Origin of the sequence: Nitratireductor arenosus (assembly GCF_009742725.1) — a bacterium.
GTDB lineage: Bacteria > Pseudomonadota > Alphaproteobacteria > Rhizobiales > Rhizobiaceae > Mangrovimarina > Mangrovimarina arenosa.
In genome coordinates, this window is sequence record NZ_WPHG01000003.1 from 393,096 (window position 1) to 508,438 (window position 115,343).

General features: G+C 65.2%; 101 protein-coding genes (2 of these 101 cut by a window edge). 57 read left to right on the plus strand and 44 right to left on the minus strand.

Features of this window, described 5'->3' with window-relative positions; all coding sequences use genetic code 11:
* A protein-coding gene (locus GN330_RS13910; protein ID WP_156713289.1) for an SDR family NAD(P)-dependent oxidoreductase crosses the window boundary here: on the plus strand, positions 1–333 show its end. The gene continues 8,118 nt to the left of window position 1, outside the view; 333 of the gene's 8,451 nt are visible here — the last part of the coding sequence; the start codon falls outside the window, past its left edge; the stop codon is at positions 331–333.
* 212 nt (positions 334–545) lie between these two features.
* Here GN330_RS13910 and GN330_RS13915 read toward each other — a convergent pair whose 3' ends face one another.
* The 7 genes from GN330_RS13915 to hglS all read right to left on the minus strand — a co-directional run bounded on the left by GN330_RS13915 (position 546) and on the right by hglS (position 14,160).
* The gene (locus GN330_RS13915) at positions 546–4,688 is read right to left on the minus strand and encodes an SDR family oxidoreductase (RefSeq protein ID WP_156713290.1); all 4,143 of its coding nucleotides are present in this window, start codon (positions 4,686–4,688) and stop codon (positions 546–548) included.
* 58 nt (positions 4,689–4,746) lie between these two features.
* Positions 4,747–6,645: a beta-ketoacyl synthase N-terminal-like domain-containing protein gene (locus GN330_RS13920; protein WP_156713291.1), complete on the minus strand. Its 1,899-nt coding sequence runs from the start codon at positions 6,643–6,645 to the stop codon at positions 4,747–4,749.
* Positions 6,646–7,141: 496 nt separating this feature from the next.
* Entirely contained in the window at positions 7,142–8,425 is a 1,284-nt protein-coding gene (locus tag GN330_RS13925) for an NAD(P)/FAD-dependent oxidoreductase (protein WP_156713292.1), read from the minus strand.
* A gap of 85 nt (positions 8,426–8,510) precedes the next feature.
* Complete coding sequence (locus GN330_RS13930) at positions 8,511–9,743, minus strand: pyridoxal phosphate-dependent aminotransferase (RefSeq protein WP_156713293.1); 1,233 nt, start codon at positions 9,741–9,743, stop codon at positions 8,511–8,513.
* 6 nt (positions 9,744–9,749) lie between these two features.
* Complete coding sequence (gene amaB, locus GN330_RS13935) at positions 9,750–11,276, minus strand: L-piperidine-6-carboxylate dehydrogenase (protein WP_156713294.1); 1,527 nt, start codon at positions 11,274–11,276, stop codon at positions 9,750–9,752.
* A gap of 57 nt (positions 11,277–11,333) precedes the next feature.
* Positions 11,334–12,752 (minus strand): FAD-binding oxidoreductase, encoded by a 1,419-nt coding sequence (locus tag GN330_RS13940; protein WP_156713758.1) that lies wholly within the window; start codon positions 12,750–12,752, stop codon positions 11,334–11,336.
* Positions 12,753–12,762: 10 nt separating this feature from the next.
* Positions 12,763–14,160, minus strand: coding sequence for a 2-oxoadipate dioxygenase/decarboxylase HglS (gene hglS / locus GN330_RS13945; RefSeq protein ID WP_156713295.1), 1,398 nt, complete (start codon positions 14,158–14,160; stop codon positions 12,763–12,765).
* A 107-nt stretch (positions 14,161–14,267) separates the two neighbouring features.
* Here hglS and GN330_RS13950 point away from each other — a divergent pair, with 107 nt between their 5' ends.
* A complete protein-coding gene (locus GN330_RS13950) occupies positions 14,268–15,185 on the plus strand; it encodes a LysR family transcriptional regulator (protein WP_156713296.1) in 918 nt (305 codons plus the stop codon).
* 180 nt (positions 15,186–15,365) lie between these two features.
* Here the strand turns inward: GN330_RS13950 and GN330_RS13955 are convergent, their stop codons facing one another.
* Positions 15,366–16,640, minus strand: coding sequence for an ABC transporter substrate-binding protein (locus GN330_RS13955; protein WP_246188683.1), 1,275 nt, complete (start codon positions 16,638–16,640; stop codon positions 15,366–15,368).
* Between GN330_RS13955 and GN330_RS13960 the strand changes: the two genes are divergently transcribed.
* The 11 genes from GN330_RS13960 to GN330_RS14010 all read left to right on the plus strand — a co-directional run bounded on the left by GN330_RS13960 (position 16,554) and on the right by GN330_RS14010 (position 26,978).
* Positions 16,554–17,441 carry a LysR substrate-binding domain-containing protein gene (locus GN330_RS13960; RefSeq protein WP_197435166.1) on the plus strand — a complete coding sequence of 296 codons (888 nt, stop codon included), beginning with the start codon at positions 16,554–16,556 and terminating at the stop codon, positions 17,439–17,441. The two genes, GN330_RS13955 and GN330_RS13960, sit on opposite strands and share 87 nt — an antisense overlap.
* 239 nt (positions 17,442–17,680) lie before the next feature.
* Positions 17,681–18,949: an acyclic terpene utilization AtuA family protein gene (locus tag GN330_RS13965; RefSeq protein WP_197435167.1), complete on the plus strand. Its 1,269-nt coding sequence runs from the start codon at positions 17,681–17,683 to the stop codon at positions 18,947–18,949.
* 1 nt (position 18,950) lies between these two features.
* Positions 18,951–19,274, plus strand: coding sequence for a DUF4387 domain-containing protein (locus tag GN330_RS13970; RefSeq protein ID WP_156713299.1), 324 nt, complete (start codon positions 18,951–18,953; stop codon positions 19,272–19,274).
* A gap of 13 nt (positions 19,275–19,287) precedes the next feature.
* The gene (locus tag GN330_RS13975; protein ID WP_156713300.1) at positions 19,288–20,355 is read left to right on the plus strand and encodes an ABC transporter ATP-binding protein; all 1,068 of its coding nucleotides are present in this window, start codon (positions 19,288–19,290) and stop codon (positions 20,353–20,355) included.
* Positions 20,352–21,206, plus strand: a complete 855-nt coding sequence (locus GN330_RS13980; protein WP_156713301.1) for an ABC transporter permease — start codon at positions 20,352–20,354, stop codon at positions 21,204–21,206. Before GN330_RS13975 ends, GN330_RS13980 begins: the two co-directional genes overlap by 4 nt.
* Complete coding sequence (locus GN330_RS13985; protein WP_156713302.1) at positions 21,203–22,009, plus strand: ABC transporter permease; 807 nt, start codon at positions 21,203–21,205, stop codon at positions 22,007–22,009. Before GN330_RS13980 ends, GN330_RS13985 begins: the two co-directional genes overlap by 4 nt.
* A gap of 23 nt (positions 22,010–22,032) precedes the next feature.
* Positions 22,033–23,250: a CaiB/BaiF CoA transferase family protein gene (locus GN330_RS13990; RefSeq protein WP_156713303.1), complete on the plus strand. Its 1,218-nt coding sequence runs from the start codon at positions 22,033–22,035 to the stop codon at positions 23,248–23,250.
* Positions 23,251–23,257: 7 nt separating this feature from the next.
* Positions 23,258–24,412, plus strand: coding sequence for a thiolase family protein (locus tag GN330_RS13995; protein ID WP_156713304.1), 1,155 nt, complete (start codon positions 23,258–23,260; stop codon positions 24,410–24,412).
* Positions 24,409–24,837 carry a Zn-ribbon domain-containing OB-fold protein gene (locus tag GN330_RS14000; RefSeq protein ID WP_156713305.1) on the plus strand — a complete coding sequence of 143 codons (429 nt, stop codon included), beginning with the start codon at positions 24,409–24,411 and terminating at the stop codon, positions 24,835–24,837. Before GN330_RS13995 ends, GN330_RS14000 begins: the two co-directional genes overlap by 4 nt.
* Positions 24,731–25,810 (plus strand): bifunctional Delta(1)-pyrroline-2-carboxylate/Delta(1)-piperideine-2-carboxylate reductase, encoded by a 1,080-nt coding sequence (gene lhpI, locus GN330_RS14005; RefSeq protein WP_425487167.1) that lies wholly within the window; start codon positions 24,731–24,733, stop codon positions 25,808–25,810. Before GN330_RS14000 ends, lhpI begins: the two co-directional genes overlap by 107 nt.
* A complete protein-coding gene (locus tag GN330_RS14010; protein ID WP_156713306.1) occupies positions 25,734–26,978 on the plus strand; it encodes an MFS transporter in 1,245 nt (414 codons plus the stop codon). Before lhpI ends, GN330_RS14010 begins: the two co-directional genes overlap by 77 nt.
* 223 nt (positions 26,979–27,201) lie before the next feature.
* Here the strand turns inward: GN330_RS14010 and GN330_RS14015 are convergent, their stop codons facing one another.
* On the minus strand, positions 27,202–29,613 hold the full coding sequence (locus GN330_RS14015; RefSeq protein ID WP_156713307.1) for a DUF3772 domain-containing protein: 2,412 nt from the start codon (positions 29,611–29,613) through the stop codon (positions 27,202–27,204).
* 276 nt (positions 29,614–29,889) lie between these two features.
* On the opposite strand from GN330_RS14015, the gene GN330_RS14020 reads away from it, so the two are divergent.
* From GN330_RS14020 to GN330_RS23500, 6 genes are all read left to right on the plus strand, one after another.
* Positions 29,890–30,774: a LysR family transcriptional regulator gene (locus GN330_RS14020; RefSeq protein ID WP_156713308.1), complete on the plus strand. Its 885-nt coding sequence runs from the start codon at positions 29,890–29,892 to the stop codon at positions 30,772–30,774.
* Between the two features lie 149 nt (positions 30,775–30,923).
* Entirely contained in the window at positions 30,924–31,925 is a 1,002-nt protein-coding gene (locus tag GN330_RS14025) for a L,D-transpeptidase (protein WP_156713309.1), read from the plus strand.
* A 118-nt stretch (positions 31,926–32,043) separates the two neighbouring features.
* Positions 32,044–32,670 (plus strand): lysozyme inhibitor LprI family protein, encoded by a 627-nt coding sequence (locus GN330_RS14030; protein WP_156713310.1) that lies wholly within the window; start codon positions 32,044–32,046, stop codon positions 32,668–32,670.
* Positions 32,671–32,680: 10 nt separating this feature from the next.
* Entirely contained in the window at positions 32,681–34,747 is a 2,067-nt protein-coding gene (locus GN330_RS14035; protein ID WP_197435168.1) for a M13 family metallopeptidase, read from the plus strand.
* 29 nt (positions 34,748–34,776) lie between these two features.
* Positions 34,777–35,091 (plus strand): hypothetical protein, encoded by a 315-nt coding sequence (locus GN330_RS14040; protein WP_156713312.1) that lies wholly within the window; start codon positions 34,777–34,779, stop codon positions 35,089–35,091.
* Between the two features lie 185 nt (positions 35,092–35,276).
* Positions 35,277–36,050, plus strand: a complete 774-nt coding sequence (locus tag GN330_RS23500) for a hypothetical protein (RefSeq protein ID WP_197435169.1) — start codon at positions 35,277–35,279, stop codon at positions 36,048–36,050.
* A gap of 22 nt (positions 36,051–36,072) precedes the next feature.
* Here the strand turns inward: GN330_RS23500 and GN330_RS23505 are convergent, their stop codons facing one another.
* The 12 genes from GN330_RS23505 to GN330_RS14105 all read right to left on the minus strand — a co-directional run bounded on the left by GN330_RS23505 (position 36,073) and on the right by GN330_RS14105 (position 45,807).
* Positions 36,073–36,279 carry a DUF3955 domain-containing protein gene (locus GN330_RS23505; protein WP_246188684.1) on the minus strand — a complete coding sequence of 69 codons (207 nt, stop codon included), beginning with the start codon at positions 36,277–36,279 and terminating at the stop codon, positions 36,073–36,075.
* Between the two features lie 242 nt (positions 36,280–36,521).
* Positions 36,522–37,187, minus strand: coding sequence for an SH3 domain-containing protein (locus GN330_RS14055; RefSeq protein WP_156713313.1), 666 nt, complete (start codon positions 37,185–37,187; stop codon positions 36,522–36,524).
* Positions 37,188–37,288: 101 nt separating this feature from the next.
* Positions 37,289–37,606, minus strand: a complete 318-nt coding sequence (locus GN330_RS14060) for a hypothetical protein (protein WP_156713314.1) — start codon at positions 37,604–37,606, stop codon at positions 37,289–37,291.
* Between the two features lie 264 nt (positions 37,607–37,870).
* Positions 37,871–38,617 (minus strand): hypothetical protein, encoded by a 747-nt coding sequence (locus GN330_RS14065; protein ID WP_197435170.1) that lies wholly within the window; start codon positions 38,615–38,617, stop codon positions 37,871–37,873.
* A gap of 55 nt (positions 38,618–38,672) precedes the next feature.
* Positions 38,673–40,031: an NAD(P)-binding protein gene (locus GN330_RS14070; protein WP_156713316.1), complete on the minus strand. Its 1,359-nt coding sequence runs from the start codon at positions 40,029–40,031 to the stop codon at positions 38,673–38,675.
* A gap of 115 nt (positions 40,032–40,146) precedes the next feature.
* Entirely contained in the window at positions 40,147–41,262 is a 1,116-nt protein-coding gene (locus GN330_RS14075; RefSeq protein ID WP_197435171.1) for a nucleotidyltransferase family protein, read from the minus strand.
* A 15-nt stretch (positions 41,263–41,277) separates the two neighbouring features.
* Complete coding sequence (locus GN330_RS14080; RefSeq protein WP_156713318.1) at positions 41,278–41,679, minus strand: hypothetical protein; 402 nt, start codon at positions 41,677–41,679, stop codon at positions 41,278–41,280.
* Between the two features lie 77 nt (positions 41,680–41,756).
* Positions 41,757–42,041, minus strand: coding sequence for a hypothetical protein (locus GN330_RS14085; protein WP_156713319.1), 285 nt, complete (start codon positions 42,039–42,041; stop codon positions 41,757–41,759).
* A gap of 302 nt (positions 42,042–42,343) precedes the next feature.
* Positions 42,344–42,838 (minus strand): MarR family winged helix-turn-helix transcriptional regulator, encoded by a 495-nt coding sequence (locus GN330_RS14090; protein WP_156713320.1) that lies wholly within the window; start codon positions 42,836–42,838, stop codon positions 42,344–42,346.
* Complete coding sequence (locus tag GN330_RS14095) at positions 42,835–43,536, minus strand: fumarylacetoacetate hydrolase family protein (protein WP_156713321.1); 702 nt, start codon at positions 43,534–43,536, stop codon at positions 42,835–42,837. The genes GN330_RS14090 and GN330_RS14095 overlap by 4 nt, the downstream gene beginning before the upstream one ends.
* A gap of 11 nt (positions 43,537–43,547) precedes the next feature.
* On the minus strand, positions 43,548–44,597 hold the full coding sequence (gene gtdA / locus GN330_RS14100; protein ID WP_156713322.1) for a gentisate 1,2-dioxygenase: 1,050 nt from the start codon (positions 44,595–44,597) through the stop codon (positions 43,548–43,550).
* 28 nt (positions 44,598–44,625) lie between these two features.
* Positions 44,626–45,807: a 3-hydroxybenzoate 6-monooxygenase gene (locus GN330_RS14105; protein WP_156713323.1), complete on the minus strand. Its 1,182-nt coding sequence runs from the start codon at positions 45,805–45,807 to the stop codon at positions 44,626–44,628.
* A gap of 197 nt (positions 45,808–46,004) precedes the next feature.
* Between GN330_RS14105 and GN330_RS14110 the strand changes: the two genes are divergently transcribed.
* The 7 genes from GN330_RS14110 to GN330_RS14140 all read left to right on the plus strand — a co-directional run bounded on the left by GN330_RS14110 (position 46,005) and on the right by GN330_RS14140 (position 54,697).
* On the plus strand, positions 46,005–47,126 hold the full coding sequence (locus GN330_RS14110; RefSeq protein ID WP_246188686.1) for a hypothetical protein: 1,122 nt from the start codon (positions 46,005–46,007) through the stop codon (positions 47,124–47,126).
* Positions 47,127–47,153: 27 nt separating this feature from the next.
* The gene (gene asnB / locus GN330_RS14115; RefSeq protein WP_156713324.1) at positions 47,154–49,106 is read left to right on the plus strand and encodes an asparagine synthase (glutamine-hydrolyzing); all 1,953 of its coding nucleotides are present in this window, start codon (positions 47,154–47,156) and stop codon (positions 49,104–49,106) included.
* Between the two features lie 29 nt (positions 49,107–49,135).
* Positions 49,136–49,408 (plus strand): acyl carrier protein, encoded by a 273-nt coding sequence (locus tag GN330_RS14120; RefSeq protein ID WP_156713325.1) that lies wholly within the window; start codon positions 49,136–49,138, stop codon positions 49,406–49,408.
* Positions 49,409–49,420: 12 nt separating this feature from the next.
* On the plus strand, positions 49,421–50,974 hold the full coding sequence (locus GN330_RS14125) for a class I adenylate-forming enzyme family protein (protein WP_156713326.1): 1,554 nt from the start codon (positions 49,421–49,423) through the stop codon (positions 50,972–50,974).
* Entirely contained in the window at positions 50,971–51,960 is a 990-nt protein-coding gene (gene nadE / locus GN330_RS14130; RefSeq protein WP_156713327.1) for an NAD(+) synthase, read from the plus strand. The genes GN330_RS14125 and nadE overlap by 4 nt, the downstream gene beginning before the upstream one ends.
* 99 nt (positions 51,961–52,059) lie before the next feature.
* Positions 52,060–52,863: an enoyl-CoA hydratase/isomerase family protein gene (locus GN330_RS14135; RefSeq protein WP_156713328.1), complete on the plus strand. Its 804-nt coding sequence runs from the start codon at positions 52,060–52,062 to the stop codon at positions 52,861–52,863.
* Between the two features lie 19 nt (positions 52,864–52,882).
* Positions 52,883–54,697 carry an acyclic terpene utilization AtuA family protein gene (locus GN330_RS14140; RefSeq protein WP_197435172.1) on the plus strand — a complete coding sequence of 605 codons (1,815 nt, stop codon included), beginning with the start codon at positions 52,883–52,885 and terminating at the stop codon, positions 54,695–54,697.
* A 128-nt stretch (positions 54,698–54,825) separates the two neighbouring features.
* Here GN330_RS14140 and GN330_RS14145 read toward each other — a convergent pair whose 3' ends face one another.
* From GN330_RS14145 to GN330_RS14195, 11 genes are all read right to left on the minus strand, one after another.
* The gene (locus GN330_RS14145) at positions 54,826–55,875 is read right to left on the minus strand and encodes an ABC transporter ATP-binding protein (protein ID WP_156713330.1); all 1,050 of its coding nucleotides are present in this window, start codon (positions 55,873–55,875) and stop codon (positions 54,826–54,828) included.
* Positions 55,872–56,927: an ABC transporter ATP-binding protein gene (locus GN330_RS14150; protein WP_156713331.1), complete on the minus strand. Its 1,056-nt coding sequence runs from the start codon at positions 56,925–56,927 to the stop codon at positions 55,872–55,874. Before GN330_RS14150 ends, GN330_RS14145 begins: the two co-directional genes overlap by 4 nt.
* Positions 56,924–57,880 carry an ABC transporter permease gene (locus tag GN330_RS14155; RefSeq protein WP_156713332.1) on the minus strand — a complete coding sequence of 319 codons (957 nt, stop codon included), beginning with the start codon at positions 57,878–57,880 and terminating at the stop codon, positions 56,924–56,926. Before GN330_RS14155 ends, GN330_RS14150 begins: the two co-directional genes overlap by 4 nt.
* Positions 57,881–57,883: 3 nt before the next feature.
* Complete coding sequence (locus GN330_RS14160) at positions 57,884–58,864, minus strand: ABC transporter permease (protein ID WP_156713333.1); 981 nt, start codon at positions 58,862–58,864, stop codon at positions 57,884–57,886.
* Between the two features lie 73 nt (positions 58,865–58,937).
* A complete protein-coding gene (locus GN330_RS14165; RefSeq protein ID WP_156713334.1) occupies positions 58,938–60,554 on the minus strand; it encodes an ABC transporter substrate-binding protein in 1,617 nt (538 codons plus the stop codon).
* A gap of 256 nt (positions 60,555–60,810) precedes the next feature.
* A complete protein-coding gene (gene lpdA / locus GN330_RS14170) occupies positions 60,811–62,205 on the minus strand; it encodes a dihydrolipoyl dehydrogenase (protein ID WP_156713335.1) in 1,395 nt (464 codons plus the stop codon).
* Between the two features lie 4 nt (positions 62,206–62,209).
* Positions 62,210–63,562, minus strand: coding sequence for a dihydrolipoamide acetyltransferase family protein (locus GN330_RS14175; RefSeq protein ID WP_156713336.1), 1,353 nt, complete (start codon positions 63,560–63,562; stop codon positions 62,210–62,212).
* Position 63,563: 1 nt separating this feature from the next.
* On the minus strand, positions 63,564–64,577 hold the full coding sequence (locus tag GN330_RS14180; protein ID WP_156713337.1) for an alpha-ketoacid dehydrogenase subunit beta: 1,014 nt from the start codon (positions 64,575–64,577) through the stop codon (positions 63,564–63,566).
* Between the two features lie 2 nt (positions 64,578–64,579).
* Positions 64,580–65,812, minus strand: a complete 1,233-nt coding sequence (locus tag GN330_RS14185) for a 3-methyl-2-oxobutanoate dehydrogenase (2-methylpropanoyl-transferring) subunit alpha (protein ID WP_156713338.1) — start codon at positions 65,810–65,812, stop codon at positions 64,580–64,582.
* Between the two features lie 340 nt (positions 65,813–66,152).
* Positions 66,153–66,977: a metallophosphoesterase gene (locus GN330_RS14190; RefSeq protein ID WP_156713339.1), complete on the minus strand. Its 825-nt coding sequence runs from the start codon at positions 66,975–66,977 to the stop codon at positions 66,153–66,155.
* 138 nt (positions 66,978–67,115) lie between these two features.
* Entirely contained in the window at positions 67,116–68,042 is a 927-nt protein-coding gene (locus GN330_RS14195; RefSeq protein WP_156713340.1) for a sugar phosphate isomerase/epimerase family protein, read from the minus strand.
* A 277-nt stretch (positions 68,043–68,319) separates the two neighbouring features.
* On the opposite strand from GN330_RS14195, the gene GN330_RS14200 reads away from it, so the two are divergent.
* The 26 genes from GN330_RS14200 to GN330_RS14325 all read left to right on the plus strand — a co-directional run bounded on the left by GN330_RS14200 (position 68,320) and on the right by GN330_RS14325 (position 94,331).
* Positions 68,320–68,994: a cupin domain-containing protein gene (locus tag GN330_RS14200; protein ID WP_197435173.1), complete on the plus strand. Its 675-nt coding sequence runs from the start codon at positions 68,320–68,322 to the stop codon at positions 68,992–68,994.
* A gap of 10 nt (positions 68,995–69,004) precedes the next feature.
* A complete protein-coding gene (locus GN330_RS14205) occupies positions 69,005–70,597 on the plus strand; it encodes an ABC transporter substrate-binding protein (protein WP_156713341.1) in 1,593 nt (530 codons plus the stop codon).
* Between the two features lie 63 nt (positions 70,598–70,660).
* The gene (locus tag GN330_RS14210) at positions 70,661–71,686 is read left to right on the plus strand and encodes an ABC transporter permease (protein WP_156713342.1); all 1,026 of its coding nucleotides are present in this window, start codon (positions 70,661–70,663) and stop codon (positions 71,684–71,686) included.
* Positions 71,683–72,516: an ABC transporter permease gene (locus GN330_RS14215; protein ID WP_156713343.1), complete on the plus strand. Its 834-nt coding sequence runs from the start codon at positions 71,683–71,685 to the stop codon at positions 72,514–72,516. Before GN330_RS14210 ends, GN330_RS14215 begins: the two co-directional genes overlap by 4 nt.
* On the plus strand, positions 72,513–73,403 hold the full coding sequence (locus tag GN330_RS14220) for an ABC transporter ATP-binding protein (RefSeq protein WP_156713344.1): 891 nt from the start codon (positions 72,513–72,515) through the stop codon (positions 73,401–73,403). Before GN330_RS14215 ends, GN330_RS14220 begins: the two co-directional genes overlap by 4 nt.
* On the plus strand, positions 73,400–74,212 hold the full coding sequence (locus GN330_RS14225; protein WP_156713345.1) for an ABC transporter ATP-binding protein: 813 nt from the start codon (positions 73,400–73,402) through the stop codon (positions 74,210–74,212). The genes GN330_RS14220 and GN330_RS14225 overlap by 4 nt, the downstream gene beginning before the upstream one ends.
* The gene (locus tag GN330_RS14230) at positions 74,199–74,702 is read left to right on the plus strand and encodes a GAF domain-containing protein (protein WP_156713346.1); all 504 of its coding nucleotides are present in this window, start codon (positions 74,199–74,201) and stop codon (positions 74,700–74,702) included. The genes GN330_RS14225 and GN330_RS14230 overlap by 14 nt, the downstream gene beginning before the upstream one ends.
* Before the next feature lie 2 nt (positions 74,703–74,704).
* Complete coding sequence (locus tag GN330_RS14235) at positions 74,705–76,780, plus strand: hydantoinase/oxoprolinase family protein (RefSeq protein WP_156713347.1); 2,076 nt, start codon at positions 74,705–74,707, stop codon at positions 76,778–76,780.
* 11 nt (positions 76,781–76,791) lie between these two features.
* Positions 76,792–78,456, plus strand: a complete 1,665-nt coding sequence (locus tag GN330_RS14240; protein ID WP_156713348.1) for a hydantoinase B/oxoprolinase family protein — start codon at positions 76,792–76,794, stop codon at positions 78,454–78,456.
* Between the two features lie 27 nt (positions 78,457–78,483).
* A complete protein-coding gene (locus tag GN330_RS14245) occupies positions 78,484–79,320 on the plus strand; it encodes an aspartate/glutamate racemase family protein (protein WP_156713349.1) in 837 nt (278 codons plus the stop codon).
* A 99-nt stretch (positions 79,321–79,419) separates the two neighbouring features.
* Positions 79,420–80,532, plus strand: coding sequence for a M24 family metallopeptidase (locus tag GN330_RS14250; protein WP_156713350.1), 1,113 nt, complete (start codon positions 79,420–79,422; stop codon positions 80,530–80,532).
* Positions 80,533–80,639: 107 nt separating this feature from the next.
* Positions 80,640–81,638, plus strand: coding sequence for a zinc-binding dehydrogenase (locus tag GN330_RS14255; protein WP_156713351.1), 999 nt, complete (start codon positions 80,640–80,642; stop codon positions 81,636–81,638).
* A gap of 118 nt (positions 81,639–81,756) precedes the next feature.
* On the plus strand, positions 81,757–83,328 hold the full coding sequence (locus tag GN330_RS14260; RefSeq protein WP_156713352.1) for a hydantoinase B/oxoprolinase family protein: 1,572 nt from the start codon (positions 81,757–81,759) through the stop codon (positions 83,326–83,328).
* A gap of 107 nt (positions 83,329–83,435) precedes the next feature.
* Entirely contained in the window at positions 83,436–84,362 is a 927-nt protein-coding gene (locus GN330_RS14265) for an ABC transporter ATP-binding protein (RefSeq protein WP_156713353.1), read from the plus strand.
* A complete protein-coding gene (locus GN330_RS14270; RefSeq protein ID WP_156713354.1) occupies positions 84,359–85,120 on the plus strand; it encodes an ABC transporter permease in 762 nt (253 codons plus the stop codon). Before GN330_RS14265 ends, GN330_RS14270 begins: the two co-directional genes overlap by 4 nt.
* A gap of 197 nt (positions 85,121–85,317) precedes the next feature.
* The gene (locus GN330_RS14275) at positions 85,318–85,623 is read left to right on the plus strand and encodes a DUF6074 family protein (RefSeq protein ID WP_156713355.1); all 306 of its coding nucleotides are present in this window, start codon (positions 85,318–85,320) and stop codon (positions 85,621–85,623) included.
* Positions 85,624–86,140: 517 nt separating this feature from the next.
* Positions 86,141–87,112: a flagellin N-terminal helical domain-containing protein gene (locus GN330_RS14280; protein ID WP_343040679.1), complete on the plus strand. Its 972-nt coding sequence runs from the start codon at positions 86,141–86,143 to the stop codon at positions 87,110–87,112.
* Between the two features lie 611 nt (positions 87,113–87,723).
* Complete coding sequence (locus GN330_RS14285) at positions 87,724–88,011, plus strand: STAS domain-containing protein (RefSeq protein WP_156713356.1); 288 nt, start codon at positions 87,724–87,726, stop codon at positions 88,009–88,011.
* A gap of 1 nt (position 88,012) precedes the next feature.
* Positions 88,013–88,378: a response regulator gene (locus GN330_RS14290; protein WP_156713357.1), complete on the plus strand. Its 366-nt coding sequence runs from the start codon at positions 88,013–88,015 to the stop codon at positions 88,376–88,378.
* 29 nt (positions 88,379–88,407) lie between these two features.
* Positions 88,408–90,582: a chemotaxis protein CheA gene (locus GN330_RS14295; protein ID WP_156713765.1), complete on the plus strand. Its 2,175-nt coding sequence runs from the start codon at positions 88,408–88,410 to the stop codon at positions 90,580–90,582.
* Positions 90,579–91,055: a chemotaxis protein CheW gene (locus tag GN330_RS14300; protein WP_156713358.1), complete on the plus strand. Its 477-nt coding sequence runs from the start codon at positions 90,579–90,581 to the stop codon at positions 91,053–91,055. Before GN330_RS14295 ends, GN330_RS14300 begins: the two co-directional genes overlap by 4 nt.
* 29 nt (positions 91,056–91,084) lie before the next feature.
* The gene (locus tag GN330_RS14305; protein WP_156713359.1) at positions 91,085–91,936 is read left to right on the plus strand and encodes a CheR family methyltransferase; all 852 of its coding nucleotides are present in this window, start codon (positions 91,085–91,087) and stop codon (positions 91,934–91,936) included.
* On the plus strand, positions 91,906–93,000 hold the full coding sequence (locus tag GN330_RS14310; RefSeq protein WP_156713360.1) for a protein-glutamate methylesterase/protein-glutamine glutaminase: 1,095 nt from the start codon (positions 91,906–91,908) through the stop codon (positions 92,998–93,000). Before GN330_RS14305 ends, GN330_RS14310 begins: the two co-directional genes overlap by 31 nt.
* Entirely contained in the window at positions 92,988–93,377 is a 390-nt protein-coding gene (locus GN330_RS14315; RefSeq protein WP_156713361.1) for a response regulator, read from the plus strand. Before GN330_RS14310 ends, GN330_RS14315 begins: the two co-directional genes overlap by 13 nt.
* On the plus strand, positions 93,374–93,916 hold the full coding sequence (locus GN330_RS14320; protein WP_246188688.1) for a chemotaxis protein CheD: 543 nt from the start codon (positions 93,374–93,376) through the stop codon (positions 93,914–93,916). The genes GN330_RS14315 and GN330_RS14320 overlap by 4 nt, the downstream gene beginning before the upstream one ends.
* Positions 93,917–93,929: 13 nt before the next feature.
* Positions 93,930–94,331, plus strand: coding sequence for a hypothetical protein (locus GN330_RS14325; RefSeq protein WP_156713362.1), 402 nt, complete (start codon positions 93,930–93,932; stop codon positions 94,329–94,331).
* A gap of 74 nt (positions 94,332–94,405) precedes the next feature.
* On the opposite strand, the gene GN330_RS14330 is transcribed toward GN330_RS14325, so the two are convergent.
* From GN330_RS14330 to GN330_RS14375, 10 genes are all read right to left on the minus strand, one after another.
* Positions 94,406–94,954, minus strand: a complete 549-nt coding sequence (locus tag GN330_RS14330) for a VOC family protein (protein WP_156713363.1) — start codon at positions 94,952–94,954, stop codon at positions 94,406–94,408.
* 272 nt (positions 94,955–95,226) lie between these two features.
* A complete protein-coding gene (locus tag GN330_RS14335) occupies positions 95,227–95,478 on the minus strand; it encodes a formate dehydrogenase subunit delta (protein ID WP_156713364.1) in 252 nt (83 codons plus the stop codon).
* Positions 95,468–96,292 (minus strand): formate dehydrogenase accessory sulfurtransferase FdhD, encoded by an 825-nt coding sequence (gene fdhD / locus GN330_RS14340; RefSeq protein WP_156713365.1) that lies wholly within the window; start codon positions 96,290–96,292, stop codon positions 95,468–95,470. The genes GN330_RS14335 and fdhD overlap by 11 nt, the downstream gene beginning before the upstream one ends.
* A 49-nt stretch (positions 96,293–96,341) precedes the next feature.
* Entirely contained in the window at positions 96,342–99,227 is a 2,886-nt protein-coding gene (gene fdhF / locus GN330_RS14345) for a formate dehydrogenase subunit alpha (RefSeq protein ID WP_156713366.1), read from the minus strand.
* A gap of 77 nt (positions 99,228–99,304) precedes the next feature.
* Positions 99,305–100,861, minus strand: a complete 1,557-nt coding sequence (locus tag GN330_RS14350; RefSeq protein ID WP_156713367.1) for a formate dehydrogenase beta subunit — start codon at positions 100,859–100,861, stop codon at positions 99,305–99,307.
* On the minus strand, positions 100,858–101,343 hold the full coding sequence (locus tag GN330_RS14355) for a formate dehydrogenase subunit gamma (protein WP_156713368.1): 486 nt from the start codon (positions 101,341–101,343) through the stop codon (positions 100,858–100,860). The genes GN330_RS14350 and GN330_RS14355 overlap by 4 nt, the downstream gene beginning before the upstream one ends.
* Before the next feature lie 144 nt (positions 101,344–101,487).
* Positions 101,488–102,387, minus strand: coding sequence for a LysR family transcriptional regulator (locus tag GN330_RS14360; protein WP_156713369.1), 900 nt, complete (start codon positions 102,385–102,387; stop codon positions 101,488–101,490).
* Positions 102,388–102,446: 59 nt separating this feature from the next.
* Entirely contained in the window at positions 102,447–102,674 is a 228-nt protein-coding gene (locus tag GN330_RS14365) for a DUF4287 domain-containing protein (RefSeq protein WP_156713370.1), read from the minus strand.
* A gap of 40 nt (positions 102,675–102,714) precedes the next feature.
* On the minus strand, positions 102,715–103,203 hold the full coding sequence (locus GN330_RS14370) for a VOC family protein (protein WP_156713371.1): 489 nt from the start codon (positions 103,201–103,203) through the stop codon (positions 102,715–102,717).
* 23 nt (positions 103,204–103,226) lie between these two features.
* A complete protein-coding gene (locus GN330_RS14375) occupies positions 103,227–103,637 on the minus strand; it encodes a VOC family protein (protein ID WP_156713372.1) in 411 nt (136 codons plus the stop codon).
* Positions 103,638–103,906: 269 nt separating this feature from the next.
* Here GN330_RS14375 and GN330_RS14380 point away from each other — a divergent pair, with 269 nt between their 5' ends.
* From GN330_RS14380 to GN330_RS14390, 3 genes are all read left to right on the plus strand, one after another.
* Entirely contained in the window at positions 103,907–105,055 is a 1,149-nt protein-coding gene (locus GN330_RS14380; RefSeq protein ID WP_156713373.1) for an Mrp/NBP35 family ATP-binding protein, read from the plus strand.
* Positions 105,056–105,279: 224 nt separating this feature from the next.
* Positions 105,280–107,118: an adenylate/guanylate cyclase domain-containing protein gene (locus GN330_RS14385; protein ID WP_343040682.1), complete on the plus strand. Its 1,839-nt coding sequence runs from the start codon at positions 105,280–105,282 to the stop codon at positions 107,116–107,118.
* Positions 107,119–107,430: 312 nt separating this feature from the next.
* Positions 107,431–111,618 carry a cytochrome P450 gene (locus GN330_RS14390; RefSeq protein ID WP_156713374.1) on the plus strand — a complete coding sequence of 1,396 codons (4,188 nt, stop codon included), beginning with the start codon at positions 107,431–107,433 and terminating at the stop codon, positions 111,616–111,618.
* 71 nt (positions 111,619–111,689) lie between these two features.
* Here GN330_RS14390 and GN330_RS14395 read toward each other — a convergent pair whose 3' ends face one another.
* A complete protein-coding gene (locus GN330_RS14395) occupies positions 111,690–112,373 on the minus strand; it encodes a Crp/Fnr family transcriptional regulator (RefSeq protein ID WP_156713375.1) in 684 nt (227 codons plus the stop codon).
* A 158-nt stretch (positions 112,374–112,531) separates the two neighbouring features.
* On the opposite strand from GN330_RS14395, the gene paaG reads away from it, so the two are divergent.
* Entirely contained in the window at positions 112,532–113,329 is a 798-nt protein-coding gene (paaG, locus tag GN330_RS14400; RefSeq protein WP_156713376.1) for a 2-(1,2-epoxy-1,2-dihydrophenyl)acetyl-CoA isomerase PaaG, read from the plus strand.
* 124 nt (positions 113,330–113,453) lie between these two features.
* On the opposite strand, the gene GN330_RS14405 is transcribed toward paaG, so the two are convergent.
* The gene (locus tag GN330_RS14405) at positions 113,454–113,906 is read right to left on the minus strand and encodes an SRPBCC family protein (RefSeq protein ID WP_106572845.1); all 453 of its coding nucleotides are present in this window, start codon (positions 113,904–113,906) and stop codon (positions 113,454–113,456) included.
* A gap of 143 nt (positions 113,907–114,049) precedes the next feature.
* On the opposite strand from GN330_RS14405, the gene GN330_RS14410 reads away from it, so the two are divergent.
* Positions 114,050–115,343, plus strand: the 5' portion of a protein-coding gene (locus GN330_RS14410) for an IlvD/Edd family dehydratase (RefSeq protein WP_156713377.1). Its footprint extends 524 nt past the window's final position; the window shows 1,294 of its 1,818 coding nt (coding positions 1–1,294); the start codon lies at positions 114,050–114,052; the stop codon falls past the right edge of the window.

Here is a 115,343-nt window from a genome sequence, read left to right on the forward strand (position 1 = left end):
ATGACCGCGCTGCGATCGGCGAAGTCGGTGGACCTTTCCGTCATGAACAACAACCAGAGCTTTCACAGTCTCGATTTGAGGCGCTTGCTGCTTGATAATCCGGCCGCAGCGATGGCCTATATGAAAGACGGTCTGGATCTGCTCGCCGAACGGACCGTCTCTCCGACGATCGGAAAAATCTTCGCGTTCGAAGAGATCGTCGAGGCCTATCGGCATCTGGCCTCGAGGCAAAGCGTCGGCAAGATCGTGGTCCGCATTCCTGAATCTTACAGGCACGGCGAGACCGGGCAGCATGGCGCCAGGATGTTCAACGAGGGCATGCAGTCGGCGTAAGGCGACGGCCCATTTCTGCCGCAGGGAGGGAGATGCCGCCGCCGGCATCGCCCTCGGGCTGCGCTCGCCGTCCGATCGGGCTTATGGCGATAAAGCGTTTCCAGGCGAAGTTGGCGCCGGCTCGGCGTCCGGAAACGCGTCAAGAAAATCAGCAAAACCCGATCTGCGATTCAATGAAATGCAGAACGGATTTAAGATGACCGGAACGGCGCTCACGCGGTCAATGCCCGCCGGTCCGCCGCCGCCTTGGGCCGGCTCTCCGTCGACCTGATATGCGCGGCAAGCTCGGCGACCGTCTGGTTGCTGAGCAGTTCCTTTGGCGACAGGGATTTCGACAGCCGCTGCTCGATGAGCATGATCAGCCGGACGGCCATGACGGAATCGAGGCCTACGGAAGGCAGCTGCGTTTGAGGGTCGAGATCGTCCAGCTTGAGCAGCTCGCGAACGATCGTGACGAGGTCTTCTTCCAGATCGTCCTTGGCCGCCGCTGCCTCGGGCCGGTTTTCCGTCGATCCTATGTGCGCGGCAAGCTCGGCGACCGTCTGGTTGCTGAGCAGTTCCTTGGGCGACAGGGATTTCGACAGCCGCTGCTCGATGAGCATGATCAGCCGGATGGCCATGACGGAATCGAGGCCCACGGACGGCAGCGATGTCCGGGAATCGAGATCGTCCAGCTTGAGCAACTCGCAGACGACCGCGACGAGGTTTCCCTCCAGATCGCCATATTCGCTTCGAGGCGGTCGAGCGGCGGCCTCGGTCGCCGCAACATGACGATCCGGCGTGGCCGGCGATGCTGCGGTCGCGTCGGGGGTGGGGGACTGCGGCAGGGTCTGTTGGCCCGGCGCGGCAACCGCCTCGCCGCCTCGCCGTTTCAGAAGCAATCCGCTTGCGGGATCGAGATGGCCCATGATCCGGTCACGGTCGCCGTACATGGCCAGGATATCCGTGACCGGCTGTGCCATGACGTTGCGCAAGGCGCGGATGCCGGTGTCTGCATCCATGAATTGGTAGCCGAGCGACAGGAACCAGGCGTCGACGTCTTCGGTCACGTATTTGTCCCACTTCCAGCGCGACCAGCTGACGGCGTAGCTGCGCCCGTGCCGGCGCCCGGCTGCGACCTCCCGGTTGCGCCAGTTGGCGAAGGCATTCTGGAATGCACATGCGTAGGCATAGTCCGCACCTCCGGCAAACCCCAACGACGCCAGCGAGGAGAACGCGACGACAAAATCGAGGTCCAGTTCGGCGGTAGCCAGGTCCAGATTGACGCTGCCTGCCACCTTGGACGCGATCACCGCGGAAAAATCCTCCCACTGCTCGTTGTAGATATAGGCGTCATTGTGAGCGGTGACCAAATTGACGATGCCGTTCAGGCGTCCGTGGCGGCCGACAATGTCGGCGACCATCGCCTGCGTCTGCGCGCGGTCGGCTATGTCGCACTGGACATAGAGCATACGGTCGGACCGGCCTGCCTTGCGTGCCAGCGCGTCAACGCGATCCTTGACGACGCCGGCGAGCGGTGAACGGCCGGTAATGACGAAAGTCGCATCGACCTCGCGCAGCAGCCTCTCGACCAGCCTGCAGCCCAGTTCGCCGGCGCCACCCGGGAAAAGATAGACGCCGTCGTCGCGAAACCACGGGCCGTCTCCCGCCTGCCGCTCGGGCACGGATCCCGGTTGAAGCCCGTAGACCAGGCGCGCGCCGTCGAAGCGGATGGTCTGCGGTGTCGTCGCTGGTATTGCCGCGAGCTCGAGGGCGACGAGGCGCCGCCAGTCCTGCCCGTTCAGGTCGGCGAAATAGAGCGAATGGACCCTCAGCCGCTCGTTTTCAAGGAAGGCGGATTTCGCCAGCGCCGGAAGAGCGTCGTCCGCGGGCCTGACGCCGAAATCGCCGCGGGCGACATGAAAGATGTCGATCTGCCGGCCGAAGGAGCGTTCCATCAGGTCCTTTATCAGCTCGAACAGGATGTGAACCTCGTCGGCCTGCTCCGCGGCATTCGCCCCCGCAGGCAGAACGACGATCAGGTCGGGGGCGCCGTTCTCGGCGTTCCAGTTTTCGAACGACGGTTGGGGCGCGACCGCGCGCCCCTCGATCAGCGACGTCACCAGTCTCGCCGTCGGGGGAAGCACGCCGCGCAGAACCGGCGTGAAGTCAGCGATCTGTTGGTTGTCGCGGCCGATCACCCAGATGCATTTTTCGTCGAGCGGTCGGGGAGACCCTGCGGCCGTCTCGCGCCAGCCGGGCTGCAGATAGGCCATCTCGGCCCGCTCGCGGCTGTCCTCGTCCTCCTCGGCCGGCCGCGCTTCGAACCAACAGCTCCGGTCCGGCCACGGCGAAACCGGCAGCGGCAATCGCCGCGCTTCGGGAATGCCCGGCCAGTCGGCGCTGCCGCCCTCCAGCCACCGCACGACGTGCGCCGGCCAGGTTTGACCTGCCGTCGATCCCGACATCGCAAGAGTTTCCGGCAGAGGTTCACCAAGCGCGATCGCGTCGAACCCCCGCAGCAGTTCGGATCGCGACGATGCGTGCACGATGGCGCGGGCAGGGCGGTTCTCGTTTCTCTGCTGCAGGGTGAAAGCGATATCGCCGAGCTCGAAATCCACGTTGAACCCGTGCTCGGGATTGCGAACGACGCGCGCCAATGCCGCGGCATACGCCTTCAAGAGATCGGGATCGGATGCCGCGACCGGAACAAAGACCTCTCCGGCACGATCCCGGCTGGATGCCGGCACGACATGTTGCTGCACGACGACGGAGGCGTTCGCGCCGCCGAAGCCGAAGGAATTCACGATGGCGGCGCGCGCTCCGTCGGAGGCGTTTGCGGGCCAGGGGCCGGTTTCGGCCTGGAGAACGAAACCGTCGTCGAGCACGACGCGCGGATTGAGGCTGCGGAAGTTGGAAAGCCCGGGCAAAGCCCCGTGTTTCAGGGAAAGCAGCACGTTGATGACCCCGACGACCCCCGCCGCTGGTTCCAGATGGCCGATATTCGTCTTTACCGAACCTACGGCACAGGCAGACGGTTGCTGGCCGCTTTGTCTCCTCAAGGTGCGGAAAGCCTCTTTCACGCCCTCCATCTCGATCGGGTCGCCGAGTTCGGTGCCGGTACCGTGCATTTCGACATAGGATATGTCGCTTGGTAAGAGTTTTGCGTCGTTGAGCGCACGCATGACGAGGGCGGCCTGCGCCGGGCTGTTTGGCGCGGTGAGCGAGGCCGCCTTGCCGCCATGATTGACCGCCGTGCCTTTGACGACGCCGTAAATATGGTCGCGGTCGCGCACGGCCGCCTCGAACGGCTTCAGCACGAGAACGCCGACGCCTTCGGCCCGCACATAGCCATCCGCGCCGGCATCGAAGGTGCGGCACTGCCCGGTCGGAGACAGAACGCCGAGTTGTCGGCCCATCACGAACAGATCCGGCGTCAGGAGGAGGTTGACGCCGCCGGCGAGGGCAAGATCGCATTCTCCGCTGCGGATGGCCCGAACGGCGTTGTGAAGCGCAACCAGACTGCTTGAGCAGGCCGTATCCACCGCCTCGCTGGGACCATGCACGTCCAGGAGATACGACACGCGGTTGGCAACCATCGCATGGGCGCTGCCGGTCAGCATTTGTGCGCCCAGCATGCCCTTCTGGTCGAGAAGCTTCTGGTAGTCCTGGAACTGGACGCCGGCGAACACGCCAACCGACCGGCCAGCCAACCCGTTCGGGTCGTAGCCCGCATCCCAGATCGCTTCCCACGCCGTCTTCAGGAACAGACGGTGCTGCGGGTCCATGAGTTCGGCCTCATAGACCGAAATGCCAAAAAACGCCGGAGCGAAAAGGTCCTCGCCTTCGATGAAACCGCCCCATCTGACATCGGTGCGGCCGGGATCGCGCAGCGGATCGCCCGACAGGGCTCTCCAGTCCCAGCGCCGCTTCGGGACCTCGCGGATGCAGTTCCTTGCGTCGCGCTGATTGGCCCAGAACTCCTCCTTCGACGCCGCGCCCGGCAGGCGGCATGCCACGCCGACAATGGCGATGTCGCGTCTGCGGTCGGTCTGCGGCGCGGCGGGCTCGGCGCGCGCTTGCTCCGGCCGTTCCGGGCGTGTCCGGCCGGGCTTTTGTTGGGCGATATATACGCTCAGCGCCTGCAGCGTCGGGTGCGCAAACAGCAAAACGGCATCGACGCGCATGTCGAAGCGATCCGAAAGCCGCGACGAGAAGAGCTTGAGCGAGGCGGAATCGAAGCCGAGATTTCCAAGTGCCTCGTCTGGATCGAGGTCGTTGGCCGGCAGGTCCAGTACCGCGGCCGCCACCGTCTTGACCGCCTCCAGATGGTCGTGACTTTCCCCGCCGGTGCCGGGTCCTTCCAATGCGCTCATCGCCTCACCTCGTCATCCGATTTTCGAACCTGTCGACCCTTGCCGCGGCCTCCGCCAGTCAAGCCACGGGCTGCAATCTCGCGTGGAACCAGAGGCGCGAGCGCGCGAAAGGATAGCCGGGTGCGGAGACGCGCCGTCGCTGGCCGCGAGTGTAAAGGCTGGCGAAATCCACTTTTTCGCCATCCACCCATTGTTGGGCGAAGCGCACCGTCGATTCCGTGAGTTCGTCACGTGGTGCCACCGCAGGCAACGGAGCGCGCCCTTTGCGCAGGATGTCGGAATCCTCGTCACCGGCCTCCAGCCGGGCAAGCAGGTCTTCAAGGCTTGGCCAGTCTTGCGCGACAAGCGCCAGCCGGACCGGGAACGGGGTGCGTCCGACTTGAAACGTGTAGACGAAATCGTCGAAATCCGGCCTCTGATCGTCCGCCGGACCGGATTCGCCGGTCAGTGACGTCACGAACCGGTGCAGCCGTTGCACATAGCGGCGCAGGCCGGCCTCGTCCTTGGCGGACACCGGCAGAACCGGGAGCGCGGACGAGACCTGATTGTCGGCGCCCGCGTTCGTTTCCCGGCGTTCCTCGAGCACCGCATGTCCCAGGGCTCCGCCGAAGCCAAAGGAATTGATTGCCGCGCGGCGGGGCAGCGTAATGCCGTCCGGCCCCTGGAGCGATTGCCAGTCTTCGGTTTCGCGTACGAAGCGAAAGGGCGTGCCGTCAGTGTCGCACATCGGGTTGACGGTGTTGAGATGTGGATTGCCGGGGATCTTGCCGTGTCTCATCGCCAGCAGCACCTTGACCACACCGGCCAGGCCGGAGGCCGTTTCCACGTGGCCGATATTGGCTTTGACCGAGCCGATACGGCAATGCGGCTGCGCGTCTTGCGCCTGGCCGGCGGTCAATGCGCCGTAAGCCTGGCTGATCGCGTTGAACTCGATGGCGTCGCCCAGCGGCGTACCGGTTCCGTGCGCCTCGATGTAGCCCACCGAGCGCGGATCGACACCGGCCCGTCGCCAGGCCTTCACGATGAGCTGCTTTTGGGCGACCGCATTCGGCGCCGTCAGCCAGTTGGCGCGCCCGCCATGGCTGATCGCCGAACCGATCAGCAACCCGTAGACATGGTCGCCGTCGGCTTCGGCGTCATCGAGCCTTTTCAAAAGCAGCGATGCCGCCCCCTCGCCGCGCGCATAGCCGTTGCCGGCCGCGTCGAAGCTCTTCGTGCGGCAGTCGGGGCTCAGGGCGCCGTCTTCCTCGAGCGACAGCGACAGCGTTGAATGAAGGATGAGATTGACCGCGCCGACGATCGCCGTCGTGCAGTCGCCATTGCGCAGCGCCTGCGCGGCCAGGTGCAACGCCGCCAGCGAGCCGGAACAGGCGGTGTCGACGGCCAGGCTTGGACCGGTAAGGCCGAGCGCGAAAGAGACCCGGTTGGGCACGATCGACGTGGCCACGCCCGTCGCCAGTTTGGCGTGGACGGCGGTTCCTCCGCGATAGAGAAGCTCTTCGTAGTCGGACTTGCCGGTCGCGAAGAATACGCCCGTTTCTTCTCGGCCGAGATCGGTTGTCCGGTAGCCGGCATCCTCGACGCAATGCCAGGCGGATTCCAGCGCCAGGCGCTGGAGAGGGTCCATCAACCTTGCTTCTTCCTCCTGGATGCCGAAAAACGCGGCGTCGAATGCATCGACGTTCCGGATGAACCCGCCCTCGCGCACGCCGCTGGAGCCCGTTTGCGACGCCGCAGCGGCCGCAAATCGGTCATCGGGGGGCACGCCGACGCAGTCGCGACAGTCGACCAGGTTTTGCCAGTATTCGTCGAGCGTTTCGCAGACGGATCCGGGAAAGCGTGCGTGGATGCCGATCACGGCGATCGGGTCGAGCCAATGTTGATCCCTGTGCGGCGCCGGCGCGCCACGATGCTGGCTTCCGGTTGCAAAGCCGCCGCCGCGTACGGACTCCGTCACTCGTGCCGTTCCTTCGGACTTCCGCTCACCAGTGCCATGTGCAACACCTCGTCTCCAGATGGATGGGAACGCGCCAGCGGGGATGGCGCGATGCTTTAAAACGCCGAACGTCTGTCCCACGCCGAGCGGACCGAACAGGGCCGCGCTCCAGAAGCGGCAACACGCCGTGGAAGCTCAGCGCCGCGCGGGAGATCGAACTGAATTACACTAATATAACAGGGCCGGGAGTGTAAACCCGGTATCGTTTCGGCAATGCGGCGGCGCGCCGTTGCGAAAACCGTGTCAGGGCAGGTCGTCAATCGGGCGCCTGGTCGCGATTGTGCGAGGCCATTTCGCGTAAGGCCACGCCGCGTGCCGGCGAACGACATCGTATGTCCGCAACGCCGCGGCGAAGATGCGATAGGCCTTACCGACTGTCTGACGTCAGCACCTGTCGGACAGATTTGAGGGTATATGGAACGGCGGGTTCGAAACGTCCTTGACCAACACGGATACTCTAGCGCGGCATGCGTGCCGACACGGCGTGATAGAGGGTCGCGCCCGTTTCGTAATAGTGCGCCTTGATGCGGCGGAACCGTTCTTCGTAAGTTGCCAGCGGTGCAAGCGGCAAGTCACCGCCATCCTCGCGCAGAAGGGCATCTGCGGCCGCCGTGCCGAAAACCGTTCCTGGTGCGATGCCGCGTCCGGAATAGCCGAAACAGGCATAGGCGTTCGGCCCGAACGCGACGATCTTGGGGATGTGGTCGCTTGTCATCGCGATCCTGCCGCTCCAGCCATGTTCGAAGGACATATCGCCCAATGCCGGATAGATTTGGCGCAGTTTGCGCCGGGCCCAGGCGTGGTGAAAATCCTTGCCAGGGCCCTCCATGCTTCCCACGCCGCCGATGATCAGGCGTCGCGCCCGGTCCACTCGGATCGAGGACATCACCAGCGCTGTGTCCCAGCAACCCTCGCCGCCCGGCAGGACGGTGCGGCGGTCGGTTTCGGCAAGGGGAGCCGTCGCGAACTGGGAATAATTGAAGGGGATGAATGCCGGTTTACAGGGCGCGCTTATTCCAAGGTGATAGGCGTTGGTGGCGACCAGAAGACACCGTGCGCGCACCGCGTGGCCATTGGCTTCGACTATCCAGATACCGTCGCCCCGCTTCAGCGCGGTGACGGGAGAGCGTTCGTGAACGATGGCTCCATGCCTTTGAGCGGCGCGCGCAAGCCCCCGGCAGTAGGCCAGTGGTTGTATGGTGCCGGCGCGCGGATCGAAAAGTGCGCCGTGAAAGGCCTTGCTGCCGGTGCGGCGTTCCGTTTCCGTTTGGGTAAGCAGGCTGAGCGGCGCGCCCAGCCGGTTGCCTTGCCGGTACCGTTCCTCAAGATCACGCAGGCCTGCCGGAGAATGGGCGAGATGCAATGTTCCCCTGCGTGTCGCCTCGCAGTCGATGTCTTCACGTTCGATCAGCGAAAAGACCTTTTCAGGGCCCAGGCCGAGCGTTTCGACCAATCGCAGGCCGGCTTTTTCGCCCAATTGACCGATCACGGAATCCGGCGGTAGCCAGAGCCCCGCATTGACCAGCCCGACATTGCGCCCCGATCCGCCATGACCCGTTGTTTGGGCTTCGAGCACACATACCGACGCCCCGCGTCCGGCGGCTTCGAGGGCGGCCGAAAGTCCGGTGAACCCGCCGCCGACAATGGCGAGATCGACGCTCAGATCGCGACCAAGCGGCGGCGCGTCGATGGTTTCCAGCGAACTTGCGTGCCACAGAATCGAGAAGGCAGTGGTGTTCATTGTTCCAGCCTCATTCCAGCATGCTCGGGTTCGGATGGAGCCGGTCGACCGGCGGGAGGAATGTTTTGGATCCGCCGCGCATCGGTCAGCTCAGCATCTTGCAGGCATCGGCAATCCGCCGCAGCGCTTCGCGCAGTTCGGTTTTCCCGGTGGCATAGGAAATGCGGAAATAGGGCGAAAGCCCGAAGGCCGAACCGGGAACGACGGCGACGTGAGCGGTTTCGAGCAGATAGTCCGCGAATGCGGTATCGGTGGCAATCCGTTTGCCGTTCGGCGCGGTCCGGCCGATCATGCCTCCGCAATCCGCGAAGGTGTAGAACGCGCCCTGCGGGGTCCGACAGGCAATGCCGGGGATCGTGTTGAGTGCCGAGACCACGATATCGCGGCGTCTCTGGAAGCTGCGCCGGCGTTCCCCGACAAAGGTTTGCGGACCTGTGAGCGCCTCGACCGCAGCCGCCTGGCCGATCGATGACGGGCAGGAGGTGGCCTGGCTCTGGATAACGGCCATGGCCTTGATCAGCGGTTCGGGGCCGCCGGCGTAGCCGATGCGCCAGCCCGTCATCGCATAGGCTTTCGATACGCCATTAACAGTCAGTATGCGCTCTTTCAGGCGCGGCTCGATTGCCGCGGGCGTGACGAATTCGAAGCCGTCATAGACGATATGTTCGTACATGTCGTCGACCATCAGCCAGACATGCGGGTGACGCAGGAGAACGTCGAGAAGCGGGCGGTAATCCGCTTCGCTGTAGGCCGCGCCCGACGGGTTGGAAGGCGAATTCATCAGCAGCCACCGGGTCTTCGGCGTGATCGCCTTTTCGAGTTGGTCGGCCATCAGGCGGAAACCCGCAGCCCCGTCGCAGGGAATGAGGACGGGTACGCCGCCGCAGATCTCGACGATATCGGAATAGGACGTCCAGAAGGGCGTGGGAATGATGACTTCGTCGCCGGGATCGATACTCGCCATGAAAGCGTTGAACAGGATCTGTTTTGCGCCGGTGGCGACCGTCACCTCGTTGAGGGCGTAGTCGACGCTGTTTTCGCGGCGGAACTTTTCGGCAATCGCCGACTTGAGTTCAGGCGTTCCGTCGAGCGGTGTGTATTTGGTCTCGCCGCGCTCGATTGCCGCCTTGGCGGCTTTCTTGACGTTGTCAGGCGTATCGAAGTCCGGCTCGCCGGCGCCAAGAACGATCACCGGCAGGCCTTCGCGTTTCATCGCCGCCGCCCGCGCCCCTATCTCAAGTATTGTCGACACTCCGACGGAGGCGATGCGGGAGGCGGGCCTGAAATGGGTTTCAGCGACGTTTAAGGCGATTGTCATCGCAGTCTATCCGATATCGAACGAGACGCCCTGGGCGAGCGGCAATTGCGTGGAATAGTTCACCGTATTGGTGGCGCGGCGCATATATCCCTTCCAGGCGTCGGAGCCCGATTCGCGACCGCCGCCGGTTTCCTTTTCGCCGCCGAAGGCGCCGCCGATTTCGGCGCCGGATGTTCCGATATTGACGTTGGCGATTCCGCAGTCCGATCCCTCGACGGAGAGGAAGCGCTCCGCCTCCCGCATGTCGACCGTGAAGATCGAGGAGGAAAGGCCGGCGGCGACCGCATTATGGTCCTCAATCGCCTGATCGAGATCGGCATATTTCATCACGTACAGAATCGGCGCGAAGGTCTCTTCGAGCACCGGACCGGTTTGTCTGGGCATCTCGACGAGCGCCGGCCGGGCATAATAGGCGGTGTCCTTGCCCGCCTCGAGAACACGTTCTCCCCCGGTCACGATGCCACCTTCCGCCTTCGCGGCTTGGAGCGCTTTGTGCATGGTGTCAAAGGCCTGCCTGTCGATCAGCGGTCCGACCAGCGCGGACGTCTCCAGCGGATTGCCGATGGAGACGCTCTGGTAGGCGGACTTCAGGCGCGGCACGAGCGTGTCGTAGAGACTGTCATGAACGAACAGCCTGCGCAGGCTGGTGCAGCGCTGGCCGGCGGTTCCCATGGCACCGAAGGCGATGGCGCGCAGCGCCATGTCGATGTCCGCCGACGGGCAGACGATGCCGGCATTGTTGCCGCCCAGCTCTAGGATGGAGCGCGCGAACCGCTTTGCGAGCCGTGGTCCGACCTCGCGGCCCATGCGGGTCGACCCGGTCGCCGAGACGAGAGCGATCTTCGGGTTGTCGACAATGGCTTCGCCCACCGTCCGATCGCCGACGAGAACCTGCGCGAGGTTTTCCGGTGCGTCGCCGAAGCGTTTCATCGCACGGTCGAGGATCGCCTGGCAGGCGAGGGCGGTAAGAGGGCTCTTTTCCGACGGTTTCCAAACGACCGAGTTGCCGCACACGAGCGCCAATGCCGTGTTCCACGACCATACGGCAACCGGGAAGTTGAAGGCGGTGATGACGCCGACGACGCCGAGCGGGTGCCAGGTTTCCATCATCCGGTGGCCGGGGCGCTCGGTGGCGATTGTCAGCCCGTAGAGTTGGCGCGACAGGCCGACGGCGAAATCGCAGATGTCAATCATCTCCTGCACTTCGCCCGCACCTTCGGAGGGGATTTTTCCTGCTTCGATTGAGACCAGCCGGCCGAGATCGTTCTTGGCGGCACGCAATTCCTCACCAAGCAGGCGCACGAGTTCGCCGCGCCGCGGCGCTGGAACCTGGCGCCACGTCTTGAATGCCGAGTGGGCCGCGTCGATGGCCTTGTCGCAGTCGGCCGCGGAAACCGTCGCAAGCGCTCCGATCTGTTCGCCGGTAACCGGTGAAAACGAGGCCATGTCGCCGTCGTTCCACCTGCCTTTCGGTATGCCGAGCTTGTCGAGAATCTTGGCTGTTTCCTGCTTGACGTCGATGGTTTTGGTCATCGTTGTCTCCTTTGTCGTGTGTTTGACTAAATGCCGTAGCCCCTGGTGGGACTGTGTTCACAAGGTCATCGCTCCCAGGGCGCCGGGCGAGGTCATGCGTTTCAGGTTCGTTGCGAGCCTGCGGATGGGGTCGGGCGTATAGCGGTCGTAATAAACTTGGTTCATGCGCCCGATGCCGTGCTCGGCGCTGAAGCTACCGTGGAATTTCTCGACCGCCACCGCCATCACCAAATTGCGAAGCGAACGCTCGTACCCGGGATCGGCAAGCGCCGGATCGTCCGGCCGCGCAACGAGATTGAAGTGGACGCCGCCATCGCCGAGATGGCCGAAATCGCAAACGGTTATGGCCGGGAAGGATCTGGCGAGTTCGGCCTTCATGTGCGCCAGGAACAGCATCACGTCGCCACGGCGAAAAGAGAGATCGAAAGCAAACAGCCTGCCGGCGCTTTTCACCCCTTCCGAAAGCGCGTGCCGCAGCGCCCACATCTCTTCCGGCGGACCGACAAGGGCGTTGGCGAGCGGGGCATCGTCGCTTTCCCATAGCCGCGTCAGCACGTCCTCGAGCATGCTGTCGAGCGCTTGTTCGCCTGAGCGTTGTGGATTGCAACGCGTGATCTCCGCCATAATGGCGAAGTCGGGCACCGCGCCGCCCTCGAACGGATTGCGAAGCGAGGGGACATGGGCCAGAGCCGCGCGGATCGCGTTGCCTGACATGCCCTCGAAGGCAGACAGATGGGCGCCGCAGGCCTGCTCCATGGCGACGAGCAGATTGGGTATTGCGTCCTCCGACGACGGTACCAGAAGCGCGGTCGCGCTCTGGCACGGGCTCATCTCGAGATTGAGAACGCATTGGGTGATGATACCGAAGGCACCGCATGTACCGATGAAAATCTGTTTCCAGTCGACGCCGACATTGTTCTTGCGCAGGCCGCTGGTGAAGTCGAGGATGGTGCCTTCTTCGTCGGCGAGGACGACCTCGATGCCGAGCGTGTTTGCCCTGACGTCGCCGTAGCGCAGGAAGCGCGAACCGCCGGCATTTGTGGCGATCATGCCGCCGAGCCTCGGATCGGCGCTGAGATCGATGGGAAAAAACAGGCCGTCGGCTTCGATCTGCGTGTTCAGTGCCGACAGGCGTACCCCAGCGCCGGCCCTGACGGAACGATTGACCGGATCGATCTCGGTAATGCCGGCAAGCCGGTCGAGGCTGAGCACGGCCTGCGTGCCGGTGTCGTCCGGCGTCGAGCCTGATACGAGACCGGTATTGCCCGACTGCGCGACGAGCCCGATATCATGGCGAACGCAGTAGCCGACGACGGTGGAAACCTCCTGGGTGTTGGCCGGCCGGGCCACGAAGGCGGCGCGTCCCCGGTCATAGCGCGCGCCGGTCTCGTAGATCTGCTTGTCGCCGGCTTCGACGACAATTCCCTTGTCGCCGAGCAGCGCGCGCAGTGCGTCGATATGGTGCCTGGTGTTCAAGTCGGTCATTTCACTCTGCGGCGGCAACCGCGTCCAAAACATGCCGGCAATCATCGATCGACGCATGTTCGATTTTGGCATAATGGGCGAACTCGTCGAGAACCGCTGCGCCGAGATCATGTTCGAACATCTGCTGGTTCGGTCCGGCAACGAATTGCTGTGCGGCGTTGTCGCCGAGATTTGACTGGAAGATTCCTGCCGCGCTGACCGGCAGGAAATCCTCGTAGACGATCGGATCGAAGCGGATCAGGCCTGCCTCTATTGCTGTCTCGATATCCATCTTTGACGCGGTGGCGGCCCGTCCCTTTCGCGTGAGCGAATATGTAAAATAGCCGAGCCCCTGGGTACGGATGTTCGCCCAATCGTCGGGAAAGGGCTCGAAGGCAGCGGCCAGCGCCGCCCGGTACTCCTCGGCGTTCGAACCGTCGGCGGCGGGTTGTATCGCCGCACGCGCATGGCCGAGCAATCGATCGTAAAGGGCGCGGCCTTTGGGGGTGAGCGCTATGCCGCGTTGCTCGATCTCGCCGAAGCGGGCGGTGTGCGTGCCGCTTTCCCAGGTGCCGTTCGCTCGGCTGAACTCGACGGCTTCCTCGAGCGCCTTGAACGAGGTTTGGCGCAACAGGATAGGACATTTCCGGGCAGGTGGGCCTTCGACAACCGCTTTCGGCGTTATGCCCTCGCGGGGCATGCGTGTCTGGACCTTGTCGATGTCGAGGGTGCGCGGTGTGAGGTGATTGATGTGGGGACCGCGGAAGGAAACGACGTCGGCGATCAGGCGGTGGGCATCGCACAGCCTTTCATACATCCGGGCGTCGACGATGGCCCGGTCGTGCCAGCGAAAGGTCTCGATCACCTCGCTTACGAAACGCGCGGCATCCGCCTTGCAAAGTCCGCCGTCGGCCTCGGCCTTTTCGACCAGGCGGCGCGCCGCCGGCGTGAAGATATCGCGCGCGGCGAGAATTTCGGCGGCCTGCTGGCGAAGGTCGTCATCGGCGATCAGGTCGAGGCGCAGAAGCGAAGTAAACAGTCGGAAGGGATTGCGGTTCAGGTGCGCGCCGCCGATCGGGCGGAACGCGGTGGAATGAACCGGAACACCGGCGACGGACAAATCGTAATAGCCGACGGGAAACATGCCCATGACCGCCAACACCCGGCGCATCATCGCCAGTTCCGCGGGGGTGCCGAGGCGGATCGCGCCGTGGCGTTCACAGGAGATGCGGTCGAGCGAATCTGTGGCCTTCAGTCTTTCGGCGAATTGGGGGGCGGCTGCAAGGGTTTCGGCATTTACGGCGTCCACCAGTCGGATCAGTGTGCCGTAAGCCGGTACCTCTTCGCGGTACATTGCCGACATGGTGGCGCTGAACGAGGCGCGGATTTCGTCGGCGGCAACAAAGCGGTCATTCGACATTGTGACTGGCAGCGTCCTGTCTGTGTTTATCATTCCATTTCGTCATAATAATTGATACCAAAGCCAATCTCATGCGATGAATCGGCTCTAACCCATGCGATATCGGAATGAATCTAAGCCGAGCACTGATTCCCGACCTTTCAGTTCTGCAAGCGTTCGAATGTGCCGCGCGCCACGGCAGCTTCACCCAGGCTGCTGCGGAGCTGAATCTGACGCAAAGCGCTGTCAGCCGGCAGATTCGGGCGCTCGAATCCCAATTGGGCGTGGTGCTGTTTGAACGCGTCCGCCGCCACGTCGTTCTGTCCGCCACCGGGCGGGCGCTTCTTCCTTCGGTGATGAAATTGCTCGCGCAGTCTGAGGAACTGGTGCAGCGCGCCATGGCTTCGTGCGACGGCCGGAGCGTCTTGTCGCTTGCCACCCTTCCGACATTTGCCAGCCGCTGGCTGTTGCCGCGTCTTCCGGACTTCACCGCGCGACATCCCGACATCGTCGTCAACATCGCGTCCCGCTCGGAGCCGTTCGATCTCTCCGATAGGGATTTCGATCTCGCCATCCACTACGGACAGCCGGTTTGGGCGCATGCGCACTGTACGTATCTGTGCAGCGAGATAATCTTGCCGGTCGCCAGTCCGGCGCTCCTCGAACGCCACCGCGTGACCACGGTCGAAGATCTCGCGGGCGCACCCCTGCTTCACCTGGCGACGCGGCCGCAGCAATGGCCGGATTGGTTCGCGCAGCATGACGCGCCCGATGTGATCGCCTATCACGGCCATCGTTTCGATCAGTTCAACATGATCATCGAGGCGGCCTGTATCGGGCTGGGTTTCGCCCTCTTGCCGAAATACCTGATTGAGAGTGACCTCGCAGCGGGCCGATTGCAGGTAGCGCTTGATCGTTCGATGACGACCGAAAACAACTATTACCTTGTCTCCCCGGAAGGAAAAACCGATTACGGGGCGGTTAAGGCCTTCGAAACCTGGATCCTGTCTCGGGTTTCGAGTAGCCCGGCCCTCGACCAGCGTTAGAGTGTCCGCGCCGGCCAACGCACGCATTGGGGGCTGCCGGAAATGGCCCCCAAATCTGCCCCGGCCAACACCGACGTTCCAGGCCGGCCGGCCGTAGGATGCACAGGCGCGGTCTGCGCGGTTGCAAAACGGGGCGGCCGCATGTCAGCCGCCCCGATCGCCGTTTCGCTATAGTGCCGATTATCGCGCCGCGACGGTGCGATTGAACTTCTCGATGACGGTAGCGCGGTTGTCGTTGATCTCGTTCCAGTTCGGCAGCGAGAGGCTTTTCACGCTCCCACCCTCGCCCCAGGGCATGCGCTGCTTCGCATCGTCGCTGAGTTCGACGTCTTTGGTCGCCGGGCCGACATAGATGCGTTCGGCCATGCATGCAGCCGGCTCCTTGCCGATGGCGAAATCGACGAATTTCTCGGCGGCTTCCATGCGCGGGGTGTTGGCAACGAGGTGCAGACGAATATCGCCCCCGATCGCCCCTTCCTCGGGGACGACGAAAGCGATTGGCAGCTTCTGGTCGCGCATTGCGTAGGCCGAGCTTGCATAATGCGCGCCGGCGACGACTTCACCGCTCTGGAAGAGATTGGTTCCGGCGCCTGCGGTGTCGAAATAGGCGGCCACCTGCAGTTCCTTGATGTTGTCGAGAACCGGGTCGACTTCGCTCAGCGGGGTGCCCTCGACCTTGGCAAGTTCGGCCAGGAACGGCACGCCCATGGCGTTTGAGGGGCTCGGGAATGTGACGGCTCCCGCATATTCGCCGTTCCACAAATCCTTCCAGGATTTGGGTGCGGTTTCCACCTGGTCGGTATTGTAGACGAGGCCAAGAGAATAATATCCGGTACTGACGGCGAAAATATTGCCCTCATCATCCTTGTAGACACCTTCCTCGAGCATGCCGGCGACGCCCGGGAGCTTCTCCGGATCGATCGGGGCGACAATCCCTTGCGCGGCAGCTTGTTCGGAGACGCCGCCATCCATCCACACCGCGTCGAGCACCGGCGCATCTTTTTGCTGAAGCAGCTTGCTGAGCGTGACGGCGGAAACACCGGGTTCGGGCGTGACGGTAATGCCGGTCGCTTCGGTGAACGGATCGATGATGCAGGCCTGCAGCGCAGCTCCCCATTCGCCGCCATAAGTCGCGACGGTTATCGATTCCTGGGCGCTCGCGGGAGCGGCCAAAAACGCGGTCGCGAAAGCGGTGAAAGTGAAGGTTGTAATTCTTCTGTTTTTCATGATGACGTTCCCTTTGTTATTTGTCTTCCAACGGATCGAACCATTAGGTACTGTTGGAGGGCGAACAGCAAATTGAATTTGGGAAATCTGAGATAACTGAAAGTTATGAACGTCAGGCAGCTCGAAGCATTCAAAACGATCATGGAACTGGGCAGCTTCACCCGCGCCGCGGAGAGGCTCGGCCTCACCCAGCCCGCGGTCAGCAAGCTGATCATTCTGCTGGAGCATAAATGTGGCTTCCAGCTCTTTCATCGTCAAAAGAACGGCGTCGTCCCCACCGCCGAAGGCGAAATGCTCTACGCGGAAGTCGAGCGGGTTTTCCTTGGTCTGGAGACCATCTCCGCGCGCGCCAGGGCTATTCGGCAGTTTGAGTACGGCGAAATCGACGTGGTTACCTTTCCATCGCTCGGCACGCGTGTTCTGCCGCCCATACTGGCGGGTTTCCTTGAAAACAGGCAGATCAAGGTCAATCTGGCGAGCCGGAATTCCTGGCTTCTGGTCGACCGCGTGGCCACCCAGGGCGTGGATATCGGCTTTGGCATGGCGAAGATCGATCGTCCGGGCGTCCAGTTCTCTCTGCTGTGTTCCATGCAGGGGGTCTGTGTCTTGCCGCCGGGGCACCGGCTGTCGGACAAGGGGGTCATCGAAGCGCGCGACCTGGAAGGAGAGCGTTTCATATCGCTCGCGGAGGAGGACGGCGTGCAGGTCGACATCGACCGGTCCTTCGCCGAGCACGGGGTGTCGCGCAACGTTGTTCTGGAATCGCAACTTTCGGAATCGATCTGCTCCTTTGTGTCGGCGGGTCTCGGCGTGGCGATCGTCGATCCGATCAGCACAGTCGGGTTTGAGCGCCGGGATCTCGTCGTGAAACCGTTCCATCCATCCATTCGCCAGGACATCTGGGTCATAACACCCAGTTTCCGGGAGGTTTCGCTCGGCGCACAAGCGCTCGTGCAGCATGTGAGGGAGGCGCTTACAGCCAAGATCGATACGCTCGAAGCCGCCATCGCACCAACTGGAAATTCGTAAATCTTTTCAGGGGGCATTCCAAATAGTTATGTCTGACCTAGCATAAGAAATTTGACTTCCGTCCTCCATGACGGCCTGATATTACGCATAAAGAAAGTACTTTTCTGAAATTATAAAGTATTTTCTGGGTGTAATGTCATAAAGGCCGCTTTTAAATGGTAAATGTTGGTCCGGTAACAGTATTGACCCCGACGGGCACCTTGGGGTACGGATTTGGAGACGAGGCGCTGGCGCGGGGCATGAGCCTGAAACCCGCCGTGATTGCGGTGGATGCGGGCTCCACGGATCCTGGGCCCTCCTACCTGGGGTCCGGCAAGCCGCTGGTTTCCGACTACGGTATTCGCCGCGAGCTGAAGGTGCTGATTTCCGCCGCCCACGCCGCGGGCATTCCGGTGATCGTCGGCAGCGCCGGTGGAGCGGGCACGGGCGAGCAGGTCGATCGCACGACCGCGCTGGTGCGCGACATCGTTGCCGAGCTTGGCATTCACCTCAAACTTGCCTGGATCTACGCTGACATACCCATCGAACGGGCCAAGGCGGCGGTACGTGCGGGCGTGATCGAGGACTTCGAAGCCGGCACGCCGCTGACCGAAGATATCCTGGATAGCACGTGCAGCCTGGTGGCGCAGATGGGGCACGAGCCGATCTGCGAGGCGCTGGAAGGTGGTGCCGATGTGATCATTGCAGGGCGTGCGTGCGATGATTCCGTGATCGCATCATTCCCGATCTGGCGCGGCGCCGATCCGGCGCTCGCCATCCACATGGGCAAAATCCTTGAATGCGGGGCATTCTCGGCCGAGCCGTTTGCCATGGATGTGATGCTCGGCACGCTCTACGACGATCATTTTATCCTGGAGCCAGGCAGCACCGAGCGCCGGGCATCGGTCAAATCGGTCGCCGCTCATTCGCTTTATGAGCGGGAGAATCCGTTTTCGCAGGGCGGTCCGGGCCATCAGATGGATTTGTCGAACTGTGCCTTCGAGCAGGTGACGGAGCGACAGGTCAAAGTGGTTGGCGCAAGAATGACGGCCACCGACGACTACTACGTCAAGCTCGAAGGCGCGCGCCTGGCCGGCTACCACTCCATTTGCATCGCCGGCATGCGCTGTCCGACATTTGCAGGGGCCGTCGGCGGTCTCCTGGACGAAGCCCGTGCCAGGGCGGTCGACTATATTGCGCCTGAGAAGGCACACATCACCTTCCACCTTTATGGCCGCAACGGTGTGATGAAGGAACTCGAACTCGCTCCGCCGTCGGGGCACGAACTGGGCCTCGTCATCGACGTCGTGGCTCAAACGCAAGAGCTTGCCCACGCGGTCTGCCATCACATCAGTGGGGGGCTTTTGCACCGTCATTATCCCGACGTCATCAATCCGTCCGGCAATCTGGCATTTCCCTATTCGCCGTCGGATATCGATCTGGGCCCGCATTACGAGTTCAGTGCCTATCATCTGATGAAGGTGGGGTCGCCGACCGAGCTTTTCCCCGTCCATTTCGAGGAACTGTGAAATGAGCAGCCGTCCTTTGCACGAACTGGCAGACATCGTCCGCAGCAAGAACGCCGGTCCCTATCGCATCACTTTCGACGTCATGTTTACCGACAGGGCACGCTACGAGCAGGTGCGCGACAGCGAGGCGATTAGGCCGCAAACGGTCGCGGCCGCCTACGGTCTCGACATTTCGCAAATATCCTCGTTTTTTCATGTTGACCAGGCGATGGCCATCAAGGTGACCATCATTCGCCCCCGCGCGCAGGGGGCTGCCGGCGATGGCGACATGTATGGTTGTCAGCACCATGTGCCGCTGATGAACATCGCTGTCCCAGTAACTTGATCGGGGGGATACCATGGCCAGCTTCATCGATGTCAAAAACCTGACCAAACGTTACGGCGACTATTTCGCCTTGAACGATGTGTCGGTGGAGGTGGCCGAAGGGGAGTTCCTGGCGCTGCTGGGGCCGAGTGGCTGTGGCAAGACGACCCTTTTGCGGTCGATCGCCGGTTTCATAGGCAGTATCGGCGGCGAAATATCGATAGACGGCCGCCCGATGCGTAATCTCCCGCCCAACCGGCGGCCGGTGAATACTGTTTTTCAGAATTACGCGTTGTTTCCCCACATGACGGTGGTGGAAAACGTTGCTTATGGTCCGCGCCGCAATGGTGAAGGCCGCCGCGCGGCGGTCGAGCACGCTGAACGGAGCCTGTCGACCGTCGGCATGCTTGAGTTCAAGGCGCGCTATCCGGCGCAGCTTTCCGGCGGCCAGCAGCAGCGGGTCGCTCTGGCACGGGCAATCGCCAACCGGCCGAAAGTGCTGCTGCTCGACGAGCCGCTTGGCGCGCTCGATCTCAAGCTCCGCAAGCAAATGCAGATCGAGTTGAAGGCCCTGCAGCAATCGCTGGGCATGACTTTCGTGTTTGTTACCCACGATCAGGAAGAAGCGCTGGTGATGGCCGACCGCATCGCGGTGATGGAAGCCGGTCGCATCGTGCAGATCGGCACGGGCGAGGAAATTTACCACAAGCCGGCAACGCGTTATGTCGCCGATTTCATCGGCGATGCGAATTTGATAGCCGCTCGCGTCACGGCTGAGGGAACGCTTGAAACCGAGGGCAAGGGGCTTTCCCTTCCGGTGCGGCACAATGCCAGCCCGGAAACCAAGGTGACCTATCTCATCCGGCCCGAGGCGATCTCGGTTTCTCCCGCGGCCCGGGCTGCGTCCGACGACGTGATCGATTTGAAGGCCGTCACCACCGACATCGTATTCGTCGGCAACGCCACGCGTGTCTATGTCGAGGCGCGCGGAGAAAAACTCGTGTGCCAGTTCCCGTCCTCCGAACGGGCCGCCGACTTCGAGCGCGGGCAAACGGTGCATGTCTCCTGGCATCGTGACAACGGTCAGGTGCTCGCACGATGAGGATCAGGAACTTCTGGGCGGCAATCCTTATTGCCCTGCCGCTTGCCTTCATGGCGGCGTTCTTTCTGGTGCCGTTTCTCGTTACGGTGACGGCCAGCCTTCAGACTGCGGACGGTGCCTGGACGCTCGCCAATTACAAGAAGATCGTCGCCGACAGCTACTACCCCGGCATCTTCTATACGACCTTCAAGCTCTCGCTTATCTCGACCATCGTGTCGTTTCTTATCGGCTATCCCATAGCCTACTACATCGTGAATATGGTCGAGAGCCGCTCGGCCCGGCGGGTCTGCTACGTGCTCGTAATCATGCCGCTGTTTACGAGCAATATCGTACGCTCCTTCGGCTGGCTGATACTGCTTGGACGCCAGGGGCTGGTGAACCAGGCGATGGTGGCGATGGGTATCATCGACCGTCCTGTGCCCATTCTGTTTACCGAAACGGCAATCGTCATCGGACTGGCTTATATCCTGGTGCCCTTCATGGTGCTGACCATCTCTAGCGTGCTGCAAACGATCGACCGGTCGTTGGTGGAAGCCTCGCTCGATCTTGGCAGCAGCCGGTTGGCGACCTTCCTCCACATCACTTTGCCGCTTAGCTTGCCTGGCGTGATCGCAGGCTCGCTGATCGTCTTTACGCTGGCCGTCAGCGCCTATGTGGTGCCGGCCATCATGAGCGGCGGGCGCGTGGTCGTCATGGCGATGCCGATATTCGACAATTACGCCACCTTGTTCGACTTCAATTTCGGTGCTGCGCTCGCGGTCGGACTGCTGATCGTCACGCTGATCCTCATCGCGCTTTACCTGCTCTTCATCGAACGCCGCGGCCGCAGCCAGATCGCGAGGCAGTCATGAGCATCGTCGACCGCATTGCGCGTCTTTTCGTCATTCTTCTGGCTTGGGCCGGGCTTGTCTTCCTCGCGCTGCCGCTCGTTATCATCGTGGCGACCTCCTTCACCGAGACGGAATTCCTGAAATTTCCGCCGGTCGGCTTCACGTGGCGCTGGTACGGGCGGTTTCTGGAGGACCAGTCCTATCTCAGCGCGATCTGGACCAGCGTCTCCATCGCGGGACTGGCTACGGCAATAGCGGTGGTTATCGGTGTGCTCGTCGCGCTCGTCATCGCGCGCAGCGAACTCAAGGGCCGGCAGCTTTTGAACACGATCTTCATCGCGCCGCTCATCCTGCCCACCATCGTTATCGGCGCGGCGCTTTTGCAGTACGCCAATGCCCTGGGGTTTGCGCGCAGCTTCTTTGCGCTGGTCGTCGGGCACACGGTGATCGTGGTTCCCTATGTGCTCAGAACCGTGCTGGCCTCGCTCGAACGTTTCGACCAGTCGCTGGAAGAGGCAAGTTTCGATCTCGGCGGCAATGCCGTCTCGACCTTCTTCCTGGTCACGCTTCCAATCATCAAGCCCGGTCTCGTGGCGGGAGCGCTCTTCGCCTTTATTATCTCGTGGATCAACGTCGAATTGTCGATCTTCAACGCGACCGCGCAACTGATGCCGATCCCGGTCAAGCTCTTCAATTACGTTCAATATGCCGTCGACCCGATGCTGGCCGCCGTTTCGGCCGCCACGATCTATGTCGCGGTCCTCGCGGTGATCGTGCTCGACATCCTTGTCGGCATCGACCGTGTCGCCGCCTCCCAGAAATGATCAAGTGAGAAGGGGTTTTCGTAATGCTCACCGATCCCGAAACCGCGGGCGATCCGTCCGCACTTGGGGATATCAAGGTTCTCGAATTGGGCTCGATGCTCGCCGGGCCGTTTGTCGGCTCGTTGCTGGGTGATTTCGGTGCTTGCGTCGTCAAGGTCGAAAAGCCCGGAAAGCCGGATGCTCTGCGCGAGTGGCCGCCGCACAAGGAGGAGGTTCCCCTGTGGTGGAAAACGATGGCGCGCAACAAGCATGCAATCACGCTGGACATTTCCCGCCCCGATGCCCGCGACATCGCGCTGAGGCTGATCGGGGAAAGCGATATCGTCATCGAAAACTTCCGGCCCGGCACGCTTGAGCGCTGGGGCCTGTCGCCGAGCGAACTGCGAGAGCGGTTCCCGCGCGTCATCTGGGTACGGGTGAGCGGCTGGGGCCAGGACGGTCCCAAGAGCCAGCAGGGCGGGTATGCGACAATCGCCGAGGCGTTCTCCGGCCTTTCCTCGTTCACCGGCCATCCGGACAAGGGTCCGATGGTCTCCGCCTTTCCGCTGGGCGACTATCTTGCCGGTGTCTTCGGAGCCTTCGGCGCGCTTGCCGCGCTGCACCGGCGAGAAAACACCGGGCAGGGCCAGATCATCGACGTTGCGCTCTACGAGCCGATCCTGCGCATCATCGAGTCGGTGGTCGTACGTTACGACCAGACTGGTCGTGGCAAGCCGCTCCTGGGAAACCAGATGGAAGAGGACGTGCCGCGCAATGTCTACGCGACGGCGGACGGTGGCGCGATTGCGATCAGTTGCGGGTCGCAGGGAATCTACGAGGGGCTTGCCAATGCCATGGGCCGGCCGGATCTGGTCACCGATCCCCGATTTCTATCGATGGCGCTCAGGGTCGAAAACCGCGAGGTGATCGATTCCGAAGTGGCCGCATGGGTGGCAACGCAGGCGACCGATGCTGTGCTCGACAAGCTGCAGGACCACCGCGTGGTGGCTGGTAAGGTCAACCGCATCGAAGACGTCTTCACTGATGCGCATGTCGCCGCCCGCAAGGCGATTGAGACCATCGTTGACGACCAGTTGGGCCCGCTCAGGATGCCGGCTCCCTCGCCCAGGCTGTCCGATACGCCCGGCCGCATACGCTGGGCGGGGCAGGTATCGGGTGCGGCCAACGAGGAAGTCTTTGGCCGGTGGCTCGGCATGAGTGGCGCTTCAATCGCCGCGCTGCGCGAACAGAAAATCATTTGAGGATTTCATGAAGAACGGCAGCCAGATCGGCATCATCGGCTATGGTGCCACCGCTTACGAAAAAAAGACAAACCGGACGCTGTTCTCGTTCCTGTCGGAAGCCGGGCGAAGTGCCCTCGACTCGGCCGGTCTTGCCTTCTCCGATGTCGACGGTCTTGCAATCTCTTCCTTCAAGCTGCCGCCCGACAACACAGTGACAACGGCCGAGCAGTTCGGCATGACGATCTCCTGGGCATATCTCGGCACTGCCGGCAGTGCCGGCCCTGTTGCCAGCATCATCAATGCCGTTCACGCGATCGAAAGCGGACAGGCAACGACAGTTCTTTGCATTGCCGGAGACAATTACGACGTCGGCGGTCATTTTAAGTTGATGGACGATTTCAGCCGTGGTTTGCGCAATTACGGCACGCCGTTGGGTTTCGGTGGCGCCAACGGGCTGTTTGCCATTATCCAGCGCAAGCACATGGAAAAATACGGCACCCGGCCGGAGGATCTCGGTCGCATTTCCGTCGGCCAGCGCAAGAGTGCCCGGCAGAACGAGCGTGCCCTTCTTCGCGGCCCCATGACGATCGACGATTACCTCAGTTCGCGGATGATCGCCGATCCGATCCGGCTCTACGACTGCGTTCTGCCGTGCGCGGGAGCCGAGGCCGTGGTGGTGACGAGCCTCGACCGGGCCAGTCCGGGCAAGGGAGTCAGGGTGGTGACTGGCTACGAGAGGCACAACTACCCGCCGATGGAGATCGCCCCGCTCACTGGCGGCTGGAAATTGTTTGCGGACCGTCTTTATGAAGACGCCGGTTACGGCCCGAAGGACATGGATTTCGTACAACTCTACGACGATTACCCGATCATGGCGGCGATCCAGTTCGAGGATCTGGGTTTCTGTGCGAAGGGGGAAGTCAGCCAATACCTCGCCGACAACACTTTTGACTGGGAAGGCTCGGTGCCGCTCAACACTGGCGGCGGACAATTGTCGTGCGGTCAGGCCGGCATCGCCGGCGGAATGCTGAGTGTAACCGAGGCAGTGCGTCAGCTCCGCGGCGAGGGTGGCGGCCGTCAGGTAGCCAACGCCAAACGCGGGCTGGTGGCGGGTTACGGCATGGTCGGTTACGGCCACGGACTTTCCGCAAGTACCATCATCCTGGAGGCGGCCCAATGAGCCGGGTTCAAGACTATCCGCTTCCCTATGAGGATGAAGACAACCGCGAATTCCTCGCCGCTTGGCGCGATGAGGGGCGGCTGCTTTTGCAGCAAGCGGTGGAGGGCGGGCGGCCGTTCTTCTATCCCCGGCCGATTTGTCCGTATACGGGCTCGGCCGACCTGGTTTTTAAACCTGCGAGCGGCAGGGGCGAGATCGTATCCTACGCGTTGGTGCTTCGGCCCAACCATCCCGTCTTCAACGAGGAAGTTCCCATCATACTGGCGGAAATCGAGCTGGAAGAAGGGGCATCGCTGCTGGGGCGCATTATCTGCGAGGATGCCGGCCGGATCGCCAGCGGCCTGGGCGTCGAGGTGCTGCCGCCGGAAGAGGCCAGGCGCTATCCGCTGCCGACGTTCCGTCTGCGGGAAAAAGTCGATGCGTGAAGACGTCCTCAACTTCACCGATGCCGACGTGGCCGGATGCCTGGAATGGGGGGAGTTGGTCGACGCCTTGGACGATGCGTTCAAACGCGGCGCCGAAAGCCCGCCGCGGCCGCATTTCGACATTGAAGTTCCCGGCGAGCCGAATGGCAATCTTTTGTTGATGCCGGCTTGGGTGGCTGGCCGCCACATCGGGCTGAAGACGGTGACGGTTTTTCCTGGAAACGCGGCGCGCAACGAGCCGAGCGTCAACGCCCAATATCTGCTGTTCAGCGCGGCGACCGGGGCAATCGTGGCCGTGTTTGAAGGTGGCGTTCTGACGGTACGCCGTACAGCGGCCGCTTCGGCGCTGGCATCACGCTACCTTTCGCGCGCCGATGCACGGCGTCTGCTGATCGTCGGTACGGGGCGACTGAGTTCCAACCTGGCTTCGGCCCATGCCTCGGTTCGCACGTTCGAGGAGATCGTCATCTGGGGACGCGACGCCGAAAAGGCGCGGAAAATTGCTGGAAAACTGGCCGACGAAGGACTGCCGGCCCGCCCCGCCGGAGAATTGCGGGCCGAGGTGGAGGCAGCGGATATCATCTCATGCTGCACGCTCGCGCGTGCCCCGATCATCAAAGGCGAATGGCTCAAGCCCGGTGCCCATCTCGATCTCGTTGGTGCCTTCACGCCGCAGATGCGCGAGGCCGATGAAGCTGCGCTCATGCGCAGCCGCGTTTTCGTCGACACGTTTGAAGGGGCGCTTTCAGAGTCGGGCGAACTGGTACACGCGCTCAACTCCGGCGCACTTGCGCGCGGCGATATCCAGGCGAGCCTCTTCGAACTGACGCGCGGCGAGCATTCTGGGCGGGAAGGATTGAGCGACATCACGCTTTTCAAATCGGTCGGCTGTTCTCTTGAAGATCTTGCCGCGGCCGAACTATGCGTTGCGCGGTCTGCCTCCCGATCGCGCGATGCCACCGCCGCGGTCTGATCAGCCGCGGCGGGCGAATCTGCTCGGGGCGAGGGGCATCCCGTTCGTCTACGCGGTTGCGGTGCTGGCGCGCAGTTCCATCATCATCGTCATTCCGACGCTTGCCTATCGTGGACTTGGCGAGGCGAGCATGGTCAGCGCGGTCTATCTTGTCGCGAGCGGTTTCGGGCTTCTCGCCAGCCTGTCGCTGCCGCCCGTGCTTCAGGCGCTTGGACCATGGCGGCTGATGATCGCGGCTTCGGCAATCGGGATAGCGGCCGCGGTACTTTTCTCTATTCCCGGGCCGTTGACCCTGATTGCCGCGTTGACGTTGCACTTCCTGATGGTTCAGCTTTTTGAGATCGTCACCAATATCTATACGCTGAACACGGTTTCGCGCCACGACCTCGCCCGCTTTGAGCCGCGACGTATAATGTTCGCCGGCGTCGCCTACATCGCGGGGCCTTTCGTCGGCGCTTACCTGCTTGAATGCGGCCCGCTGTGGCTGCCGTTCGCGCTGAGCGGTGCATGCGCGATGCTCGTCCCCTTGATCATGATCTGGGTCCTGCCCGATGCGCGGATGCCGGAGACACCGTCCGTGGCCGGCGTGGAGGGCGGGCTGGCGATCCGTCGGTTTCTCCGCCAACCCCGGCTCCGCCTCGCCTGGGTTCTGGCGATTGGGCGCGCCGGATGGTGGCAGATGTTCTTTGTCTACACGCCCATTCTCGCGGCAGCCAACGGCATCGGCATTGCGCATACCGGAACCATAGCCGGCTTGGCATCGGCGCTGTTGTTGCTCGCTCCACTTTGGGGAGTGGTGTTACGTGGGCTCGGGCTGCGGCGCTTTTTTGTCATTGCCTATGGCGCCTGCGGTGCAGCGACGGCCGCGGCCGGCATCCTGGCCGATTGGTCTTTCGGCTGGGCGACCGCGGCTCTCTTTGCTTCGGCAGTTGCGATCAGTGGCGTTGACAGCGCCGGCAATGCGCCTTTCATGCGTGCCGTCAAAAGCCGTGAGCGCCTTCGGATGGTTCCTATCTACAATACCTATCGGGAGATGTCGCAAATCGTCCCGGCGGCCGTATATACCGTGCTGTTGACGATTTTCGGCGTTTCGTCGGTATTCGTCATATCGGGCGTGGCACTTGTCGTGCTTTCCTTACTCGGCACGAAATTGCCCCGCCGGGCGTGATGTCCAATCCGGGTGAAATAGTTCGGGCGGTGTGGCGGCAACCGGACTGCCACACCAATTCCACGGCAAGACAAGCTTATGCCGTGGCACAGTCACGCCATCGGCGCGCGACGCCGCTGAGGGCGCGCAAGACGAAGGTCGAGCGATCCATTTGGGAAGGAACGGCTCCAGCCGTCTTTTTCCGACGCGGACGTTCCCAGGCGGTCTCGGCGGACTCGACCGGTCAGGCTTCCGGCGTGCGCGGAACCTCGCCCGCCTTGCCGGTCTCGATCTCCTTGCGCGAGCGGCCTAGCGCCTTGGCGAGGTCCTCGACATTGCGCACGGTGATGTCGCGTTGCGGGAAGGGAATCTCGATGCCGGCCTTGCCCAGTTCATTGTAAATCTCGAACAGAAGGTCGGAGCGGGCCGTCAGCACGTTGGAGACGTCCTTGAGGAAGCAGCGCAACTCGAAGTCGAGCGAGCTTTCGCCGAGACCCATGAACAGGACCGATGCTTCGGGATAGGACAGCACCATGTCGTTGTCCTTGACCGCATCCAGCAGGATCCGCCTGGTCTTCTCCAGGTCGCTGCCATAGGCGACGCCGACCGGAACGATCAGGCGCCCGGTCTGTGTGGTCAGCGTCATGTTTTTCACCGTGCCGGCGATTAGGTCGGAATTCGGCACGATGACGTCGTGCCGGTCGAAGGTCTGGATGCGGGTCGAGCGCACCGCGATCTTGCGCACGATGCCCGAGTGCCCCGACACTTCGATCCAGTCGCCTTCCTTGATCGGCCGCTCGACCAGCAGAATGATGCCCGACACGAAGTTAGACACGATCGCCTGCAGGCCGAAGCCGATACCCACCGAAAGTGCGCCGGCGACGATGGCCAGATTGGAAAGGTCGAGTCCGGCGGCTGACACCGCGATCAGCGCCGCCAGCGTGATGCCGGCATAACCGAGCCCGGTCAGCACGGCGTTGCGTCCGCCGCTGTCGAGCCGTGTCCGGGGTAGGACGGAGGTGCCGAGAAAGCGCTGCAGCCAGCGTGTGGTGAACACGCCGAGCACGAAGACGGCGATCAGGGTGAAGACCACGCCGATCGAAACTCTTACGCCGGCGATCTCCACGCCCTGCGTGAGTAGGATCCAGACTTCCGAAATGTCGGCGACCCGCGCGCCCCAGATCAGCGCGAACGCGGGTACCGAGGCGACAAGCACCACAAGGCCGAGAGCGAAGGGTAAGAGTGTGACCGCCACGCGTTCGTCGGGCCGGTGGCCGCCCAGCAACCGCGTCACCGTGACGGTCAGAAAATGGTTAAGAGCCAGGCAGAAGGCGAGCAGCGCCAGCGACAGCACCATCGGCACCATCGCCTGGCGTGCGATCTGGACATAGCCGGCGATCGAAAACAGCACCGCCAGCGCGGCCGCGAATTGCAGCGCGCGCGTGATGAGGCCGGTCAGAGAGATTGCCGACTCGTCGGTGGTCGGTGGCGTCCCGCCGGTCTCGTCCTGCATGCCGGGCGATGCTCGCAAAAGGCTCGCCAGACGCCACAACAGCACGCTGCCGGCCACGACGATGATCGCCGCCATCACCGAGCGCGAGGCAGGCGTGAACTGGAAGTCGCGTTCCATCGCCTCTAGGATCGTCTCGAACACCAGAACGAGCCCGAGCGCGAGCGCGATCCATGTCGCGCGCGCCGCCGTCTGGTCGCTTTGGTCGATGAGCCGGCGATCCGGCTCGCTCGGTGCGAACACCACGTGCGCGAGCCAGTAGGCGATGACCAAGAACAGTCCCAGGGTGACGACGATCGCGTTGAGAGATTTGGCCGATGGCGGGGCCAGCCGCAGCGACAGGAAGGCCGTTGCCAGCAGGCCGGCGCCGATTGCCGGGAGCGCGAGCCGCAGCACCAGCGCCAGGCCGGTGAAACCACGTTTGCGAATCCCGGTCGCCGCGCCGGCACTGGCGGCTTCGACGCGGCGGATCGCGCGCGGATGCACGAACAGGAGCGCAAACAGTCCGATCGCCGACAGCAGGCCCGCCAGCGGCAGGCGCTGGCGCACCAGCGCCCCCTGCGTCGGGCTGGTGATGATGTCGCCGACTTCGTTCGCCACGCGGCCCAGATAGGCGGACAATTCGCTCAGCGCCGGCAGCCAGTAGGTCGGCACCAGCGGCGAGGGTTCGCGGGCAAACAGCTCGGTCCGTTGTCGGGCGCGGATCAGCTTGTCGATCTCCTCGATCAACACTTCGGCGCGATTGTAGGCCTGTTGGGCGGCCAGCACCGGCGCGTCGGCGACCGCGATCGCTTCGAGCAGTTCCTTGCGCTGCGTGGCGACGCGTTCCGGTTCCGCGTCTTTTTCGCTCGGCGCCGGGCCCAGAGCTTCGAGCCGCGCCTTCAAAGTCAGCGTTTCGATATTGCCACGCTCGATAATGTCCAACGCCTCGCTGCGGTTCGCGGCGACGTCGCTCCTGAGTATCTCCAGCGCGTCGTTCGAGGCGCGTGCATTGCGCAACGCCTCCTCGGCCCGCTCCGCCGTTTCGTTCCATTCGGCCACACGCTGCTCGAATGGATCTGGAGCGTCCTGCGCGCGCGTCGGCATGGCGCCGAGCCAGACGACCAGCGCGAGGGCGGCGAGGATCAGCGTGGTGAAGCGCGGCATGCGTTCTTCCGATTTCTTGCGAGTGCGTCGATATTGGCCCGATTTTGCCGCCGCGAACAAGGTATCCTCTCCACGCTTTCTACGCGCGCAGGCCGGCGGCGCCGAGGATTGGCACAAAGTCGGCCTTTGTCCGACGCGGCCGCCATGCTGTATTTTGGCTTGGTTCGGGAGATTGAATTTGTGCGATGACCGAATAGACGACGAATGCGGGCGGGAGGTGCTGGTCGAGCGGTTCAGCGCACGATTGCGTGCTGAGCGGCGGGGACGGTTTCGGTCATGAACAGACACACCACGAACATGCGGGCCCTGGAAATCTTCGAGGCCGTTTCCCGGCACGAATCAATCCACCGGGCGGCCGCCGAGCTCGGGGTCACCCAAAGCGCGGTCAGCCACCAGCTTCGTAAGCTGACCGAGACGGTGGGCGAGAAGGTTGTGGTCCGGTCGGGGCGCGGCATCATGGTCACGCCGGCCGGTCGGCGCCTGGCGGCCAAGCTGCAGGTGGCGTTTACCCAGATCGAGCGGTCGCTGGCCGAAGTGGTGGGTAGCCACCGCGACGTGTTGCGGCTGGCGATCTGCAGCAGTTTCGCGCCCGGCTGGCTGATCGGCCGGCTCGGCAGTTTTTATGCCGCGCACCCCGATATCGATCTGCAACTGCGCATGTATGCCCAGGACCCCGAACTCACCGACACCGTCGCCGACGCCTTCGTAACCACCTTCCCCAAGGAGCTGGGCTTCTGGGCGATGCAGCTTCAGGCCGAAAATCTCATCGCGGTGGCCCCTGCGCCCGAAAATCGGTTCGCGCCGCAAAGCCTGCCCTTGATCACCACGACGCTCGATCCGCTGCGTCTGGGCGGCGACTGGATCGCCTGGTCGAAAATCGCCGGCGTGGCGCTGAATGACATCCATACCGGCCGCTGGCTGCAGACGTCGCATTACCTGCTCGCGCTGGAAATGGCCAAGAACGGGCATGGCATGGCGCTTGTCCCAGACTTCCTGGCCGAGCGCGATATCGCGGCGGGACTGCTCAGGGCGCTGTCGCCGGCGCGCCTGCCGACAGATGAGGATTATTATCTGTGCATCAAGGCTTCGCGGCGCGACGAGACGGCTTTGCGGGCCTTCGAGGCCTGGTTCCGACGCCAAGTCGTCGACCAGGATGAGTGAGGCAGATGAGTACGATTCAACAATGGCAATGAAAACTCATTGGACCCTACTCGATTTATAGGCGGTAATAGGTGCCGACAGATCGCATGCCAACGTTCGTGGCGGCCGCGACGGACGGCCGAGCGGCATCGAGTCAATGGGAGCAAGATATGAGCGGAACTGGCCCGAAAGGCCTGACGCGACGTGATTTCCTCGCAGGCGGAGCCGCGGCCGCGGTCGCGTTTTTTGGCGCCGAAGGGATCGCCAAGGAAGTCCTCAAGGAAATCCATGAACTGAAGCCGGGCGAATTCACCTGGCATCCCGACCGGCAGCCGGACGGCCCGGTCGCTGTGGTGGTCTCGCTGCCCGAGCAGCTTGTCCACGTTTATCGCAATGGCGTGCGCATCGCGGTCTCGACCTGTTCGACGGGCAAGAAGGGGCACGGCACGCCGACCGGCGTGTTCGTCGTTCTGCAGAAGGACAAGCACCATCGCTCCTCGACCTACAACAACGCGCCGATGCCCAACATGAACCGGCTCACCTGGTCCGGGATCGCCTTGCACGCCGGCAAGCTGCCGGGTTATCCGGCCTCGCATGGCTGCATACGCCTGCCGCTGGACTTTTCCGCAAAACTCTTCACCATCACCCATCTCGGCACGCCGGTGATCATTTCCGGCACCCATTCAGATCCCTGGGAACTGAAACATCCCGGCATGGTGCTCAGCGGTTACGCCGAGCATGAATTCGAGGAAATCGAGGCGACCCTGAAGGGCAAGAAGCATCCCAAGGACTGGGCCGAGGCCGAATCCTATCCCGTCACCTCGGTGATCGCGTCTTCCTCCGGCAACGAGATACTGCTGGTGGAAAACGGTGAGATCCTGGCGAGGGGACGTCTGACGATCAAGGGTGGCGGCAAGCTCGGCAATCATGTCTTCGTGCTGCAGGGCGCGCATGGCGCGTCGCAGGGCATGCATTGGGCCGGGATCAGTCACAACCAGGAGGGCGTCGGCGCTTTCGCGCGCGAGGAAGACGTGCTTGTGCGCCTCACGGCCGATCATGCGTTCGTCGCCAAGATGGGCGCGCGCATGCATCCCGGCATGACGATGGTTGTCACTGATGCGCCGCTCCATCCCGACACAAGGTCGGGCAAGGACTTCGTCATCATGTCGTGAGTCGGCTGCGCCAAGCCGCGCTGTCGACGCGTTTTGACGCGCGGATCGGTCAGCGGTGCGGTGGCGCCCGTCCTCCAATTGTTCTGGCCGGCCCGTCCGGCAAACCGTGGAGAAAGCCATGCCCAGTCTCTTGCTGAGATTTTTTGTTGCGGGAGTGACCCTTCTTGCTGGCGGCGTTCCGGCTCTGGCTCAGGATGGACCGTCCTTCGATTGCGCAAAGGCGGAAAGCGGAGCCGAAAAGCTGATCTGCGGCGATGACGAACTGGCCGAACTCGACCGGCTGGTCGCAGACCGTTTCGCGGCCGCGGTCGCTGCGGTGAAGGCTCTCGACGCTGGTGCCGTCCAGGCCGAGAAGGAACTGCATGCCTATCAGCGCGGCTGGATCAAGGGGCGCGACGAATGCTGGAAGGCCGGCGACGAAAGAGATTGCGTCGAATTCAGCTATCTGCGCCGCGATGCCGAGCTGGTCACCCAGTTCATGCTTGAACAGCCGACCGGCACCACGACCTGGCAATGCGGGGACAGCTCGGCCAACGAGGTCGTCACCATGTTCTTCGACACGCGGCTACCCTCCGTCCGTTTCGAGCGCGGCGACAGCGTCGACACCGGCACATTGGTTCCGAGCGGGTCGGGTTCGAAATATGAAGGCAACTTCGGCCGTTCGATCTCGATCAAGGGCGACGTGGCGACCTATCGCGATCCCGATCCGGACGGTGCCGAATACGAATGCAGGTCCACGAACTGAGGAGGCCGTGATGTCCCGTTTTGCCGCCGCGCTTCTGTCCGGAGCCGCCTATGCTGCGCTGTGCGGGACTACGGTGGCGCAGGAACTGTCGCCGCTCGGTCCTGACGAGATGATGTTTTCGGTCGAAAACATGGATACCAGCGTCGATCCCAGCCAGGATTTCTACCGTTACGCCTCCGGTAGATGGCTCGACCGGGTCGAGCGGCCGCCGGATCGCGCCTCCTGGGGCGTGTTCGAAATCATGACCGAGCGCCTGATCAAGCAGATGGCCGCCGCCGCGGCCGAGGCGGGGCAGGCAGCCGCCGGTGCGCCCAAGGGCAGCGCCGTGCAGCTCGTGGGCGATTTCTACAACGCCTATATGGATGTCGAGGCGATCGACGCGTCGGGCATCGAGCCGGTGCGCGGCCTGCTCGACCGGATCGAGGCGATCGCCTCGTTGGACGACATGATCCGTTTCATGGCCGAGCAGGCGGTGATCGCGGGGCCGAGCCTGTTCGCCGTGGTCGCGCCGAGCACCGACCCCGCCGACAGCAAGCGCTACGCGATGTTCGTCGTGGGCCAGAGCTTCGGCGTCGACGAGAAATTTCTCGACATCTACCGCAATGCGCAGGGCGATCCGCGGGTGGACGCCTATCGCACCTATGTCGAAGACGTCATGACGATTGCCGGCTATGCGCCTGCCGATGCGGCCCGCATCGCCGAGACCACCCTTAAGATCGAGTTCGCGCTCTATGCCGGATTGCTGACGCCGGAGGAGGCCAACGATCCGCGCAACCGCTATGCCAAGAAGACCTATGACGAGGTGCAGGCGCTGATCCCCGCGCTCGATCTCGATCTCTACCTGGACACGATCGGATTCGCCAAGCCGGATGCGTTCTACATGTTCGAGCCGCGCGCCCTGCAGGCCCTGGCCGAGCTCTGGCGCACCACGTCGCTCGGCGCGCTCAAGGACTATGCCGCGTTTCGCGTCATCGACAATTACAAGCCCTTCCTGACCACGGCGCTTGACGCGCCGGCAAAGGCGCTCGATCTCGCCCTCGTCGGCGCCAGCGCCGACCGTCCGCGCCAGGATCGTCTCTACCGGCTCTTCATCGACACGCTCGGCCACCCGGCTTCCCGGATCTATGTCGACGCTCATTTTTCCGAGGAGACCAGGGCCGACGTGCTCGACATGGTCGAGCGTATTCACGCGGTATTCCGCTCTCGCATCAAGACCCGCGAATGGTTGTCGGAGGAGACCCGCGCACAGGCGCTCGAGAAGGCCGCCAAATTCTATTACAAGGTCGGTTATCCGGACAAATGGATCGATTTCTCGAGTGTCGATATCGGCCCCGACCCGGTTGCCAATATGATGAATCTCGGTGCCTTTTCGATGGCCCGCCTCGCCGAGAAGCTCAAACATCCGGTTGAGCACGACGAGTTCAATGCCTCCTCGACGCTGCCGATCGCGGTCAATGCGGCCTACAACCCGTCCATCAACGGCTTCGAGGTGTCGGCGGCGATCGTCCAGCCGCCGGCCTATGTACACGATATGGATGCGCCGCTGCGCTTTTGCCGCACGGGCGCGATCATCGGCCACGAAATGACCCACGGTTTCGACAGCGGCGGCCGGCGTTATGACGCCAACGGCAATTTCCGCGACTGGTGGACGCCGCAGGATGCGGAGGCCTTCGAGGCCGAGGCGCAGAAACTCATCGACCAGGCCAATGCTTTCGAGGTTCTGCCCGGCCTTCATGCCAACGGTCCGCTGAATGTCAGGGAGAACATGGCCGATGTGGGCGGGATCACCTTCGCCTACGAGGCGTTGATGACCTATCTCGACGAACATCCGCAGGAAAATGTCGAGATCGACGGCTTCACGCCGGCGCAGCGCTGCTTCCTGGGCTGGGCCCAGCTTTGGACGATGAAGGCGGCCGAACCCTATCTGCGCGCCATCGTCGCCGGCAACGGCCATCCGCCGAATTTCTACCGCACCGTTGCCGCGCTCCAACATGTCGACGCCTTCTACGAGGCTTTCGGGATCGAGGAGGGCGATCCGATGTGGCTGCCGCCGGCCAAGCGGGTCCATGCATGGTGAGGCGGCTTTTCGAAGGAGAGAGCGCAGACATGAGCAACGTTGCAAAAAGAAGTTCGCATGCGGTCATGCTGGCGGCCGTGGCCGCCATTGCCGGCTGTACGCAGACGGCGCCGCCGGACGACCAGCCGGCGCTGCGCTCGGGAAGCGCCGAGGATGAAAGGGCCTGCCTTGCGGCTGTTGCGGGGCAGACGGGAAACACGGTCTCGGTGCTCAGCTCGGAATTCTCCGAGGCGGCGACGCTGGTGATGGTCGGCGTCGGGCCGGATCGCGCGCCGTGGCGCTGCCTGATTTCCGGCGGCGTCGTGACCGAGGTGATGTCAACGGTCGACGAGGGCGCGCTTTAGATTTCGGCCCCGGCGGCGGCCTGTCGGTACGGTCCTGGGGGGGCGATCGGCGCGGCCGCCCTGTTGCTGCTCGTCAGGCTGGCGCGGCAGGCGGCATGACCGCATCACGCGCTTCTTGGCCGCGCCGCCTTCCCGGACTATTGTCGTCGACGAGGCGGCTTTGTTGGTGAAAAGGAACTGGCATCATGTTTGGCATGCTTCGCGTCCTATCGGTCTTTCTCGTCCTCTCGCTTTCGGCCGCGGGCCTTGCGCTCGCCTCCGACGCGGTCCGTCACCAGGAGGTGCGTTTCGCGGCCGGTGAGAGTTCCACCACGCTGTCCGATCGGATCCTTGGCTATGGTTCGGTCGACTATCTGCTCGACGCGCGCGCCGGCCAGACCATGACCGTCGTGTTCGAGCCCTCCAATGCCGGCGCCTATTTCAACATCTACGAGCCGGGCAAGGGGCCCGGCGAGGAAGCGATGTTCATCGGCGCGATCAACGGCAACGACTATTCGGGCGTGTTGCCCGCCGACGGCACCTATACCGTTCAGGTCTATCTCGTGCGGGCCGCGGCCCGGCGCGGCGAGGAGGCCGACTACCAGCTTCACATCGGCATCGACGCGATGGGCGGGCAAGCGGGCGCGGCGGCGCCGTCGACCGCAACCGGCGTGGCCGAGACCGACGCGCTGGTCGCGGACACGCCCTACCACGCCACCGGCAAGATCGATTGCACCTTTGCCGGCGACGAGAGCGTGACCAGCTGCGATTTCGGCGTCATTCGCGCCGGGGGATCGGTGGCGACGGTCGATATCACGTTTCCGGACGGCTTCAAGCGCACGCTCGACTTCGAAAACGGTGCTGTCACCAGCCCGCAATCCGGCGAGGTCATGGCCGATCGCGAGGAAGACACCACGTTCGTGACGATCGATGGTTCCGAGCACTTCGCCATTCCCGACGCTGTCATCGACGGCGGATGAGGGCGGCGCGCCGGGTTTTCGTTTATCCGTTTAGCCGGCGCAACCATCCCGCGACGAATGTGCCGGCAAGGCCGGCAATGCCGAGAAGAACGAGCAAATAGCCGATCGGAAGCAGGAAGAACGGCTCTCTCAGGACGCCGTTCTCATCGACATCGCTGCCGATCATGCGAAACGCCGCCAGGCATGCGAGGCCGGCGATGATCAGGATCGTCATCAGTTTCGCGGGCAATCTTTTCTCCGGGGCTCGCTGTGGCTTTCCGAAATGTAACGCGAAGGGGTTGTGCGAAATCGCGACGCGCCGAGCCGTGAAACCTGTCCCGGATTGGTTGGGCCATAACAGGCTCGAACGTTTGTATTCTTCACGGAAGTGTTTGAAATATGGCTCTGCGGCACCGGCCGCGGAGCCGTTGGCTCCACCATCGAGGGGGCGGGTCGAAACTTGCGACCTTGCCATGATCGCTGGCTGCAGCGTCACTCCCTCAGGTAACGACCGTTGACCCAGCCGGTGAATTTCTGGTCGAAACCCGCCTCGATCCTGCACCATCTGGACTGTCCATGCATGTCGCAGCCGAGATTGCGCACGCGATCTCCGTTGGCCAGTTCGCCGACAACCGGATTGCCGGTGCCGGGCGCCGAACGCACGTTGAGCGTGTCGTTGGCCGGTACGTTGGCCACGCGCCAGAAATCGGGCCCGCCCGAAAGTCCGTCTGCGTAGTCGGGATTCGCGGCCGCGCCGCCGCTGATGCTGATCGACAGCGCGTAGTCTGCCTCCTCGTCGCGGCGTGCCGCATTGCGCATCAGATAGACGCGGATGCGGTAGTCGCCGTCCTGCGGGAGAATGCCGGTAAAGGCGTTGCCGCCGCTCGAGCCGATATGGATCGCGGTCTCGCTGCCGGCCGGCATCAGGTTGAAATGGGCCGATGGGTTGGTGGTTTCGAACTCGATCGCCATTTCCTGGCCGGTGCCCGCGCCGAGCAGATAGTCGACGATCTCGTAACCCCGGATCGTTCCGCCGAGTGTTGTGCCGGAGGTGCCGGCTTCGAACCGGACCCTTTCCTCGCGTATCTCTTGCGCCCCGGCTTTGCCCAGTCCGAGAGCAAGCAGGGCCGCGATGGTGACGATTGAGAAAATCTGCATGCGGACACTCCTTATCCTCGGCCTGGGCGATGTCGCCTGCCGTTGAACACCCGCGGCAGGCTCGCGGCATTGTGCGCTCGGTCAGCTTTTCTGCGTGCGCTTCAGGCGTCGCATTCCGCCGGGCTGACGCCCACGACACTCTCGTAGCGACCATTGGCGGTGACGACCTCCGCGCAGGTCTGGGTGTCGGCGTTCCACCAATAGGCGGTCAGTCCGCGCGTCCGGGCCAGCTCGTAACCTCGCAATTGCAGTTGCGTTTCACCGCCGGCTCCGCGCGCGCCGACCAGGTCGGCGATATCGACGGGCGCCGCCGGTGCGTTCACGACGCCGGGAAGCGGTTCGCCGCCGCTGCCGCCAGTGTCGGTCTGGCAGCCGAGAAGCACGAGAAGAGGCACTGCAAGAAAGAGGCGTGGAAGCATGATCGAATTCCCATCGGTTGTCGGCGGCGTACGAAAGGATTGAACCCGTCGGTTACCTCCATGATCGAAGACTAGCGGAGAAACGGGCGACAAAAACCTGAAATCTGTTGGCGATGGATGACCTGATTTCACCAATGCCGCCGACTGCTCGCGGCGCTTCCGGTTTGTGGGATTGTATCGGAACGCCCGACGCTCGTGATCGGGCCGGGAACCACCGGCAGTCGAACGAAACCATCTAACGAGACCATCTAAAGACAAATGCCGCTAACAGGTCCCGAACCTGCCGTTGGTTGCATCGTGCGCGCCCGCCGTCTGGTGTCTCTGCGCCTCTGGCTCGGACTTAAGCGCAACACGTTCGCGCTCGACCTGGGTCATGATGTGGTCGACGATCTCCGCGTCGTTGTGCATCACGCTCTGGTCGATGAGCACCCAGTTCTGCTTTTCGCACAGTGCGCGCAGGACCCGCCGGACCTGTTGCTGGTAGGCACAGAATGCCTCTTGCGGGTCGCCGGTGAAACCGTCCCAGCGACCGATCTCGGTTTCCTTGAAGGCGCTGCGCCGTGCCCATGCCGCGCGCGGTTCCAGGTCCAGAAGCACCACCAGGTCCGGTTCGGCGGCCTCGGTGAAGAACCCGCGCAAGTGCTCGATCTCCATTCCGCTGCGCAGATGCGCCTTGGCGATGACCCGGTAGTAGGAGCCGTCGGTGACGTGCAGCGTGTCGGTGTTTCGCGCTGCCTGATGCTCGAAATACCGTCCCGTCGCCGCGAACCAGGCCGCGAGCAGGTGGAGGTAGAAACGGGTTCCCAGAAGATCCTGGCCGGGTTCGCCGCGAATTGGCCAGAGTGCCTCCTTGATCAGCGCCAGCCTGCCGTCGGCGAAACCGTCGCCGAACGAGATGTCCTTTTTGTCGACATAGACGGCCCGCCGGCCGCGCTCGGCCAGCGCGCGCGCGAGCTTGCGGCTAATATGGGTCTTGCCCGCCCCGTCGATGCCCTCGATCGCGATTAGCACAAAACGTCTCCTCGAAATCCCGTCCTCGCGCCGGTCGTAGGCCGAAAGGCGCCTTCTATTCGGCCGCAACGCCGAGGTCGGACTGGCGGTCGGCGTCCGCGCTGTCGTTGCCGGCAATGGCCGAACACGCGGCCGCCGCGGCGTAGCCGCCGCTGACAAGAGCGGGGATCAGGCCGCGAAACCGTCCGACGGCGTCGCCGCAAAACCAGATGTTTTCCGCCGGGCCCTTCAGGTCGAGATCGTTGCGCGGAAACGCGCCGACGCCCTCGATGGCGGGAAACAGACAAACGGTTTCCGCCGAATAGAGATCGGGAAACTGATCAACCAGAACCCTCAGGCTGCCGGCCAGGATCGCATGCAGCTCGGCATGCAGCATCGCGGCGATGTTGCCCCGGCGGAACTCCGCGCGCGGATGCCACGGCCGTCCGTCGAGCCCGGGCGTGCCCGTCGGGGTTCGGTCCAGAAATTCCGGCAGCGGCTGCCATAGCGCGCTGCCGCTGCCTGCGATCGCCGCCTGGTAGTGCCGCCAGATGCGCCTGCCTTTTTCGACCGCGTCGCCGGAAAAGCGTGCCAGAAGACCGAAATTGGAAAAGCCGGAAGGCGGGCCGTCGGAGCGGCCTGACAGGGCCGAAGGCCCGTTATAGGGAATAAGCCAGACCTCGCCATTGCGGCAGGTGCAGAAGGTTCTGACCTCGGTGCCGAGCGCGTTGATGATGTATTTGACGTCGGGCCTGTCGACCGCGTTCAGGAAACCGACGCGGTTGGGGTGCTCGATCCGGATACCGAATTCATATCTGAGCTCGGTCGTGGGCACGAGCCCCGGCATCAGGCTTGCCGTCGCTTGTGGGCCGAAACGGCCGGTGGCGACGATGATATGGCTGAAGTTCTCGTCGCGGGTAAAGCCGCCGGCCGGTCTGCTTCGCACTGTATAGCCCGTGCCGTGCCGGCTCACCTGTTCGACCGTCGTGCCGGTTCTGATCCACGGCCGGTAGTCGCGGCTCAGCGCGGCGATCAGTTCGGCCCGTTGTGCCAGCGTGCCGTAGCTCGACGGATAGTCCTTGGTTGTGATCGGGTCCCCGGTCCAGACGAAGTCGCCGCCATCTGCCCGGTCAGTGACCGGAACCTTGATGCCGACGCCGTCGAGCAGGGCGCTGATCTGGTCGTAGGCCGACCACAGCCGGTCCTTGTCGCGCAGCCGGTAGAGATGGGAGCCGGACGGGTGGAAGCTGAACTTGCCGTCGGAAAACAGGCCGGCGCCGCCGATGCCGCATCCGAGCTCGTCGGCCCTGTCGTGATGGCGCTCCTCCAGCGCCCGGCCGGCCTCGAACAGGCGAAACTCGATCCCGCTGGCGGCCAGGCAAAACGCCGCCGCCAGTCCCGCCGGTCCGCCGCCGATGATAGCAATACGCGCCATGTCCAAGCTCCTGCGATCAAGGTTCGTGCGCCGGCCGGTTCGGCCAGGCTGATGGTCGTTGCGCCCCATGGAAGAGTGTGGCCGCCGCGTCTTGGCGCGGGTCGGTATCGCGCCGTCAGGCGAGGGCGAAATCGTTCACCACCACGCGCGACAGCAGCTTGGGGATCAGATCGCCATAGTCGCCCGGGTCGGGAATGCTCTTCTGGTTCGGCATCAAAAGCGCAATCACATGGTCCGGGACCGGTGTTTCGAACAAACGCCTTTGCTGTTCGAAGACGTAAAACAGCGCCGAGGCAAAACCGTATTTGCGGGCCACGAGTAGCAGTTCGGCCCAGTCGATCGCCTCCTGGTGGTGGCGCACCAGCGCATCGATGTCGCCCAGCATATACGGCTTGACCGTGCCGTGCTGGAAGGCCTCGAAATAGGCGCGCGCGGCGCTGAACCACAGCGCGGTCGTCGGCCCCTGGCACCGGACGGCCTGCCCGAGCACGGTTTCCGGCCCCGCGCCGCGCCACACGTCTTCCTCCTCGACCCCGTCGGCCAGGCCGAAATGGATGTCGACGAAGACCGGCATCGAAACCGTGCCGTCGCCTTGGACGAAGGATTTTATCTGCCGCTGCCGCCACGCTCTGGGCAGCAGGCTGGCGTCGAAATCGGGCCGGACCGTCTCCACCTTGGTCACCGAGTGCAGGGCGTATTTATGTGCGAGCGTATTCTTGGTGATCCGGCGGAACATATGGGTGAAGGTTCCGTTGGCGGGATCGAACACGCCGTGTTTGAAGCCGAGCCCGTAGAGCGCCTTCTGGACGCGCCACAAATCTTTCGGCCGCACCATGATGTCGAGATCCTGCATCGGCCGCGAAACCGGATCCGGAAAGAGGGTCGCCGCCACCAGCGCGCCCTTGAAGATGTAGTAGTCGATGCCGGCGGTCTGGAACGTGTTGAGTATCTGTGCCAGCAGCCGGAACTGGACGATCGAACGGAGTTCGGAAAGCTTCGACCACCCGGCCATGTAGCCCGGCACCCAGTCGGGGATGTTTCGCCAGGCGCCCAGGCGGTCGAGATGAAACCGGCACAGCGGGATCGTCTGATAGGTTTCGGCTCGCCACAGCACATAGGCCCAGTCCATGTCCTGGCGGGTGAGGCGTACGAGCCGCTCGTCGCCGGCATCGTCGAGCCGCGGACGACAGGTCAAAAGCAGAAAGGTTTCCTCACGAGAAAGGTGGATCATCATCCCGCTCCCGCACTAGGTTTTCTGTGATGACTTCTTCGATTTGCTTTCGTCTTCGGGGGAGGCGGCTTCAGCTCCGGCGGCCGCGTCGCCATAGTGGCGCAGAAGCTGCCTGTACTGATCGAGCTGCTGGTCGAATTCGGCGAAATCGCGGTCGAAACCCTGGCCGAAGATTTCTTCCAGATTGGTCTGGCCCGCCGCCGCGCCCTCGGCGTCCTGCGCGGTCAGGTGCACGGCGTTGGAGGCGAGCGCGCTGAACGGAAACAGCGCCGGCACGTCGCTGTCGCGTCCGTTTTTGCGCCCCATATTCGCGCCGATATCCTGCAGGATCGGCACGGCCAGCTTGCCCGAAAGGGTGATCACAAAGGTTCCGTCATTCTCCTCGACGGTGTACCCGAACAACAGACCGTCGCCCATCCTTGCCTCCCATGGTTGTATGGTTCACTACGGTACGGAGCGCCTCCGTGACCGGACGCGCTCCGTGGTCGCCGGTGTCATGCGCGCGCGCGCTGAACGGAAAAGGACCTGCGGCGCAAGGCATTGCCGCGTTTCCACAGCCGGACCTCGGCCTTCGACAGGGCAAGCGCCCTGCGGCCCATTGCCAGCATCGCCCAGTATTTCTTCCGGTTGCCGCGATATTTGTGACGCTTGGCGAGCGCGAAGCAGTTCCGCGCCAGCTTCAGGTGACGGCCGGCCGGAGATGCCCAGAACCGAGTGGAGCGTTTCGCAGCCGGCTTGGCGCGGGCTGCCTGCAAAAACGGATTTCGCGAATAGGCCATGCTTTCTCCTCCTTCCTGAACCGGCTCAAGATAAAACAACCATAGGTAGCGGTCAACAAAAATACTTTATCTTAAGTAGCAGGAACGGATGAAGGACGGGCGCCGGCCGAACGGGTTTCTTCGCGATCTTGCGTTCGGACATGCGGCGGTGCGCGCGTCACCTTTGTCGCGCGTGCGATGCTTTCCGATTGACCACGGTCGCCAGGCTTTGCAGTTTGATCGCCCAGAGCGGCTACCGGCTTTCGTGAAAGATCATGCCGCGACGGCAACATTGACCGTAATGGCGGGCCGTCGAAGCGCCGTCACACTCGAGGCAGGCTGTGCGGTGCGCGGCTCAGCCTGTTGTTACCGTCCGCCATCTTGGCAAGCAATCCGATCAGCTGGGTGCGTTCGGACGAGGATAAGGGCTCGACCATGCGCTCCTGCGCCTGGCGGGCGAGCGGCAGCGCCCTGGCCAGCAGGTCGCGGCCGGCCCCGGTGATGGCGACGATCTTGGAGCGGCGGTCCTTGCGCGAGGGCGTGCGCGTGACGAGGTCGCGTTGCGCCAGTTTGCCGAGAACGACCACGATCGTCGTGCGGTCGAGGGCGGCGACGCGGCCGAGACTGGCCTGGTCCATCGCGCCGAACCGATCGAGCGCCGCGAGCAGGCCGAATTGCAGCGGCGTCAGGTCGACGGCGCTACACTCGTCCAGAAAGACCGCGACCCCGATCTGGTGGCATCGCCGCAGCAAATGCCCCGGCATGTCGAGGAAATTGTCTTCCTCGCCGCGTTCGGTGGTCGCGGCCCGGTCGTTCATGCCTCGGGCTCGCCGATGGTGGTGGTGATCGTGCCGAGGCCCTCGATCGCGACCGCGCATTCGTCGCCGGGCACCAGCGCGCCGACGCCCGCCGGCGTGCCGGTATAGATCAGGTCGCCGGGCGCGATATGCATCGACTGCGACAGGATCGTGATGATCTCGGGCACCGACCAGATCAGTTCCGACAGGTCGGCGTTCTGGCGCGTCACCCCGTTGACGCTGAGCCGGATCGACCCCGTGGCGGGATGCCCGCTTGCCGAAACCTTGTGGATTGGCCCGCAGACCGCGGAGCGGTCGAAGGCCTTGCCCCAGTCCCATGGCCGGCCCTTGTCGCGCGCCTCGAACTGCAGGTCGCGGCGGGTCAGGTCGTTGCCGATCGCATAGCCGTAGACGTGGTCGAGCGCGGCGTCCTCGGCGATCTTGAAGCCGGCGCGGCCGACCGCGACCACCAGTTCGGCCTCGTGATGCAGGTTCTTGGTCAACGGCGGATAGGCAATCGTGGCGCCGTCCTCCACGACGGCGTCGGCAGGTTTGGTGAAGAAGAACGGCGCCTCGCGGTCGGGATCCTTGCCCATCTCGCGAGCATGCGCGGCATAGTTGCGACCGACGCAGAAAATGCGGCGGACCGGAAAGCGCGCGGCCTCGCCGGCGACGGCGAGGCTCGGCTGCGGGGGAGGGGAAAAAACGTAGTCAGTCATGATGGGCGCTCTCAATGGTTGCCGCGATCTTCGCGCCACAGGCCCAGCCTATCCTGGGCGGCACGGTCGGAATAGGAAAACAGCACCGCGTCGGTGGCGGGCTCGTGGACGATGCGTTTCCATGACGGGGCGACGAAAATGTCCTTCGGGCCCCATTCGAACACTTTTCCGTCGATGGTCGTGCGCCCCGATCCCTCCACCGCCACGAACACAGTGGCGTCGGTCGAGCGATAGGCGGCGGTGGTGAAGCCGGCCGGCAGAAGCTGCAAAAACGTGGCGATGGTCGGCATCGCGTAGCCGCCGTCGACCGGGTTGACGTAGCGCAGCTTGAGCCCGTGGCAGGGGTCCCACTCCTCCTGCGTGCGCATCTGTTCCAGCGCCGCGCGCGAGCGCTCATAGGGATAGTTGAAGATCGGCGAGGTCTTTTTGCGTGGCTCGAAGTCGACCGGCAGGAGATTGGCGCCGAAACGGGCGAGCGAATCGCCGGTCTTGCGCGAGATCGGCTGCTCGTCGTCGGGATAACCTTCCGCGAACGAGGCGTCGAAGAACGAGATCATCGGAATGTCGAGCCCGTCGAGCCAGATCATCGGTTCGTCGGTGCGGTTGCCGTGGTCGTGCCAGGCGCCGGACGGGGTGATGACGAAGTCGCCGTAATGCATGACCGTGCGTTCGCCGTCGACCGCGGTATGGGCGCCGTCGCCGTCGAGCACGAAACGCAGCGCGGATTGCGAATGGCGGTGCGCGGGGGCGACCTCGCCCGGCATGACAAGCTGCAGGCCGGCATAGAGCGATGTCGTGATCCGGCTCTGGCCGCGCAGGCCAGGATTTTCCAGGATCAGCACTCGCCGTTCCGCCTCCTTGGCGGTGATCAGCCCGCCGGCCTCCAGAAGATAGGCCTTGGCCTCCTCGTAGTTCCAGCAATGGGCCTGGCAGCCGCTTGTCGGCTCCGGCGTGATGATCGACGACATCACCGACCACAGCGGGGTCAGGCTCTTCTCGTCGATCTTTTCGTAAAACGCCTTGCGTTGCGGCGTCTCGGTCGGCTTCTCGGTCAGCGACATGGGGTCTCCTCCTTGCGGCTCTCGTCTCTCAGGCCCGCGCGAGCCCGGTGCCGCCATAGAGCCATTCGAGGCGGTCGTAATATTGTTCGGGCGACAGCGAGGTCATCACCTGGTTGCGCACCAGCGCCTTGGCGCCGGCCGGATGGTAGATGTACTCGCCGATCAGGCGCGAATCGATCTGCACATGGGCCGTGCGCGGCACCCGGTTTTGCTGATAGGCAGCGAGCGCGGCCTCCACCTTCCCGTCATGCGCGTCGAGCATGTGGGCGAGGCACACCGCGTCCTCCATCGCCATCGCCGCGCCCTGGGCGAAATATTGCAGCATCGGATGCGCGGCGTCGCCGAGCAGGGCCACCCGGCCGTCGACCCAGCGGGCGACCGGTTCACGGTCGCACAGCACCCACAATTTCCAGTTCGCGCCGTGTTCGATGATCTTTTGCGCGCGCGGGTGGATATGCTCGAAACCGCGCAGCACTTCCTCGACCGGCACCGGTTTGCCAGCCACCGCTTCCTCCACGTCGTTGTGGTAGGTCACGACCAGGTTGAACATCTTCCAGCCCTTCAGCGGGTAATGGACGATGTGGCATTTCGGCCCGGCCCACAACGTGGCCGCGTTCCAGCGCAGATCCTCGGGCATCCGCTCGACGGGGATGACGGACCGATAGGTGGTATGGCCCGAGACGATCGGCTCGCCGTCGGCCAGCATCTGGGCGCGGATCGGCGAGCGCAGCCCGTCGGCGCCAATCAGCGCGCAGCCGACCACGGGATCCCGGCCGGCGCACAACACCCGCACCGACGCGCCGTCCTGCGTGTAGCCTTCGACCCGGTGCGAGGTGCGGATATCGACCAGCCCTGTGTTTCGGGCCGCCTCCACCAACGCCATGTGCAGGTCGGCGCGATGCACCACGGCGTAGGGATTGCCGAACCGCTCGCGGAACGGCTGATCGAGCGGAATATGCACGATCTCGTCGCCGGTCAGCCCGTCCATCAGGCGCAGTTTGTCGATGAAGACGGCCTCCGCGCGGGCCTGGTCGCCGACGCCGAGCGCGTCGAAACAGTGAAATGCATTCGGCGCGAGCTGGATGCCGGCGCCGATCTCGCCGATTTTCGAGGCCTGCTCCAACACGATGGCGGGGCGGCCGGTACGGGCAAGGCCGAGCGCGGTGGCGATACCGCCGATGCCGCCTCCGGCGACGATAACGGGTTGCATGTCCGTTCCTTCCGGCAATTTCGTCAGTATTATGCGCATAATGCTGACTATTGCAAGCGCGATGGCCGGGACAATGTCCGATTGCCGCCCCGTTCGGTTTCAACCGAACTTTAATCTCCAACCTCTAATGTGACCGCGGTCGTCCCGCATGGCTTGCGCCGGGTTGCGCGGATCGGCCTGCCGGATCGGATTGGCGGATGATACAGCATCAGATGGACACCACGCGAGCCTTGGGTGAAGCGGACGTTCCGGTCGTCGCGCGGCTGTTCCAGAAGATTTTGCGCAAGACCCGCGAGCCGGCGACGCCGGCGCTCGAAACCTATCTGGCGAGCGTCTTCCTGGACGGTCCCGACCGCGATCCGCAGATCAGTTCCTTCGTCCATCTGCGCCGGGACGGCCGCGTCAACGGCTTTGTCGGCGTCTTGCCGTTGCCTTTGCTTGCCGGCGACAGACCGGTGCGCGGCGCTTTATGCGGCACGTTGATGGTCGAAGACCACGTCGATGATCCCTTCGCCGGCGCGCGGCTGATGCGCGCCTTCCTCGGCGGTCCGCAGGACATTTCGCTGACCGAGACCGCCAACGACATTTCCACCACGATGTGGCGCAAGCTCAGGGCCACCGTTCTGCCCGACCATAGCCTGGAATGGCTGCGTGTGATCCGTCCGGCCGGCTTCGCCGCCGAGATGGCCGGTCGCGCGGTCGGCCTTGGCGATGTGTTGCGCCCGCTCGCGCGTCCCGTCGACGCGCTGGTCCGGCGCCGGGGCGACGGTCCGTACTGGACCCATATGCCGGCCGGGCTGCCCGCCGGAACGCTTGCCAGCGCCGAGGTCGACGATGGCGAGGCGGCGGCGCTGTTTGTCGAATTGACCCGGGGCTACGAGGTGCGGCCCGACTGGCGCGCGCAAAGCCTCGCCCGGATGTTGGCCGAATCCCGCCGCAAGGCGGTCTACGGCGCCATGGTGCGCCGCAAGGTCGTGGCGCGTAACGGCCGCCCGGTTGGCCTGTTTCTCTATTACGGCGACCCGGGGCGTGTCGGGCGGGTGGTGCAGGTCCTGCACGCGCCCGGCCAGGCCGGCATTGTCCTCGACAGCATGCTCGCCCATGCCGGCGAAACCGGCCTTGTCGCCTTGCGCGGCCGCACCATGCCCGCGCTGCTGGAGGCGATGCTTGGCCGGCGTTTCATCTTCGTTCACGCCTCTTCCTCCATTGTGCACGCGCGCGACAAGAGCCTGATCGAGCCCTTCGTCGCCGGCAGGGCGTTTTTCAACGGTTTTGCCGGCGAATCCTGGTCGCGACTGATCGGAGACCGTTTTGACTGAATTCGCTTCGAAGACGGCACGCGGCCCATGTGCGGCATAGCGGGTTATTGCGGCGACGGCGTCGCGCCGCAGGACGGCGCGGCGCTGTTGTGGCGCATGGGCCGCGAGCTCGCCCATCGCGGCCCGGACGGACAGGGCAGCCATGTCGGTCGCGGCATCGGCCTCGGCCATCGCCGTCTTGCCGTCATCGACCTGTCCGAGGGTGCCGCCCAGCCGATGGCCAGCGCCTGCGGGGCGATCCACATCGCCTATAATGGCGAGGTCTTCAATTATCTCGAACTGCGCGCCGAGCTGGTCGCGCGCGGTCGGCGCTTTCGCAGTGAAAGCGACACCGAGGTGGTGCTGCAGCTCTATGAGGAGTTTGGTCCCGATTTCGTCACCAAACTCAACGGCGATTTCGCGCTGGCGATCTGGGACGGGCGCAGCCGGCGCCTGCTTCTGGCGCGTGACCGCGTGGGCGTGCGCCCGCTCTTTTATCACTGGCAGGGCGGCACGCTCTATTTCGCCTCCGAGATCAAGGCCCTGATGCAGGTGCCGGGCTTTTCGGCCGAGATCGATCCGCTGGCGCTCGACCAGATCTTCACCCTGTGGACGCCGTTGGCGCCGCGCACCGCCTTCAAGAACGTCAACGAACTGCCGCCGGCCCACATGATGATCGTCGAGGGCGGCCACGCCGTCACCCGGCCCTACTGGGCGCTCGACTTTCCAGCGCTCGGCGATGACGCTCCCTCACGCGCCGAGGGCGATGTCGCCGAGGAGTTACGCGCGCTGCTCGAGGACGCCACGCGCATCCGCATGCGTGCCGACGTCGAGGTCGGGTCGTTCCTGTCCGGCGGCCTCGATTCCTCGCTGATTTCCGCTATCGCTGCCCGTCAGGCGCCGGGCCGGCTGCGCACCTTCGCGCTCGCCTTCGACGATCCCGCCTTCGACGAGAGCCGCCATCAGGAAACGATGGCCGCGGCCCTCGGCACGCGCCACGATGTCCTGACCTGCCGGGCCGGCGACATCGCGGCCGCCTTTCCCGCCGTCGTGCGCCAGATGGAGCGCCCGGTCCTGCGCACCGCGCCCGCCCCGCTCTATCTGTTGGCGCAGCGTCTGCGCGGCGAGGGGCTCAAAGTGGTGCTGTCGGGCGAGGGCGCCGACGAGATTTTCGCCGGCTATGACGTGTTCAGGGAGGCGCGTATCCGCCGTTTCTGCGCGCGCCAGCCCGGCTCGACGCTGCGGCCGCACCTGTTCCGCAAGATCTATCCCTATATCGCCTCGCTGCAGCAGCAGACGCCGGAATATTTGGCCGCGTTTTTCGGCGCCGGCGCCGATCGGCCCGACGATCCGCTGTTTTCCCACCGGCCGCGCTTTCGCGCCACGGCCGGAGCGAAGCTGTTCTTCTCACGTGAACTCAAGGCCGAACTCGCCGGCTACGACGCGGCCGAAGAGCTGGCGGCCTCGCTGCCGGCTGAGTTTTCCCGCTGGCACCCGCTCCACCAGGCCCAGTATCTGGAGACGCGTTTTCTCCTGCCCGGCTACATCCTGTCGGCCCAGGGCGACCGCATGGTCATGGCGCACGGTGTGGAATCGCGCTTTCCCTTCCTCGATCATCGCCTGGTCGAGTTCGCCGCCCGCATCCCGCCCGAGATGAAACTGCGCGGCCTGCGCGAAAAGCACATTTTGCGCCGGGCCGGCGCCGACCTGTTGCCGGCCGCAATCAGCGAACGCCCCAAACAGCCCTACCGCGCGCCGGAGAGCGTGTCGTTCAGCGGACGGGACGGCGCCTATGTCGAGGCGCTGATGTCGACGCCACGCATCGCCGAGGACGGGCTGTTCAACCCGCAGGCGACCCGAAAACTGCTCAACAAGCACGGCCGCGGCGCGATCGCCGGTTTTCGCGACGCCGCCGCCTTTGTCGGCATTCTCTCCACCCAGCTCTGGCTGCGGGAATTCGCCGGCGCCGCGCCCCGCAAGCACTCCGCGCAGGCCGTGTGACGGCGCTCCAACCACGAAAGGCTCATCCGATGTCAGAACCTGTCCACCAGCATATCCGCGAGTTCATCGTCGAGAACTTCCTGTTCGGCGACGACGACTACGAGCTCGACAACGGCGTCTCGCTGATCGAAACCGACCTGGTCGATTCCACCGGCATCCTGGAACTGGTCTCCTTCCTCGAGGAGCGCTTCGAGATCGCGGTCGCCGACGCCGACATCGTGCCGGGCAATCTCGATTCCATCGACCGCATCGCCGCCTTCGTCGCCCGCAAGCGCGGCGAAGGCCAAAGGCTGGCCGGCTAGCGCGGCGGAACCATGCCGGTGATCGCCCGCGTCGAGCATTTCTTGCGCCGCAGCGCCGCCGCCGGCGCGGCCAAGGCCGCGATCGTCGATGGCGAGACGCGGCTGGGCTACGCCGAACTCGACGCCGCCGCCGATCGGCTTGCCGCCGGGCTTGCCGCGCGCGGCGTCAAAAGCGGCGATCGCGTCGTCGTGTTGATGGACAATATCTGGGAAGCCCCGCTGTCGATCTTCGCCGTGCTCAGGGCCGGCGCCGTCTTCTGCCCGGTCAATCCCGCCGCATCGGCCGACATGCTCGCCCAGATTTTCGGCGATTGCGCGCCGCGCGTCGTGCTCACCCAGGCCAAATATGCGCGCGCCGCCACCGTGGCCGCCGCCGGCCTCGCCGCGCCGCCTTTGATCGTCGCCGCCAGGGCCGTCACGGCGCTGCCGCCGGGCGTCGCCGGTTTCGAGACCCTGCTGAAGGAGGAGGCGCCCGCCAAATGCGCGCCGGATGGTGCCGCGTCCGATCTGGCGATGATCATCTACACGTCCGGCTCGACCGGCCGGCCCAAGGGCGTGATGATCGCGCACGCCGCCATGATCGCGGTCTCCGGCTCGATCGCCGCCTATCTCGACAACGGCCCCGACGACGTCGTGCTCGCCGTGCTGCCGCTTTCCTTCACCTACGGGCTTTACCAGCTGATCGTCGCCGCCCGGGTCGGCGCGACCCTGGTCTTGGAGAAGAGCTTCGCCTTTCCCCACGACGTGCTCGCGCGCGCGCGCGCCGAGGGCGTCACCGGCCTTCCCCTGGTGCCGACCATGGCGGCGATGATCCTCGGCCTGTCGGAGCTTAAGCCCGGCGCGCTGCCGGCGCTGCGCTACATCACCAACGCCGCCGCCGCCCTGCCGCCGGCCCATGTCGCCGGCCTCGGGCGCCTGTTTCCCGGCGTACGCATCTATTCCATGTACGGCCTGACCGAATGCGCCCGCGCCAGTTTCCTGCCGCCCGGGGAACTCGAGCGCCGGCCCGATTCGGTCGGCAAGGCGATCCCCGGCACCGAAACGGCGATTGTCGACGAGGCCGGCCGCCCGGTGCCGGCAGGGACGGTCGGCGAGCTGGTGGTGCGCGGCCCGCATCTGATGCGCGGTTATTGGGGCGACGAGGAAGCCACCGCCCGGGCGCTGCGGCCCGCTCCCACCCCCGGCGCGCGCCAGCTTCACACCGGCGACCTGTTTCGTGCCGACGCCGACGGTTTCCTCTATTTCGTCGGCCGCAAAGACGACATCATCAAGATCCGCGGCGAAAAGGTCGCGCCGAAACGGGTGGAAACCGTGCTGCATGCCTGTGCGGGCGTGCGCGAGGCGCTCGTCTTCGGCGTGCCCGATCCTGTGCTCGGCCACGTCCTGCATGCCGTCGTCGTGCGCGCCGATCCGGATCTCGACGACCGCGCCATTCTGCGCCACTGCGCCCGAAACCTGCCCGACCTCATGGTGCCCAGGAAAATCGAGTTCCGTCAGGCCCTGCCGAAGACCGCGAGCGGCAAGGTGGTGCGGCGGCTCGTACTCGAAACAGGAACAGACCGATGAACCAGCATTCCCTCCCCGCCTTCTCGCCCGACGCGCTCGCCCTCGATGCCGAGGCCGAGGTCGAGCGCATCGTCGCCGCGCTGCGCGCCCAGTTGCGCGGGACGCTGCGCAAGCGCGGCCTGGTGCTCGGCCTGTCCGGCGGCATCGATTCCAGCGTCTGCGCCGGGCTCGCCGCCAGGGCCGTCGGCCCCGACAGGGTTCACTGCCTGTTGATGCCCGAGGACGATTCCGATCCCGAAAGCCTGCGGCTCGGCCGGCTGGTGGCCGAGCGGTTCGCCCTGTCGGCCGAGGTGGAGAATATCGGCCCGGCACTCGCCGCCATGGGCTGTTACGACAGGCGGGACGGCTTCATCCGCCAGGTCGTGCCCGCCTACGGGCCGGGCTGGAGCTCCAAGATCGTCTTCGCCAACGCGCTCACCACCGCCGGGTACAACATGTCCTCGCTGGTGGTCAGCGATCCCGACGGCCGGGTGGAAAAACACCGCCTGCCGGCCGAGGCCTATCTCGGCATCGTCGCGGCGACCAACATGAAGCAGCGCACGCGCAAGCAGTTCGAATATTATCACGCCGACCGGCTCAACTATGCCGTTATCGGCACCCCGAACCGGCTCGAATACGATCAGGGCTTTTTCGTCAAGAACGGCGACGGCGCCGCCGACGTCAAGCCGATCGCCCATCTCTACAAGACGCAGGTCTACCGGCTCGCCGAGCATCTCGGCGTGCCGCCGGAGGTGTGTTGCCGCCCGCCGACCACCGACACCTATTCGATGGCGCAGACGCAGGAGGAGTTCTATTTCGCGCTGCCCTACGACAAGATGGATCTGTGCCTTTACGCCCTCGACAACAACGTGCCCGCCGCCGCCGTCGCCGGCGCGGTCGCCTTGAGCGAGGACGAGGTCGCCCTGGTCTGGAAGGACATCGCCGCAAAGCGCAAGATGGCCCGCTATCTCCATCTCGGCCCCCAGCTTGCCGCGCCGCTCGCCTGACGCCACACTGGGCCGCGAAGGGGGCGGCCGCCGCCGCGCCCCGACCGTTTAGCCGGGTCGGCGGACAGGACCGCGATCCGGTCGAAAGGACGCCAGCGCATGACCGATCTGCCATCGACCGAGACGCTCATTCTGGAACGGGACGGGGGCTGGCTGACGGTCTGGCTCAACCGGCCCGCGGCGCGCAACGCGCTGTCGGCGGCAATGGCCGACGAGCTTGCCGCCACCGTTGCCGCGCTCGCCGGCGATCCCTCGATCCGCGGCGTCACCTTTCGCGGCAAGGGCGACATGTTCTGCGCCGGCGGCGACCTGAAGGATTTCGGCGCACTGTTGCGTGACGACGTCCCGCGCGCCGACATCGTCGACTTCAGCCGGCGCGCCGGCGCCCTGTTTCACGCCGTCGACACCTTGCCGCAGGTCACCGTCATGCTCGTTCACGGCGCGGCCATGGCCGGCGGGCTCGGTCTCGTCTGCGCCGGCGACATCGTGATTGCCGCCGCCGACGCCAGATTCGCGCTCACCGAGACCATGCTCGGCATTCCCCCGGCACAGATCGCGCCCTTCGTCGTCCAGCGCGCCGGCAGGGCGGCCGCGCGCCGGATCATGCTGACGGGCGCCCGCTTCGATGGCGGCGAGGCGCTCAGGCTTGGTATCGCCGACCAGCTTGTCGACGACGTCGCCGGCCTCGAGGCGGCCGAGGCCGCGGTGCGCGCGGCCGTGCGCCGCTGCGCGCCGGGCGCCAACGCCGTCACCAAGAACATCGTGCTTGCCGCTGGGCGCCTGGACGGCGCGGCGCTGCGCGATCTCGCCGCCGACGGGTTTGCCGAATGCCTGCTCGGCGAGGAGGGCCGCGAGGGCGTCGCCGCCTTCCTGGAAAAGCGCAAGCCGCGCTGGGCGGTCTGAGGTGGCAGACGACGCCATGATGACACGAACTGTACGGATCGGCGGCGCCGCGGCGGCCTGGGGCGACACGCTCTTGGGCGCGCGCCAACTGGTCGAAAAGGGCGATGTCGACTATCTCGTCGGCGATTATCTGGCCGAGGTCACGATGGCGCTGCTGGCGCGCGCCAGGGCGAAATCGCCCGACGGCGGATTCGTGCCCGACTGGCTGGCCTCGGTCGAACCGGTCCTGCCCGAAATCCATAAAAAGCGCATCCGGCTCGTCACCGACAGCGGCGGCATGAACCCGGCCGCCTGCCGCGACGCCTTCGTGGCCGCCGCCGACGCGGCGGGACTCGCCTTCAAGGTCGCGGTCGTCACCGGCGACGATCTGACCGCGCAGGCGGACGCGATCGCCGCCGCCCGTCCGCCGGAGATGTTTTCCGCCGCGCCGCCGCCGGCGGCCTTCGCCTCCGTCAACGCCTATCTCGGCGCGACCGCGATCGCCGCGGCGCTGGACGCCGGGGCCGATGTCGTCATCACTGGCCGCGTCGTCGATTCGGCCATGACGCTCGGCCCGCTGATGCACGAGTTCGGCTGGCGTCACGACGACTACCACCGCCTCGCCGCCGGCAGCCTCGCCGGCCACGTCATCGAATGCGGCTGCCAGGCGACCGGGGGCCTGTTCACCGACTGGCAGGAAGTTGCCGACGGCTGGCACGACATGGGCTTCCCGATCGTCGACTGCGCCGCCGACGGCAGTTTCGTCGTCACCAAGCCGCCCGGCACCGGCGGCAAGGTCTCGCGCGGCACGGTCGCCGAGCAGATCGTCTACGAGATCGGCGACCCGCGCGCCTATCGCCTGCCCGACGTGACCTGCGATTTCTCCGAGGTGGTCCTGGACGAGATCGGCCGGGACCGCGTGCGGGTCAGCGGCGCGCGGGGCCGCGCCCCGGGGCCGGACTACAAGGTCTGCGGCACCCATCTCGACGGGTTTCGGCTGGTGACGACCTATATGATCGCCGGCTTTCAGGCCGGCGCCAAAGGCAGGCGCACCGCCGAGGCGCTGGTCGAGCGCACCGCGCGCATCATGCGGGCCAAGGGGTTTGCGCCCTATCGCGAGGTCTCCATCGAGGTGATCGGCGCCGAGGACACGTATGGCGCGGCCCGGCGCGCCTTCGAGGCGCGCGAGGTGGTGGTCAAGATCGGGCTCAAGCACGACGACGCCAGGGCGCTGGAGCTGTTCGCGCACGAATTCGCCCATCCGGGCGTCGCCATGGCGCAGGGCCTGACCGGCGTCATGCACGGCCGGCCGAAGCCGGTGCCGGTGCTGCGCGTCCACTCCTTCCTGTGGCCGAAGCGCGACGTACCGGTTTCGATCGATCTCGACGGCGACATCCGCCCCGCCGCCATTGCCGATACGAGGGCCGCCGACGACCCGCCGCCGCATGCCGCGCCGCCGGCGCCCGTTGCCGCCGGCGCGACGGCGCTTGTGCCGTTGCGCGCGCTCGCCTGGGGGCGCAGCGGCGACAAGGGCAATCACGCCAATATCGGCATCGTCGCCCGTCGGCCCGAATTCTATCCCTGGCTATGCCAGCAGGTCACCGCCGCGCGCATCGCCGGTTTTTTCGCGCATTATCTGGAGGGCGAGGTACGGCGCTACCTGCTGCCCGGCTTTGGCGCGCTCAACTTCCTGCTCGAGGACGTGCTCGGCGGCGGCGGCACCGCCTCGCTGCGCTACGATCCGCAGGCCAAGACCTATGCCCAGATGGTGCTCGACCTGACCGTCGAAATCCCCCGGGCCTGGCTCGACCCCGACGGCCCGCTCGCCGGCTGGCGGCCGGAGGCGGGGGAGTGAGGCCAGCAAAGCCGTGAAACGGTTTTGCGTCCTGAACCGCGCCAAACAACCGAATAGATCTCTTCGCCGGCGCGGCCGTCACCGCACGCGCTTCAGCCTCCCGGCGGCCGCTTCCGCCCCGATCAAGGCTAGGTCTTCGCCCGGTCCTCGGCGAACAGGTGACAGCGCACCGCTGCGTCGCCGACGAGATGCGCCGGCGGCGTCTCGGTCGAGCAGTGCTCCATCACGAACGGGCAGCGCGGATGGAAATGGCAGCCCGGCGGCGGGTTGACCGGGTTCGGGATCTCGCCGGCGATCGCCAGCCTTTCCTTGCCCTCCATCTCGATGTCGGGCACCGCGTCGAGCAGCATTTTCGTATAGGGGTGTTTCGGCGCCGCGAACAACTCGCGCGCCGGCGCCTCCTCCACCAGCCGGCCGAGATAAAGCACCCCGACCCGCGTCGCCACGTGCCGGACCACGGCCAGGTTGTGGCTGATGAACAGATAGGTCAGGCCGAGCCGTTCCTGCAAGTCGCGCAACAGATTGAGCACCTGCGCCTGCACCGAGACGTCCAGCGCCGAGGTCGGCTCGTCGCAGACGATGAATTGCGGGTCGGAGGCGAGCGCGCGCGCGATCGCGATGCGCTGGCGCTGGCCGCCGGAAAATTCGTGCGGGAACTTCTGGCCGTCGCGCGCGTCGAGCCCGACCAGCGACAGCAGTTCGCCGACGCGCGCGGCGCGGTCCTTTGGGTCGGCGATCAGCCCGAACGCCTTGATCGGCTCCTCGATGATCGCCTGCACGCGCCAGCGCGGATTGAGGCTGGCGAACGGGTCCTGGAAGATCATCTGGATCTTGCGGCGCATGCGCCGCATCGCATCCGCGCCCTTTTCGCCCCACACGTCGGTGCCGTCGATCGACACCCGCCCGGCCGAGGGCGGGAGCAGCCCGACCGCCATCTTGGCGATCGTCGATTTGCCGGAGCCGGATTCGCCGACCAGCGCGTAGGTCTCGCCGCGATTGATCGAAAAATCGACCCCGTCGACCGCCGTCAGCGTCACTCTTCCGCCGCCCTCGATCAACCGGTTGAGCCAGGGTTTGGAAAGATCGAACACGCGCCGCAGGCCGCCGACCTCCACCAGCGGCGCGGCGTCTTGGTCCGGCGCGGGCGTGCGCGCAGGGCTTGTGTGCGCGGCCGTCATGACGTCGCCTCCGGCGTTTCGTCCGCCGCCGCGATGCCGCGTGCGGCGGCCGCGCGCGCCACCGGCTCGGGCGGGCGCCGCGCCGGGTCGGGATCGTGCAGGAAACAGGCCGCGTCGCTGGCGCCGGCGGGGTAGGGGTGCGGGCGTTCCGCCCGGCAGCGCGCGAAGGCGTGGTCGCAGCGCGGGTTGAAGGCGCAGCCGTCGGGGATGGCGCCCAGGCGCGGCATCGCGCCCGGAATCTGCGCCAGTTCCTCGTCGGGGTCGCCGGCCAGCGAAGGGATCGCCGACATCAGCCCGTGCGTATAAGGGTGCTGCGGATGTTTGACGACCGCGCGCACCGGCCCGATCTCGGCGAGCCGGCCCGCATAAAGCACGCACACCCGGTCGGCGGTTTCCGCGATCACCCCCATGTCGTGCGTGATCAGCATCACCGATGCGCCGCGCTCCGAGCATAGCCGTTTCAACAGCGCGATGATCTGGGCCTGTACCGACACGTCGAGCGCCGTGGTCGGTTCGTCGGCGATCACCAGTTCGGGGTCGGCGCACAGCGCCAGCGCGATCACCACCCGCTGGCGCATGCCGCCGGAGAACTGGTGCGGATAGGCCGAAAGCCGGGCGCCGGCGGCCGGGATGCCGACCTCCTCGAGCAGTTTCTGCGCCTTGTCGCGCGCCGCGCGCTGCGACAGGCGCTCGTGGGTGAGGATGGTTTCGGTGAGCTGGTCGCCGATCCGGTAGAGCGGGTTGAGGCTGGTCAGCGGGTCCTGGAAGATCATGCCGATGCGCCGGCCGCGTATGCGCCGCATCTGGTCCGGCCCGAGATCGTCGATGCGCTCGCCGCCGAGCCGGATCTCGCCGGCCGCCACCCGCCCCGGCGGCTCCAGGAGGCCGATAATCGCCGAGCCGGTGATCGACTTGCCGGCGCCCGATTCGCCGACCACCCCCAGCACCTCGCCCGGCGCGATGTCGAACGACAGATCGTCGATCGCCCGGAGCACGCCGCCGCGCGTGGGGATCTCGACCCGGAGATTGCGGACGGAAAGCGTTGCGGTCATCTGAGCTTCGGATTGAGTGCGTCGCGCAGCCAGTCGCCGAGCAGGTTGACGGCGAGCGCGAGGATTGCCAGCGTGATGCCGGGGAAGATGGTGATCCACCATTCGCCGGAGAACAAGAAATCGTTGCCGATCCGGATCAGCGTGCCCAGCGACGGCTCGGTCGGCGGCACGCCGACGCCCAGAAACGACAGCGTCGCCTCGGTGATGATGGCCAGCGCCAGATTGATCGTCGCGATCACCAGCACCGGTCCCATTACATTGGGCAGCACGTGCTTGAACATGATCGTCCACGGCCTCAGTCCGATCAGCCGCGCGGCCAGCACATATTCCTTGTTGGCCTCCACCAGCACCGAGCCGCGCACCGTGCGCGCATATTGCACCCAGAACGACAGCCCGATCGACAGCACCAGCACCACCAGCACCACCTGGTCGTAGGATTGCGGCCCGGCCATCGCCCGCGCCACGCCGTTGATCAGAAGCGCGATCAGGATGGCGGGAAAGGTGAGCTGCACGTCGGCAATGCGCATGATGACGGAATCGACCGCCCCGCCGATATAACCGGCCACCAGGCCGAGCGTGACGCCGATCACCATCGCGAACAAGACGCTGGCGAACCCCACCGCCAGCGAGATGCGCATGCCGTAAAGGATGGTCGACAGGATGTCGCGGCCCTGGTCGTCGGTGCCGAGCAGGAAGCGCGGATTGCCGCCCTCCATCCAGGCCGGCGGATAGAACGAATCCAGGATCGAGATCGTGGCCGGGTCGAACGGGTTGTGCGGCGCCACCAGCGGCGCGAACGCCGCCGATAGGATCATGACGAGCGTGACGGCGGCCGACACCACCGTCACCGGCGAGCGGGTGAAGGAGTACCACAGATCGGACTCGATCGCCCGGCGCAACGGTCCCCGCGCCGGTGCCGCGCCGCTTGTGTCCTCGCCGACGACATGGGGCATCGGCTATCTCCTGGCTTCGCCGAGGCGAATGCGCGGGTCGACCGCCACGTAGAGCAGGTCGACGATGAAGTTGATCGCCACGAACAGGAACGCGATCAAAAGCAGGTAGGCGGCCATGATCGGGATATCGACATTCTGCACCGCCTGCAGGAACAACAGCCCCATGCCCGGCCATTGGAACACGGTTTCGGTGATGATCGCGAAGGCGATGATCGAGCCGAGTTGCAGTCCGGTGATGGTGATCACCGGCACCAGCGTGTTTTTCAGCGCGTGGCCGAAATTGACGGCGCGCCGCGACAGCCCGCGCGCGCGGGCGAACTTGATGTAATCGGTTCTCAGCACTTCCAGCATCTCGCCGCGCACCAGCCGCATGATCAGCGTCATCTGAAACAGGCCGAGGGTGATCGCCGGCAGGATCAGCGACAACAGGCCCGATCTGGTCAAAAACCCGGTCGTCCACATCCCGCCGATGCTGACCGTCTCGCCGCGTCCGAACGAGGGCAGCCAGCCGAGATTCACCGACACCACGAAGATCAGCAGGATGCCGATCAGAAAGGTCGGCAGCGACACGCCGATCAGGCTGATGGCCAGGAAACCGCGCGCCAAAAGCGTGTTGCGGTAGAGCCCTGTATAGACGCCCATCGGCACGCCGACGGCGAGCGCGAATAGCGCCGAGACGAAGGACAGCTCCAGCGTCGCCGGCAGGCGCGAGGCGATCAGTGCGGCGACCGGCTGTTTGAACTGGTAGGAAATGCCGAAATCGATCTGCACCGCCCTCACGATGAAGCGGGAAAACTGGATCATCACCGGATCGTTGAGGCCGAGCGCCTGGCGCAAAGCCTCGCGCTCGGCCGGCGACGTGTCGACCCCGACGAGCTGGTTCACCGGGTCGCCGACGAAGCGGAACATCAGGAAGGAAATCAGCGCGACGACAAGCATGACGCCGAGCGCCTGGACGAACCGCCTGATGGCGAATGCGATCATGAATCTGTGCCCCTGAAGTCCATGCCACCCCCGCGCGCGGCGCGCGCGGGGGATCAGATGGCGCTTTGGACGTTCAGTTCACCGTGGCCCAGTAGAACAGGACCTGGTTGTCCGGGCGCTGGACAATGTCGATGTTCTTGCGCTTGCCCCACACCAGCGACTGCTGGTGCAAGGGGATGTGCGAGACTTCGTTCGTCATGATCGTGTAGGCTTCCTTGATCAGCGCATCGCGCTTTTCAGGATCGATTTCGACCACGATCTTGGCCGCCAGCGCGTCGACTTCCTCGCTGCAATAGCCGCCGAGATTGAACGGCCCGCCCTTGCCGGTCTCGTCGCGGCAGCCGACCAGATTGGTGATCACGTTCCAGGAATCGAACGAACCGGGCGTCCAGCCGAGCAGGTAGAAGTCGGTGTCGTAGCCGCCGGGCGCCAGCACCTTGGCGAAATACTGCGCCTTGGGCTGGGCGTTGAGGTTCACCTTCACGCCGATGCGCGCCAGCATCGACACCACCGCCTGGCAGATCGCCTCGTCATTGACATAGCGGTCGTTCGGGCAGTCCATGCCGACCGAGAAGCCGTCCGGATAGCCGGCGTCGGCCAGAAGCTTCTTGGCCGCGTCCGGATCGTAGGGCAGCCGCTTGAAATCGCCCGAGCCGGTGAACAGCTCGTTGGCGATCAAAAGCGGCACCGGCGTCGACAGGCCGCGCATCACGCGCTCCTTGATCGCCTCCATGTCGATCGCCTGGTAGACCGCCTTGCGCACATTGACGTCGCGGAACGGGTTCTTGCCCTTGACGTCGGACGTCGGCAACTCGTCGCGGAACTGGTTAAAGCCGAGATGGATCACGCGCAGCTCCGGCCCGGTCAGCGCCTCGGTGTTGGGGTCGCTGTTGACGCGCGGAATGTCCTGCACGGGAACCGGGTCGACCAGGTCGACATCGCCGGCCAGAAGCGCGGCGACGCGCGTGCCGTCGGCGGCGATCGGCGTGAACACCACCTCGGTCAGATTGTGTTCCGGCTCGCCCCACCAGCTTTCATTGGGCTTGAAGATCGTCTTCACGCCGGGTTCGTGGCTGTCGATCTGGAAAGGTCCGGTCCCGTTCGCCTTGAACGCCGCCGGTCCGGGATTGGTGTCGCGCGCCGACACCGGCGAGACCGCGCCTTCGGCTTCGGCCCATTCCTTGTCGAAAATATACCAGGTGTCCCACTCGTAATGCAGGATCGGATTGGGCGAGGTAAGCTTCACCTCCACCGTATGGTCGTCGATTTTGCTCCATTCGGAATCGGCCGGGATGCGGGTCTTCAGGTCGGACGTCTCGGCGCGCACGCGGTCGGCCGAGAAGATGACGTCGTCGGCGGTGAAGTCGTTGCCGTTGGCGAATTTCACCCCCTTGCGCAGATGAAAGCGCCAGGTCAGCGGGTCGACGACCTCCCAGCTTTCGGCCAGGCCCGGAATGATCTTGAGATCCTTGTCGCGCTTGGTCAGGCCCTCATAGACATTGCCGAGCATGCCGAGCGTGAAGGTCTCGTTGAGCGAATAGGGATCGAGCGCGTTCAGCGTGCCTTGAAAGGCGAACCGCAAGGTTTCGGCTTGCGCGGTCGACCCGAGAAGCAGTCCCGCGCCCGCGGCAGCCAGTGCAACCTTGCGGCTTCGCGCGCGCAGACCACGGAAAGATTGTCCGATGCTCATGATTGTCTTCTCCCATTAGCGAGCATTGATGGTTTTTTGATTATCAGAAGAAATGCTCTCGGCCGGCACTATTCAGAAAACCCGCACGGCGCGCAAGCCATGATGTGGTCGGACCCGGCGCGGTCGTGTCGAAAATGCGCGCGATCGGCGTAAAGCAGGCATGATCTGCGCGGCGGATCGTCGAAAGCCGACGGAATGATGCGAAGTCGTGCCTGAATTCGCATCGTTCGATCCCGGTCGCGAATGCCGGCCCGTGTCAGATATGCAGGGCATGGCCGAGGGTGCGCAGGGCCGCTTCCTGGAATGACTCCCCCAGTGTCGGATGGGCGTGGATCGTCTGCGCGACATCTTCCAGCCGCGCGCCCATTTCGATGGCGTGGGCGAAATAGGAGGCGAGTTCGGAAATTTGCGAGCCGGCCGCCTGAACGCCGACGACGAGATGATTGTCGGCCCGCGCCACGATACGCACGAAGCCGTCGTCGCGCTCGATCGTCATGGCGCGGCCGTTGGCCTGCAGCGGAAAGCTTGCGGTGCGCACGTCGAGCCCGGTCTTGGCCGCCTCCTGCGGCGACAGGCCGGCCGACACGATCTCGGGATCGGTGAAGCAGACCGCCGGCACGCATCGTCGGTCCCATGCGCGCCGTTTGCCGGCGATGATCTCGGCCACCATTTCGCCCTGCGCCATCGCGCGATGTGCCAGCATCGGTTCGCCGGTCACGTCGCCGACCGCGTGGACGCCGCGCATCGAGGTGCGGCATTGGTCGTCGACGGCGATGAAACGTCCGTCCATGGTCAGGTCGAGCTCCTCCAGCCCCCAGCCCTCTGTGGCCGGCGCTCGGCCGACCGTGACCAGCACCGCGTCGGCCGGCACCGTGCCGGCTTGCGTACCGTTGGTATAGGAAAGCGTTCCGGCGTTCTTGGCATGTCGTTCCGCCTTGACGCCGGTCAGCACCGTCACGCCAAGCGCCTCGAGACGCTTCTTGACCGGCCTGGTCAGTTCTTCGTCATAGGCGGGCAGGATGCGGTCCATGGCTTCGAGCACGCTCACCTGGCTGCCGAGCTTGGCGAAGGCCGTGCCCAGTTCCAACCCGATATAACCTGCGCCGACCACCGCCAGGCTTTTCGGGATTTCCGTCAGCGCCAGCGCACCGGTCGACGACAGGATGTCGCCGCCGAACGGTAGGCCCGGCAGCTCGACCGGGTTCGAGCCGGTCGCGATCACGATCTGCTCGGCCTCGATGGTCTGGGTGCCGGTCGCGGTGTCCACATGCACGGTCTTGCCGTCGCGAAATCGTGCCCAGCCGTCGACATGCTTGACGCCGGCCTTTTTCAGAAGCCCGCTCACCCCGTTGGTGAGCCGGTGCACGATGCCGTCCTTCCATTCGAGCGTTCTGGGATAGTCGATCCTGGCCTCGCCGGTCTGGATGCCGAGCGGCGTGTCGCCTCCGGCAAACGCGCTCGCCTTGGCGAACTCGTCCGCCGCGTGGATCAGCGCTTTGGAGGGAATGCAGCCGACATTGAGGCAGGTTCCGCCCGGTTTCTCGGCTTCCACGATCACCGTGTCGATGCCGAGCTGGCCGGCGCGTATGGCGCAGACATACCCGCCCGGCCCGGCGCCGATGACCAGCAATTGGCACTTGATGTCTCTCATCCTGTCAGTCCTCGATGAAGATCGATGCCGGCGTTTCCAGAAGCGTCTTGATCCGCTGGACGAACACGGCCGCGTCCCAGCCGTCGATGATGCGGTGGTCGAAGCTCGACGACAGGTTCATCATCTTCGCGGGCAGGAACTGGGCGCCGTCCCAGACCGGACGCACCTGCATCTTGTTGACGCCGATGATCGCGACCTCGGGATGGTTGATGACCGGCGTGGTGGCAATGCCGCCGAGCGCGCCGAGCGAGGTGATGGTGATGGTCGAGCCGGACAGTTCCTCGCGGGTCGCCGTGCCGTTGCGCCCAGCCTCGGCCAGCCTGGCGATTTCCGCCGCGCAGGACCACAAATCGAGCGTTTCGGCGTGCCGCACCACGGGCACCACCAGCCCGTTGCGGGTCTGGGTGGCGATCCCGACATGCACGCCGCCATGCTGGTGCACGATACCGGCCTCGTCGTCGTAGAGCGCGTTCAGGCTCGGCTGCTCGCGGATCGCCCTGACCATGGCCAGAAGCAGGAACGGCAACAGCGTCAGCCGTGTCTGGTCGTCGCGCTTGCGCGTGTTAAGGGCGGCGCGCAGATCCTCCAGCGCGTCCATCTCCACTTCCTCGACATAGGTGATGTGTGGGATGCGCGATTTCGCCACCTGCATCTTTTCGGCGATGCGCCGCCGCAGGCCCACCACCTTGAAGTCGGTGACGCGGTTGTCGGGCGCGCGCGCGGCGGCCGTGCCGGGGCGGGCGCCGGCGTCCAGATGCAAATCGAGATCCTCGTGGGTGATGCGGCCGGCCGGACCGCTGCCACGCACGAAACGCAAATCGACGCCGGCCTCGCGCGCCCGCAGTCGCACCGCCGGCGCGGCGAGCGGCCTGTCGCCTTCCTTGCGCGTCTGGGCCGGCAGGCTGCGGTCGCGGGTGGCTTTGCCCGCCGGGGACGTCGTCTTATCCGGCTGTCTGCGCGCCGAGACGGGCGCGTCCTGTGCCTCACCGCCGCCATCGGGCTCCTCTTTCAGGCTGGTCTCGCGTGTGTCGGCTGCCGGCTGTGCCGGCGCGTCCTCGTCTTCCGCCAGCGGCTCGGCCGGCCGCGGCGTGGCGGCCGCGTCGGTGTTGCCGTCGCCGGCGACCTCGATCTTCAAGAGCGGCGCGCCGACCGAGATCTGCTCGCCGACCTCGCCGCCGAGCCAGGCGACGATGCCTTCGACCGGCGAGGGAATTTCCACCGTCGCCTTGTCGGTCATCACGGCGGCCAGCACCATGTCCTCGTTCACCGGATCGCCGACCTTGACGTGCCATTCGACCAGTTCGGCCTCCGCGATCCCCTCGCCGACATCCGGCATCTTGATGACGTGCTGGCCCATCTCAGCCCTCCATCAGTTCGCCGAGCGCGGCGCCGACCCGTGCCGGGCCGGGAAAATAGGTCCATTCCTGCGCGTGCGGGTAGGGCGTGTCCCAGCCGGTGACGCGCCGGATCGGCGCTTCCAAATGGTAGAAGCAATGTTCCTGCACCAGCGCGGCGAGTTCGGCGCCGAAACCCGAGGTCAGCGTCGCCTCGTGCACGATCAGGCAGCGTCCGGTCTTCTTCACCGAGGCCACGATCGTGTCGAGGTCGACCGGCAGCAGCGTCCTCAGGTCGATCACCTCGGCGTCGACGCCGCTCTCCTCGGCCGCCGCCTCGGCCACGTAAACCATGGTGCCGTAGGCGAGCACGGTGACGGCGCCGCCCTCGCGCCGCACCACCGCCTTGCCCAGCGGTTCGGTGAAATGGCCGGCCGGCACTTCGCCCAGCGCGTGCTTCGACCACGGGATGATCGGCTTGTCGTGATGGCCGTCGAAGGGACCGTTATAAAGCCGCTTCGGCTCCAGGAAGATCACCGGGTTGTCGTCCTCGATCGAGGCGATCAAAAGCCCCTTGGCGTCATACGGGTTCGACGGCACCACCACTTTCAGCCCCGAGACGTGGGTGAACAGCGCCTCCGGGCTCTGGCTGTGGGTCTGGCCGCCGAAAATGCCGCCGCCGGTCGGCATGCGGATGGTGAGTGGGCAGGTGAAATCGCCTGCCGAGCGGTGGCGCAGGCGCGCGGCCTCCGACACGATCTGGTCGTAGGCTGGATAGACATAGTCGGCGAACTGGATTTCCACGCACGGCCTCAGCCCATAGGCGGCCATGCCGATCGCCGTGCCGACAATACCGCATTCGCTGATCGGGCTGTCGAAGCAGCGGTCGCGCCCGAACCGTTCCTGCAGGCCCTGGGTGCAGCGGAACACGCCGCCGAAATAACCGACATCCTCGCCGAACACGACGACATTGTCGTCCTTTTCCATCGCCACCATATGGGCGTCGCGGATCGCCTCGATCATCGTCATGCGCGGCATCGTCAGTACCCCGCTTCCTGGCGTTGGCGCCTGAGATGCGGCGGCATCGTGTCGTAGACCTCCTCGAAGATGTCGCGCGGCGAGGCTTTCGGGCCGCTGTGCAGCGTGCCGAAGGCTTCGGCCTCCTTCTGCGCGGCCAGCACCTCGGCATCGATCTCCGCCTCGGCCTGGCTGTGGCGCTCCTGCGTCCAGGCGCCGACGGCGACCAGATGGTTCTTCAGCCGTTCGACCGGGTCGCCGAGCGGCCAGGCGTCCGTTTCCTCCTTCGGCCGGTAGGCGGACGGGTCGTCCGAGGTCGAGTGCGCGGCGGCGCGATAGGTGACGTATTCGACCAGCACCGGCCCGAGATTGCGCCTGGCCCGCTCGATCGCCCATTTGGCCACCGCGTGGACGGCGAGATAGTCGTTGCCGTCGACCCTGAGCGAGGGAATGCCGAAACCGTGGCCGCGCGCGGCAAACGTGCCCGAGCCGCCGCGGGCGATGCCCTGGAAGGTCGAGATCGCCCATTGATTGTTGACGATGTTGAGCACGACCGGCGCCTTGTAGGTCGAGGCGAAGACCAGGCCGGCGTGGAAGTCGCTTTCCGCCGTCGAGCCGTCGCCGATCCAGGCGGCGGCGATGCGGGTGTCGTTCTTGATCGCCGACGCCATCGCCCAGCCGACGGCCTGCGGGAACTGGGTGGCGAGATTGCCCGAGATCGAGAAGAAGCCGAATTTTTTCGACGAATACATCACCGGCAATTGCCGGCCCTTGTTGGGGTCGCGGGTGTTGGAATAGATCTGGCACATCATGTCGACCATTGGATAGCCGCCGGCCAAAAGCAGGCCCTGCTGGCGGTAGGTCGGAAAATTCATGTCGCCGTCTTCCAGCGCCTTGCGGAAGGCGCAGGCGATCGCCTCCTCGCCCAGACACTGCATGTAGAACGAGGTCTTGCCCTGGCGTTGCGCCATCAGCATGCGCCGGTCGAAGGCGCGCACGCGCATCATGGCGCGCAGCCCGTCGAGCGTCTCCTGTGCCGTCAGCGTGCCCGCCCACGGACCGACCGCCTCGCCCTTGCGGTTCATCACCCGGATGATCGAATAGGCCATGTCGCGGATGTCTTCCGGCGGCACGTCGATCGGCGGGCGCTCGACGCTGCCGGCCTTGGGGATCTTGACGTTGGAAAAGTCCGGCTTGCCGCCCGGGCGCACTTCCGGCTCTGGCACGTTGAGGCGAAGCGGCTTGTGTTCGGCCATGGCATCGGGCTCCCGGTGGTCTGGGAAGCCAACGCGCCGGCCGGCGTTTCGTTCAAGGCCGCCAGCCGCGCCGTCTCCTCCCGAACCATGATCATCCACCTTCGCCTGGCCGACGCAAGGAAAACTCGCGTCCATCGGGGCGGGCGGACCATGATCGCAACAAGGCTACGGCCGGTGTCGCGCCGGCGAAATTTTGTGAGCCGGAAGGCCGCTCAAACACGCGCAGTCTTGCGCGAAAAAATCGCGGTTTTGGCGGCACTTTTGCGATTTTTGCAAATTTTTGCAGAAAAAATCGCAGTTTCTGTGGCCGAATCGACGCGTTTTTCGGGCCGAAAACGGCTCAGGAGAAGCCGCGCACCGTCGCCGCGTCGAGAATGGCCAGTTCGCGCCGGTCGGAGGCGAGCGGCACGAAGGCGACCGACAGGGAACCGTCGCGCACGCTGCATAGAGCGAACGATCCGCCGGCGACGAACCGCAGCCCGTCGCGATAAAGCACGTCGTTGGCGTTGTGGAGCCCGGTGGTGGTGACGACCGGCACGCCGTTCCATATCGCAACGCGGTCGTAGTGGACGTGGCCGGTCACAATGCCGGCGACGGGGTGGCCGGCGATGGCCGCCGCCAGGCGCTGCGTATCGGCCGCGCCGAGGCTTTCCCAGCCATAACCGGTGCCGGGCGCGACCAGCGGCGCGTGGTGCATGACCAGCAGCTTCGCCGCTTCCGGATGGCGCCGCAGCGCGGCGTCGAGAAAGGCGAACTGGTCCTCGCACAGCGCGCCGGCCACCTTGCCGGCAACGCTGGTGTCGAGCGTGACGACATGCAGGCCGCCGATCAGCCGGTCGTGGCAGTAGGGGGCGGTCGCGCCGGCCTTGTCGTCGAGCATGCCGGCGTAAAAGCCCGGCCGGCTGTCGTGATTGCCGAGCGCGTAGAGGGTTTTAAGGCCGTGCGCCTCGACCACGGCGCGCACCCGCCGGTAGCTGTCCAGATCGCCGCGGTCGGTGATGTCGCCGCTGACCACGACGAAATCGGGGCGCGGCGTGATCTTGCCGATCGTCGCCATCACCGCCGCCAGCCGGTCGAGATTGGCCGCGCAGGCATCGCCCTCGACGTGCGGCGCGGCGACGGCGTGCAGGTCGGTCAGGTGGACGAAGGTGACGGCATCGCTCATTCAAGGTGTCCGTGTCGAAAGGAAGACGGGCGCTTCCGGGATCGGGGCGGCCACCATGTCGCAAACCGGCCCGGCGCGGCAAGCACGGGGCCGGGATTTTGTCGCGGCCGGGCCGGCGCGGTGCCGGGACAGGCCGGATCAGGCCGCCGCGGCGTGTGCCGTGGTGCGCGCCCGCGCCGCCAGCGCCCTGGTCGCATCGACGGCTTCCTGGGCGGCGTACCAGTAGCGCTGCTGCAGTTCGATATTGAAGACGACGCCTTCGGGAAAAACGCATTCGGCGAGGATTTCCTCCCACGGCAGGTCGCCCCAGCCGACCGGCAGATGCAGGTCGCCATGGCCATAGGCCAGGCGTTCGCCGATGGTGAACATCCAGATGTCGTCCTGGCGGCCGAAACTGTCGTGGACATGCAGGTGGCGGCCATAGGGCGCCAGCGCCTTGATCTCCGCGACGAAATTCTGCCGTGCGCCGGCGAAGTCGAGATTGATATAGGCGTGGCTGAAATCGATCGTCGCGGCCACGTTGGGATGGGCGATCGCGGCCAGTTCGTCCGCCAGCCGGCGCGGCGAGGAGGCGTGGACGCTGCCGTCATAACCGCCGAACATCGTCTCCACGCACAGATAAAGCCCGTTCTGGCGGGCGATGTCGCCGCCGCGCGCCAGCCACTCGCGCTGCCGGTGATAGGCCGCCTTCAGCCCGTCGCCCGACTGGTGGCGCGCCAGCCCGGAATGGACGACATAGTGCCTGGCGCCCAGTTCGGCAGCGACTTCGAGCGACGCGGACAACACGTCGAGATGGCGCGGCAGCCGCCATGCCTCGTCCATGAAGTTGATGGCGAGCGGTCCGTGCACGGAAAACGCCACCGGCCGGCCGGCGCAGGCGCGCTTGATTTCCTCAAGGCGCGGCCGCCGGATCTTGCCGCCGACGATCACGTCGAGATCGAAGATCGGCAGTTCGATCGACTCCACGCCCAGCGCCTCGATCAGGTCGAGCTCCGCGGCGAAATCCGACAGATCGTCCTGTCGCTTGCGCGCCGACAGTCCCGTTCCCGCGACACCGTTTTCCATGATGAGAATTCCTTTCCAGTCTGGTCCGCACCGCGCGCGGGGGAGTGATTCGTAGCCCGCAAACCTGCCCGCCGCGCATGTCAGCCGTCTGACAGCCGGATGGAGGTTTTGCGACGGTGCACGGATGCGTCGCGGCGCGGCGATACATGCGGATCTGCATGGCGGGGCGATTCGTGTCGCGATTTCAGAGTTTTAGCCTGACTAAAATTCTGCTTGACTCACGGCACCGGCAAAGGCATCGTTTTTTACAAATACTAAAACGATCGAGGGAGCGATTGTGGACGAGCAGGTCGCACGCGAAGGCAACGGCGCCGCCAGCCAGGATCCGCTGGGCGAACGGCTCAGGGCGCGTCGTCGTGAGCTCGGCCTGACGCTCAAACATGTCGCCGAAGGCGCGGGCCTGTCGGTCGGTTTCATCTCCCAGATCGAACGCGGCATCACCACCCCGTCTCTGTCCTCGCTGGTATCGGTCGCCCGCGTGCTCAAGGTTCATGTGTCGGAATTTCTGGCGCAGCCGCAACTGACCGTGCCGACCACCCGGCACGACCAGCGCCCGCATTACGCGGTCGGCTCGAATTCGCTCGTTTACGAGAGGCTGTCGGCCTCGTTTGCGGGAAACGTCCTGCGCAGCGTCATCATCCACGAGCCGCCCGGATACCGTTCCGAACCGATCGCCCACGAGGGCGAGGAGATCTTCTACGTGCTTGCCGGCGGGATCACGGTCGAGGTCGAGGGCGAGGTCCATATCCTCGAGCCCGGCGATTCGATCCATTTTCCGTCGACCAGGGTCCATTCGTCCTGGAACCATACCGGCGCGCCGTCGACCATCCTGCACACCTGCACGATGGACGTGTTCGGCGACGAGCCGGACGATGCGACGCACAGCGTCGTGCCGGCGGTGCGCAAGAAGGGCGGCCGCCACCAAGCAACCGTCAAGAGCCAGAAACCATAGGGGAATTGTGATGAACAGGATTTCGAAATCGCTTGCCGCGGCGCTGCTTGCCGCAACCACGCTCGGGGCCGCGCCCGCGCTCGCCGAAACCGTGCTGCGTCTCGACGAGGTTCCGGTCGGTGAACTCGATCCCGGCAAGGCGACCGACTACGCCGACTCCATCTTGATGTTCAATATCTATGATACGCTGGTCATCCCGGCCCAGGGCGGCCCCGGCTACGTCCCGCATCTGGCCGAAAGCTACGAGGCCGACGGCAACGACTTCGTCTTCAAGCTGCGCCAGGACGTGAAGTTCCAGAGCGGAAATCCGCTGACGGCCGAGGACGTCGTCTTCTCCTTCGAGCGTATCAAGGCGCTCGGTCAGGGCCTGTCCTTCCTGTTCAAGAATGTCGACGGGGCCGAGAAGGTCGACGACACCACGGTGCGCTTCAAGCTTTCCCAGCCTTATTCGCCCTTCGTGGCCTCGCTGGTACGCCTGCCGATCGTCGACAAGAAGCTGGTGATGGAAAATCTCGGCGAGGGCGACGGCGAGATGAAGGATTGGGGCCAGGCCTTCCTGTCGGCCAACGGGGCGGGCACCGGCGCCTACAAGGTCGTTTCGCACAATCCGCAGGAAGAGACGGTGATGGCCAAGAACGCCGACTATTTCCTCGGCGTTGCCGATGCCGCGCCCGATACGGTGCGCTTCCGCTACGGCCTCGAGGCGGCGACCGTGCGCACGCTGATCGCGCAGGGCGAGCACGACATCTCCTCGCAATGGCTGCCGCCGGAAGTGCTGAAATCGCTCGCCGCCGACGGCGCGCAGATGCTCAAGGAGACCGGCGGCGGCGCCTTCTACATCAAGATGAACACCACCAAGCCGCCGCTCGACGACGTCAATTGCCGGCTCGCGCTCGCCAGTGCCTATGACTACGCGTCCGGCCTCAAGATGGTCGCCGTCACCGACGACGTCGCGCAGGGCTCGCCGGCGACCGGCGGCGTGCCGGTCGGCATGTACGGTGCCAAGCCGGCCTCCGCCGCGATGAACCGCGATCTGGAGGCCGCGAAGCAGCATCTGGCCGCGTGCAAATACAAGCCCGAGGATTTCAATCTCGAAATCTCCTGGATCGGCGAGGTTCCGATCGAAGAGCGGTTCGCGCTTCTCATGCAGGCAAATTTCACCGAGCTCGGCATCAAGTCCGAGATCAGGAAACTGCCCTGGGCATTGTTCACCGAGCAGGTGACCAAGCCCGAGAATACGCCGAACATCTCGCAGATCTTCGCCAACGCGGTCACCGGCGATCCCGATACGCTGCTTTATCCGATGTATCACTCCTCGGCCGCGGGCACCTGGCAGTCGCCCGAATATCTGAAGGACGAGGCGGTGGACGCCGCCCTGGAGAAGGGGCGCGCGGAGACCAGCGACGAAGGCCGCCAGGCCGCCTATACGGCCCTCAACGACCGGCTGATGGAGATCGCCCCGTCGATCTACGCCTATGATCGCCAGTCGATCTTCGCCGCCTCCAACCGGGTCAAGGTGCCGGCGCTCTCCGATCCCGCCAAGGCGTTCGGGCTGGACGGTTTCGGCTTCACCTTCCGGCTCATGGAAATGACCGGAGAGTAACTCCCAGGACGCCGGCCGGCGGCAGACGCCGTCGGCCGGCACCGTGCATCACGGGTAAGCATCATGCCGCCAGTCGTCCGCCTTCTCGCGAAGCGGCTGGGGACCTCCCTGATCGTCCTTGTCGGGGTCTCCATGCTGATCTTCACCATCGCCCGGGTCATCCCCGGCGATCCCGCGCGCATCGCGCTCGGTCCCAACGCCACGGCCGAACAGGTCGAGGCGCTGCGCGAGCGGCTGCATCTCGATGAGGCGCTTCCGATCCAGTACGGCTATTTCCTGCGCGACCTGTCGCGCGGCGATCTCGGCATATCGCTCTATACGAACCGGCCGGTGACGGCCGACATCGCCCAGTTCCTGCCCGCGACACTGGAGCTGATCGTGGTCGCTGGGTTGATGATGATCCTGATCGGCCTGCCGCTCGGCGTGATCGCGGCGCGCTATCGCGGCTCCTGGGCAGACCATGCCGTGCGCATCTTCACGCTGCTCGGCGTGTCGGCGCCCAGTTTCGTCTGGGCGGTGATCCTGATGCTGATCTTCGCCTTCTATCTGCCGCTGTTTCCGATCGCCGGGCGCATCGCCGACAGTTACGCCATCGCCTCCGTCACAGGTTTCCTGACCATCGACACGCTCATCGCCGGCAATCTCGCCGCCTTCGGCAACGCCGCCTGGCATATCGTTCTGCCGGCCTTCGCGCTGTCGCTGTCGGGCATCGGCCAGGCGGCGCGTCTGACGCGCTCCAACATGGTCGAGACCTACGACAAGCCGTTCATCGAGATGGCGCGCTCCTATGGTTTCCCCGAGCGGCGCATCGCGCGGCGCTTCGCCTTCCGTCCCTCGCTGATCCCCTCGCTGACGATCATCGGCCTCGATTTCGCGGCCATGCTCGGCAACGCCTTCCTGGTCGAGGCGGTGTTCGCCTGGCCGGGCCTGTCGCGCTACGGCGTCGCGGTGATCCTGCGCAAGGACCTGAACGCCATTGTCGGCACGGTTTTGATCATCTCGGCCATGTTCCTGCTGGTCAACATCATCGTCGACCTCCTGATCGCCTTCATCAATCCACGCATCCGTTATTCGCAGAGGGCGTCATGAAGCGGGCAGCCTATATCCTGGTGCGCAACCCGCTGTCGCTGACCGGCGTGATCCTGATTACGCTGGTGGTGTTCGGCGCGCTGTTTGCCGACTTTATCGCGCCGTTCCCCGAGCATCGGGGCGCGGTGGTCGATTTCGCCAATTTCAACAAGCCGCCCGAATGGCCCTATCTGTTCGGCACCGACCTGGTCGGGCGCGACCTGTTCTCACGCATCCTCTACGCCTACCGCATCTCGCTACTGCTCGGCGCGGTCGTGCTGGCGATCGCGGTTCCCGTCGGCGTGACGATCGGGCTGGTCGCCGGCTATATCGGCGGCTGGACGGAATATGTGCTGATGCGCATCACCGACGTGTTCCTGTCGATCCCGCCGCTGGTGCTGGCCATGTCGATGATGGGCCTGCTGGAGCCGACGCTGACCAACGGCATGCTGGCCGTCACCGCGATGTGGTGGCCCTGGTATACGAGGCTGGTCTACAATCTGACCCGTTCCGAGAAGGAGGAGGGCTACGTGCTGGCCGCCGAGGTGATCGGCGCTTCCAGGACCCACATCATCTTCCGCGAGATCCTGCCCAATTGCGTGCCGTCGATCGTCACCAAGATGACGCTCGATCTGGGTTTCGTCATCCTGATCGCCTCCTCGCTGTCCTTCCTCGGCCTCGGCGTGCAGCCGCCGACGCCCGATCTCGGCTCGATGGTCGCCGACGGGGCGAAGTACCTGCCCGATTCCTGGTGGCTGACGGTGTTTCCGGGACTGGCGATCCTGGTCGCCGTATTCGGCTTCAACCTGCTCGGCGACGCACTGCGCGACATTCTGGGGGTCGACCAATGAGCGCGCCGACGCTGCGGATCGCCGATCTCGGCCTCGGCTTCCGGACCTGGGCCGGGCCGGTCGAGGTGCTGCACGGCATCTCGCTCCATATCAACAAGGGCGAGCGCGTGGCGCTGGTCGGCGAATCCGGCTCCGGCAAGTCGGTCACCGCGCGCATCGTTCTCGGCCTGCTGCAGGAACTCAGGAGCGCACGCATCTCCGGCACGGTCGAATTCGAGGGACGCGATCTCGACCGCCTGTCGGCGCGTGAGCGCCACGCGCTGCGCGGCACCAGAATGTCGATGATCTTCCAGGATCCGACCTCCTCGCTCAATCCGGTCTACCGGATCGCGCCGCAGTTTCACGAGGTCTTGAAGCGCGCCGATCCGGCGATCTCCGAGGCCGCCGCCCGCGACAGGGCCGCCGCGCTGCTTTCGGCCGTCGCCATCCCCGAGCCTGAGCGCGCGTTGGACTCCTATTCCTTCCAGCTCTCCGGCGGCATGAACCAGCGCGTGATGATCGCCATGGCGCTCGCCAACGAGCCGGCGCTTTTGATCGCCGACGAGCCGGGCACCGCGCTCGACGTCACCGTCCAGGCACAGACGCTGGCGCTGATGCGCGACATGGTCGAAGAGCACCACACCTCGGTGCTGTTCATCTCCCACAATCTGGGCGTGGTGCGCGAGTTCGCCGACCGGGTCTACGTCATCTACAAGGGCCGCATCGTCGAGCACGCCACCGCCGAGGGCCTGTTCGCCGACCCGCGCCATCCCTATACGCGCGCGCTGTTATCGGCGGTGCCGCGCATCACCGGCGGCGGCATTCCCGAGATCGAGGACGTGTCGGAGGATTATTACCAGCCGCTCGTCGTGCACGAGGGCTGCGGCGAGCCGGAGGGCGTGGCATGACCGGTCTTTTGTCGTTACGCAACGTCTCCAAGGTGTTCACGCTCGGCCAGCGCGAGATCCGCGCCGTCGACGACGTCTCGTTCGACGTCGAGGAAGGCGAGTGCCTGGCGATCGTCGGCGAAAGCGGGTCGGGCAAGTCGACCATCGCCAACATGATTCTGGGCATCTACCCGCCCTCGATGGGCACGATCGCCTGGCGCGGCGACGTGCTGCCAGCGCGGCGCGAGCTGCGCCATCGCCGCGCGATCCAGCTCGTCCAGCAGAACCCGCTCTCCTCGCTCAACCCGCGCCGCTCCGTGGGCGCGTCGCTGCGCCTGCCGCTCGACGTGCACGGCATCGGCGACCGCTCGCACCGCGCCGACAGGGTCGGGCGGCTGCTCGAGGAGGTCGGCCTGCCGGCGGAGTTCATGAACCGCTCGCCCGCGGCCCTGTCGGGCGGCCAGCGCCAGCGCGTGGCGATCGCGCGCGCGCTCGCCAGCGAATCCGACCTGGTCGTGCTCGACGAGCCGACCTCGGCGCTCGACGTGCTTGTCCAGGCGCGGGTTTTGAAGCTGCTCGCCGAGCTGCGCGACAAGCGCGGGCTGACCTATGTGTTCATCACCCACGACCTGTCGGTGGTGCGCAATATCGCCGACCGCGTCGCCGTGTTCGAGAAGGGCTGCCTGCGCGAGCTGGGCACGACCGAAGCGATATTCGCCAATCCGCAGCACGCCTATACCCGCCGCCTGATCGCCGCCGTGCCGGTGGTCACCGACGCGGAGGTGGCGTTACGCAAACGCTTGATGGAGAACGACAATGCAGCCGCCTGACTACGCGTCATTTTTGAACGAGGCCGCGCGGGCCGACAACCAGCCGCAGGCCGCCTTCGACGCATTGTGCGCGCTGACCGAAAAGCGCGTCGGCGTGAAACTGTTCACCATCATGACCCACGACGCCAGGAACGGCGTTGCCGGGCGGATCTACTCCAACATGCCCGACGCCTATCCCGTTTCCGGCACCAAGCCGGCCAACGAGACCGACTGGTCGCGTCAGGTGATCGACAACAAGAAGACCTTCGTGGCCAACGACATCGACGGCATCCGCGCCGTCTTCAACGACCACGAGCTGATCCGCGCGCTCGGCTGCGAAAGCGTCATCAACGTGCCGATCGAGATCGACGGCAAGGTCGCCGGCACCATCAACTGCCTGCACGAAGCCGGTTTCTACACACCCGAGCGGGTCGCCGCCGCCGAAGCGCTCAAGCTTCCCGGCATGGTCTGCCTGCTCCTGAACGAACGCCTTCAGACCAGGGGAGCCTGACAATGGCCGCAAATACCATCCGCGTCACGACCGATGTCGGCGGGACCTTCACCGATCTGGTCTGTTTCGAGACCGACGGCAAGACCGGCGAGGCCCGCATCGTCACGGCGAAGTCCGACACCACGCCGCCCGATTTCGAACAGGGCGTGCTCAACGTCATCGCCAAGGCCGGCGTCGATCCCGCCGCGATCGACTTCCTGGCGCACGGCACGACCGTGGTGATCAACGCCCTGACCGAGCGCAAGGGCGTCAAGGTCGGCCTGATCACCACCGAGGGCTTCCGCGACACGCTGGAGATCGCGCGCGGCAACCGGCCCGACTTCTTCAACCTGCACTACGAGAAGCCGAAACCCTTCGTGCCGCGCTATCTGCGCCGCGAGCTGCCCGGCCGCATCAGCTACAAGGGCGAGGAGATGAAGCCGCTCGACCTTTCCGGTCTTGCCGCGATCCTCGACGATTTCAAGGCCGACGGCGTCGAGGCGGTGGCGATCAGCTTCCTGCATTCCTACGCCAATCTGTCGCACGAGCAGGCCGCGCTCGCCGAGGTGCGCAGATTGTGGCCGGAGGTCTCGGTCGTGTCCTCGCACCAGATCACCCGCGAGTGGCGCGAATATGAGCGCACCAACACCGCCGTCCTGTCGGCCTATGTCCAGCCGATCGCCGAACGCTATCTGTCGCGGCTGGCCGGCGGGCTCAAGGACAAGGGGCTGAAGAGCAGCCCCTACATCATGCAGTCCAATTGCGGGGTCGATTCGCTGGAAAGCGTTTCCAAGATCCCGATCACCATGGTCGAATCCGGTCCGGCCTCAGGCTTCTGGGGCGCGGCCGAGCTCGGCAAGCTGATCGGCGCGCCCAACGTGCTGGCGCTCGACATCGGCGGTACGACGGCGAAATGCTCGCTGATCGAGGACGGCCAGGTCAAGATCATGACCGATTACTGGATCGAGCGCGACCGCACCTCGGCCGGCTATCCGATCATGGTGCCGGTGGTCGATCTGGTCGAGATCGGCAATGGCGGCGGCTCGATCGCCTGGGTCGACGATTTCGGCAAGCTGCATGTCGGCCCGCAATCGGCCGGCGCGATGCCGGGCCCGGCCGCCTATGGCCGCGGCGGCGACAACGCCACCACCACCGACGCCAATCTCTGGCTCGGCCGCATCAATCGCGACTATTTCTGCGGCGGCGAGGTCACCGCCGACATGGCGGCGTCGGAAAAGGCGATCCGCGCCGTCGGCGACAAGCTCGGCGTCGACGCCGAGGAAGCCGCGCGCGGCATCATCCGCATCGCCAACAATAACATGGTCAACGCGCTCAAGCTGGTTTCGCTCAATCGCGGCCACGACCCGCGCGACTTCACCCTGGTCGCCTTCGGCGGCGGCGGCGCCATGCATGCCGTGGCGCTGGGCCAGGAGCTCGGCGTCAAGAAGGTGGTCGTGCCGGCGGGTGCTGCGGTGTTTTCGGCCTGGGGCATGATGATGTCGGACCTGCGCCGCGACTATTTCGTCACCAGGCTGGCCGATCTCAAGCCCGGCGCGGCCAGGGCGGTCGAGGCGCTGTTCGCCGAGACCGAGGCCCAGGCCCGCAAGCAGTTCACCGACGAGGGCGTGCCGGCCGACAAGGTCAAGTTCCTGCGCTACGGCAAGTTCCGCTACCAGAACCAGGAGCACACCACCGAAGTCCTCATCGAGGAGGGCGCCATCACCGACGACCGCCTCGCCGGCATCGAGGCCGCCTTCCACGAGGCCTATGAGCGCGAATACACCTATCGCCTCGAGGCGCCGGTGGAACTGGTCGGCATCCATCTGGTCGCCTCGGCCGAGGTCGGCAAGCTGACCATGACCGAGCGCCAGCCGACCGGCACGCCGTCGAGCGAAGCGCTGAAGGGGCACCGCGACGTCGATTACGCGCTGGAAGGCGTCCACAAGGCCGCGATCTATGACGGCACCAAGCTTGAACCGGGCATGCGTTTCGACGGCCCGGCGATCGTGGAGGACCCCGGCACCACGGTGGTGATCCATCCCGGCAACGCGGTCGAAATCGATGGTTACGGCAATATCCACATCACTCTGTCGCAGTGAGGAGAGGCGAGATGGCGAACGCTTCCAACGACCCGATCACGCTCGAGATCATCCAGAACTCCCTGCAGGCGACGGCCGACGAGATGTTCGCCGTCATGAAGAAGACGGCGATGAGCTCGATCATCTACGAGGTGCTCGACATGGGCACCGGCATCACCGACGCCAAGGGGGCGCTCGCCTCCTCCGGCGCCGGCATTCCCGCCTTCATCGGCGTGCTCGACAAGGCGGTGAAGGTGATCGTGGAGAAATTCTCCAAGCCGGGCGACATCGAGCCCGGCGACGTCTTCGCCACCAACGACCCCTATTATGGCGGCGTCACCCATTTGAACGACATCATCGTCGCCATGCCCGTCTTCGCCGGCGGCCGCATCATCGCCTGGACGGCCAACATCGCCCATAATTCCGATGTTGGCGGTATGGCGCCGGGGTCGCTGAGCGGCGAGGCGACCGAAATCTTCCAGGAAGGGCTGCGCCTGCCGGCCATCAAGCTGATCGCCAAGGGCGAGACGATCCGCTCGGTGATGGAGATCATCAAGGTCAATTCGCGCATGCCCGACGTGCTGGAAGGCGACGTGTGGGCGGCGATCGCCTCGGTGCGCATCGGCGGTAAGCGCCTGCAGGAGATCGCCGAGAAATACGGCGTCGGCACGTTCGAGAACGCCATGGCCTCGTTCATGGATTTCGGCGAGCAGGTCTCTTTGAAGGAACTCGCCAACCTGCCCAAGGGCACGTTCGAACTGTCGGAGGAGCAGGACGACGGCCGTATCTTCAACGTCAAGATCACCATCGACGACGACACGTTCACCGTCGATCTGCTCGACAATCCCGACCAGTCGGACAATCCGGTCAACACCAGCCGCGACGGCGTCATGGTCGCCGCGCAGATGATCTTCAAGTCGCTGACCGATCCCTATTCGCCGGCCAACGAAGGCTCGTTCCGTCCGATCCGGCTCCTGACCCGCGAGGGTTCGGTGTTCCATGCCAAGGAGCCGGCGCCGATCGGATTCTATTACGAGATCGAGCTGCGCGTGTACGACATCATGTGGCGCTGTCTCGCCCCGCATATGCCCGAGCGCCTCGCCTCGGGCCATTTCGCCTCGGTGTGCGGCACCTTCATCGGCGGCATCCACCCCGATACCGGCCGGCAATACACCATCATCGAGCCGCAGCTCGGCGGCTGGGGCGCGAGCCGCGGGCGCGACGGCAATTCGGCGATCTTCTGCGGTTTTCACGGCGAGACCTATAATTGCCCGGCCGAGATCAACGAGGCGCGCAACGGGCTTCTGGTCGACCGCATGGAGCTCAACCTGGAGCCGGGCGGCGAAGGCAAATTCACCGGCGGGCGCGGCATCGTGATGGACTACCGGCTGCGCGCCGACAACGGCTTTCTGACCGCCGGCTACACGCGCTCGAAGTTCCCGCCCTGGTCGCTCGACGGCGGCAAGGAGGGTTCCCCCAACTATGTCGAGGTGATCCGCAAGGACGGCGAGCGCGAAAAGTTCTCCTTCGTGTCCGGCCTGACCACCCACACCGACGACGTCATCCGCGTGGTGACCGGCAATGGCGGCGGTATCGGCGATCCGAAGGAGCGCGACCGCGCCGCGATCGAGCAGGACATCAAGAACGGTCTGATTACGCCGGAGCGGGCGAAGGAAATCTACGGTTACGCCGGCTGAGCGCCGGTCCTTGGGAAGGAGGATGAAATGACCCAGACACCGCTGAAGATCATGTATCTCAATCCGCTGGCGAGCAGCGCGGCCTATGACGACATTTTTGCCGACATGGCCCGCGAGCACAAGCTGCCGGGCACCGAGGTGCACGTGACCTCGCTGCCGGAGGCCGAGGGCGGCTTCACCCATATCGAATACCGCTCCTACGAGGCGATGGTCACCCGCGGCATCATCCGCGCGGCGCGCAAGGCCGCCAAAGAGGGGTTCGACGCGCTCGCGATCGGCTGCTTCTACGATACCGCGCTCCACGACGCGCGCGAGATTTCCGGCGACATGATCGTCACCGCGCCGTGCCAGTCGTCGTGCGAAATCGCCTCGACCATTTCCAACCGGTTCGGCGTCATCGTCGGGCGCCGCAAATGGGTCCACCAGATGCAGTCGACCGTGCACGATCTCGGCCACGCGCACCGGCTGTCGGGCTTTTATCATGTCGAGCTCGGCGTCACCGAGTTCCAGGCCGACCATGCCGAGACCGGCCGCCGGCTGATCGAGGCCGGCCGCAAGGCGGTCGAGGAGGATTTCGCCGAAGCGCTGATCCTGGGCTGCACGATGGAGGTCGGCTTTTATCGCGAAGTCGAAAGAAAGCTCGGCGTGCCGGTGATCGATCCGTCGATCGCCGCGCTCAAGCGGGCCGAATATGCCGCCGTCCTCAAGCGCCAGTGCGGCTGGGTCCCATCGCGCAAATGGTCGTGCGAGGCGCCGCCCGAGGACGAGATCGCCCGCTTCGGCGGCTTCGATGACGGCGAAGCCTTCGGCAACCGCGTCGTGGTGCCGGCCGAAGAGACGGGCCCCGCCCGCCGCGCCGCCTGACAGCAATCCGGCCGTCCCGCGCGCAGCAGGCGCGGGGCGATCCACGCCGGCGGCGACGGGCCGTCGCGCCGGCATTTTTTTCCAGCGTTCGAGGACCTCATGACCGAGCCTTTTTCCAATCAGACCGCCGACCGTCTCGCCCGCCTGCGCGAGGCCATGAAAGCCGAAGCGGCCGACCTCGTCGCCATCGCGCCCGGCTCGCACATGGATTGGCTGGTCGGGTTCCATCCGCACCCGGACGAGCGCCCCTGCCTTTTGCTGGTGGGCGCTGAGGAAGAGGCGTTCCTGATGCCGGTGCTCAATGCCGAAGGCACCCGCGAACACACCGACATCGCCTTTCACACCTGGTCGGACGACCGGGGTCCGAAGGCCGCGCTTGACGACGCCCTTGCCGCGATCGGCGCCGAGGGTGCGAAAACCGTCGTGCTCGACGAGACCATGCGGGCCGATTTCGCGCTGCTCGTTCTCGACGCCCTGCCGGGCGCGACCCATGCCTTCACCGACCGCACGCTCGGCCGGCTGCGCATGGTCAAGGACGAAGGCGAGGTCGCCAAGCTGAAGATGAACGCCGAAATCGCCGATCGCGCCATGCAAAAGGCGTTCGCCGCGATCCGGCCGGGCATGGCCGAAAAGGACCTCGCACAAGTGGTCAAGGACCATTTCGCCTCCGAGGGCGCCGTGCCGTCGTTCTGGATCGTCGGCGGCGGACAAAACGGCGCCTTTCCCCATCACCAGTCGGGCGACAGGCCGCTTGCCGAGGGCGATGCGATCGTCATCGATATCGGCGCGCGCAAGGCGGGCTTTCCGAGCGACATTACCCGCATGGCCGTCGTCGGCCGTCCGCCCGAGGGGTACGGCCAGATCCACACCATCGTGGAAAAAGCGGTCCAGGCGGCGATGAAGGCCGCGCGCCCGGGCGTCAAGGCGAAGGAGGTCGACGCGGCAGCGCGCACGGTGATCGCCGACGCCGGCTACGGCGAGTATTTCGTCCACCGCACCGGCCACGGCATGGGCATTGACGGGCACGAGCCGCCTTATATCACCGCGACCGCCGACACCGTGCTGGAGGAGGGCATGGTGTTTTCCATCGAGCCCGGCATCTACCTGCCCGGCCGTTTCGGCATCCGGCTGGAGGAAATCGTCGTGCTGCGCGCCGACGGTCCGGAAATCCTCTCCGACCTGCCGCGCGACCTGCATGTCGCGAAGGCTTGAGGAGATCTCGCCAACCTGCCGATTTTGCGATTGGTCCCAACACTCCAGACATCATCGTAACCAGAAAATCACAGGGCCGCGAGGGTGCGGCCGCAGGAGGAAAAGACATGCCAAGAGAATGGGTGATCGACGCATATGACGGGTTCGAGGGCCTGCGCCTGGCGGCATGCGAAAAGGGCGAACCCGGACCGACCGAGATCAGGATGCATGTCGAGGCCTTTGCCCTCAACTGGGGCGACATGGACCTGATGAAAGACAATTATTCCTTCAGCTTCGACAGCCTTCCCGCGCGGATCGGCATGGAAGCCGCCGGAATCGTCGAGGCGGTCGGAAAGGATGTAACCGGAATTGCCGTCGGCCAGCGCTACTGCACGCTGCCCTATTTCTACTACAATCGCGGCGCCAGCGCCGACACGCTGATCATCGACCGGAAATACGTCACGCCGGCGCCCGCGGGCATGAGTGCCGTTGAGGCGGCATCGATCTGGATGCAGTACATGACCGCCTACTACCCGGTCGTCGAACTTGCAGGGGCGAAAAAGGGTGTGAACATTCTTGTTCCCGCAGGCACGAGCACTGCCGGAACCGCCGCCCTGCAAATCGGGCGTCTGTGCGGTGCGACCATGATCGCGACCACGCGCTCGGAAAGAAATCGGGACTATCTGATGCAGTCCGGCGCCGACCACGTCTATGTCGATGGCAGCGGCGATCTGGTCGACTTTCTGATGGAGGCAACCGGCGGCGCGGGCATAGATGCGTCGTTCGATCCGATCGGCGCCGATTTCGTGCTGCGATACGGCCCGGCAATGGCGCGCGGCGCCAAGCTGATGCTCTACGGGCTGCTGACCGCGGAACTTCCCAAAATCCCTTATGTCGACATGTGGCAGAAGAATGCCTGGCTGCACATGTATTCGCTGTTCAACTACGTCGAGGACCAGGACGCGCAGGATCGCGGAACGGCGTTCGTCTACAAGGCTTTGACCGACAAGAAGCTGACGCCCAACGTCGACCGGGTCTTCCCTATGGAAGCCTATATCGACGCATGGCGGTATCTTTCCGGGCCGCGCGAGAACTACGGAAAGGTCGTCGTCGATACCGGCAGATGAAACAAATGCCCGACCGGGCGGATTGCTTCGTAGCGCCGGGCACAATCCCGGGCCGCATCAGCGGTCCGGTCATCTGGAAGGTGTCACGAGCGCACCATGCCTTTAGGATCTAAGGACAATGACGAAACCTGCTGACCCGTTCACGATATCCGTCATCCAGGCGAGCCTGGTTTCGGCGGCCGACGAGATGTTCGCGGTCCTGAAGAAGACCGCGATGAGCCCGATCATCTACGAGGTGCTCGATGTCGGCACGGGCATCACCGATGCCAGGGGCGAGCTGGTTTCGTCCGGCGCCGGCATCCCGACCTTCGTCGGCGTGCTCGACAAGGCGGTCAAGCGTATCGTCGAGCTGCATGGGATCGAGGCGGTCCGCGACGGCGACTGCTACGTCACCAACGATCCTTATTATGGCGGTGTCACCCATCTCAACGACGTCGTCATCGCGCTGCCGGTATTTGCACAAGGCGAGCTGGTCGCCTGGACGGCGTCGATCGCGCACTGGAACGATCTCGGCGGCATGACGCCGGGCTCGATGTCGGTCGACGTGTCGGAAATCTTCCAGGAGGGGCTGCGCCTGCCGGCCGTCAAGCTGTTCGAGGAGGGCCAGCCGTTGCGGTCGGTGTTCGACATCATCGCCGCCAATTCGCGCCTGCCGGATTTCGTCAACGGCGATCTGTGGGCCCAGGTGGCGGCGAGCCGCAAGGCCGAGACCCGTGTGCGTCAGCTCGTCGAAAGCTACGGGCTCGCCGCCTATCGCGCCGCGCTTGCCGATCTGTTCAACGAGGGCGAGCGGCGCGGCCTGGCCGGTCTCGCCAGCCTGCCGGAGGGGACGTTCACGGTCGAGGAGGAACAAGACGACGGCGCTCTGTGGCAGGCCGCGATAACGGTGACGAAGGACCGCTTCGTCGTCGACCTGAGCGGCAATCCGCAACAGCGCGCCGCGCCCTATAACACCAGCCGCGACGGCGCCGTGATCTCGGCCCAGATGATCTTCAAGGCGCTGACCGATCCGACCCTGTTCGCCAATGCCGGCTCGTTCCGCGCCCTGGAGGTGATCACCGAACCGGGCACGATCTTCCACGCCACCGGCACCGCGCCGCACGGCTATTATTTCGAGACCCGCATCCGGCTCTACGACATGCTGTGGCGCTGCATGGCCCGGGCGATGCCGGAGCGCCTGCCGGCCGGGCATTTCGCCTCGATCTGCGGCACGGTGATCGCCGGCGACCATCCCGACAGCGGCCGCCGCTTCACCATGGTCGAACCGCAAATGGGCGGCTGGGGCGCGACCGCGACGCGCGACGGGCTCGACGCGATGTATTCGGCCAGCCACGGCGAGACCTTCAACTGCCCGGTCGAGATCTGCGAGGCGCGCTACGGGCTCGATGTCGGCTACAAGCGGCTGCGCGACAGCGGTGAGGGCAAGGGCCAACATTCCGGCGGCAAGGGCATGGAAACCAGTTACAGGCTGCGCGCGCCGGCGATCATGTCGGCCGGCTACAGCCGCGCCCGCCAGCCGGTGTGGGGCGCCAATGGCGGCGCCGATGGCGGCGTCAACGGCCTTGCCGTGCGCCATCCCGACGGCAGCCGCGAGGATTACACCTTTGCCAGCGGCGTGAGGCTGCGGACGGGCGACGAGGTGCTGGTCGGCACCGCCAATGGCGGCGGCTGGGGCCGGGCGCCGACCTGACCGCAATGCCGGTTGCATGCGGTCGCGTGTCATAGTCCTGTCAGGAGGCGGGCGGGCTGGTCCAATCCGGGCCTGACATTTGAGCGTACTTCGGTTATCGGATGCTGATGCAACCGATCATCTCAGTATCGAACCTTTCCAAAACCTATGAAACCGGGTTCCAGGCGCTGAAAGGCGTCGACCTGGAGGTCCGCAAGGGCGAGATCTTCGCCCTGCTCGGACCCAACGGCGCCGGCAAGACCACGCTGATTTCGGTCATCTGCGGGCTCGTCAACCGCTCCGGCGGTCAGGTGACGGTGGACGGGCACGACATCCTCACCGACTACCGCGCCGCGCGCGCGCTGATCGGCCTGGTGCCGCAGGAACTGACCACCGACGCGTTCGAGACCGTGTGGGCGACGGTGTCCTTCACGCGCGGCCTGTTCGGCAAGCCGGCCGATCCGGCTCATATCGAAAAGGTGCTGCGCGGGCTGTCTTTGTGGGACAAGCGCGACGAGAAGATCGTGACGCTTTCGGGCGGCATGAAGCGCAGGCTCCTGATCGCCAAGGCGCTGTCGCACGAACCACGTATCCTGTTTCTCGACGAGCCGACGGCCGGCGTCGACGTCGAGCTGCGCCGCGACATGTGGGAGATGGTGCGCGGGCTGAAGAGCTCGGGCGTCACCATCATTCTCACAACGCATTATATCGAGGAGGCCGAGGAGATGGCCGACCGGGTCGGCGTCATCAGCGAAGGCCGTATCATCCTGGTCGAGGAAAAGGCCGAGCTGATGCGCAAACTCGGCCGCAAGCAGCTCACGCTGCAGCTCAAGGACCCGCTCGACGCGCTGCCGGACAGTCTTGGCGGCCACGACCTGACGGTGTCCGACGACGGCTTGGCGCTGACTTACGACTACGACACCCGCGCCGACCGCACCGGCATCACCCGCCTGCTGAGGCAGCTCGACGAGGCCGGTATCCGCTTTACCGATCTCGACACGCGCCAAAGCACGCTCGAGGAAATCTTCGTCGACCTGGTGAGGAACGACCGATGAACTATCGCGCGATCTGGGCGATCTACCGGCAGGAGATGGCGCGTGCCTTTCGCACGGTGTTGCAAAGCATCGTCTCGCCGGTCATTTCGACCTCGCTCTATTTCGTCGTCTTCGGCGCGGCGATCGGCTCGCGCATCCAGGAGATCGACGGCGTCAGCTACGGCGCCTTCATCGTGCCGGGCCTGATGATGCTGTCGCTTCTGACGCACAGCATCTCCAACGCCTCCTTCGGCATCTATTTCCCGAAATTCACCGGTACGATCTACGAGATTCTGTCCGCGCCGGTCTCGCATTTGGAGATCGTCGTCGCCTATGTCGGGGCCGCAGCCACCAAATCGATCATCCTAGGCGCGATCATCCTGGCGACTGCGGCCCTGTTCGTGCCGCTGCGCATCGAGCACCCTTTGGTGATGGTCTTGTTTCTGGTTTTGACGGCCTGCACCTTTTCGCTGTTCGGTTTCATCATCGGCATCTGGGCCGACGGTTTCGAGAAATTGCAGCTTGTGCCGCTGTTGATCGTCACGCCGCTCACCTTCCTTGGCGGATCGTTCTATTCGATCGACATGCTGCCGCCGTTCTGGCGCACGGTCACGCTGTTCAACCCGGTCGTCTATCTGGTCAGCGGCTTCCGCTGGAGCTTTTACGGACGCGCCGATGTCGGCGTCGGGATCAGTCTGGCGATGACGCTCGTCTTCCTGGCCCTGTGCCTGGCGATCGTGTCCTGGATATTCCGCACCGGCTACAAGCTGAAAAGCTGAGGCGTGCGCCGCTCCCCCGGTAAGCGCTAACTTTCCCGAAAGGTTCTCGCCCGCAAGCTCGTCGGATCGATCGCAAGCGATTCGCCATTCAATCCGAGGCCGGGCTGGGGCGGCGCATGGCGGCCCGACAGGTTCGACCTGTTCCGGCGTGCCGCTTGCGGTCTCGACCGACCAGTGTGCGAGGGGAGACTTTTGGGGTGAAGGCAGATCAGTATGCAGATGGAGACGCCACGTCGAGCGCGCGGGTCTTCGCGTTTCCGCTCTGGCGACGGGCGGACGAGGTCGGGCGCGCGGCGCGGGCCCTGGCCGCGTTGGGCGACCTCGACGCGCGCGACGCGTACCGTCACCGGCTCGCGGCGCGTTTTTTTGCCGAATTCGACAGGCTCGGTCTGCCCGAGGCCGAGCAGGACGAGGAGGTCGGCGCATTTTTCTACGAGGTCGAATTCGCGCTCGAGGATCTGTTCGGCGATGCCCTTCGGGATGTGACGACCGGTATCGTCTGACCGGCTGATCGGCGGGGCGGCCCCCACCGCTCCGCGTCCGCGCTGCGCGCGCGTCACGACAAGCGACAGCGAAGGCCGACGGCACGCGGTCCCCACTGGACCGTATGCCGAACGTGGGCGAATCACTTTCCGGCATCCTCCCGCGCGCCGGGCGAAGCCTTGAAAAGCTCCGACCACGCCGCGAGCCCTTGGCCCACGTTAACGTTCCGACCCGGCGCGGGCTGCTGGTGCGTTAACCGCGAGAACCGCCGTCCGGAATAAATCCGGCGGGATTTGCCGATTTCGCGACGAAATCCACGGAGAAAAAGGAAAAAGCGCGCCTGTTTCGCATGCGCGGCCCGCTGGTTCGACGATGCCGCCCCACCAGCCGTTAACCAGTTTACCGTTTGTTAAGCATGATCGTTCACAAAGGTTAAGACGCGGCGAAACGGCTTTCCGGCGGGAAGCGGCAGCAGGCCGCGACAAGGGGTGACTCGGCAGCCTGCGAAGCTGCGGGCAAGATAAAAAGGGGCCAAGCGTGTCCAGCATTCTGACCAACGCCTCCGCGATGACCGCGCTGAAGAGCCTGCAGGCGACCAACAAGGCGCTGGCGACCACGCAGGCACGCATTTCCACGGGCTACCGCGTCGCCGAAGCCAGCGACAACGCGGCCTATTGGTCGATCGCCACCACGATGCGTTCAGACAACAAGGCATTGTTGACCGTGCAGGACGCGCTCGGTCTCGGCGCCGCCAAGATAGACATCGCCTATACAGGCATCAACAACACCATCGACGTCGTTGATGAGATCAAGGCGAAACTGGTCGCGGCAAGGGAGCCGGGCGTCGACCGCTCCAAGATCCAGGCCGAAATCACTGCTTTGCAGGGCCAGTTGGTCAGCAATGCGGCCGCCTCGTCCTTTTCCGGCGAGAACTGGCTTTCGGTGGACTCCGATTCCGCCGGCTACAATTCATCGAAGTCGATTGTGGCGTCGTTTACACGCGCGTCGGACGGAACGGTGTCGGTCTCGACCATCACGATCAACACCGATAGCGTGAAACTGTTCGACGCCGGGGCCAACACCGTGGCCGGTGGAGTTGGCATTCTCGACGGTGTCTACGACGAGACCACCGGTGCCCTGCACGCTGACCAGACAACCGCCGCGGGTGTCTTTACCGTCACCACGCTCGACATTTCCGGCCTGACCAACAACGCGGCCGACCTGACCACGCTCGACAATTTCATCAAGGGCGTGGACGACGCGATCAGCCGTATGACAAAGGCCGCCTCCGATCTCGGCGCTTCCAAGAAGCGGGTCGATCTGCAAGTCTCCTTCGTCAACAGCCTGATGGACGCGATCGAACGCGGCGTCGGCGCGCTGGTCGATGCGGACATGAACAAGGAATCGACCCGTCTGCAGGCTCTCCAGGTCCAGCAGCAGCTCGGAATCCAAGGGCTGTCGATCGCCAATGCCTCGGTCCAGGGCATCTTGTCGCTCTTCCAGGGCTAACGACGCCGGCGGCGGCGCGGCCCGAACGGCCCCCGCCGCACGACCGGCACGCATGAAACCGCAAAACCGGCGCCGGCCTCCCAGCGTCGGTTTTTGCCGTTGGGCGCCTCGCTTCGGCGCCGCCCCGAAAAAAACCGCATGGGTACGAGGTGAAATCATCCTGCCGGCGTGACCGATCGGGCTGACATGGCTTCCCGGCGAGAAACCAAGCACGGCTTGGTGGTGCGGCGAGTTCGAGGGAGCCGGATCGCGTCAAGGGCTGGTTCCCGTGCAACTGGGCTCCAAGCATTAACAAGTGTTAAACCAATGCATGCGAATCCTAGCCATGCAGGGCTTGGCGGGGACGGCGCCAAAGGCATGACGCCGCGTCCGCACGCCGGATTTTCCGGAATGAACTGAAATTTTCGGTGGCGGGGATTTTCCATGATCGGGCGCGCGCGACCCTGCGCTTGTAAACGCGTTTACGCTGATTTCCGAATTGCCCGGCAGGGCTGCCGTTTCGAATGCCGTTCGGCACTCGGCGCGTCCGGCTGGATTGTACCCGGCCCGGTCGGGGCGGTCGCCGCGCAGCGGGGTGCGCCGACCAGGAGCGAATGTGAGGAAAAACGGACATGAAGCCGAGCCAATCGGAATCGGTGACGCTTTCGCCGGTGCTTGACATCACCGCTGCCACGCCGCTCGTCGCGGAGCTTGTAAAGATGCGCGGCAAGGATGTGACCGTGCACGCGGCCGCGGTCGAGAAGATCGGCGCCCAATGCATCCAGGTGCTGCTATCGGCCGCCGCGACTTGGTCGCATGACGGCATGGAATTCGAAGTGGCGGAGCCTTCCGAGGCGTTTAGCGAAAGCCTCCAGACCATGGGGCTGGAAGTCGCCGATATGAGCGTGGGGAACGTTTGAGATGACCAGAACAATATTGACCGTCGATGATTCACGCACCATTCGCGAGATGTTGCGCGCCACCCTGATGGAGGCCGGCATGGAAGTTCTGCAGGCCGAGGACGGCATGCAGGGGCTCGAGGTTCTGCAGGGCGCGCGCCCGGACGTCATCGTCACCGACATCAACATGCCGCGCATGGACGGATTCGGCTTTATCGAAGCCGTGCGCGGCAGCGACCAGCATCGCGCCATTCCGATCCTGGTGCTCACCACCGAAAGCGTCGACGACAAGAAGGACCGCGCCCGGCGCCTTGGCGCGACCGGTTGGATCGTGAAGCCGTTCGATCCGGCCAAGCTCGTCAACGCCATCAACCGCGTCGCGGCCTGACGAAACCGGAGACTGTGCCCGTGGACACGATGGCGGCAATCAAACAGACGTTCTTCCAGGAATGCGAGGAACAGCTTGCCGAACTGGAGACCGGTCTGCTGGCGATCGAAAGCCAGCAGGTCGACGACGACACGATCAACGCCGTATTCCGTGCCGTTCATTCGATCAAGGGTGGCGCCGGCGCCTTCGGCCTCGACGAACTGGTGCGGTTCGCGCACACATTCGAGACGGTGCTGGACCTGCTGCGCGGGTCGCAGATCGAGGCGGCGCCGCCGCTTGTCAAGCTGATGCTGCGCTCGTCGGACACGCTTGCCGACCTTGTGCGCTATTCGCGCGATGGCGGCGAGATGGACCAGGCCCGTGTCGGCCAGTTGCATGACGAATTGATGCAGGTGGTCAATCCTGTTGCCACGCCGGCATGCGCTCAATCGGCGGAGCCGCATGCGGGCGACGACGAGGCGGGCGGGGACGATCCGGAGGCCTTTTTCCCGGTCACAGTCACCTTCGACGATCTGATCGGCGAGAATAGCGACGATGACGGGCAAATCGTGTTCAACGTTTGGTTCAAACCCAAGCCCGAGCTCTACGCCAAGGCCAATGACGCCGCCAAATTGTTGCGCGAGTTGCGCGCGCTCGGCGAGGCCGACATCGCCTGCGACAGGTCGGATGTACCGCTGCTGAGCGAGCTCGACCCGGAAGGCGCCTATCTGGCCTGGAACGTGCGGCTTGTCACCAGCGCCGGCGAGAGCGCGGTGCGCGACGTGTTTGAATTCGTCGAATTCGACTGCGAGATCAGGATCGAGGCCGAACCGTCCGTTGAGCCAGATTTCGAATTTACGCCCGAACCGGTTGCCGAGATCGGGCCCGCCGAAGCGCCGGCCGACAGTCCGGCCATTCCCCAGGCGGTGCTGGAGCGGCTGGCCGAATTCGCGCCCGAGCAGGCCGCCAAGGCAGCCGCGCCGAGCGCCGGGGCATCCCCCGCCCAACAGGCTCAGACCACCATCCGGGTCGACCTCGACCGTGTCGACCGGCTGATCGACCTAGTCGGCGAACTGGTCATCAACCAGTCGATGCTGGCTCAGCGCGTCACCGAGGCCGGCATCGCGCGGCTTTCGGATGTGGCGGTCGGCCTCGACGATCTGGAGCAGCTTACCCGCGAAATCCAGGATTCGGTGATGGCGATTCGCGCCCAGCCGGTGCGGCCGATCTTCCAGCGCATGTCGCGTGTCGTGCGCGAGGTCGCCGACATGACCGGCAAGTCGGTGCGCCTGATCACCGAGGGCGAGAATTGCGAGGTCGACAAGACGGTCATCGAACGTCTGACCGATCCGCTCACCCATATGATCCGCAACGCCATCGATCACGGGCTGGAATCGCCCGAGGAGCGGGTCCAAGCGGGCAAGCCGGAGCAGGGCGTTGTGCGCATGACCGCGGCCCACCGGTCCGGGCGTGTCATCATCGAGGTCTCCGATGACGGTTCCGGCATCAATCGCGAGCGCGTCAGAAGCATCGCCGTCGACAAGGGATTGATCGACGCAGACGCGCAACTGGCCGACAATGAAATCGACGACCTGATCTTCGCGCCCGGCTTCTCGACCGCGAGCGCGGTGTCGGACGTGTCCGGCCGCGGCGTCGGCATGGACGTGGTCAAGCGCTCCATCCAGGCACTCGGCGGCCGGATCGCGATTTCGTCTCGGCCCGGCAAAGGCACCGCGTTCACGCTCAGCCTGCCGCTGACCCTGGCCGTGCTCGACGGCATGGTGGTGACGGTGGCCGGCCAGACCCTGGTCGTGCCTCTGACCGCGATCGTGGAAACGCTCCAGCCCAAGAACTCGGATGTCCACGGACTGGGCGAGACGGCGCGGGTGATTTCGACCCGCGGCGCGTTCATCCCGCTGATCGATGTCGGACGCGAACTCGGCTACCGCGACTGCGAAGCCGACCCGGTCGGCAGCGTCGCGATCATGGTCGAATCGGAGAACCGCGCCCAAAGCGCGCTGCTGGTGGACGGCATCATCGGCCAGCAGCAGGTGGTCATCAAGAGTCTCGAAACCAATTACGGCCACGTTTTCGGGGTCGCGGCCGCGACCATCCTCGGTGACGGCCGCGTGGCCGTCATCCTCGATGTCGACGCGATCGTGGCCGGAAGCCGCTCCGATCCGGCCAGGTCGGAAGGCGCCAATCGCAAGAGGAACGCAGCATGATGGAAGTCAACGAACACGATACGTCCCAATATAACGAGCTGATCGCCTTCCGGCTCGGCGAGCAGGAATTTTGCGTCGACATCATGTCGGTGCGCGATATCAGGGGTTGGACCCCGACCACCCCGCTGCCGCATTCGCCCGACTACGTGAAGGGTGTGATCAATCTGCGCGGCTCGGTGCTGCCGGTGATCGACCTTTCGGCCCGCCTCGGTTTCCGTTCGACGGAGCCGACCGCGCGCCACGTCATCATCGTCACCCAGGTCGGCAGCCAGTCGGTCGGGCTTCTGGTCGACGCAGTGTCCGACATCCTCACCATCACCTCCGAAACCATCCAGCCGACCCCGGATGTCGCCTCCGAACTGGCGCGCTGCTTCATGAAGGGCGTGCTGGCGATCGAGGGCCGGATGATCAGCCTGATCGGGCTCGACAGCGTGATCGCCGCCACCCACGAAGGCACAGGGACGCTGAATTGAACCGAGCTGCCGTGCCCCGGACGGGCGGAATGGTGCCCGGTGAGTATGTGCTCACCGAGGAGGATTTCCACCGCATCGCGTCGATCCTTCACGATCATGCCGGCATCCAATTGTCGGAAGCGAAGGCGGCGCTCGTCTACGCCCGGCTGGCCAAGCGCCTACGTGCTCTCGGCCTGGAGAATTTTCGCGATTACTGCGCGCTGGTCGCCGGCACGGACGGCCTCGGCGAACGTCAAAAGATGGTCGCGGCCCTGACGACCAACGTTACCAGATTTTACCGCGAGGCCCATCATTTCGAGCATTTGAAGACCCGGGTGCTTCCGGGCCTTGTCGAGCGCGCGCGGCGCGGCGACCCGGTCCGGATCTGGTCGGCGGGATGTTCCAACGGGCAGGAGGCGTACACGATCGCGCTGGTGTTGCTGTCGGCCATGCCCGACGTCGCCCGCCACGACGTACGCGTTCTCGCCACCGACATCGACCCCAACATGATCGAGGAGGGCCGCGCGGCGAGCTATCCCGAGGCGGCCCTTTCCGACGTTCCGGCGGATGTGCGGCGCAAATGGTTTCACAGGGTTGCCGGTCCGGGCGAGCAGCGCTGGCAGGTCGCCGAGGAGCTGCGCGATCTGGTCGCTTTCCGTGAGCTCAACCTGTTCGCCAAATGGCCGATGAAGAAGCGTTTCGACGTGATCTTCTGCCGCAACGTCGTGATCTATTTCGACAAGCCCAAGCAGGCCGAGCTGTGGACGCGCTTTTCCGCCGCGCTCAAGCCGGACGGGGCGCTCTATATAGGGCATTCCGAGCGGGTGTCGGGTCCGGCGGCGGAGCATTTCGCCGCCGACGGGGTCACGACATGGCGACATCACAAGGGCGGGGCGCGGTGAAACCGGTTCGGGTCCTGATCATCGACGACAGCGCGACCATGCGCAAGATCATCCGGTTCGCGCTCGAAGCCGATACCGGCATCGAAGTGGTGGGCGAGGCGCCCGATCCGACAGAGGCCTTCCGCCTCGTCGACACGCTCGATCCCGACGTCATCACCCTCGATATCGAGATGCCGAAGATGAACGGCATCGATTTCCTGCGACGGGTGATGAAACATCGGCCCCGTCCCGTCATCATGGTGTCGACCCTGACCGTCAACGGCGCCGCGACGACCATCGAGGCGCTCGCCCGGGGTGCCTTCGACTGCGTGGCCAAACCGACCCTGACCGACAGCGCCTCTTTCGCCGAACTCGCCGAAAAGGTCCGGGCCGCCGGGGCCAGGCGACGTCGCGCCGGAGCGCCGGAGCGTTCCCCGACGCCGCGGGGAGCCGGGGCGCCGCCCGTGGGCGAACTGCCGACAATCGGTGTGAAGGCAATCGCCGTCGGCGCGTCGACCGGCGGCGTCGAGGCGCTGATCGCCATGTTGACGGCGTTTCCGGCCGATTGTCCGCCGACTGTCATCACCCAGCACATGCCGGCCAATTTCACCAAATCCTTCGCCGAGCGGCTCGACCGCATGTGTCGCCCGCGCGTGCAGGAGGCGCAGGATCGCACGGCGCTGGCGCGCGGCAATGTCTATGTCGCGCCGGGTGGCGATCAGCATCTCGAAGTGGTCAGGCGCGGCGACGGATTGGAAAGCCGGTTGCGGGCCGGGGAGACCGTCTCGGGACATCGGCCCTCGGTGGACGTGCTGATGACCTCGGTCGCCGCCGCCGCCGTCGGCGACGCTGTCGGCGTCATCCTCACCGGAATGGGCAAGGACGGCGCGCAGGGGCTGCTCGCAATGCGTCAGGCCGGCGCGCGCACCATCGGCCAGGACGAGGCGAGTTCGCTGATCTACGGCATGCCGCGCGTCGCCTTCGAGGTCGGCGCGGTGGAAAAGCAGATAGCGTTAAACGGCATCGCCCGCGCGATCTTCGTCGGGGCGGCGACAAGAAAAGAAGGCACGTCATGTCACTCCTAGCCCAACTCAAGATCCTCGCGGTCGACGACACCACAACCAGCCGATTGCTGTTGCGCGATGCGCTCGAATCGATCGGGTTCAGGAACATCTCCGTCGCCGCCGATGGCGAGCAGGCGATGCAGGCGATGATGAAGACGCCCAGCCATCTCATCATTTCGGACATGAACATGCCCAAGATGGACGGCTTGCAATTGCTGAAGGCGATCCGCAGCTACAAGCCCACGGCTCGGGTGCCCTTCATGATCCTGACCGGGAATGCCGACCGCAATGTGCTGGTCGAAGGCCGCAAGCTCGGGCTCAACAATTATCTGAACAAGCCGTTCACGCCGGCGGACCTGAAAAAGGCGCTCGAGGCGATCGTCGGGAGGCTTCATTGATAGACAAGCATCGCCCCGACCGCATTCATGTCATTCAGGGCGAATGTGTCGTCACCGACGAGAAGCAAAAGGTGCTTACCACGGTGCTCGGCTCGTGCGTTGCCGCGTGCATGCGCGACCCGGTGCTCGGCATCGGCGGCATGAACCATTTCCTGCTGCCGGGCGGCGGCGAGCACACCGGATATAACGAGGCCGAGCGTTTCGGCGTCTACCTCATGGAAGTGCTGGTCAACGGCCTCCTCAAGCGCGGTGCGCGGCGCGAGAACCTGGAGGCCAAGCTGTTCGGCGGCGCGCGCACGGTTCGGGGTTTCTCCGATATCGGCGCCAAGAACATCGCCTTTGCCCGCCATTTCCTGGACAATGAGCAGATCGCCTATGCCGGCGGCAGCGTCGGCGGGGATCAGGGCCGGCGATTGGAATATTATCCGGCCAGCGGCAAGGCGCGCCAGTTCCTGCTGCCGCCGACAGCGGCCCCCCAGCCGCGACCCGAGATCAGGTTGCCGAAATTGCCGGCAAGCGGCGAACTCGAACTGTTTTAGGGAGAACCCCCGCATGTCCGCTGTCGCGACCGCCAGCGCCGCCGATGAAAGCGGCCCTCACCACGAGCCGATCGGCGTTGTGCTGGCGCGGGTCGAGACCGCGCTCGAAACGATCGCGCACGCCATCGACGCCAACCAGGCCCATATCGCCGCTGCGGTCGCCGCCGGCGGCGCGCGGCCGGCCGCTGCCGCCCACAAGGCGATGCAGGAGGCCGACCTCCTGGCCCAGAAGGTGGCCGGCATCGCGTCGTTCCTGCGTGCCGTCGCTGTCGAAGTGCCGGGCGATTGGCATGTCGACACCGCCGGCGCCACACGCGCCCTCACGCTCGCCGATCTCGCCTTGGCGATCGGGGCGAAGGGCCGCGCCGCCCACGTCCATGACGAGGTCGATCACGGCCATTGTGACCTGTTCTGAGCCGTTTTTATCGCGCTGAAGGTTCGTTCGGGTCCGCAAAGTCGGCTCCCGTCGCTTGCCGGTTCGGTGCCGCCTCAATCGGCGATTTCGGCCAACTCCCTGGCATGCAGCCATTCGGCATGGCGCGGCGCCCGCTTGGTGCGCGACCATTCCTCCAGCATGTCCCACTTGACCGCGTCGAGCCGTTTCATCAGCGCCTCTTCCTCCGGATCCGGGCAGGCGAGTTCCACCCGGTGGCCGTTGGGATCGAAGAAATAGATCGAGTGGAAGATCGAGTGGTCGGTGACGCCGAGCACATCGATCCCGTTCGCCTCCAACTGGTCCTTGAACGCCAGCAGCGTGTCGCGGTCGCCGACCCTGAAGGCGATGTGCTGGACCCAGGGCGGCGTGTTCTCGTCGCGGCCCATCGCCGGCTTGGTGGGCAGCTCGAAAAAGGCGAGAACATTGCCGTTTCCGGCATCCAGGAACACATGCATGTAGGGATCGGGCTCGTGGGTCGAGGGCACGTGATCCTCGGCGATCGCCAGCACGAAATCCATGTTGAGATTGTTCACATACCAATCGACGGTCTGCTTGGCATCGTTGCAGCGATAGGCGACGTGATGGATTTTCTCGATCTTCATCGGCAGGTCCTCCATGAATATAGTTACGTTCGTAACTGTTACGTTTGTAACTAACAAGATGGAAGCCGGCTCGGCGAACGATCCAGCGGTTCCCCCGTTCACCGCCTGCAAAACGGGCGAGGCTTGTAAATCCTATGCCGACGACCTCGCCTTCGGACGGTGACGGGCGGGTCTACCTGATGTCGAGCCTGCAGGCGGGCAAGTCGACGATCAATCCCGATGTCCGGATAGGTGGGCGCGCAACATGGCGCTGGTCAGGCAGTAGAGCGGCCTCAGGCGGTTTGTTGTGCCGGCCGCCTGACTTTGTCGGCCGCCTCGGCGACCAGCGGGCTCAGGCCCGCGCCGCCGGCGTCGACGATCTCGAAGAACTGACGCCGCATGCGCGGCTCCCAGAAATCGTTGATATGCTTGGCCACCCCCTCGGCTGCCTCGGCGGGCGGCATGGTTTCGAAGAAGCGACCGATCTGGTTGGCCATGTAGACGAGCTTGTCCTTGCCGGTGCGCGTTTCGTGCTCAGGCGACATTCTGGCTGGCTCCGTTCCTGATCCGCTCGGGATGGGTGAAGATGTCGAACTCGTCGCCGCGCACCAGCGCGACCAGCGTCATGCCTGCGTCCTCCGCCATGCGGATGGCGAGCGCGGTCGGCGCCGACACCGCGATGATCACGCCGGCGCCGATGGCCGCGGTCTTCTGCACCATTTCCACCGACACGCGCGAGGTGACGACGACCGCGCCGCTGGCCCCGTCGATGCCCGATCTGGCCAGCGCGCCGGCGAGCTTGTCGAGCGCGTTGTGACGGCCGACATCCTCGCGCGCGGCGACGATGCCGCTGCCGGGACGGTAGAATCCGGCCGCGTGCACCGCGCCGGTCTCGGCGTGCAGCGGCTGCGCTTCGGCCAGCAGTCTGGCGGCGCCGGTGATGTCGTCGGCTGAAAGCGTAAGCATAGACTGACCGACATCCGCGACCGCGCGCATCGCCTCCTCGATCGATTCGATGCCGCACAGTCCGCAGCCGACAGGGCCGGCCAGCCTGCGCCTACGCGCCTCGAAGCGCCGGTTGGCGGTGTCCTTGAGACGGATCTGGATATCGATACCGGGCCCGGCGTCTTCGATCGTGATCGCGTCGACCTCGTCCGGTGCGGCGACAATGCCTTCGGTCAGGGCGAAGCCGAGCGCGAAATCCTCGAAATCGGCCGGCGTCGCCATCATCACCGCGTGCGTGGTGCCGGCGAAGCTGAGCGCTACCGGCGTTTCCTCCGGCACCATGCGCGCGGCCGCCTTGGTTCCGCCGGCGCGGCGGGCGATGCGTGAGGTCGAGGTGATCGGCGGCCGGATCATGGCGCAGCCCCGGACCCGGAAAACGGGCGCGAGAGGCGCGCGGCCATCGTCATTCCGCGGCTTCCAGCGGCCGGGCGATCCGGCGGGCCAGCCGGGCCTGTTCCTCGTATTCGACCTGCCAGTCGGACGGCCCGTTGGAGGGCGACACCTGGACGGCGGTCACCTTGTATTCGGGGCAATTGGTCGCCCAGTCGGAAAATTCGGTGGTGACCACGTTGGCCTGCGTGTCGGGGTGATGGAAGGTGGTGTAGACCACGCCCGGCGCCACCCGATCGGTGATCTGCGCCCGGAGCGTCGTTTCGCCGGCCCGGCTCCTGATCCTGACCCAGTCGCCGTCACACAGGCCGCGCTGCTCGGCGTCGTGCGGATGGATCTCCAGCCTGTCCTCGCTGTGCCAGACCACGTTTTCGGTGCGTCTGGTCTGGGCGCCGACATTATATTGCGACAAGATGCGCCCCGTCGTCAGAAGCAGCGGGAAGCGCGGCCCCGACTTTTCGTCGGTGGCGACATATTCGGTGCGGATGAACTTGCCCTTGCCACGCACGAAGCCGTCAATATGCATCACCGGCGTGCCAGTCGGCGCCTTGTCGTTGCAGGGCCACTGCACCGAACCCTCGCGATCCAACAGGTCGTAGTTTACCCCGGCGAAGCTCGGCGTCGTCAGCGCGATCTCGTCCATAACCTGGGCGGGATGGGTATAGGCCCAGTCGAGCCCCATCGCCTGGGCGAGGCGCTGGGTGACTTCCCAGTCGGCCAGCCCGTTCTTTGGCGCCATCACCTTGCGGACGCGGTTGATGCGCCGCTCGGCATTGGTGAAGGTGCCGTCCTTTTCCAGGAAGGTCGAGCCCGGCAGGAAGACGTGGGCGTAATTGGCCGTTTCGTTGAGAAACAAATCGTGCACGACCACGCACTCCATCGCCGCCAGGCCGGCGGCGACGTGCTTGGTGTCGGGATCGGACTGCAGGATGTCCTCGCCCTGGATGTAGAGGCCTCGGAACGAGCCCTCGACGGCGGCGTCGAGCATGTTGGGGATCCGCAGACCGGGCTCCGGGTCGAGCGTGACGTTCCACACCGCCTCGAACACGTCGCGGGTGGCGTCGTCGGACATGTGGCGATAGCCCGGCAGCTCGTGCGGGAAGGAGCCCATGTCGCAGGCGCCCTGGACGTTGTTCTGCCCGCGCAGCGGGTTAACCCCGACGCCCGGCCGGCCGATATTGCCGGTCAGCATGGCGAGATTGGCGATTGCCATCACCGTGGTCGAGCCCTGGCTGTGTTCGGTCACGCCGAGGCCGTAGTAAATCGCCGCATTGCCGCCGGTGGCGTAGAGCCTGGCCGCGGCGCGGATGGTGTCGGCCGCAACGCCCGAAACTTTTTCCACCTCTTCCGGACTGTGCTGCGGTTCGGCGGCGAAGGCGGCGTAGTCCTCGAATTCCGACCAGTCGCAGCGCTCGCGGATGAAGGCCTCGTCGAACAGCCCTTCGGTGACGATCACGTGGGAGAGCGCGGTCAAAACAGCGACATTGGTGCCCGGCCTGAGCGGCAGATGGTGCGCGGCCTCGACATGCGGCTGGCGCACCAGGTCGATGCGGCGCGGGTCGATGACGATCAGCCTGGCGCCCTCGCGCAGCCGCTTCTTCAGCCGCGAGGCGAACACCGGATGGCCGTCGGTCGGATTGGCGCCGATGATCAGCGCGACGTCGGTATGCTCGACCGAATCGAAATCCTGCGTGCCGGCCGAGGTGCCGAACGTGGTCTTCAGCCCGTAGCCGGTCGGCGAGTGGCACACGCGCGCGCAGGTGTCGACGTTGTTGTTGCCGAAACCCTGGCGGATCAGCTTCTGGACGAGGAAGGTCTCCTCGTTGGTGCAGCGCGAGGAGGTGATGCCGCCGATCGCGCCCTTGCCGTATTGGTACTGGATGCGCCGGAACTCGCCGGCCACATGCGCGAACGCTTCTTCCCAGCTGACCTCGCGCCAGGGATCGGTGATCTTGTCGCGCACCATCGGGTTCAGGATGCGGTCCTTGTGGGTGGCGTAGCCCCAGGCGAAGCGGCCCTTGACGCAGGAATGGCCGCGATTGGCCTTGCCGTCCTTGTAGGGCATCATGCGCACCAGCTCGTCGCCGCGCATCTCCGCCTTGAACGAGCAGCCGACGCCGCAATAGGCGCAGGTCGTGACCACCGAATGTTCCGGCTGGCCGATCTCGATTACCGATTTCTCGCGCAGCGTCGCGGTCGGGCAGGCCTGCACGCAGGCGCCGCAGGACACGCATTCCGACTCGATGAAGGGCTGGTGCATGCCCGCCGACACCCGGCTTTCGAAGCCACGGCCCTCGATCGTCAGCGCGAAGGTGCCCTGCACCTCCTCGCAGGCGCGCACGCAGCGCGAGCACACGATGCATTTGGACGGGTCGTAGGTGAAATAGGGGTTGGATTCGTCCTTCTTCATCCAGCGGAAATTCTCCGCCCCGTCGCCGGCATGCCGGGCGTGGACGTGGTTGTCGCCATCGTAGCCGTAGCGCACGTCGCGCAGGCCGACCACGCCGGCCATGTCCTGCAATTCGCAATCGCCATTGGCCGCGCAGGTCAGGCAGTCGAGCGGGTGGTCGGAGATGTAGAGCTCCATCACGCCGCGGCGGATGTCCTTGAGCCTGCCGGTCTGGGTCTTGACCACGATGCCCGGCGCGACCGGCGTGGTGCACGACGAGGGCGTGCCGTTGCGGCCTTCGATCTCGACCAGGCACAAGCGGCACGAGCCGAAGGCGTCGACCATGTCGGTCGCGCACAGCTTCGGAATCTTGATGCCGGTCTCCATCGCCGCGCGCATGATCGAGGTGCCCTCCGGCACGGTGACCGAAAAGCCGTCGATCGTCAGCGTGACGTCGTTTTCCGCAGTGGAGTGCGGGGTTCCGTAGTCGATTTCGGTGATCAGACCCATGGGATCGCTCCTGAACCGAATGTCTATCCTACCACATCATCGCGGCGGGAATTGGGGGAGGGCGGCGAAGCGGCGCATCACTCCGCCGCTTCGTTCATCGCCCGTGGACGAAAATCATCGGGGAAATGCGTCAGCGCGCTCATCACCGGATAGGGCGTGAAGCCGCCGAGCGCGCATAACGAGCCGAACTTCATCGTGTTGCAGAGGTCAGTGACGAGCGCGATCTGCCTGTCGGGCGCCTCGCCGGCGGCGATCCTGTCGATCACCTCGACGCCGCGGACCGAGCCGATCCGGCACGGCGTGCACTTGCCGCAGCTTTCGATGGCGCAGAACTCCATCGCGAAACGCGCCTGTTTGAGCATGTCGGCCGTGTCGTCGAACACCACGATACCGGCATGGCCGATCAGCCCGTCCTTGGCCGCGAACGCCTCGTAGTCGAACGGCGTGTCGAACAGCGCGCGCGGGAAATAGGCGCCGAGCGGACCGCCGACCTGCACCGCCTTGACCGGGCGGCCGGTCGCCGTGCCGCCGCCGATCTCGTCGACGATCTCGCCCAGCGTAAGGCCGAAACCGGCCTCGAACAGCCCGCCATATTTGACGTTGCCGGCAATCTGGATCGGGATCGTGCCGCGCGAGCGGCCCATGCCGAAATCGCGGTAGAACGCGGCGCCCTTGTCCATGATGATGGGCACCGAGGCGAGCGAGATGACATTGTTGACCACGGTCGGGCGGCCGAACAGACCCTTATGCGCCGGCAGCGGCGGCTTGGCCCTAACCTGGCCGCGCTTGCCCTCCAGGCTTTCCAGGAGCGAGGTTTCCTCGCCGCAGACATAGGCACCGGCGCCGACGCGCACTTCGATGTCGAAGGCGTTGGGCGAACCGAGCACGCTGGCGCCGAGGATGCCGGCCGTACGCGCGATCGCGATCGCGGCGTTCATGGCGCGGATGGCATGCGGATATTCGGAACGCAGATAGATGTAACCCTTGGTGGCGCCGGTCGCGATGCCGGCGATCGCCATGCCCTCGATCAGCACGAAGGGGTCGCCCTCCATGATCATCCGGTCGGCGAAGGTGCCACTGTCGCCCTCGTCGGCGTTGCAGACGATATATTTGCGCGCGTCTGTCGTCGCGAGCACGGTCTTCCATTTGATGCCGGTCGGAAAGCCGGCGCCGCCGCGCCCGCGCAGGCCCGAGTCCGTTACCTGTTCGACGATCGCCGCCGGCGTCATGGCGACCGCCTTTTCCAGCCCGGCAAGCCCGCCATGGGCGCGGTAATCGTCGAGCGACAGCGGGTCGGTGATGCCGCAGCGCGCGAAGGTCAGCCGGCTTTGCCGCTTGAGGAACGGAATCTCCTCCGGATCGCCGAGCCGCAGCGCGTGGTCGCCGCCGTCAAGCAGGCCGGTGTCGAGCAGCGCGGCGACGTCTTCGGCCGCGACCGGGCCGTAGGCGACGCGGCCCCGGTCAGTCTCGACCTCGACCATCGGCTCCAGCCAGTAGAGCCCGCGCGAGCCGTTGCGCACGATTTGGGCGTCGAGGCCCCGTTCGGCGAGCCCGTCGGCCAAAGCGAGGGCGACCTTGTCGGCGCCGAGCGCCAGCGCCCCGGCATCGCCGGGCACGAAAATTCGCGCCGTCATGACCGCACCTCGCGGGCGATCGCCTCGACCTTGTCCCGGTCGAGGCGGCCTATCACCTGGTCGTCGACCATCGCCGCCGGCGCGCAGGCGCACAGGCCCAGACAATAGACCGGTTCCAGCGTCACCGAGCCGTCGGCCGCGGTCTCGTGAAGGCCGACGCCGAGCAAATCCATCAGCCGCGCGGCGAGCGCGTCGCCGTCCATCGACTGGCACGCCTCCGCCCGGCACAGCTTGACCACGTGCCGTCCGGCCGGTTCGCGCCGGTAATCGTGATAAAACGACATCACGCCGTGAACTTCCGCCCGTGACAGGTTGAGCGCGTCGGCGATCACCGGCAGGGCGTCCTGCGGCACGAAGCCGAATTCGGCCTGTACGCCGTTGAGGATCGGCAGAAGCGGACCTTCCAGCCCCTTCTTGGCATCGATGACGGCGTTGGTCCGTCCGGCAATATCCGCCGGCGCCTGGGTACCTTGCTGCTGCATGGCGTGCAGCGCCCTCCCTGTTCGGCGCGCCGAAGAGCGACGCTAAGTGGTTAGGAAACCAGACGAAACCGCGACAATCAATAAAGCGGTTCCGTGGCTTGATAGAAAATTTCTATCAAGCTGCTCTCCCTTGCCAGAAATAGGTCAGTCGGGCCGTCGAAAATCGCCTGCCAGCGTCATCGCCTCGTCCAGAAGCGCCGCCACCAGCGGCACATGTGGCTCGCGCCGTGTCGCGACCAGGCCGACCAGGTGGCTGGCATCCGGCTCGACGATCGGGATAGCCCGGATCGGCTCCGAAAAGCCGAAGGTCTCGGCCAGGTTGAGCGGCATGATCGAGGCCCATTTGCCGGTGCGGATGTGGGAAAACAGCACGATCATCGAGTTCGATTCCAGCGTCGGCCGCGACACGGTACCGGCCTCGGCCAGATGATGGTCGATGATGCGCCGGTTCTGCATGTCGGGGGTGAGCAGGCACAGCGGCAGTTCCGCGACTTCGGCCCAACTCACCTCGTTGCGGTCCGACAAGGCGTTGCCGACCGCCGTGATCAACTGATAGCGCTCGGAATAAAGCGGCACCGAGGTGACGTTGCCGAGCGGCTCGTTGTCGAGATAGGTGATGCCGACATCGATGTCGAAATTGCCGAGCAGCGACAGGACCTCGATCGAGGTGCGCGACAGCACCGAGAAGCTGACGCCGGGATGGCGCTCGCGAAACGGCGTGGTGATGCGCGCCACCATGGCGAGCGCGGTCGGAATGGCGGCGATGCGGATACGGCCCGACAGCCCGTTGCGCGCCGCGCGCATCTCCTCGCGCATGGCGCGCGCGTCGCCGACGATGCGGCGCGCCCAACCCAGCACCTGCTCGCCCTCCGTCGTCAGCCCCTGGAAACGCGAGCCGCGCTTGACCAGCATCACGCCGAGCTGATCCTCGAGCTGTTTCACCGCCGCCGACAGCGTCGGCTGGCTGATGCCGAGCGTCTCCGCCGCGCGGCCGAAATGCTGTTCGCGGGCGAGCGCGATGAAGAATTCGAGCTTGTCGATCATGGTCGAACACTATCCGTATGCGAGCCGGTGCGCCACCGGCTCCGCCGGCCGCTTGACGCTCAATCGCCGGGTTTCTTCTTTCCCGACAGCAGCGCGTAGATCGCCATCGAGTGGCCGTGACCGAGCCCGAACTCGGTCTTCAGCCACAAGATGATCTGGCCCGCCTTCACGTCATGCTTCAGGCGTTCCCCGTCCATCAGGCCCTTTTCCTCAGCCATGCGGTGAAAATCGCCCGGGCTCTTGCCGGTTTTTTTCCCGATCGTGTCGAGATAGGCCTGAAAGGACATGGCTATCAATTCCTGCGATCGCTTAGGTGTGAAATGACGTTCAGCCCTTTGCCGCGGCTTCCAGCGCCGCCACATCGATCTTGACCATCCCCATCATGGCGGCGGTGACGCGTCTGGCAGCATCCCGGTCGGGACCCTGCGTCAAGCGCAGCAGGGCCTCGGGCACGATCTGCCAGGCAAAGCCGTATTTGTCCTTCACCCAGCCGCATTGGACCGCGCGCCCGCCGTCGGCACACAGCCTGTCCCAATACTCGTCCACCTCCGCCTGATCTGCGCACAGCATCTGCAAGGAGACGCTGTCATTGGGCGTGGCGCCGGGGTGGGCGCCGCCGTTCAGGCAGATGACGCGATGGCCCTCGATGACGACTTCCGCCGTCAGGACCTGGCCTTCCTTCGTATAAGGCTCACCGCCGCCGGGCGCCCTGGTGATCTCGCCGAGTTCCGTCGTGCGGAACACCGACGCGTAGAAGCGGGCGGCTTCCTCGGCCCGCGACTCGAACCACAGCCAGGTGCTGATCTTGCTTTCCATGTCGCTCTCCCATTTCCGTCCGTTCATGTCTGCGCGCAATTGATCATCCACGCCGTGCCGTAGCGGTCTTTCACCATGCCGAACTTTTTTGCCCAGAATGTTGGTTCAAGGGGCATGGTCACCGTGCCGCCGTCGGCGAACGCGTCGAAGATTTTTTCGGCGCGCGCCTCGTCCTCGATCTGGATCGAGATCGACACGCCCTGCTGCTCGGCCGGTCCGAATTCCGGCGGCGTATCCGCGCCCATCAGCTCGCCCGCCTCGGTGACGAGATGGGCGTTGAGGATCTTGTCCTGCCATCCGGCCGAGACCTGGCTGCCGGCCGGCGTCTCGGCGTGGCTGATCATCGCTTCGATCCGACCGTCGAGCACCTTGGCATAGAATTCGAACGCCTCGCGGCAGCGGCCGTCGAAGGAAAGGTAGGGAACGAATTTCATTGTATGGTCCTTTTTCGTTGCTGGTCGTGGGGCGTGCCCGATTTCGTGTAAAAGCCGCGCCCGTAAGCGGGCTTTCATGGTCACGACGAACGAAGCGAAGGCGTTTCGACAGGTTTCGAATATTTTTCTGCCATCGGCGCTGCCGGAGATCGGAGTTCTGCCCGATGTCGGCGGATTTGTCGCTCTTGGCCGGACCGACGATCTGCCTTATCTCAAGGCGCACGACCTCGGGCCGACGGTCTCAGGCCACAGCGAACGCGAGAGATGTCATGAGCGTCACAAAACAAACCGTTCTGGAGACCTTGCGCTCCATCAAGGGCCCCGATTTCGAGGGCGACATCGTTTCGCTGGGACTGGTCTCGGAGATATTCGTCGCCGACGGCAAGGTGTTTTTTTCCATCACCGTTCCCGCCGAGCGGGCCCAGCAGCTCGAACCGTTGCGCGCTGCCGCCGAGCGCGCCGTGAAGGCGATGCCCGGTGTGACCGGAGCCGTGGTCGCGCTGACCGCCGAACGCAAGGGTGGCGGCATGGAGCGCGCGCCGGCCCCGCGCCCGGCCGCGCAGCCGCAGCGCTCCGCGCCAGCGCCGCAGGGCGCGCCAGCGGGTCGCCAGCCCGGCAAGCGCGAGGTTCCCGGCATTGGCGCCATCATCGCGGTCGCATCGGGCAAGGGCGGTGTCGGCAAGTCGACCACCGCCGTGAACCTGGCGCTCGCCCTTAAGGCGGCCGGCAAGCGTGTCGGCCTGCTCGATGCCGACATTTACGGGCCGTCCATGCCACGCCTGCTGGGCATTTCCGGTAAGCCCGAGACCATCGACGGCAAGATCCTGAAGCCGATGGAGAAATACGGCCTCAAGGTGATGTCGATCGGCTTCCTCGTCGAGGAGGAGACGCCGATGATCTGGCGCGGCCCGATGGTGGTGTCGGCACTGACCCAGATGTTGCGCGAGGTCGCCTGGGGCGAACTCGACATCCTGGTGGTCGACATGCCGCCTGGCACCGGTGACGCGCAGCTTACCATGGCCCAGCAGGTGCCGCTGGCCGGCGCCGTCATCGTCTCGACACCGCAGGACCTTGCCTTGATCGACGCCCGCAAGGGGTTGAACATGTTCCGCCGGGTCGACGTTCCGGTGCTCGGCATCGTCGAGAACATGAGCTATTTCATCGCGCCCGACACCGGCAAGCGTTACGACATTTTCGGTCATGGCGGCGCCGAGGCGGAGGCCGGCCGGCTCGGCGTTCCCTTTCTTGGCGCCGTGCCGCTGGAAATGGCGATCCGCGAAACTTCCGACGCCGGCACGCCGGTGGTCGCCTCCGATCCGCAGGGCGCGCATGCCGAAAAATACCGCGCGATCGCCGAAGCCGCCCTGGCCGGCCTGAGCGCCGAAACCCCGTCGGCGCCGGATATCGTCTACGACTAGACGGCCCGTTTGCGCCCGCCCGGCGGTTCGGGACATCCGCGGTGGAATCGCGCAATAGGATTTGCTAATCAAACACTACGTCGTCCTCTCGGACGCGTAGTGGGGCGCATATGATTGTTCGTTTTTCTGGCAGGCCGCGCACGGCGCCACCTGCCGAACGTGAGGAGCATGCGGCGGGCGTGTCCGTCGTTTCCGACCACGCGGCCGCGATCGGGGGGGCGTGAGTGCCGGGCCGGCAGTTCACGCGGCAGGTGGCGACGATCGTGTCGATCGACGCGGCCGGATTTTCGCGCCTCATGGGCATGGATGACGAGGCTGCCGTTGCCACCTTCGAGGGCCATCGCGACATCATCCGCGACTGCTGCGCGAGCCATGGCGGCCGCATGTTCGGACCCGCCGGCGACAGCATGATGGCCGAATTCGGCGCACCCGTCGACGCACTGCTTGCCGCGATCGAGTTCCAAGCTCTAATCACCCGAGCCAACCTGGATGTTCCCGAGGCTGGGCGCATGGCTTTCCGCGCCGGCATCAATACCGGCCAGGTGATTGTCCGCGACGAAAGCCTCTATGGCGACGACGTCAACATCGCCGCGCGGCTGCAGGAGATCGCGCCCGAGGGCGGCGTGGTGGTTTCGGAGACCAGCTGGCATCATCTGCGCGGCGTGGCCGCGGCCCGCTTCACCGATCTGGGCGTGCAGGACTTTCACAATATCCTGCTTCCGGTGCGGGCCTTCCGCGTCGAGCGGCCCGGGTCCGGTGAGGCCGGCGAGACCGACCGGGGCTTGGAGACCCTTCCGGCAGCGGCGTTCTCTTTTTTTCGCGCCGACGGCAAGGGCGGTCCGCCGGCGGTTGCGGTGCTGCCGTTCCGCATCGAAGGCGCCGCCCCGGAGATCGGCTACATGGCCGAGGGCATGGCCGAGGATATCGTCGTCGGCCTGTCGAACACGCGCTGGCTGCCGGTCATTTCGATGAACTCCAGCCTGCAATTCAGGGACGAGGCGGTATCGTCCGAGGCGGCCGGCCGGGCGCTTGGCGCCCGTTACGTCGTGACCGGAAGGATCGCGCGCGCCGGCGACATGCTGCGTGTGCGCGTCGCGCTCGACGACGCCTCGACCAATCGCACCATCTGGTCACGCGGGTATGACCGCGAGCTTGCCGACATGTTCGCCATGCAGGCCGAGATCGGCAACGAGATCGTCGCCATGCTGGAAAAGGAGGTCGACCGCGTCGAACAGGCGCGCACTTTCCGTATTCCCTGGGAAGGGCTGGAGAGTTGGCAGCTCGTGCGCCGCGGACGATGGCACATGCAGCGCCGCACGCGCGAGGATACCGCGCTGGCGCTCGACTTCTTCGAGAAGGCGCATGAGCGCGATCAGAACGCCAGCACTGTGCTGAACGAACTCGCCTGGTGGTATTTCTGGCGCTCCTGGCTGAATTTCGGCGATGGCGGCGAGTATCGCGAGGATCTGGCCCGGGTCGAGGATTATTCGCGCAAGGCGCTCTACATGGACAGCCAGGACGCGCGCCCGCACGCCCATCTGGGCATCGTCGACATCATGCTGGCACGGCCGGCCTCCGCGCTCGAGCATCTGTCGGAGGCGCTGCGCATCAATCCCAGCTTCGCCTTCGCGCGTTCGGCCATGGGCAGCGCGCATCTGCTTCTGGGCGAACAGAAGCGCGCGATCCCGCTTTTTCTCGACGCCGATCGGTTGAGCCCGTTCGATCTTTACCGCTTTCACAATCTCGGCGAGCTTGCCGCCGCCTATTGCTTCGACGAGGATTGGCGCGCGGCTGCGACCACGGCCGAACGCTCCCTGTCGCTGGCGCCGTCCTACTGGTATGCGCGCTTCCTGAAGATCGTGGCGCTGGGCGCGCTGGGCGAACGGTCCGCCGCGACGGCGGAAAACGCGATCCTGTTTGCCCGTCATCCGCAATTTTCGACCACGCGCGTGGAATGGATTCCCTATAGCCGGCCCGAACTCAACCGGTCCCTGATCGGGGCTTACGAGCGCGCGGTCGGATCGGCCAATACAGCCGCGCGGCGGGAGAGGGTAGAGCGGTAGACGGCGGGCGCTGTGTGAAGCGCGTCACTTACAGGGGCGCGGCGCTATCCCACTGCTAGAGCGGTTCCTCTTTAACTGGAAGCGGTTTGATGGAAAATCCGTCCAAGCCGGGAGCGTCCATAGTGTTGATATCGCCCGTCAAACCGCAATCACCCGACCTTGGTCTTTCCCGTCCTGGACGGCGTCGCGCCCGGCTCACGGTGCCTGCACCGCATCGCCACGCGCTCCTGGCCGGACCGCGAAATCCCGGCGGTCAAACGATTCCAGTTAACGAGGAACGGCTCTAGAGCGCGGCAGTTTGCGGGAAACGGAATGTTTCGGACAAAATATCATGACGGCGTGAGGGCGGCGCGGGCCGCACAGCGCCCGGTTTCCGAGATGCCCCCCTTCGATCCGGAGCGCTTGCGCAGCTCCGGCCTGATTGCGCGGGCGGTTTCGGCATTTCTGGAGAATCCGCGACCGGCCACCCGTTTTTTCCGCCGCTACTGGCCGATCCTTTCGCTCGGCAAGACCGTCATCGTGTTCAAGAACGCGGACGTGCGCGAGGTCCTGGAACGCCAGGAGGATTTCGAAACGCCGTTCGGCCCCGAGATGGAGGAAATGGCGGGCGGCGCCAATTTTGTCCTCGGCATGCAGGACGGCGGCGAGTACAGGCGCATCAAGTCGGCGCTTTTGTCGGCCTTTCCGCCGTCGGAGATCGAGACGGTTGTGCGCCCGATCGCGGCCCGCCATAGCGCCGGGATCATGCGCGGCGCCGTGCCCGGCTTCGATGCCGTCGACCGGATGCTGAAAACCGTGCCGGTGCGTATCTGCCGCGACTATTTCGGCATGGTGATCGAGGACGAGCTCGCTTTCGCCGACTGGGCGATCGCGTTGTCGTCGCTGTTCTTCGCCGACCCGACCGGCAACGCCAAGACCCGCGAGCTCGCCGTCGTGGCATCCGAACGCATGCTGGCGACCATCGACCGCTCGCTGGCACGCGTGCGGGCCGGCTTCGGCAAGAGCGACACGCCGCTCGCCCGGCTCGTCGCCATCCGCGCCGCCGATCCCGCAGCGCTCGGCGAAGACGAGATCCGCTCGGTGATGATGGGCATGATCGCCGGGTTTACGCCGACCAATCTGCTTGCGGCCGGCAACGCGCTCGATGTCGTCTTGACGATGCCGGAGGCGCGCGCGGCGGTCGAGGCAGCGCTTGCCGCCGGCGATGACGCCGCGCTGACCCGCGCCATCGACGAGGCGATGCGTTTCAAGCCGATCAATCCCGGTCCGTTTCGCTACGTGCCGCGCGACACCGTACTGGCCAAGGGCACCGGGCGGCAAAAGACGCTCAAGGCGGGCACCACGGTCTGGCCCTGGACCTTGTCGGCGATGTTCGACGCCGACGACGTCAAGCAGCCGGAACGGTTCGATCCCGATCGGCCGCAGCGCAATTCGCTGGTGTTCGGGCACGGCATCCATTGGTGCGTCGGTGCGGCTCTGGCGAGGGTCCAGATCGGCGAGGCTTTCCGCGCGCTGTTTTCCAAACCGGGCCTGCGACGGGCAGCGGGCGCGCCGGGCCGGCTTGCCCGTCGCGGCGCCTTTCCCGAAAGCCTGTGCGTGGACTTCGACGTGTCTGCCGAAGTACGCGCGGTCGGGCACTCATTCGTCACCATCGCCGTACCGGTCGCCGGCACCGTCGCCCCGGCGCGGCTGCGCGCCATGGTCGAGGCGCTCGGCAATCCCGCCGATAGCGCAATTCGCGCAGCGTTTGACGCCACCGGGCTGGTGCATTTCGCCAGCCTGTCGGTGATCGGCAAGGCCGATCAGGCCACCGAGCGCCCGGACGACCCCAAACATCTGGTGTTCGAATTTTCCGCCGACGGAGACCAGAAAACCGCGATCGCGGCCGTTGCCGATGGAGCTGGTCCATGGCTGCGGCCGGTCTTCGAGGCGGCCGGCGCGCTCGACAAAGAAGGGGATTTCGCCGCCCTGCTGCACCGACATGCCCTGGCGGTCTCGCCAGCGCCCGGCGATGTCGCCGGGCTGTGCTTCACCGGTACGCCCGGCCATTCGGTGCGCCGCATCCTGGCAGAGGAAGAGCTCTGCGCGGAGGCGAACGAGATCGTCTGCGCCCAGCCCGCGGACGCCGGCGACAGCGCGCTCGACCGTCTCGACACCGTGCGGCGGGCATTGGCCGACAAGGGCGGTTACGACTGGGCCTTCCAGGCTGCGCCGAGCGGCCTCGACGCGCCGGCCGGCGATGTCTGGGACATGGTGCGCAAGACCGTGTCGGCGCCGCGCCTGCTCGCCGGTATTGCCGCCGTGTTCGGCATTCTTTCCGCCTGTATCCTGTTTTTTGCTTTCGAGGCCCCGTTCGACGGCGTTTTGCGGGGTTTCTTTTCCGTCCTAGCCGCGTTGCTTCTCGGCCTCCTGGCGCTGTGCGCGCTGGTCGGTCTGCCGGCCGCGATTGTCTATTGGCGTTTCCGCCGCCTGGAGCGGGAACCGCAGATCGAGGCCGGGCCGCTGCCGCCCGACCGGTTCGAGGCGATAACGGCACGCGAGGACCATGGCGTGCAGAACCATCTCGCCGCGATCTCGGTGATGAAACCCGGCCGCCTGCGCCGGCTCGCGCTGCGACTCGCCTTCTTCACCATCCTCCAGTTCGTGCGGCATGTGTTCGCGCCGGGACGGCTCGCCGATATCGGCTCGATCCACTACGCGCGCTGGGTGCTACTTCCGGGCACCGACAAGCTGCTGTTCTTCAGCAATTACGGCGGCAGCTGGGGCAGCTATCTGGAGGATTTCATCACCAAGGCGGCGAAGGGGCTGACGGGGGTGTGGAGCAATACGGCCGGATTTCCAAAGGCAAGAAATCTGTTCTTCGACGGCGCGACCGACGGCGACCGCTTCAAACTGTGGGCGCGGGCCCAGCAGATCCCAACCCTGTTCTGGTATTCGGCCTATCCGGCGCTCAATACCGGCGCGATCCGCCGCAACGCCGCGATAAGACGGGGTCTGGCGACGGCCCGCACCGACAGCGAGGCCGCGGCCTGGCTGGCCCTTTTCGGCTCCAAGCCGCGGACCGCCGGCGGGTTGGAGACCGAGGATATCCAGTCGATCCTGTTCGGCGGCATGGGGCGGCTTGCCGAAGCCCGTATGGTGGCGCTGCGCATGCCCGAGCATATGCCCCGCGCGGCGCGGCGCGATTGGCTCGACCATCTGGTGCACAGCACCGCCTTCGGCGGTATCGAGCCGACCGAGGCGGCGATGGTGAGCGCTTTCGCCCCGGGCGGCCTGGTCAAGCTCGGCCTGTCCGGGCTCGACGGCGGGCTGCCGGGCTCTTTCCCGACGACCTTTCGGCATGGCATGGCCGACCCGCATCAAAACCGGGTGCTGGGCGATGTCGGCGACAATGCGCCGGAGCACTGGGAATGGGGCAATGCCGACGAGCCCGTCGACGCGGTGCTGGTGCTTTATGCCGACACGCGGCAACGGTTGGAGAAAAATGTCGACGCGCTGGCGAACCTATCGGCGGCGGCCGGCATGGAGACGGTCGCCAGCCTGCCGCTCACGATCGAGCGCGACGTCAGGGGCAAGCCGATCGAGCATTTCGGCTTCCGCGACGGCATCTCCCAGCCGGTGATCGCCGGCACGCCGCGCGCGCTGCGCGCTGCTGCCGCCCAGCACCGGATAGCGGCGGGCGAATTCGTTCTCGGCTATCCCGACGAGCTCGGCCGGCTGCCGCCATCGCCGATGCTTGGCGCGGGGCTGGACGCACGCGGCCGCCTGTCGGGTCGCGACCGCGCGGCCAGCGCCGGCGAGGATCCGCAATGGCGCGATTTCGGCCGCAACGGTTCGTTTCTCGTCATCCGCCAATTGGCCCAGAATGTCGGCGCGTTCGAGAAATTCTGCCGCGATACAGCGCGCGCGCTCGGCCGCACCGAGATCGCCGGCCGGCCGGCGCCAGAATGGGTCGGCGCGAAGATGCTCGGCCGCTGGAAGGACGGCACCTCGCTGATCGGCCATCCGGAATGGCGCGCCGGGCAGGAGCCAGATAACGATTTTCTGTTTGCCAGCGACGACGCGCAGGGACGCCAGTGCCCGTTCGGAGCGCATATACGCCGTTCCAACCCGCGCGATTCGCTGGGCGCGAAGCCGGAAACGCAAATCCAGATTTCCAAGCGTCACCGCATCCTGCGGATCGGCCGTACTTACGCCAGACAGGCCAAAGGCGGTAAAAAAGCCGAAAAGGGCATGGTGTTCATGTGCCTCAACGCCGATATCGAGCGCCAGTTCGCCTTCGTCCAGCAGACCTGGGTAAACAATCGCGGTTTCGAGAGCCTGCGCGGGGAAGCCGATCCGCTCGTCGGCAACGTGGCTGGCGAAGGCTGTTTCACGGTCGCCGGGCCGGAAGGCCCGCTGCGGCTGAAAGGGTTGAGCGCATTCGTCACGCTACGCGGCGGCGGTTATTTCTTCGTGCCGAGCAGGCGGGCGCTGCGCTATCTGCGTTCACAGTCATAGAACCGTCCACTCCGCTGCCGGGGAGCGTCAGCCGCCGGGCGCGCGCCTTGATTATGCGCCGGGGCTCCGCGTCAGTCGTCGGGCGCCGAGCCCAGCTTCTCCAGTACGGCGCGGTTCAGAACCTTGAGCCCGCCGCGCCGAATTTCAATCACGCCGAGGCGGCGCCAGTCGGTCAGCGTCTTGTTGATCGATTCCCGTGTCGCGCCGAGGAATTCGGCCAGTTCCGATTGCGAGATGCCGATCCAGCCGGTCTCGTCCTGGATCAGCTCACACAGCAACAAAAGCCGTTTGGCCAGCCGCGCCTCGATCTTGAGCAGGGCCTGGTCGCCAAGCTCCGCGCTCACCCAGCGCAGCCTGGCGCACAAAACCCCGATCATAGCGCTGGCGAGCCGGGGATGCGCCTCGATGCGGTCGAACAATTGCCGCCGCGACACCGATACCAAGGTGGCTTCCGTCAGGCAGGTCGCCGTGGCCGTCCGCAAGCCGCCGTCGAGCGCGCCGATCTCGCCGATCAGGCTCTTTTCGGTTTCGATATTGGCGACAAGCTTGCGCCCGCCTTCTGAATAGATCGCGATCTCGATCGTGCCGTCGATGACGCCGTAGACCCGGTCGGCCTCGTCGTCCTGCATGAACAGGTGATGACCGGGCTTCACATGCTCTTGCGGGCAGCCGTCGAACAGAAGCCGGAACAGCGCCTCCTCCAGGCGGACCTGTTGCTGCTCGCCCGCCGACCTGTCCATCAACTCACTTGCCATGCCCGTACTCAACCGGTATCCGCCGTCCAGCCGGATCGTTTCCCGTTGCAACGCCTCGCCTTCCGCCACGGGCGGTCCAGGCCGAAATTGATCGCCGCCGCCGGGCATGTAAACTGGCGCGGCCCGTACCAGCCGGCGGACCCAGGAGAAACAACCCGATGAGCGACGCGCCAGTATTGCATGAACAAAAAGACGGTTACAGCGTCATCACGCTCAACCGGCCGGATCGTTTGAACGCGTTTAACGAATTGCAACACCAGCAATTGCGCGCGGCCCTCGACGCCTGCGAGGCCGACGCCGGCTGCGGCGCGATCGTCCTGACGGGCGCAGGCCGCGGCTTTTGCGCCGGCCAGGACCTTTCGGACCGCGATCCGACGCTGATCGGCGAGAATCCCGACCTCGGCAAGACGCTGGAGACTTTCTACAATCCGCTGGTGCGCAAGCTCAGGGCGATGCCCAAGCCCGTCATCTGTGCCGTCAACGGCGTGGCCGCCGGCGCCGGCGCCAATATAGCGCTCGCCTGCGATATCGTCATCGCGGCCAAATCGGCCAAATTCATCCAGGCTTTTTCCAAGATCGCGCTGATCCCCGACGCGGGCGGCACCTACTGGCTGACCCGGCTGGTGGGCGAGGCGCGGGCCATGGCGCTGGCGCTGACCGCGCATCCGCTTCCGGCGCAAGACGCCGCCGATTGGGGCCTGATCTGGCGGGCCGTCGAGGACGACCAATTGATGGAAGAGGCGACCAGGCTGGCCGAAGGCTTCGCCAGCGGACCGACCCGCGCCTATGCGCTGACCAAGCGGGCGGTCCACGCCGCCTCGACCAATTCGCTCGACGCGCAGCTCGACCTGGAGCGGCAATTGCAGCGCGAGGCGGGCCGCTCCGACGACTACAAGGAGGGGGTGAGCGCCTTCCTCGAGAAGCGCCCGGCAAATTATCGGCGCAAGGCGGGATAGGGCGCGCCGGCGGCCAACGCCAGCCTGTGCCGGGGCGCGGCCTCCGCATGGATATCTGGCGCCGCAAACCGAAACGGCCCGCGCAGAGGCTGCGGGCCGTCCGGTCGTTACGGGCTCTATCGCGTCAGGACTTGCTGACCTGCTCGTTCAGATTGGAAAAAAACTGTCCGGCGAGCTTTTTCGACGTCGACATGATGAGGCGGCTGCCGAGCTGGGCGATCTTGCCGCCGACATCGGCGTTGACCTTGTAGGTCAACAGCGTCTCGTTCGGTCCCTTTTCGACCAGTTCGACATCGGCGCCGCCCTTGGCGAAGCCGGCGATGCCGCCCTTGCCTTCGCCCTGGATCGTGTAGGAATGCGGCGGCTTGAGGTTCTTCAACTCGACCTCGCCGGAGAACTTCGCCTTGATCGGCCCGATCTTCAGCGACACGGTCGCCGCCATCTCGGTGTCCGACTTCTTCTCCAGGCTTTCGCATCCCGGGATGCTGGCTTTCAGCACGTCGGGATCGTTGAGCGCCTTCCACACCTCGCCAATCGGAGCCTCGATCGTCTCCTCGCCTTCCATATTCACGGCCATGAATGTCTCCCTTGCTCTCGGCGTTCGACCTAACCCAGCCGCCCGCGCGTGTCCATCGGCATGTGGTCGCGGACCCGCGCGCATATCCTTGCCGCCGCCGCGCCCTTGCAATAACCATAAGCCGATCACGACGGGAGTGCGCGATGACGAACAGGGCGAACGGTCACCGGCGGCAGACCACCAGGCTGCGTTCCCAGCAATGGTTCGACAATCCGGACGATCCCGGCATGACGGCGCTCTATCTCGAGCGTTATCTCAATTACGGCCTCACCCGCGAGGAACTGCAATCGGGCAAGCCGCTGATCGGCATCGCCCAGACCGGTTCGGATCTGTCGCCCTGCAATCGGCACCATATCGAGCTGGCCAAGCGGCTGCGCGCCGGCATCGAGGCGGCCGGCGGCATCCCGCTGGAATTTCCGGTCCACCCGATTCAGGAGACGGGCAAGCGCCCGACCGCCTCGCTCGACCGCAATCTCGCCTATCTCGCCCTGGTCGAGGTGCTCTACGGCTACCCGCTCGATGCGGTGGTGCTGACGATCGGCTGCGACAAGACCACGCCGGCGTTGCTGATGGCCGCGGCGACCGTCAACATTCCAGCGATCGCGCTGTCGGTCGGGCCGATGCTCAATGGCTGGCACAAGGGTCGGCGCACCGGTTCAGGCACCATTGTGTGGGAATCGCGCGAGCGTTTGGCGGCCGGCGAGATCGACTATGAGGAGTTCATGGAGATCGTTTCCTCCTCCGCCCCCTCGGTCGGTTATTGCAACACGATGGGAACGGCCACGACGATGAACTCTCTCGCCGAGGCGCTCGGCATGCAGCTTCCCGGCTCGGCTGCCATCCCCGCGCCCTATCGCGAACGCGGCCAGATCGCCTACCAGACCGGACGGCGCATCGTCGCCATGGTCGAGGAGGACCTGAAGCCGTCCGACATCATGACGCGCGCCGCGTTTGAAAACGCCGTCGTCGTCAATTCGGCGATCGGCGGGTCGACCAACGCGCCGATCCACCTCAACGCGATCGCCCGTCATCTCGGCGTGCCGCTCGACAATGACGACTGGCAGGCGCTCGGGCACGACATCCCGCTGCTGGTGAATTTGCAGCCGGCCGGCGAATATCTCGGCGAGGACTACCACCATGCCGGCGGCGTGCCTGCGGTGGTCGCCGAGCTTTTGAAGGCCGGCCTGCTGCCGCATCCCGACGCCGTGACCGCCAACGGCCACTCGATCGGCGACAATTGCCGGGCGGTCGAAACGCTCGACACCGACGTCATCCGGCCGGTCGCGCGGCCGCTGAAGGCGGCGGCCGGTTTCATCAACCTGAAGGGTAACCTATTCGCGTCCGCGATCATGAAGACCAGCGTGATCTCCGAGGAGTTCCGCGCGCGCTATCTGTCCAATCCAGACGATCCCGAGGCCTTTGAGGGCAATGCAGTCG

Bases quoted from the DNA above. Each gene is read 5' to 3' on its own strand.
- GN330_RS13915 (WP_156713290.1), bottom strand. From the start codon at position 4,688: ATGAGCGCATTGGAAGGACCCGGCACCGGCGGGGAAAGTCACGACCAT.
- GN330_RS13925 (WP_156713292.1), bottom strand. From the start codon at position 8,425: ATGAACACCACTGCCTTCTCGATTCTGTGGCACGCAAGTTCGCTGGAA.
- GN330_RS13930 (WP_156713293.1), bottom strand. From the start codon at position 9,743: ATGACAATCGCCTTAAACGTCGCTGAAACCCATTTCAGGCCCGCCTCC.
- amaB (WP_156713294.1), bottom strand. From the start codon at position 11,276: ATGACCAAAACCATCGACGTCAAGCAGGAAACAGCCAAGATTCTCGAC.
- hglS (WP_156713295.1), bottom strand. From the start codon at position 14,160: ATGTCGAATGACCGCTTTGTTGCCGCCGACGAAATCCGCGCCTCGTTC.
- GN330_RS13950 (WP_156713296.1), top strand. From the start codon at position 14,268: ATGAATCTAAGCCGAGCACTGATTCCCGACCTTTCAGTTCTGCAAGCG.
- GN330_RS13960 (WP_197435166.1), top strand. From the start codon at position 16,554: ATGGAACTGGGCAGCTTCACCCGCGCCGCGGAGAGGCTCGGCCTCACC.
- GN330_RS13955 (WP_246188683.1), bottom strand. From the start codon at position 16,640: ATGCTCCAGCAGAATGATCAGCTTGCTGACCGCGGGCTGGGTGAGGCC.
- GN330_RS13965 (WP_197435167.1), top strand. From the start codon at position 17,681: ATGAGCCTGAAACCCGCCGTGATTGCGGTGGATGCGGGCTCCACGGAT.
- GN330_RS13970 (WP_156713299.1), top strand. From the start codon at position 18,951: ATGAGCAGCCGTCCTTTGCACGAACTGGCAGACATCGTCCGCAGCAAG.
- GN330_RS13975 (WP_156713300.1), top strand. From the start codon at position 19,288: ATGGCCAGCTTCATCGATGTCAAAAACCTGACCAAACGTTACGGCGAC.
- GN330_RS13980 (WP_156713301.1), top strand. From the start codon at position 20,352: ATGAGGATCAGGAACTTCTGGGCGGCAATCCTTATTGCCCTGCCGCTT.
- GN330_RS13985 (WP_156713302.1), top strand. From the start codon at position 21,203: ATGAGCATCGTCGACCGCATTGCGCGTCTTTTCGTCATTCTTCTGGCT.
- GN330_RS13990 (WP_156713303.1), top strand. From the start codon at position 22,033: ATGCTCACCGATCCCGAAACCGCGGGCGATCCGTCCGCACTTGGGGAT.
- GN330_RS13995 (WP_156713304.1), top strand. From the start codon at position 23,258: ATGAAGAACGGCAGCCAGATCGGCATCATCGGCTATGGTGCCACCGCT.
- GN330_RS14000 (WP_156713305.1), top strand. From the start codon at position 24,409: ATGAGCCGGGTTCAAGACTATCCGCTTCCCTATGAGGATGAAGACAAC.
- lhpI (WP_425487167.1), top strand. From the start codon at position 24,731: ATGCCGGCCGGATCGCCAGCGGCCTGGGCGTCGAGGTGCTGCCGCCGG.
- GN330_RS14015 (WP_156713307.1), bottom strand. From the start codon at position 29,613: ATGCCGCGCTTCACCACGCTGATCCTCGCCGCCCTCGCGCTGGTCGTC.
- GN330_RS14020 (WP_156713308.1), top strand. From the start codon at position 29,890: ATGAACAGACACACCACGAACATGCGGGCCCTGGAAATCTTCGAGGCC.
- GN330_RS14025 (WP_156713309.1), top strand. From the start codon at position 30,924: ATGAGCGGAACTGGCCCGAAAGGCCTGACGCGACGTGATTTCCTCGCA.
- GN330_RS14030 (WP_156713310.1), top strand. From the start codon at position 32,044: ATGCCCAGTCTCTTGCTGAGATTTTTTGTTGCGGGAGTGACCCTTCTT.
- GN330_RS14035 (WP_197435168.1), top strand. From the start codon at position 32,681: ATGTCCCGTTTTGCCGCCGCGCTTCTGTCCGGAGCCGCCTATGCTGCG.
- GN330_RS14040 (WP_156713312.1), top strand. From the start codon at position 34,777: ATGAGCAACGTTGCAAAAAGAAGTTCGCATGCGGTCATGCTGGCGGCC.
- GN330_RS23500 (WP_197435169.1), top strand. From the start codon at position 35,277: ATGTTTGGCATGCTTCGCGTCCTATCGGTCTTTCTCGTCCTCTCGCTT.
- GN330_RS14055 (WP_156713313.1), bottom strand. From the start codon at position 37,187: ATGCAGATTTTCTCAATCGTCACCATCGCGGCCCTGCTTGCTCTCGGA.
- GN330_RS14060 (WP_156713314.1), bottom strand. From the start codon at position 37,606: ATGCTTCCACGCCTCTTTCTTGCAGTGCCTCTTCTCGTGCTTCTCGGC.
- GN330_RS14070 (WP_156713316.1), bottom strand. From the start codon at position 40,031: ATGGCGCGTATTGCTATCATCGGCGGCGGACCGGCGGGACTGGCGGCG.
- GN330_RS14075 (WP_197435171.1), bottom strand. From the start codon at position 41,262: ATGATCCACCTTTCTCGTGAGGAAACCTTTCTGCTTTTGACCTGTCGT.
- GN330_RS14080 (WP_156713318.1), bottom strand. From the start codon at position 41,679: ATGGGCGACGGTCTGTTGTTCGGGTACACCGTCGAGGAGAATGACGGA.
- GN330_RS14085 (WP_156713319.1), bottom strand. From the start codon at position 42,041: ATGGCCTATTCGCGAAATCCGTTTTTGCAGGCAGCCCGCGCCAAGCCG.
- GN330_RS14090 (WP_156713320.1), bottom strand. From the start codon at position 42,838: ATGAACGACCGGGCCGCGACCACCGAACGCGGCGAGGAAGACAATTTC.
- GN330_RS14095 (WP_156713321.1), bottom strand. From the start codon at position 43,536: ATGACTGACTACGTTTTTTCCCCTCCCCCGCAGCCGAGCCTCGCCGTC.
- gtdA (WP_156713322.1), bottom strand. From the start codon at position 44,597: ATGTCGCTGACCGAGAAGCCGACCGAGACGCCGCAACGCAAGGCGTTT.
- GN330_RS14105 (WP_156713323.1), bottom strand. From the start codon at position 45,807: ATGCAACCCGTTATCGTCGCCGGAGGCGGCATCGGCGGTATCGCCACC.
- GN330_RS14110 (WP_246188686.1), top strand. From the start codon at position 46,005: ATGATACAGCATCAGATGGACACCACGCGAGCCTTGGGTGAAGCGGAC.
- asnB (WP_156713324.1), top strand. From the start codon at position 47,154: ATGTGCGGCATAGCGGGTTATTGCGGCGACGGCGTCGCGCCGCAGGAC.
- GN330_RS14120 (WP_156713325.1), top strand. From the start codon at position 49,136: ATGTCAGAACCTGTCCACCAGCATATCCGCGAGTTCATCGTCGAGAAC.
- GN330_RS14125 (WP_156713326.1), top strand. From the start codon at position 49,421: ATGCCGGTGATCGCCCGCGTCGAGCATTTCTTGCGCCGCAGCGCCGCC.
- nadE (WP_156713327.1), top strand. From the start codon at position 50,971: ATGAACCAGCATTCCCTCCCCGCCTTCTCGCCCGACGCGCTCGCCCTC.
- GN330_RS14135 (WP_156713328.1), top strand. From the start codon at position 52,060: ATGACCGATCTGCCATCGACCGAGACGCTCATTCTGGAACGGGACGGG.
- GN330_RS14140 (WP_197435172.1), top strand. From the start codon at position 52,883: ATGACACGAACTGTACGGATCGGCGGCGCCGCGGCGGCCTGGGGCGAC.
- GN330_RS14145 (WP_156713330.1), bottom strand. From the start codon at position 55,875: ATGACGGCCGCGCACACAAGCCCTGCGCGCACGCCCGCGCCGGACCAA.
- GN330_RS14150 (WP_156713331.1), bottom strand. From the start codon at position 56,927: ATGACCGCAACGCTTTCCGTCCGCAATCTCCGGGTCGAGATCCCCACG.
- GN330_RS14155 (WP_156713332.1), bottom strand. From the start codon at position 57,880: ATGCCCCATGTCGTCGGCGAGGACACAAGCGGCGCGGCACCGGCGCGG.
- GN330_RS14160 (WP_156713333.1), bottom strand. From the start codon at position 58,864: ATGATCGCATTCGCCATCAGGCGGTTCGTCCAGGCGCTCGGCGTCATG.
- GN330_RS14165 (WP_156713334.1), bottom strand. From the start codon at position 60,554: ATGAGCATCGGACAATCTTTCCGTGGTCTGCGCGCGCGAAGCCGCAAG.
- lpdA (WP_156713335.1), bottom strand. From the start codon at position 62,205: ATGAGAGACATCAAGTGCCAATTGCTGGTCATCGGCGCCGGGCCGGGC.
- GN330_RS14175 (WP_156713336.1), bottom strand. From the start codon at position 63,562: ATGGGCCAGCACGTCATCAAGATGCCGGATGTCGGCGAGGGGATCGCG.
- GN330_RS14180 (WP_156713337.1), bottom strand. From the start codon at position 64,577: ATGCCGCGCATGACGATGATCGAGGCGATCCGCGACGCCCATATGGTG.
- GN330_RS14185 (WP_156713338.1), bottom strand. From the start codon at position 65,812: ATGGCCGAACACAAGCCGCTTCGCCTCAACGTGCCAGAGCCGGAAGTG.
- GN330_RS14190 (WP_156713339.1), bottom strand. From the start codon at position 66,977: ATGAGCGATGCCGTCACCTTCGTCCACCTGACCGACCTGCACGCCGTC.
- GN330_RS14195 (WP_156713340.1), bottom strand. From the start codon at position 68,042: ATGGAAAACGGTGTCGCGGGAACGGGACTGTCGGCGCGCAAGCGACAG.
- GN330_RS14205 (WP_156713341.1), top strand. From the start codon at position 69,005: ATGAACAGGATTTCGAAATCGCTTGCCGCGGCGCTGCTTGCCGCAACC.
- GN330_RS14210 (WP_156713342.1), top strand. From the start codon at position 70,661: ATGCCGCCAGTCGTCCGCCTTCTCGCGAAGCGGCTGGGGACCTCCCTG.
- GN330_RS14215 (WP_156713343.1), top strand. From the start codon at position 71,683: ATGAAGCGGGCAGCCTATATCCTGGTGCGCAACCCGCTGTCGCTGACC.
- GN330_RS14220 (WP_156713344.1), top strand. From the start codon at position 72,513: ATGAGCGCGCCGACGCTGCGGATCGCCGATCTCGGCCTCGGCTTCCGG.
- GN330_RS14225 (WP_156713345.1), top strand. From the start codon at position 73,400: ATGACCGGTCTTTTGTCGTTACGCAACGTCTCCAAGGTGTTCACGCTC.
- GN330_RS14230 (WP_156713346.1), top strand. From the start codon at position 74,199: ATGCAGCCGCCTGACTACGCGTCATTTTTGAACGAGGCCGCGCGGGCC.
- GN330_RS14235 (WP_156713347.1), top strand. From the start codon at position 74,705: ATGGCCGCAAATACCATCCGCGTCACGACCGATGTCGGCGGGACCTTC.
- GN330_RS14240 (WP_156713348.1), top strand. From the start codon at position 76,792: ATGGCGAACGCTTCCAACGACCCGATCACGCTCGAGATCATCCAGAAC.
- GN330_RS14245 (WP_156713349.1), top strand. From the start codon at position 78,484: ATGACCCAGACACCGCTGAAGATCATGTATCTCAATCCGCTGGCGAGC.
- GN330_RS14250 (WP_156713350.1), top strand. From the start codon at position 79,420: ATGACCGAGCCTTTTTCCAATCAGACCGCCGACCGTCTCGCCCGCCTG.
- GN330_RS14255 (WP_156713351.1), top strand. From the start codon at position 80,640: ATGCCAAGAGAATGGGTGATCGACGCATATGACGGGTTCGAGGGCCTG.
- GN330_RS14260 (WP_156713352.1), top strand. From the start codon at position 81,757: ATGACGAAACCTGCTGACCCGTTCACGATATCCGTCATCCAGGCGAGC.
- GN330_RS14265 (WP_156713353.1), top strand. From the start codon at position 83,436: ATGCAACCGATCATCTCAGTATCGAACCTTTCCAAAACCTATGAAACC.
- GN330_RS14270 (WP_156713354.1), top strand. From the start codon at position 84,359: ATGAACTATCGCGCGATCTGGGCGATCTACCGGCAGGAGATGGCGCGT.
- GN330_RS14285 (WP_156713356.1), top strand. From the start codon at position 87,724: ATGAAGCCGAGCCAATCGGAATCGGTGACGCTTTCGCCGGTGCTTGAC.
- GN330_RS14290 (WP_156713357.1), top strand. From the start codon at position 88,013: ATGACCAGAACAATATTGACCGTCGATGATTCACGCACCATTCGCGAG.
- GN330_RS14295 (WP_156713765.1), top strand. From the start codon at position 88,408: ATGGCGGCAATCAAACAGACGTTCTTCCAGGAATGCGAGGAACAGCTT.
- GN330_RS14300 (WP_156713358.1), top strand. From the start codon at position 90,579: ATGATGGAAGTCAACGAACACGATACGTCCCAATATAACGAGCTGATC.
- GN330_RS14305 (WP_156713359.1), top strand. From the start codon at position 91,085: ATGGTGCCCGGTGAGTATGTGCTCACCGAGGAGGATTTCCACCGCATC.
- GN330_RS14310 (WP_156713360.1), top strand. From the start codon at position 91,906: ATGGCGACATCACAAGGGCGGGGCGCGGTGAAACCGGTTCGGGTCCTG.
- GN330_RS14315 (WP_156713361.1), top strand. From the start codon at position 92,988: ATGTCACTCCTAGCCCAACTCAAGATCCTCGCGGTCGACGACACCACA.
- GN330_RS14325 (WP_156713362.1), top strand. From the start codon at position 93,930: ATGTCCGCTGTCGCGACCGCCAGCGCCGCCGATGAAAGCGGCCCTCAC.
- GN330_RS14330 (WP_156713363.1), bottom strand. From the start codon at position 94,954: ATGAAGATCGAGAAAATCCATCACGTCGCCTATCGCTGCAACGATGCC.
- GN330_RS14335 (WP_156713364.1), bottom strand. From the start codon at position 95,478: ATGTCGCCTGAGCACGAAACGCGCACCGGCAAGGACAAGCTCGTCTAC.
- fdhD (WP_156713365.1), bottom strand. From the start codon at position 96,292: ATGATCCGGCCGCCGATCACCTCGACCTCACGCATCGCCCGCCGCGCC.
- fdhF (WP_156713366.1), bottom strand. From the start codon at position 99,227: ATGGGTCTGATCACCGAAATCGACTACGGAACCCCGCACTCCACTGCG.
- GN330_RS14350 (WP_156713367.1), bottom strand. From the start codon at position 100,861: ATGACGGCGCGAATTTTCGTGCCCGGCGATGCCGGGGCGCTGGCGCTC.
- GN330_RS14355 (WP_156713368.1), bottom strand. From the start codon at position 101,343: ATGCAGCAGCAAGGTACCCAGGCGCCGGCGGATATTGCCGGACGGACC.
- GN330_RS14360 (WP_156713369.1), bottom strand. From the start codon at position 102,387: ATGATCGACAAGCTCGAATTCTTCATCGCGCTCGCCCGCGAACAGCAT.
- GN330_RS14365 (WP_156713370.1), bottom strand. From the start codon at position 102,674: ATGTCCTTTCAGGCCTATCTCGACACGATCGGGAAAAAAACCGGCAAG.
- GN330_RS14370 (WP_156713371.1), bottom strand. From the start codon at position 103,203: ATGGAAAGCAAGATCAGCACCTGGCTGTGGTTCGAGTCGCGGGCCGAG.
- GN330_RS14375 (WP_156713372.1), bottom strand. From the start codon at position 103,637: ATGAAATTCGTTCCCTACCTTTCCTTCGACGGCCGCTGCCGCGAGGCG.
- GN330_RS14380 (WP_156713373.1), top strand. From the start codon at position 103,907: ATGAGCGTCACAAAACAAACCGTTCTGGAGACCTTGCGCTCCATCAAG.
- GN330_RS14390 (WP_156713374.1), top strand. From the start codon at position 107,431: ATGTTTCGGACAAAATATCATGACGGCGTGAGGGCGGCGCGGGCCGCA.
- GN330_RS14395 (WP_156713375.1), bottom strand. From the start codon at position 112,373: ATGGCAAGTGAGTTGATGGACAGGTCGGCGGGCGAGCAGCAACAGGTC.
- paaG (WP_156713376.1), top strand. From the start codon at position 112,532: ATGAGCGACGCGCCAGTATTGCATGAACAAAAAGACGGTTACAGCGTC.
- GN330_RS14405 (WP_106572845.1), bottom strand. From the start codon at position 113,906: ATGGCCGTGAATATGGAAGGCGAGGAGACGATCGAGGCTCCGATTGGC.